A 115,343-nucleotide genomic window follows, 5' to 3' on the forward strand; every position below is an offset into this window, starting at 1 on the left:
AATATCAATAATGGATTTATATGGAGTTTAATATGAGAAAGAGCGTAATTGGTTTATTTATTCTCTCAAGTTTCTTACCCCTAAAAGCATATGGATATCCTAAAGTTAAAAAAGATAATGTGCAGTATAATTCGGAGGGTTCCTATGAAAGAGGCCGAGGAATACCGCAAGATTATGAGAAAGTATTTGAACGGTACCAAAAAGCAGCGGAGCAAGGAGATGCTAAGGCTCAGTATAATTTGGGAGTTTCTTACGAAAACGGTGAAGGGGTTCCGCAGGATTATAAAAAAGCTGTTGAGTGGTATCAGAAAGCAGCAGAGCAAGGGTATGCTCCAGCTCAGTATAATTTAGGATTTTCCTATTATCATGGCCAAGGAGTTCCGCAGGATTATAAAAAAGCTGTTGAGTGGTATCAGAAAGCAGCAGAGCAAGGGTATGCTCCAGCTCAGTATAATTTAGGATTTTCCTATTATCATGGCCAAGGAGTTCCGCAGAATCATGAGAAAGCGGATGAATGGTTGCAAAAGGCAGCAGAGCGAGGAGATGCTAAGGCTCAGTTTAGTTTGGGGATTCTTTATTATAACGGCGAAGGAGTTCCGCAGAATTATAAGAAAGCTGTTGAGTGGTACCAGAAAGCAGCGGAGCAAGGGTTTGCTCTTGCTCAGTTTAATCTAGGAGTTGCCTACGATATTGGTCAAGGGGTTCCGCAGGATTATAAGAAAGCATTTGAATGGTTGCAAAAAGCAGCGGAGCAAGGAGATGTTAAGGCTCAGTTTAAGTTAGGGGTCCTTTATCATGATGGCCAAGGAGTTCCGCAGAATTATAAGAAAGCTGTTGAGTGGCTCCAAAAGGCAGCTGACCAAGGGTATACTGACGCTCAGTATAATTTAGGGATCCTTTATTCTGATGGCCGAGGAGTTCCGCAGGATTATAAGAAAGCTGTTGAGTGGCTCCAAAAGGCAGCTGACCAAGGGTTTGCTCTTGCTCAATCTAATTTAGGATTTTCCTATGCTATCGGCCAAGGCGTGCCACGGAATTACGAGAAAGCTGCTGAGTGTTTCCAAAAGGCAGCGGAACAAGGGTTGGCTGACGGTCAGTATAATTTAGGATTTTCTTACGAAAACGGCGAAGGAGTTCCGCAGGATTATAAGAAAGCCATTGAATGGTACCAGAAAGCAGCAGAGCAAGGGGTGGCTGACGCTCAGTATAAGTTAGGATTTTTTTATGATAACGGCGAAGGAGTTCCGCAGGATTATAAGAAAGCAGCGGAGTGGTATCAAAAAGCTGCTGACCAAGGGTCTGCCTCAGCTCAGTATAGGTTAGGACTTTTCTATGCTATTGGCCGAGGAGTTCCAAGGGATTATACGAAAGCTATTGAATGGTTCCAAAAAGCAGCGGAGCAAGGGTTTGCTCAAGCAAAATCTATACTAAAAGAATTCTCAAAAAGTCAGCCTTAAATACATTATATATGTGCTGCCCCGTAAGGTGTGGAATTAGCGCATCGGTCATGTCGAGTGTGGGTCCGTTTCTTCATGCCTTTTTGATGTTGTAGCATAATTTCGTTGTAGGGGGGTGAAGACATGTTACGGTTGGGGGTTGTGATGCGGGGATTTGTTGCGGGGATTTTGAGTTTTGCGGCGTTTGTTTTTGTGCCGGCTTTGGGTGTTTGTGCTGATGGGATACCGCCTATAGAGGAGGGGTTGAAGATGGTTGCGGCGCAGCAGCAATATGCGTTGCAGCGGATGGGTTTGAGTGCGGCGTTAGCGCGGCAGGCTTTGTGGGGGGCGAAGTATAAGCCTGAGTCTATGTGTGCGCAGCATGTGAGTTTGCTGTTGAGCGGGTATGATGCGTTGCATCCTGAGTTCCCTGATGATGGGCCGCCGGATAAGGATAGGCAGGAGCGTATTCGCTTAGCGAATTCTGGGTCATGGCGGTTTGTTTACGATATTGAGCAAGTGCATATTTGTAGCAAGGCCTTTTTGGATAAAACGCCTGCGAAGCCTGCTTATAACCCGGAGGATGATCCCGCGCAGATATTATTAAAGTGGTTTAAGCAGGACCGTCAAGGCGTGATTGATGAAATGTTACGCATGGGGGTTGAACGAGAGGTTGCGGAGGGTGCGGCTATAGTCGTGACCTCTCAGAAAGGGGGATATAAGAGATGTGTTGATAATATTTATAGCTTATGGGCGCATCGTACACCGGGTATAGATGTGGATTCTCAGTTGGTGCGGGAGGTCAATGCGCGTAATCCGGGAACAGCGGAGAATGATTGTGATGTTGGGGTAATGTATCAAGACCCGAATGCGGAAGACCCTTATGCGCCATCGATTGAGCGGTTATTGAAGGCTTTTCGGGAGGACCGGAAGGGAACGATTAAGAGGTTGAAGAAAGCGGGCGTTCCGATGGGATGAGCGCGCGATGCGGCAGATTTAGTTCTTTCCCAGAAGGGGCGTTATTGGCGTTGCGCGGTTATTGTAGGGGGGTTGTTGGATAATATGGGGTATGAGTGGGGAGATATTACCCATCATGTAGATGCGATAAATAAGGGGTTTTATTACGTAGGTAGTGGCATGGGGGATGGGGTTTGCGATGTGGATAATATGAATCATGACCCACGGGAGGGATGGTAGAGCAAGGGGTTAGGTTGCTCCGTTATGAGATGGTTTTTGGCCGAGATTGGTGCGGATGCAATCGATGGTTGTGTGCCATTTGCCTTCCGCTATTTCTGTTGAGACTTCATGTTGGATGGCGATGGGTAGGGGCTTTGCTGATAAGCTGGTGACTTTGGTTGGTGAGGCTGTTCGGTTGGTTGGGGGAAGGAAGCCAATTTTGAGGGGCGTATTTGCTCTCTAATATAAGAGGTTGCCAGAAGGCGATGTCTGGGCGAAGGAGTGGTTCTTTATGATACGGCCATGGTAAACTCAGCCCTAGCTTTATCTCGCAGGCGTCTGGCCTCTGCTAGCGTTATCTTTGGATATTATTGTTCGAACTTTATTGGCTGTAACTTAGGCCCGTTGGGCCAAACCAGTTTCTGTTACCTATCCCGCCTCAACGCTATGCCTGTCAGCATACCTTCTCAAAATCATGGGATACACCGGGGCGCATCGGAACTAATCGGGACAGCCGATACCCTAGGAAGGGCCGTTTCTCAAGGGGATTGGGGCGCATCGGGAGGGAGCGGCATAACACTGTGGAGGTCTGGGCGGGAATCGAACCCACATACGCGGATTTGCAGTCCGATGCATAGCCATTCTGCCACCAGACCTCAGCTGCGCTCTCTCTATTAAAGATTATGTCGCTCCGGTCAATAGGGAAAAAACATTCAAGATTTTTTTTACTTATTTTTCACCCTGTTCTGCCTTATACTCACGCCAATGGTTTTTTGTAACTGCAGGCCCTGACAGATTATCGCTATGACATTCCCTCTCTTGGCATTTTTGAAAAATAGACGGTCTATTCAGCTTGGACTAGGGCTTATTACAAGCTTAGGGCTGGGGGCTGGTTATGCGTCCGCGCAGACGATTGAGGGGGCAGGTCGCTCCGAGTTTATCCCTCATACATTAAAAGAAGCCCTCTCTATGGCGTATCTAACCAATCCTCAGCTGCGTGAAGCAAGGGCGCAGTTGCGTGCTGTGGATGAGCAAATGTCCGCCGCTATGGCCGGTTGGCGTCCGACCATTACTGGCAGTGCGGGTTTAACCTATTATAAAGGGAGTAGCCGTTATAGTCAGTTAACTGAGTTGATGGGGCGCAACGTAAAAATCCCGAACGAGCAGCGTTATAGCAATGGCGGTTATAATGCTAGTGTCTCTGTTACGCAGCCAATTTATCAAGGTGGTAAGACGGTTGCGGGCATTCATATGGCTAAGAACCAGATTTTTGCTCAACGTGCCCGCCTCATCGCGACTGAGCAGCAAGTTTTATATAATGCGATGGAAGCTTTTGTGAAGGTTGTTGGTAATAAGCAACTCCTTCAGGTGAGTATTAATAACGAGCGGTCCTTACAGCAACAACTTGACGCTACGAATCGCCGTTTTCGTCTTGGGGAGCTAAGCCGTACTGATGTTGCGCAGGCGCAAGGGGCTTTGGCTACCGCTACGGCGGAACGTCAGCAGGCTGAGGGAACATTCCAAGCGGCACAAGCAAGTTATTTACAGACCATTGGTGTTCCGGCTCCGCCGGATCTCGTGCCACCTCAGCCTTTGGCCCTACCTGTACGGACAGAAAAGGAAGCTGTGGATGAAGCCGTGCGGAACAATCCGAATGTGATTGCCGCACTTTTTAACGAGGCGCAGCAGAAGGATAATATCTCCGTCCAAATGGCTGCTATTTTGCCGAAGATTACAGCAGGCTTAGGGTATCAACGCTCTAGGGACCAAGCATCAGATGATTCTTTGCAAGATAACAAGTTTGCGTCTCTGACGTTGCAAGTGCCTATTTATCAGGGGGGCAGTGAATATTCGGCGGTACGTCAGGCACGGCAAACAGCTATTGCAGCACGACATGAGGTAGATGTACAGCGGCGTTTGGCTCTGCAACAAACATCATCTAGCTGGCAATATTATATAGCAACGCAAGAAACGCTAAAAAGCAATAAAGTTGCTGTCTCCTCTAATTTGGCTGCCCTTGCTGGGGTGGAGCGGCAAGCTCTGATGGGGACAGCGACAACCTTATCTGTTCTTCAGCAGCAGCAATCTTTATTGCAAGCTCAGCGTCTTTTAATTCAAAATGCAGCAGCTTTGGTGACATCATCTTACGATATTGCGCGCGCTATGGGTCGCCTCACGGCGATTGATCTGAAATTGGACGTCCCACTTTATGATGAAAAAGCCTATTATAACGCTGTGAAGACCCGCCTATGGGGCGTTGGCGATTATAAAACGAATATTCCGGGACGATAAAGGGGGTTTTTCTAAGGGCGGCCTATCGGCAAGCCTCACGGTCGATGATATGAAGGTCTTATCAATGAAGACCATGTATTAAGATGTGAGCGCATGCCTAAACAGACCTCCCACACACCCTTAGCCGCCTCTGAGTTAGAGAAGGCCTTCACCCCGGCTGATTATGAAAATACGCTTTATAAGCAATGGGAAGAGTCTGGTATTTTTGAGGCTCACCCTGAGGATAAGGGCACAGCCTATTCCATCATGTTCCCGCCGCCGAATGTGACGGGGACACTCCATCTCGGCCATGCTCTGACCTTTACCTTGCAGGATATTCTTATTCGCTGGCAGCGGGGGAAAGGGGCGAATGTTTTATGGCAACCCGGCACAGACCATGCCGGTATCGCTACCCAAATGGTGGTTGAGCGTGCATTGGACAAAGAGGGCATAAACCGTAAAGAGCTGGGCCGCCCGCGCTTCATTGAGCGCGTCTGGGAGTGGAAGAATGAATATGGCGGCACGATTATCAAGCAATTACGCAGGTTAGGGGCCTCTGCTGATTGGACGCGTGAACGCTTTACGATGGATGCAGGCCTCTCACGCGCGGTGCGTAAGGTCTTTGTTCAGCTCCATAAAGAGGGGCTTATTTATCGGGACCGCCGTTTGGTGAATTGGGACCCGGTATTTCGTTCTGCGATTTCTGATTTAGAGGTGGATAATAAAGAAACTAAAGGCTCTATGTGGTATATCCGCTACCCGTTAGAGAGCGGAGCGCATATCACCATCGCCACGACCCGGCCAGAAACTATGCTGGGTGATGTTGCCGTAGCGGTGAATCCAGAAGATGAGCGTTACCAAGCCTTCATCGGGCAGAAGGTTATATTGCCTCTAACGGGGCGTTCTATCCCCATTGTAGCGGATGAACATTCCGATCCAGAAAAGGGAACAGGGGCTGTTAAGATTACTCCTGCTCATGATTTTAATGATTTTGAGGTCGGTAAGCGGCATAATCTCCCTGCCCCAACTATCCTTGATGAAGGGGCCTGCATTTGGCTGGATGAGGTGCGTGGAGAGTTCACCCAGCATGATGGCATTAGCGATTTAGAGTTTGTCCATTCCCTAGAAGGGCTACATCGCGATGAAGCGCGTAAAAAGATTATCGCGCGGCTTGAGGCGATGGAATGGCTGGAGAAAATCGAGCCGCATACTCTACAGGTCCCGACTGCGGAGCGTGGGGGGGCTGTTGTAGAGCCACGTCTGACACTGCAATGGTATTGCGATGCACCCAAACTCGCTCAACCTGCTGTTGATGCGGTTAAAAACGGGGCTATGAGCTTTGAGCCACGCCAGTGGGAGAACACTTTCTTCGCGTGGATGCGAGAGCTTCAACCATGGTGTATTAGCCGTCAATTATGGTGGGGGCACCAAATCCCCGCATGGTATGGCTCCGATGGCAAAACTTATGTGGCAGAGAGCGCGGAAGAAGCCCAACAACAAGCGGGCCCTTCTGTATCCTTAACGCAGGATGAGGATGTACTTGATACATGGTTCAGCTCAGCCTTATGGCCGTTTACGACCTTGGGATGGCCGGATAAGACAGAGGCATTAGAGTTCTATTACCCAACCAGCACATTGGTCACAGGGTTTGATATTATCTTCTTCTGGGTATCGCGGATGATGATGATGGGCCTTCACTTTATGGGGAAGGTGCCCTTCCAGAAGATTCTTATTCATGGGCTGGTGCGGGATGAAAAAGGGCAAAAAATGTCCAAGTCCCGCGGCAATGGGATTGATCCGCTGGATTTGATTGCCGAATATGGGGCTGATGCGACACGTCTGGCTATTGCGGCCGGGGCCGGGTTAGGGCGTGATATTAAGCTTGGGCGCGGTAAGGTGGAGGAGCATCGTGCTTTCATCACCAAGTTGTGGAATGCCTCACGCTTTTTGCAGATGAATGGTGTGAAGCCCCACGCAGAGTTTAACCCAGCTAAGGTGCAATCAACATTAGCGCGTTGGATTGTGGAGGAAGCGCGCAAGGCTGTTGTGCAAGCTGATGCCGCGCTGGAAGCATCACGCTTTGATGATTATACGCGCTGCTGTTATCAGTTCGTCTGGAACATCTTTTGTGATTGGTTTGTCGAGTTCTCCAAACCTGTATTCCGTAGCGGTGGGGCCGAGGCGGAGGAGTTAAAAGCGGCTGCTGCCTATGTTCTGGGTGTCATCTTACAGATGATGCACCCCGTTATTCCTTTTGTCACAGCAACCTTATGGCAGAAATTGGGGTATCATGGGGCCTCCATTGTGGGGCACTGGCCGACTATTCCAGAGAGGAAAGAGGCTCACGCTGCCGCGGATGAAGTGAATTGGGTGGTTCGTCTCATTAGTGAGGTGCGAACCGTGCGGGCAGAGATGAACGTGCCGCCTTCACAAAAGGCACCACTTCTCTTGCGTGATGCTTCGGCTCAGACAATCGAGCGTGCCCAGAGCTGGAAAGCGGCGATTGATCAAATGGCGCGTGCGTCTGAAGTGACAGTTCTTACCAATGAGCCGCCGAAAATGGCCGCGCAAATCATCTTAGATGAGGCAACCATTTTCATGCCGCTTGAAGGTGTGATCGACCTCGAAGCTGAAAAGACGCGCTTGAATAAGGAAATTGCCCGTCTTGAAAGCGAGATTGGGAAGGTTGAAAAGAAGCTCTCTAACGAGAACTTTGTCGCGCGTGCTAAAGTGGAAGTTGTGCAAGAGAACCGGGAGCGGTTGGAAACCTTCCTGCATGAGTTGAAGAAACAAAAAACCGCTTTAAGCCGGATTAGCTAGGTGTTGCATCATGCTGAATTAAAAAGCCTGCCCTTTTGGAGGCAGGCTTTTTTATGGGGAATCTTAACGCTTAGACGGAGCGTTTTTTGATAATAATCTGAGATAGGTCACGCACAGCCCCATGTGCTGCGCTGGTCGTCATGGCGGCATAAGCTTTTAGAGCAGTGGACACAACACGCTCACGCTGTGGTTGCCAGCCTGCGGCCCCTTTGGCGTCCATAGCTGCACGCCGCGCTTCAATCTCCGTTGCGGCAACGTCCAAATGTAAGACGCGTTTGGGAATATCAATGATGATGGCATCGCCTTCCTCAACAAGGCCGATTAAGCCACCCTCTGCGGCTTCTGGTGACATATGCCCAACAGAGAGGCCAGAACTCCCCCCAGAGAAGCGGCCATCAGTAATGAGGGCACAGGCTTCTCCCAACCCCATAGATTTCAAATAGCTGGTTGGATAAAGCATTTCCTGCATGCCCGGTCCACCTTTGGGGCCTTCATAACGGATGACAACAACATCGCCGGGGATAATCTGCTTACCCAAAATGGCTGTGACGGCGGCATCTTGGCTATCAAACACTCGAGCGCGCCCTTTGAATGTCAGGATATTCTCAGCAACGCCCGCTGTTTTTACGATGGCTCCATCCGTTGCTAAATTACCATAAAGGACAGCTAACCCACCATCTTGGGAGAAAGCATGATCCTTATCCCGCAATACACCAGCCTGACGGTCTGTATCCAATGTTTTATATTGGCTTTTTTGGGAAAAGGCCTCAACAGTTCTCACACCACCCGGTGCGGCTTTAAAGAAGGCTGTTGCTTTCTCCTTACCATGGGCAATATCCCATTCTGCAAGGGCTTCTTTTAAGCTGGGCGTATGAACAGTAGCTGCACTCGTATCAATCAAACCAGCACGGTCTAACTCCCCAAGAATGGCTGGAATCCCCCCAGCGCGGTGGACATCTTCCATATGAACATTCGGTACAGAAGGCGAAACTTTGCAGAGATGCGGCACTTTGCGGGAAAGAGCATCAATATCGCTCATCTTAAAATCAACGCCTGCCTCGTGTGCGGCGGCGAGGAGATGCAGCACGGTGTTGGTGGAGCCTCCCATGGCGATATCTAACGTCATAGCATTGGTAAAGGCTGCTTTTGTCGCAATCCCACGGGGGAGCGCGCGCTCATCTTCTTGCTCATACCAACGGCGGGCAAGCTCAACGCTCAAACGGCCAGCCTCAAGAAAGAGGTTTTTCCGCTCACTATGCGTTGCCAGAAGGGACCCATTGCCCGGCAGAGACAGCCCTAAAGCCTCTGTCAAGCAGTTCATAGAATTAGCGGTGAACATCCCAGAGCAAGACCCACATGTTGGGCAGGCTGACCGCTCTACTTGGGCGGAAACATCATCACTCACGCGCTCATCTGCTGCGGCTACCATGGAGGTTACAAGGTCCACTGCGCGCTCAATGCCGTTCATATCCGCTTTGCCAGCCTCCATAGGGCCACCAGAGACAAAAACGGTCGGGATATTCAGCCGAAGCGAGGCCATTAACATGCCCGGCGTAATCTTATCACAATTACTGATGCAGACTAATGCATCGGCACAATGGGCATTGACCATATATTCCACAGAATCAGCAATCAATTCCCGCGAGGGGAGGGAATAGAGCATCCCGCCATGACCCATCGCGATGCCATCATCCACGGCGATTGTATTAAACTCTTTAGCAACACCGCCGGCTTCTTCCACCGCGGATGCGACTAATGCCCCCATATTTTTGAGGTGAACATGACCGGGAACAAATTGGGTAAAGGAATTAGCGATGGCGATAATGGGTTTATTAAAATCATCATCCTTCATGCCGGTTGCACGCCATAGAGCGCGAGCCCCCGCCATATTGCGGCCGTGAGTACTAGTATGAGAACGATAGGCGGGCATGAAGAACCTCGTTTAAAAAGAAACGCTCAAAGGCATGTTGTGGTAAGAATAGGTAACATAAAATAAGAAAAATGAAAGATGTGAAAAGCATCTCTCTCATTTCCCTTTGCTCCCCTAGCTAAATGCATTTAGCTCCCCATATGATAGGGGACTGATTTATGAGACAAAGAGGCGTTATGGCAGAGGCATCATCAATTATCCTCGGAGGCGGTTGCTTCTGGTGTGTTGAGGCGATTTTTAAGGGATTGCGTGGTGTTATAACCGCTAAACCCGGTTATGCAGGCGGGCATACGGAGCATCCACAGTACAAAGAGGTATGCACAGGCCATACAGGCCATACGGAAGTTGTAGAGCTTCGTTTTGATCCGCGCGAGATTAGCCTTGAAGATATTCTACGTGTTTTCTTCACCACGCATGACCCAACACAGCTTAATCGACAAGGCGATGATGTGGGGACGCAATATCGGTCCGTTATTTTTGGAGATGAGGCCCAGCAAGCCATAGCGCGGACAATTCGTGATGAAATTGCTGCGCAAGGGATTTGGAGTGACCCCATCGTAACAGCGATTGAAGGTCCGGCTCATTTTTGGGAGGCCGAAGCAGACCACCATGATTACTTTGCGCGCAACCCCGAAACCGCTTATTGCGCCGCCGTAGTGGCCCCTAAGGTTGCTAAGGCACGCAAGCTTTATCGCGATCGTCTAAAGCCAGCAGACTAGGATAGTCTTTCCCCAACCCCTAAAAAGGTGGCGGGCTGTTATTCTTCACTTTCTAGTAAGATGCGGTCCGTCTCCTCATCATAATCGAACAGATTGGCATAACGTGCCCATGAGATGGCCGTGTTCAATGTCTGCCGAGCAAAGCTTATCGACATAGACTCTTCCAATCGCCGCCGAAAGACGTCTGCATCAATAGCGTGGCTGTTGCGTTCATCCAATGTGCCGCGAATCAATTTTAACAGTGGAACAGCATGGAGCAGAGCGGCACGCATAATATCGCGCCGTGCATCAGCATCGGCCTCCACAAAGGTACGTCCGGTTTGGGTTAAGATAATATCGCCATCCTCAAGGTCAGCGAAGTCCAATAATTGCAATGTTTCTCCTAATGGGAAAAGGTCATCCAAGGTCATTTGGAGATGTTGGGCTAATTCTGGGAGGTCAGCACGGCCAGAATGAGGCGCATGTTCCAACGCTTCCATAAGTCCGACCAACATCTCGATAGATAAATCAGGCAAGACAAGGAACAGCTCGCTTTCATCCTGTATCTCTGCCGATGGCATGGCTTCCGCCTCCGAGACACTAGGGGCGCGCAAGGTCATCAATGTATAAATCTGGTCCACAAAATGACGGAACTGCTCATCATGCCGGTTACGTGGGTGCGGGAAGGGGACACGGATTTCATGCGTGATGCGCCCCGGCCCCGATGAAAAGAGCAATATCCGGTCACACATTAAAACGGCTTCTTCAATCGCATGGGTTGCGAGAACCATAGCTTTAAGCGGGCCTAGGCGATGTTCCTGCCATAATTCAATCAAATCGGTTCGTAGATTTTCGGCACTCAGATGGTCAATATTTAAAAAAGGCTCATCTAGTAACAAAATCTCAGGTTGGCGAGCTAGGGCACGTGTCAGAGAGGTACGCTCTGCTAACGCATCGGATAATTCTCTCGGATAAGCCCCCTCATAGCCATCCATATCCAACACCTCGATAATCGCACTGGCTATTTTTTCCCGCTCTGCCTTGGGTTGGCGTTTAGCTTCTAGGGCAAGGAGAATATTCTCCCGTACGGTCAACCACGGGAAAAGAACATCATCTTGCAAAATGATGGATACCCCCTCCAAAGCTAGGGGAGTGGCTTTATCATCCTTCCAAAAAACAGTGCCCGTTTTAGGCTGCTCAAGCCCGGCCATGATTTTTAATAAGCTTGATTTACCAGAGCCAGAACGCCCCACAAGGCCTAGAATCTCACCCTCTTGCACCTCCATATTAATCTGCTCAACAATAGGAAGGTCTTGGTTACGGGCCTTTTGAGCAACTTGTGTGCAATCAACCAGGCGTAGAAGTGTATTCATGAGTTAAATCCCATAACGGCGCGTTACGCGCTCTTGTAATGGCATACACACTCCCCAGCGTACAGATAGGGCAAGTGCGGTCATTAAGGCGAGGAAGAGCATCTCTTGACCATAAGATTGACCATGCACCATCGCATAAAGTGTAGATGTTGGAGACGATAGTGCTCCATCATGGCCCAGAAAGCTCACTAGATACACATTATCCCAAAAAAAAGGGAGGGCGAGTGCAATGGACTCAAAAAGGATGGGATATAGTAAGGGCAATCTAACCTTCTGCCATAGAGGAAAACTGGGTAAATGTAATTGCTCGCCCATAAGGAATAGTCGTTTTATATCCTCCCTCTTCGATTTATAGGCGATATTCCATCCTACAATACCTAATGATGCTAGTGCTGGTAAAGATATAGCAGGAATGATGTTCTCTAAATAAGGGAACATCACATATATAGGAAAGAGGCTCACAACAAAGCCAACATAACTTATTAGCTTTTGGAAGGGTTTAGGTAAGCCTAAAATTAGGCCTCCTATATAGCCCCAGAAAAGCCCAATAATGCAGACAGCCGCTAAAACGTAACTCAGAGGCCCTAAAAAACGGAGACTATCAACCGGCCATGGCCACATCAGATAGGTTAAAAAACCAGCGGATAGAATGAGGATAACCATTTGTGAGACAACGCTATAATCACGCCATTTCATCATCAAGCGTGATTCAGGGGGTACTTTTTTGAAGTTGTCTAGGCTGCACACAGCATAGCGTTTACCATGCCCGAGCAAGGGGGCTATTAAGCCATGCTGAACAAGGGCCATCAAACCAAGGCTCATAATAATTACAAGCCATATTGCCGCTATATGATGTTGCACTAAAGCCGTATAGGCATAACCTCCTAAACCCGGATGCCATTCTGGATGGCAGAAGGCGAGCAGATATTCCCCCCCAAAGAGGCAAAGCCAGAAATCTGGGAGATTTAACAAGACAGACTGCACAAGCTCCGGGAAGGCAAAAGGTACATGTAATCGCCAGAACATCTGCCCATAACCCAGCCGTAATGCGCGTGCTGTCTTTAAAAACTCTGTTGGGATGTCGTGCCCTGTCTTTAAAGTTGCATATAAGCTGCGTGCAATGAGGCTAAAAGCCGCCATACATGCGATGCTCCAAAAGGAGGGAAGCACGGCAGAGAATAAGCCAAGCAAACAAAGGGAGGGAATCCCTGCCAAAATTACTGTTACTGCAGAGAGGCCCCGCCTGATAAAAGCTGAATAAGCTGCAAGGGATAATAGGGCGAACTGGCCGATAGCTGCGCCTAACAAAGCAGCGGCGACTTCGCCTAGCGTCCAAAAGGCAGCGTTCCATAATGGGGGAAGAAAGGCAAATGCCTTCAGGCCAAAGCCGAGGGAAAGCCCATATAAGGCCCCAAGCATTAACGCACAACAGGATAAGCCACTGCCGCCATGTGCGACCAACCAACGCAGACAGCTGCCCTCAATGCGCGAGATAAGAGCAAAGGAGAGGAGATGCTTCCTCATGGGCAGAAAAACTCCCGTTAATGGCCCGTACTGCCAAAGCCGTTATGGCCACGCTCTGTTGTATCAAGGCTTTCACATTCCTGCCACGCTATTTTAACAACAGGCGCAAGGACAGCCTGCGCAATCCTCATCCCACGATGTATCACAAAATCCTCAGCCCCAGCATTAATGAGAATAATGCGTATCTCCCCGCGATAATCTTCATCAATCGTGCCGGGACTATTGGGAACCATAATCCCGTATTTTAGCGCAAGGCCAGAGCGTGGGCGGATTTGTAATTCGTACCCTGCTGGTAAGGCGATAGACAAGCCGGTGGGAATTAAAGCACGTTCCCCAGCTTTGATGGTGAGGGGGGCCTCCACAGCGGCTTGCATATCCACCCCCGCTGCCCCGGCTGTCCCATAAGCGGGGAGGTCTAAATCGTGGCCATGAGGCAGCCGTACAATACGAACCGTTACAGACGCTGACATAATTTAAGGAGCCTCTTGATGAAAAAATGAAGCAATTTTATCCGCTAGGTGCTGGGCAAGGTCCTGCTTGGACATTTCAGGCCATGGTTCCACCCCAGAGCCTGTCAGGAATAGAACCTGATTCTCTGCCCCGCCAAATTGATGCTTGCTGACATCATTCGCTAACAGCCAATCACATCCCTTCTTTTGCCGCTTTTGCTGCGCATAGTCTTGTAGGTGAGTCGTCTCAGCAGCGAACCCCACGACCAAAGCAGGCCGTTGCTCTGCATGTGAGAGGGTAGCGAGAATATCGGGGTTTTCCACTAAGGAGAGGGTAGGGGCGGCTTCATCCCCCTTTTTCTTGATTTTATGGGCTTGTATCGTATCAGCGCGCCAATCACTTACAGCGGCTACGCAAATGGCAGCATCAACGGGTAAGTGAGCCAAACAAGCTTCATACATCTCTTGTGCTGTTTGGACATTAATCCGCGTAACATGAGGGGGTGTTGGTAAGGATACAGGACCACTTATAAGATGCACTTCCGCCCCACGGGCAGCGAGGGCCTCTGCAATGGCATAGCCCTGCAAACCTGATGAGCGGTTTGATATAAACCGCACCGGGTCAATCGGTTCAACTGTAGGGCCGGCTGTGACCAAAATACGCCGCCCTTTTAAATCAGCCTGCTTATGAGAGATAATGTCTCGGATGGCAGTAAGAATGACCTTAGGCTCGGCTAGACGACCACGTCCCGTTTCCCCACAGGCAACATCACCATGCGCAGGGCCGATTATCTTTACGCCTCGTTGTTGCAATAGAGCTACATTGGCTTGTGTGGCAGGATTCTCCCACATATGCGGATTCATCGCAGGGGCGAGTAAGATGGGGGCATCCGTGGCGAGTAAAAGAGTTGTTGCGAGGTCATCAGCCATACCATGCGCCATGCGTGCCATGAGATTTGCTGTTGCAGGGCATACTACAATAGCATCAGCCGAGCGCGCTAAAGAAATATGCCCGATATCACTCTCACCTCCCGGTTGAAAAAGCTCTGTATGAACAGCCTGACTGCACAGCACTTCTACCGATAAAGGGGTAATGAAATGATGAGCGGCATGCGTCATGACGGGGACAACCTCCACCCCATCACGCTTGAGCTGCCGTGCAACATCCAACGCTCTATAAGCGGCAATACCACCGCTTATGATGAGTAGAATACGGGCCATCTCTCAAAGCCGCCAACCAGAATGAATAGCGACAATCCCACCTGAGAGATTTTGGTAAGAGACACGCTCCATCCCCGCTTGGCGCATCATTCCCGCTAATGTCTCTTGGTCTGGGAACATACGAATACTCTCGGCGAGATACTGGTAGCTTTCCGCATCCCCAGCAATCATCTGGCCCATGCGTGGGAGCACCTGGAAGGACCAGAGGTCATAAAGCGCGGAGAGGGCTGCAATATCTACTTTAGAGAACTCAAGGCATAAAAAACGACCACCGGGCTTTAGGACGCGGCGTACTTCGCGCAATACAGCCTCTTTATCCGTACAATTCCGCAATCCAAATGCCATGGAGACCCTATCCATTGAGGCATCAGGGAAGGGGAGTGATTCGGCATCAATGACGCACACATCCATCTTCCCGATCAAACCGGCATTGATAGCGCGTTGCCGTCCTACCTCTAACATGGCCTCGTTAATATCTGAGAGGACAGCGCGCCCTCCACCACGGCGTAGCCAACCAAAGGTAATGTCCCCCGTCCCACCGGCTAAATCCAACAGGTGATGGTTGGGTTGAGGCGAGAGCATAGTGACGAAAATGCGCTTCCAAACGCGATGAATCCCTAGGGACATCGCATCATTCATCACGTCATATTTTCCTGCAACACTTTCAAAAACCTGCCTGACAAGGGGTTTCTTCTCGTGGCGAGGAACATCACGATAGCCGAAATCAGCGCGCTCATTATCAAAATCGGCTGACGGCGAGGAGGGAATATGGGAAGAATGGGTCTCAGTCATAAAACCATCGTTATCTCATTATGAGGATTTATGCCAGAACTCCCAGAAGTAGAAACTATCCTTCAAAATATGAAGCCTTGCCTTATGGGGCGGAGTTTTGGGAAGATTGACGTAAATCGCCCTAATTTACGCACCCCTTTTCCCGCTGGGCTGGCAACGATTCCACTTCATTACCCCATTATAGCGTTGCGGCGGCGGGCTAAATACATCTTGATCGATTTTCAACATGGGTGGAGCCTACTGATTCATCTCGGTATGTCTGGCCGTCTTTTTATCGACCCGACTATCTTCGCGCCCGCTTCGCGCAAACATGAGCATCTCGTATTTTGGACGAATGATGACCAGCGTATTGCTTTTGTTGATGCGCGCCGTTTCGGTATGGTGGCTCTATTCCGCACAGATGAGGAGAGTCAGCAGCCTCAGCTTGCTCATCTTGGGATAGAACCCCTATCGCCACATTTTACAGCAGATTACCTTTACGGGCTGTGCCGTACAATACGGATGCCGTTAAAGACGGCCTTGCTAGACCAAAGGAAAATCGTAGGGCTTGGCAATATCTATGTCTGTGAGGCCCTGTTCCGTGCGGGGTTGCATCCCCAAAGGGAGGCAAAAAGCTTAACCCAGCAAGATGCTGTTAGGCTGCATCACGCTATTATTGAGATTTTAGATGCTGCTATCAAAGCGGGAGGGTCAACCTTACGGGATTATGTGCATACAGACGGTACACCGGGGGCATTTCAAAATCTTCACCTTGTTTATGGGAGGGAAGGAGAGCCTTGCCCATCCTGCACGCAGGCTGCTCGGCAGAGGCTTATTGAACGTATAACCCAAAATGGGCGTTCAACCTTCTTTTGCCCTCATTGTCAGAAAAATAAAGAGAATGCTTGACGAGACTTAAACAGAAGGGTAGATGGCAAGCATCATTTTTAGCGAACTATCCGCAGGAAACTTGAAGCTCATGGCAAATAACGCATCCGCCCGTAAACGCATCCGTCAGAATGAACGCCGTCGTCTGCGCAATGCGTCTCGCCTGTCTCGTATGCGGACTTTCATTAAGTCTGTCGAAAAAGCGATTCTTTCTGGCGACAAGGCAGCAGCGGCCGAGGCTCTCCGTGCTGCTCAGCCTGAGATGCAACGCGCTGCTGGTAAGGGTGTGATTGCACGCAATACGGTTAGCCGTAAGCTTTCCCGCCTTTCTGCTCGCATTAAGGCTCTGTCTGCGGCCTGAGGTTAGGTTTGTAACCTACTGCTCCGCTAATATTATGGCGGAGCATTTTGGGGCGCGCCTATGGGCGCGTTCTTTTTTCCTGTCAACAGTGATATGCTGTCCGTTCCTCTTTATGGGAAAATGGCCTATATCCTGTTTGCATAGGCAAAAAAGCTTGATTGCGCCTTCCAGCGGGCATTACTCTGGCTGGTGACTTATAAATTATAATGGAGAATAGAAGTGGAAAAAGCTCAGGATGCTGCTATGGCCTCTGCTGATGCCGCTTCTCTCCACGCCGCATGGCTCCGCATTTGTGACCGTTTAAAAGCCGAGGTTGGAGACGTAGAGTACCAATCATGGATTCAGCGCATCACGCTTGGGCCGTTGGATGATGATGAGATTACGCTCTATCTCCCAGAACGTTTTTTGAGGGATTGGGTCCGTACGCAATATGGCCAGCGACTGCAAACTTTGTGGCGGGAGGAAACGCCGCATGTGCAGCATGTTGAGTTAAAGATTGATAAAAAAGCACAGCGCGCCCCTATGTCGAATGGGAGCCATGCGCCGTCTTCTAAGTCCTCCCATGACATAGCGGCTTTTGCTCGCGAAGATGCTGCGGCTTTGGATGCCGAAAAAGAGACCTCCCCGACTGCGGCTAGTCCCTCCGTGGACGTGCGTAATGACCTCGCTGTGCCGTTGGATCGCCGTTTTACCTTTGATAATTTTGTTGTCGGTAAGCCGAATGAATTCGCTTATGCGTGTGCAGGGCGGGTAGCAGACCAGCCAGCAAGCCCCGGCTTTAACCCTCTTTTCCTTTATGGTGGCGTTGGGCTTGGCAAAACCCATCTCATGCATGCTATCGGCCTAAAGCTTATGAGCCGGGGTAATATTTCGGTCGCTTATATGTCGGCCGAAAAGTTCATGTATCGTTTTATTGCGTCCATGCAGTCTAAATCTCAAATGGAGTTTAAGGAACAATTAAGGTCTGTTGATGTTTTGATGATTGATGACCTCCAGTTCCTCATCGGTAAGAATAGTACACAAGAAGAGTTCTTCCATACATTTAATGCGCTTGTTGATGCAGGGCGACAAATTATTGTCAGTGCAGATAAAAGCCCCTCAGACTTATCAGGGTTGGAAGACCGACTACGAACTCGCCTAGGTTGCGGGATGGTCGCGGATATTCATGCGACAACCTTTGAGTTGCGTATTTCCATCCTTGAGGCAAAAGCGAAGGCATCGGGCACTCCTGTTCCACCAAAGGTTTTGGAATATTTAGCGCATAAAATCACCACTAATGTGCGTGAGCTGGAAGGCGCGTTAAATCGCCTCATCGCTCATGCAGATTTGGTTGGCCGTCCTGTTACGCTGGAATCAACGCAGGATGTTCTCAAAGATATGCTCAAGGCGCATGAACGGCGCGTTACGATTGATGAGATTCAGCGGAAAGTTGTGGAGCACTTTAATATCCGCCTAACGGATATGTCCTCCGCGCGTAGGGCACGTGCTGTTGCACGGCCACGACAGATTGCTATGTATCTTGCCAAGCAACTCACAAGCCGGAGCCTGCCAGAAATTGGCCGTAAATTTGGTAATCGGGACCACACGACCGTTATGCACGCCGTCAACCGTGTAGCAGAGCTTATGGAGCAAGACCCCGGTTTGGCAGAAAGTGTGGAGCTGTTAAAGCACATGCTAGAAAGCTAAAATCGCTTTCAAAATATTCTTTTCCTTGCTAGAAGGCCATACTACACGCATTCGGTAAGATTTGGGGTTATCATGAAGTTTAAGGTTGATCGCGCGCCGCTTCTGCGTGCTTTGTCCCATGTTAATGGTGTTGCCGAAAAGCGAAATACCATCCCCATTCTTGCCAATGTTTTGCTAGAACATGATGGCGAGACTCTCCGCTTAACCGCTACGGATATGGAAATTGCTGTTGTGGAGGAGATTCCTTCCACAGCGACACGCGCAGGTGCGGTAACCATTCCCGCTGCTGTTCTTTTCGAGATTGTCCGTAAATTGCCCGATGGTGCAGAGATTGAGTTCAATCAGGAGAGCGCAGAAGAGCCACTTCACCTGCGGGCTGGGCGGTATGCTACGAGCTTGAATGTCCTGCCGGTGGATGATTTCCCTGCTATGGTTGCAGGGGACCTTCCTCATCATTTCACCATCCAAGCAGGGGAGTTGCGTACTCTCATTGACCGTACGCGCTTTGCTATGTCCAATGAGGAAACACGCTATTACCTCAATGGGATTTACCTCCATGTCGTGCTGGAGGGTAAGAAGAACTATCTTCGTGCCGTTGCGACAGATGGGCATCGTCTGGCCAAAGTGGATACAGAGGCCCCACTCGGTGTTAAGTCCATGCCCGGCATTATTGTTCCGCGCAAAACGGTTACAGAAGTGCGAAAGCTACTGGATAATGATGGCGCAGATGTTGAGGTGGCCCTTTCTGAAACGCGCATCCAGTTCCGTATTGGCTCCATCTTGCTGACCTCTAAACTTGTGGATGGGACTTTTCCTGAATATTCACGCGTTATCCCGCAGGATAACAGCCGTATCTTGCGCGTTAGCAAGCAGGATCTTGCCGCGGCCGTTGGGCGTGTGGCAGCGATTAGCCAAGAGCGTTCTCGCCCTATCAAGCTGACGGTAACAAAGAATCATCTTACGCTTTCAGCGATCAGCCCTGACCAAGGGATTGCCCAAGAAGAGTTGGATGAAAATAGCGTTAGTTACGATAGTGATGACGTGGAGATTGGCTTCCAAGCGCGCTATTTGACGGATATTACCGACCAAATTGATGCGGAGGCGGAGTTCGCTTTAGCGGATAGCTCCTCACCGACATTGATTCGCGATACGGAGCAGCCTGCTGTTCTTTACGTTCTTATGCCTATCCGGGTTTAAGTGCCGCCTTGCGGTTACACCGTCTTACCTTAACGGATTTCCGTAATTATCGCCGTCGTGTTTGGGAGCCCGCTGCCAGTATCTCTGTCCTCACCGGAGAAAATGGCAGCGGGAAGACTAATCTTTTAGAGGCCCTGTCTCTCCTTGCCCCGGGGCAGGGCTTGTTAAGCTCCCCAGCGTCTCTTTTGCCACGACATGGGACAACAGATTGGGGTGTCGCTGCACATTTGGAGAGGGGGGGGCATGATTTTCAGCTCGCTACCGGGGTTGCAGCGGGGAAGGGTCGCCGTGTTTTTCTACTAGATGGGGAAAAACCACGCACCCACGCAGAGATTGCTCAGCTTTATTCTTGTGTGTGGCTTACCCCGCAAATGGATCGTTTGTTTTTAGACGGAGCCTCTGGGCGCAGGCGTTTCTTAGACCGCCTTACTGTAGCTCTTATCCCAGACCATACCCAGCAGCTTATCGCACATGAACGCTCCGTGACGAGCCGTAACCGTGTCTTACAAGAACATCCTCAAGAAACCGCTTGGCTTGATTCGCTCGAAACATCCATAAGTCGTCATGCTGTAGCGGCAACTGTCGCCCGGATGAATCTGATAGACACTCTTGGGGCAACTCCCTTTGGGAATAAGGCCTTTCCTCATACGATGATAGAGCTGCATTGCCCCATTGCAGAGGCTCTTAGAACAAAACCAGCTATAGAGGTTGAGGACTGGTTGCGTCAGGCTCTCCAGCAAGCACGCCAGCAAGACCAAGTCCGCAAAAGCACCTCCCTCGGTGCACATCGGGCCGATATGAGTTTAAAAGACCAAGCAACAGGGCGGGACGCTATACAATCTAGCAGTGGGCAGAAAAAAATCATGCTACTAAGCATTATTCTGTCCCATGCAGAAGCTATAACGCATCTTTTAGGATATGCTCCGCTCATTTTGCTTGATGAACCACTAGTTCATCTTGATGAAAAGCGGCGTATTAATTTGATGGAAAGTTTGCGTGCTTTAAAAACAACCATACTCTTAACCGGTACAGAAGCCGCATTATTTTCCCCCCTGCGAGGTCATGCAGATTTTATAACCATTCGTAACGGAACACTCCTGCCAGAAAGGGGGAGGGAATAGCTCTGGTCATAAGCGGGTTCTCGCAGTATATTCATGGAAAATCCGTCTCTTTCAAACCGGAGTAATGCGTAGGCATGTCAGAATCCCAAAACCAACCGGAGACTCCCTCTTCCAACCATGAGGAATATGACGCATCGTCTATCTCCGTCTTGCGTGGGTTGGATGCTGTCCGCAAACGTCCCGGCATGTATATCGGTGATACGGATGATGGCTCTGGCCTGCATCATATGGTGTTTGAAATTATTGATAATGCCGTGGATGAGGTGCAAGCAGGCTTTGCGTCCTACTGCATATTAACCCTAAATGGGGATGGCTCTGTCACGGTGCGTGATAATGGCCGTGGCATCCCAACAGATATGCATGAGGAAGAAGGAATCAGTGCAGCCGAGGTTGTGTTGACTAAGCTGCATGCAGGAGGGAAGTTTAACCAAAACTCCTATAAAGTCTCTGGCGGGTTGCACGGGGTGGGGGCTGCTGTTGTTAATGCTCTCTCAGAGACGATGGATGTACGCATTTGGCGACAAGGGAAAGAGCATCTTATCCGCTTCCGCCACGGGGAGCCTGTAGCACCGCTCGAAGTTGTCGGGGAGTCCTCTGAGGAAAGTGGCACAGAGGTCACGTTCAAACCAAGTGCTGAGACATTCTCCAAAACGGAGTTCGATTTTAGTATCTTAGAGCGGCGTGTGCGTGAGCTAGCGTTCCTTAATTCCGGTATGCGGATTATTTTGCGGGATGAACGCCATAGCGAACCACGCGAAGTTATCTTCCATTATGAGGGCGGGCTGACAGCCTTTGTTCAATGGCTCAATAGCTCCAAGACAGCCTTAATTGATCCTCCCATCACAGGAGAGTTGCAAGATGAGGCCTCCGGTATTCGTGTAGAGTTTGCGTTATGCTGGAATGATAGCTTCCACGAGACGATGTTGTGCTTTACCAACAACATTCCTCAACGTGATGGGGGCACGCATCTTGCGGGGTTCCGTCAAGCTTTGACGCGCGCCGTTGGAAAATATGCGACTCAATTAAGTAGTCGAAAAGAGACAAATAACCTCACAGGTGAGGATATGCGGGAGGGTCTCTCTGCTGTTCTCTCCGTTAAGGTGCCGGACCCAAAGTTCTCCTCCCAAACTAAAGATAAGTTAGTTTCCTCCGAGGTTCAGCCCGTTGTCCATACCATTGCTGCTGATATGATTAGCCATTGGTTTGAGACCCACCCGAAGGAAGGCCGCACCGTTATTGCGAAAATTGCCGATGCTGCTAATGCCCGTGAGGCCGCTCGCCGTGCTCGTGAGTTGACACGCCGTAAGGGTATTTTGGATGTGTCCTCCCTACCGGGGAAGCTGGCCGATTGTCAGGAGCGTAACCCAGAGGGCGCAGAATTATTTATCGTTGAGGGGGATTCCGCTGGGGGAACGGCCAAGCAAGGGCGGGATAGACGTTTCCAAGCGATTTTGCCGTTACGTGGTAAAATCCTCAATATCGAGCGCGCCCGCTTTGACCGCATGTTAAGCTCTGCGGAGATTGGTACACTTATTACAGCCCTTGGAACAGGGATTGGCCATGGCCCTGTAGAGCAGGGAGGCTTTAATATTGAGAAGCTTCGCTACCATAAGATAGTCATTATGACTGATGCGGATGTGGATGGCTCCCATATTCGGACTTTGTTATTGACCTTCTTTTTCCGTCAAATGCCGCAACTTATTGAGAATGGGCATCTTTATATCGCGCAACCACCGCTTTTCCGCGCTAAACGCGGGCAAGAGGAGCGGTATCTTAAAGATGAGCCGGCTCTTGATGCTTATCTGCTCGATAAAGCCCTCCATAACGCTGCTCTTACGCAGCATGATGGTCAATCCTTAACAGGAGAGGCGTTGCGTGTCGTTATTGACCGGTTGAGTAATATTGCTCAAGATTTGCGCGCGCTTTCTGCTCGGATTCCGCTGTGGATTATGGACCAAGCTGCTGTGAGTGGCATTATTGATGCTGAGGCTTCAGCGCGTGAACAAGCCCTTGATCGCTTTCGTACACGGCTTGAAGAAGTCTCGCCTGAGAATGAACGAGGCTGGCAGGTTCAATGTGAGGGCGATGCCATCATATGTCGCCGCTTCTTGCGTGGTGTGGGGGAGCGTTATGTGTTCGAGCCTACGCTTCTGCGTTCTAGTGAGGCACGGCGTCTCCGTATGCAGCAAGAATGGTTAGCGCAGATTTTTGCCCAGCCCGTCACATTGCAATTAGACCAGAAAGAACATCATTTCTCTGGTCCGGGGCTGTTGATGGAGCAAGTCCTCACACAAGGGCGGCGCGGGTTGGCTATCAACCGCTTTAAAGGCCTTGGTGAGATGAATGATGAGCAGCTTTGGCACACAACGCTCGACCCGGCTACTCGTACCCTTCTGCAAGTACAGGTTGGTGATAGTGAGGATGCTGACCAAGTATTTTCTACATTAATGGGGGATGTTGTGGAGCCTCGGCGTGAGTTTATCGTCGATAATGCTCTAAAGGTCGCTAATCTTGATGTATAATCGCCTTATAAAACGTCTTTATCGCATCGCATGGCTCTCCGCTCTTTTAATAGGGGGGAGCTGCTTTTGGGGAGCGGGGGTTGGGATGGCTCAGTCATCTCCTTTACCTCCTGCAATGGTGGCTAAAGAAAAACCTATAGGGCAGAATATTCATCTCCATTATAATATATATGTACGTGGCTATCATTTTGTAAATGTTGATGCTGATTATGTGCTTCACCCTTGGGGTTATGGCATACAGACGCATCTTTATAGCGTTGGCTTAGCGAGTTGGTTTTTTACAGTTAATTTACTCAGCACCGCGCAAGGTCATTTTAATGAAGCGGGCACACGGCCCTTGTCTTATGATAATCGCGGCTTCTCTCGCGGAGAAGAGCTGCATACACACATTGAGTTCGACCATACAGGCCCTCATGTCACGGTGCTTCAACCGCCGGAAACAGGGCGAGAGGCTATGCCAGAAGTAGAGTTCCGGCAGTCTGTGGATATGCTCAGCTATCTCATCGGGTTAGTCCATCACATGGATGTCCATCAGAGCTGTACTACGGGGCAATCCGTTTTTGATGGGATTCGTCTTTCTTACATGGATATGCACGGCCCCTTTAAAACAACACTCCCTAAAGACCATCACCCTTTCTATACCGGGGATGCGATGCGATGCGACTTTACGGGAAAGCAGATTGGCGGTTTTTCCATTGGGTCTCCCTTTAAGGATGCAAAAGCAACACCTCATCCCGGGTCTGTATGGTTTGTTCGGGACCCAAAAGCGGGGCTAATCCCAGTACGATTGCAATTCTCGCACCCTAAGATAGGGATGCTCTTGGTCGTCTTACAAACGCCCCCTTATTTATCGGCTGTTCCTGCTCAAGCAGCTCCAAAATAATGTTACGAGGTCATTTATGAGTTCCATCACCACTGCCATTATTTTGGCCGCCGGGATGGGGACGCGTATGAAGTCCCGCTACCCTAAAGCAATGCAACGCTTGGGAAACCGCCCTATGATTGGCCATTTACTAGAGACGGCCCAACATAGTGTTGACCAAATTATCGTTGTGGTCGGCCCGGGGATGGAGGAACTTACCCATTATGTTCAGCCGCATCAAACTGTTATTCAAGCCGAGCGGTTAGGGACGGGACATGCAGCGAAAATAGGCGTCTCTTCGCTGACAGAGGGGAAAGCTGTTATCCTCTATGCAGATAATCCCCTTCTCACAGAAGATACAATGCAACGTCTGTTAGAGGCTCATACGCACGATAACAAATTATCCCTTTTAGGTATGCGTCCGCACAATCCGGGGCATTATGGACGTATTATTGTGGACCAAAAGGGCATGGTCGAACGTATTGTTGAGTATAAAGATGCCACCGAGACAGAAAAACAGACGACCCTTTGTAATGCTGGGATGATGTGTGCCGATGTAAGTGACCTCAAGCGGTGGTTGGCGGAAATTACCCCTAATAATGCGCAAAATGAATATTATCTAACAGATATTGTCGCCCTTGCTGCGCGTGAAGGCCATGTGACATGCGTTGAAGGTGGGGAGGAGGAGCTTGCGGGTATTAATTCCCGCGCGGAATTAGCGCAAGCTGAAGCACGGCTCCAAGATAGATTGCGTTTTCGCGCTATGGAGCAGGGGGTTACGCTGATTGACCCTGCTAGTACTTTCCTCAGTATAGATACAAAGCTCGCCCCTGATGTCATCATTGAGCCACATGTTTTCATCGGCCCCGGCGTTACGCTGGAGGAAGGCTGTCTTATTCGTGCTTTTTCACATCTGGAGGGCTGTCACGTTAAAGCAAATGCAGTGATAGGGCCTTATGCCCGCCTACGACCGGGGACGCTTTGCCATGAAGAAACGCATGTTGGTAATTTTGTAGAGCTTAAAAATACGACTCTTGGAGCAGGCAGTAAGGTTAACCATCTCAGCTATTTGGGGGATAGTGAGGTCGGCACGCACAGCAATATCGGGGCCGGAAGCATTAGCTGTAATTATGATGGCGTCTTTAAACATAAAACGATGATTGGTGATGATTGTTTTATAGGCTCCAACAGCGTTATGGTGGCTCCTGTAAAGATAGAAGATGAGGCCATGACAGCTGCAGGCAGTATCATCACTCATGATGTCCCAGCGGGGGCTCTTGCCTTTGGGCGCGCACGTCAGGCAAATAAGCTGGAGCAAGGACGTGCCCTTCAGGCAGCGTTGAGGAAAAAGAAGGAGCGGGGCTGATGTGTGGTATCTGTGGTGTTGTTGGGCATCGTCCCGCTACCCCTATTGTTTTTGAAGGGCTACGCCGGCTGGAATATCGTGGTTATGATTCGGCTGGTATCGCAACGGTGGAACATGGGAAGCTCTCGCGGTGTCGTGCAGCAGGGAAGCTAGATAATTTAAAGCATGCGTTGGAGAAAACACCGCTCTCTGGCACAACAGGGATTGGCCATACCCGTTGGGCAACGCATGGTGCCCCTACAACACAGAATGCTCACCCTCATCATGCTGGACAAGTCACTATTGTCCATAATGGCATCATTGAGAACTTTGCAGCCCTTAAACAACGCTTAGAAACTAAGGGACGGAGCTTTGAGACAGAGACGGACTCAGAGGCTGTAGCGCATCTCTTAGATGATTATATTCAACAAGGATTATCCCCTAAAGATGCCGCCTTTGCGACCATCAAGCAGTTGCAGGGGGCTTACGCTATTGCCATGATTTTTGAGGGGCATGATAATTTGCTCATCGGTGCGCGGCATGGTGCTCCTTTAGCCGTTGGGTATGGGGAAGGAGAGATGTTCCTCGGCTCAGATAGTCTGGCCTTAGCTCCTTTATCCAATCAAATCAGCTATCTTGAAGATGGTGATTGGTGCGTCCTAACGCGTGATCATGTTGAAATCTTTGATGCACATGGCGATGTAGCTCATCGCCCTATCCAAACCACCTCCCTTACAACAGGGCAGATTGGCAAAGACGGTTATCGTCATTTTATGGAGAAGGAGCTGCATGAGCATCCAGTAGCGATTGGCCAGACCCTTCAGAGAATTACGGATTCTGTAACGCGGCGCATTGCTCTGCCGCCTATGCCTTTTGATGTTGCCACTTTGCCACGAGTAACTATTACTGCGTGTGGGTCTGCTTTTTACGCCGGTATGGTAGGGCGTTATTGGCTAGAGGAATTGGCACGCCTTCCCATTGATATTGATGTCGCCTCAGAGCTTCGCTACCGCAATCCGCCACAACCTAATCATGGTCTTGCATTGCTTATCTCGCAATCTGGCGAAACGGCCGATACGCTTGGGGTCTTGCGGGAGTTAAAAGCAGCGGGGCAGCATGTTGTCTCGGTTTTAAATGTAGAACATTCTACAATGGGACGCGAGAGCGATTTGGTTCTTGGCATGGTCGCTGGGCCGGAGATTTCTGTGGCCTCTACAAAGGCCTTCACAGCACAACTTTCCGTTCTTGCTGCTTTAACCATCGATTTTGCTCGTCAACGAGGCCTTATTGATGAGGCAAAAGAGCGTGAACTCACCGATAGTCTTTTAGACCTTCCTTCCCATGCGATGGAGGTTTTGGGGCTTTTTGACCAAATCCGTAGTATGGCGCGTGTTATTGCACAAGCGCGCGATATTTTATATTTGGGGCGCGGTATTTGTATGCCTATCGCGCAAGAAGGGGCGTTAAAGCTTAAAGAAATCAGCTATATCCATGCGGAAGCCTATGCGGCAGGGGAGTTAAAGCATGGGCCTATCAGCTTGATAGACCCTAGCGTCCCTGTGGTTGCGATTGCCCCCTCAACAATATTGTTTGAGAAGACACTCTCCAACCTGCAAGAAGCCCGTGCCCGTGGGGGGCGCATCCTTGTCTTTACGGATGCCAAAGGAGCGGAGCAATTAAAGGATATTGCAGAGCATATTATTATCTTACCGGATGTTAATGCCTTTGTAGCTCCCATCCTTTATACAATCCCCGTGCAGATTTTGGCATATGAGGTTGCTTTGTTGAAAGGGACGGATGTGGACCAACCGCGCAATCTAGCCAAATCTGTGACGGTGGAATAAAAGACACTCCCTTCTACCTTCTTTCATTAGAGAAGTGGGTAAGGGGAGGCGGGTTGCTTAATGATGATTTTCTGCGTAACCTTGCCGGGGTATTACGCTAGAGGAAGTAAGAGGGGATAAGTTATGGAAGTGGGGCTTGCTGAGGTTCTGCTGACGCTTGCCTTCCTGTTGGGTCTAATTAGCTTCATCCCCCCTCTTGCTAAGAAGATCAACTTACCGGAAACCGTTATTATCGCCTTATTGGGGATTGTCCTTGGCGGTGTTTCATCCCTTATCAATAGCTCAATGGGGTTGGACCTTTTAGAAGGCCCTGCAAGTGCTCTCTTATCTTTTCCTATAGATAGTGAAGGTTTTCTCCTCATATTTCTTCCCTTATTGGTCTTTAAGGGAGCAATGGGGATTAATGTCCGTAGCTTAACACATGAGATCGCGACAGTGTTGCTGCTCGCGATTGTCGCTGTGATTGTGTCTACAGCAACAATCGGTTTTGCACTTTATCCTTTTGCACAACAAACATTAGTAGCCTGCCTATTATTAGGTGCCATTGTCGCCACGACCGACCCTTCTGCCGTGGCAAGTATTTTCCGCGAGATTGGGGCCGCTGCACGGTTAAGCCGTTTGGTGGAGGGAGAAGCCCTTTTAAATGATGCCGCAGCTATTGCCATCTTTACCATTCTTGCAGGGGCCATCACGGCGCATCATGAAATAAGCTTTCGTGAAGCCGTTACTGATTTTTTAACCAATTTTGCTGGGGCTGTAATTATTGGCGTGGCCGTTGCCCGCTTAGCTTTGCTTATCATCACCGCGATTAGTGGTTTCCCAGCAGCAGAAATTACCCTTTCGGTCGTACTGCCTTACGGTGTTTATATTCTATGCGATAATATTTTGGGATTTTCGGGCGTGGTGGCCACCGCATCTGCTGGGCTAACCGTATCTGCGCTAGGGCCGTCCACATTCCGCCCTTTGACATGGAACTTTCTTAAAGAATTATGGGAACAGCTAGAGTTTTGGGCAAGTACGCTTGTCTTTATGCTAGCGGCGTTGCTCGTTCCCCGTATGATGATTGGTATCACACGCTGGGACCTTGTCCTCATCCTTATTGCAAGTCTAGCAGGGCTGTTAGCACGATCGGTTGTGATTTTCGGGATGCTTCCGATTTTGACAGTCACGCGTTTATCTCCGCCTGTTCCTACGCGCTTTAAGGTGACAATGGCATGGGGGGGACTACGCGGGGCCATTACGCTTGCCCTCGCGCTCGCTGTGAATGAAAACCCACATATCAATGATTCCATCACCCATTTTGTAGGGATTGTCGCTACGGGTTTCGTGCTTGTCACGCTGCTTGTAAATGGCACCACCCTGCGCTCTTTGGTGTTATTTCTCAAACTAGATCGTCTCTCACCGATTGATGAAGCTCTTAGAAATCAAATCATCGGGATTGGTCTTAGTCATGTTGCCCAACGGGTCTCTCATGTTTCTGATGAGCTAAGCTTTAGCTTCCGTACCCGCAGCGGGGTGATTAGCCGTCTGGAGCAACGTGCTGAAAAAGAAAAAGCCAGCAATAATTTTGAGACTGCTTTAAGTGATAGAGAGCGTGTGAATCTCGCCCTTTTGACTATTGCCAACCAAGAACGGTCCTTATTGTTGGATCTTTTTTGTGTCCAAGGCATGTCGAGCCGCCGTGTCATTGAGACGCTTTTGCGCGGGATAGAAGCCATTATCGATGCTACTCAATTAGAGGGACGATATGGGTATGTTAAAAGTCGGCGCAAAAGTCTCCAGCCTTCTTTACGCCTGCGCTTAGCACAGATGTTGCATAGGCGGTTTCATATTGACCGCCCTTTAACACTTTGCATGATGGAGCGTTTTGAGACGCTCATCATCTCGCATCTGGTTTCTACCTCTTTAATCCGCTTTGTGCGTGAGAGGATGGAGCCAACTTTGGGACGCCGTATTACGGAAATCGTCTCCGAAGTACTAGGCCGTCAACGTAAATTGCTGGAGGATGCGCTCGCAACCTTACGCCTGCATTATTCGGGTTATTCCGAAGCGTTGGAAAGCCGTCTATTACGGCAAATCGCCCTCCGTTTGGAGGATGAAGAATATGCAACACTTGCGAAAGATAATCTCATCTCAGAGGAGCTTCATCGTGAACTTCGCCGCTCGATTGAACGGCAAAGAACGCGCCTAGATACACCGTTGCGCTTTAACCTTCGCAGTGGGATTGAGCAGCGGTTAAGGATGTTCCAAGCTTTTAATGGCGTGCCAGATGGGGCTTTGCATGAGCTAGCTGCACGCGTCTTTATTTGCTTTCTATCCCCCGGTGAGGTGTTGATTCATAAAGGTGAGCGTATTCATACCATTTACGCACAAGTAGCAGGGCTTGTAGAATCAGCAACAAGTGTAGGAGATGCCCAAGAGGTCATGCTTGGGGCAGGAGACCTCATTGGGGCTAATAGCCATATCCAAGGGCTGCGGGCGCAAAATACTGTACGCTCCTTGCAATTCTCGCATTTACTGGCCATTCCTCAGGCTGATTTTGATAAGCTTTTACGCGCTTTCCCCATCGTGAAGCGGCAAATCATTAGGCGTCATGGGATGCGCCTAGACGGTACATTAGAGGCCAATGTCGTTATCACAAAAGAGGGGGAGACAATCTCCCCAGCGCATGAGGCGGGTTTCATCATTTCCCCTTCTGTAGAGAAGTCATAATCTCTGCGCTTTGGGGGAATCAGTAGGGAAGAGCCTTTGTGAAAGACGATTGGATGCTAATAGACCGAGTGTCGATAATAAGGCGGCACCGGAATGTAGCAGCCAGAAAAGGCTGTCAGGGATTTGATGCAACATAGCCGCCAACTTACCGACAAGCAGATTGCCTATGAAGATATGTAACGTAAAGCAGGAAATAAGCGTTGTATTATGTTGTGGGGGCGCGTACCGCGAGAAAAGGGCCATACCAATAGGAAAGGTCATCCCACAACCGATGTCATTAATGGTATGAAATGCCACACCCCACCAGAGGCTCACCTGATGCGCTCCCGGGTGGAGCCACTCTCCACAAATTAAAAAGAGAGGGCCTAATGTCGCGATAGCACTCCCGATGATAATCTTCATCATGTCGCGCACAATGCCATAGCGGTGGTCGTACCACTGCCAAAACCACAGAACAATAAACCCTGTTATCATGCTAATAACGCTATCTAAAGACACTAATGAGCTAACAGGGCATGTAACGCCCAATACTGTGAGTTGATAATGTTCTCCTCCCCATAGTAGATAGCCGTCCATGATCTCTTGGTTAGGAAGCACACCAAGAGCAAAAACCACTACAAGCCACATAAGGAAAAAGATGCGTTGTTTTTCTATTTTAGAGCAACGTGATTTTATAGGTATATGAGGAAAAGATACATTTTTTTGCTCATCTAAAGGCAGATAATGATGCCCCATAATATAGCATAGCAAGCCAATTATCATCGCACATGCTGTTGAAAGAAACGCCCAGTACCATGCAATCGTACCCAAAAAAGCACAGAGGAGGGGGGAGATTATCGCCATGATTTGGATACTTTGGCTATAGATTTGGTAAGCATCCGACCGGCGGCGGTCATCTAACTTATAGAGCGCGCCGACTTGGGCTTTCAAACTTCCTGAAAACCCAACCCCAATTAAAAACAGCCATAACGCGATGACAAAGAACGATTCTACTGCCATGAGGCAAAAGCTGAGGGTTAGTATAGTAATACCAATCACCCCGGAGCGTGTACGGCCTAAGCCGCGATCGGCAATAAAACTTCCTAAAAAGGGAGCAGCAAAAATAACGGCCATGATAAGCCCGGAGAGGCTTCCTGCCGTAGCGTCTACACCGTTTGGGTTATAAAAAGCTTGGTTAATGACTAAAAGAGAGCGCAGCCCAACAACATACTGCGTGCGCTCTGGATGTTGGAGCAGGTCTTTAAGATATAAGACCAATATAGAGAGCATGCCATATTGGGCAAAGGATAACCAACCTTCTGTCCCAAATAAAACCCATAACCCTTTAGGATGCCCCCATATTTCTGTCGAGGCAGGAGTGTGAGCATGAGAAGGAGGCGTAGATGTAGGGTTAGTCGTCATCCAACGCTTATAACAAGACTTTACCCAAAACGCACCTGGAGGCATGATCGAGCGGATGGAGAAAAATCACATAATATATATTATGCCAACTTATCTATGTTTCAATCTCTTTCCCATAGTCATGCAGGCCTTCATAAAGCTGAAACTTTTCACGGCTCAAATATCATCATCGTCATCATGATAAAAACGAGCGAAACGATGCCCCAAAGATGTTAATATCTCATACCCAATTGTCCCAGACTGCGCGGCAACTGTGGCTATATCCTGTTCTGGGCCAATTACGCTCAGCCAGCTGCCTTCTGCCAACTGCTCCTCTGGCACGGCTGTAACATCCACAGTTAGGCTATCCATAGAGACCCGGCCAATAATTGGTAATCGTATCCCTTTATACCATAAATGGCCTCCTCCCTCCGAGAAAGCACGGAACACACCATCAGCATAACCAATCCCTACAGTAGCAAGACGCATAGAATGAGTGGCGTGATAACTTAGCCCGTAGCCAACACCGGCTCCTTTTGATATTTTTCTTAATTGTAAGATTTGTGCTTCTAACTCTAAAACAGGATGAAGTGATGTATCCATTTCATTCGGTGGTAAACCATACAAAGCAACACCCGGGCGAACCAAATCAAAATGATAATCTGTTCCTAAGAAAATCCCTGATGAAGCCGCTAGAGAGCGTGGCACATGCGGGAAAGCAGCACTCATTTTTATAAAACGCTTACGTTGCTCCTCATTTGCTGGATGATCAAGATGATCGGCACAGGCCAGGTGGCTCATCACCAATATGGGCTTAAAGCCTTTTAAGGCCTCATTCTGTATATCCTCTTCTGCGAGGCCAAAACGAGACATTCCGGTATCGAACTGTAAAGCGGCTGGGTAATCCCTTTCTTTTCGTGAGCAGAAAGCACGCCACCCCCTCACCTGCTCCAGACTATTGAGAACCGGAATGAGGTTATAATCCGCCATAAGACCCGGACCATCAGGCAGGAAGCCATGTAACACAAAGATGCGCTTATTCGGTAGAATCTTCCTAAGAAGGCACCCTTCCTCTGGCTGGGCTACAAAAAAGCTTTTCACCTGCCCTGCTAAGGCCGTTGCAATTTTGTCCATACCCAGCCCATAGGCATCCGCCTTCACAACAGCTGCACAATCTGCCCCCACTGCGTAGCGTGAGAGCCTTGCATAATTCTTCCTAATGGCAGAAAGATCCACCTTTAGCCGTGCGCTTTTATGTTCGCAGAGCCCCCTCACACGCGGCCTCCTCATTTCCCATAGTGATGCTGAGATGATGCACAATCTTACAGAAAATGAAGCTGTTAGATATTATTTTCTCAAAAAACTGCTTATTTTATGTGGATTAGAAGGATATTTTCACGCTCCCATCGCCTCCATCATCACCTAAAATGTGTCCTCTTTGCAATTTTGTCGCTGAAAATTGTGACAGAAGCTTGAGGAGAAGCCCCTTTTTGTATTAGAGAGCAGGGCACAGATGCTGTTTGGCTATTTCGCTAAACGGCTTTGCCCTGTTTTATGGGTAAGATTTTTTGATTTCGCAGGGGCCTAAGATAGTTCAATCTGAAGGTCCAAACGGAGCTAGTCTAGGTTTGACCGAGGCCAACCAAAACACCAATCCCGCGCTCTCCATCACGCCGAGCCGTTCAGGAATCGAACGCCGCTATGGAGACTTCCCCAGCTTCCCTGCTGCTCTGGACTATGCAGCCCAGGGTAAGAGTGGCTTTAACATTTATTCTGGTCGCGGCACCCTGCTGGAGGTTTTGCCTTACAGTAAGCTACGCCAGCAAGCCCATGCTACAGCACGACGCTTGCTTGGTGCAGGACTGAAAGCGGGTGATAGAGTCGCTATTGTGGCTGAGAGCGATGGGGATTTTGCCCGTATCTTCTTCGGTTGCCAATATGCGGGCCTTGTTCCAGCACCGTTGCCTTTACCGGTCGCCTTCGGCGGAAAGGAAGGCTATATTGAGACCCTGCGCGGGATGATTACTAGCGCAGATGCGCGCGCTGTTATTGTTCCTGATGTGATTGGAGGCTGGACAGCTGATATTATTGAGGGCTTCCCTCTTGTTTTTGGTGGTTCCCCTGCTGAATTAATGACCCTTGAGGAAAGAGACATCCCTCTGCCGGAAATATCAGGTGATGGGTTGTCTTATCTTCAATTCTCCTCAGGAAGTACGCGCTTCCCTATGGGGATAAGTGTGACCCAAAAAGCTGGTATGGCTAATGCTCATGCTATCGCAAAATATGGGTTACAAGTTTACCCAAGTGATGATGTGCGTGATGACCGTTGCGTCTCGTGGTTGCCTCTCTATCATGATATGGGGCTTGTTGGCTTCTTTCTCACCCCGATGACATGCCAACTTTCGGTCGATTTACTGCCTACTCGTGAGTTTGCACGCCGCCCGAATGTTTGGTTGGAGTTGATTGCCCGTAACAAGGGTACGATGTCCTATAGCCCGTCTTTCGGTTATGAATTATGCGCACGCCGTGGCGCACGTGAGGATATAGACCTCTCCTCATGGCGTGTTGCGGGGATTGGCGGCGATATGATTCGCCCGCACATCATCCATAGCTTTGCAGAGACGTTTGAGAAAAGTGGCTTCGATAAGCGTGCTTTTGTTGCGAGCTACGGTATGGCTGAGACAACTCTCGCCATTAGCTTTGCTCCGCTCAATACGGGTCTTCGTGTTGATACGATTGACCTTGCCGCTATGGAGCGTGAGGATTTTGCTCGCCCCGCTCATGAAAGAACAGACACGGCGCGGGATTTCGTCTTATGTGGCGTTTGCTTGCCTGAGCATCAAATTGAGGTGCGTGACCCTGCCGGTAAGTCGCTCAAAGAACGTGAGGTTGGGACTGTCTTCGTCCGTGGGCCAAGTCTAATGTCCGGTTATTTCAACCGTCCTAAAGAGACAGAGGCCGTGCTTTCTCCAGATGGTTGGCTCAATACCGGTGATATTGGCTACATGCTGGATAGGCAGATTGTTATTACCGGCCGGGCGAAAGACCTCATCATCATCAATGCACGCAATATCTGGCCCCAAGATTTGGAATGGGCGGCTGAGCATGAGGTGAACTCCCTCCGCTCGCGTGATGTCGCAGTTTTCTCCGTTGATTCTGGTGAAGGCGAACAAGTTGTTGCATTGGTGCAATGTCGTTTCACGGATGAGGAGCCACGCACAACGCTGCGCAATGAGCTGGTCGGCCTTTTCCGCCGTATGCATGGCATTGATGTTAATGTTGTTCTCGTACCGCCGCGGTCTCTCCCACAGACCTCCTCTGGGAAGTTGACACGGGCACGGGCGCGGGCAATGTACCTCAACAAAGAATTTGAATAACCCTGCAAGGGCTATCTCCTCGCGAAGGAAGCTTCTATAATCGTCTTATCCTTCGCAGGCTATAAAGGGACAAAACATGACCGACAATGTTGCTGATATTTCTCAGATGATTCTCCAAAAATTGCTGGAGAACCCTAAAGTCCCGCGCGATATCACCGGGGATAGTCGCATCGTGGAGGATTTAGCCTTTGATAGCCTTGCTGTAATGAACTTCGTGATGGAAATTGAAGACACGCTTGATGTTTCCGTCCCGCTTGATAAATTGGCCGATATCCGCACGATTAACGATCTTGCTGGCTGCTTGCAGGCCATTAAGGCAGAACAAGCATGAGTGCAGGGTTATTTGATAAATACGCGACCTTACGGGGGAATTATGAATCCCTTATGGCCGCTAGCCCACGCAACCCTTTTGGGGTTGTTATTGAGCGTCCCCTCTCAGCAACAGTTGGCATTATAGAGGGGCGTGAAACCCTTTTATTTGGCACAAATAACTATCTTGGTCTCAGCCAGTCTAACGCAGCACGGGATGCGGCTATCCATGCCGCTCAGACAATGGGGGTCGGAACGACTGGTTCCCGTATTGCCAATGGGACTTTCGGCCTGCATCAAAAGCTAGAGCATGCTCTTGCCAAAGTCTTCCAGAGAAAACATGCTATGATTTTCTCGACAGGCTATCAGGCAAATTTGGGCACGATTTCGGCTCTTGTAAATAAAGATGATACGCTTTTCCTAGATGCAGATAGCCATGCCTCCATTTATGATGGGGCGCGTCTCTCTGGGGCGCAAATTATCCGTTTCCGCCATAATGACCCTGCTGACCTTGAGAAGCGCATCGCTCGGACAAGCAATAGCACAGGGGCTCGCCTCATCATTGCTGAGGGCATTTACTCCATGACGGGGAATATCGCCCCTTTAAAGGAGTTTGTTGAGGTCAAAAAACGCCACAACGTCCCCCTCCTCGTAGATGAGGCTCACTCCTTTGGTGTGCTTGGTGCGCATGGCCGTGGTGTTGCAGAGATGCAAAATTGCGAAGCGGACATAGACTTCATCGTGGGGACCTTCTCCAAATCTTTAGGAACGGTAGGCGGTTATTGCGTTACAAATCATGATGAGATTGACCTCATCCGGCTTTGCTCGCGGCCTTATATGTTTACAGCCTCCCTCCCCCCGGAGATTATTGCTGCCACCCTCGCCGCTTTAGAGGAAATCGAAACAAAACCTGAGTTGCGTGAGAAGCTGCAAAAGAACGCTGCACGGTTGCATGAGGGCTTTAAGTCTGTTGGGTTGAATACCAGCAACTTCATCTCTCCTGTCATCGCTGTGACGTTGGAGGATATACCGCAAGCTCTCGCCTTCTGGAATGCGCTGCTGGCTGCGGGTGTTTATGTAAACCTCTCACTTCCCCCAGCAACGCCTGATAATCGTCCATTGTTGCGTTGCTCTGTCATGGCAGCACATTCTTTTGATGAAATTGACCGCGCTGTAGAGACATTTGGTACAATCGCTAAAGAACTACAGGTCGCTTAAAATATTCCCCCCTCTTTAATTAAGAGGGGGGATTTTTATACTTACTTTGTCGTTTTCAGAAAATGTCTAGCACGCCATAAGAAGAAAGGCAGAGTTAAGATAGGGTGCTTGCGCTCAAAAGTGGAAACATGCACCTGCTTACCGGTATGACGTTGTATCTTCCATAGTAGATAAGAAACGCCGTCCTTAAAGGTAAAAGCCGCTTTAATAAGGCGACTGAGATTAAGAGGGCGACCATAAGCAGCAATTTTTTGCCAGTTTTTGGCAGCTTTCTTCCGAGATGACGCTGTCAGATAAGGGCGCAGCGTTTCATTATTCGTTTGATAACTCAAACCTGCCTGTTGCCACGACGCTTTTAAAAGAGCTTCATATCGCTCCTCGCGCCCTTTAAGCAACTTATGGCCACGCCCTTTTTTCTCTACTCGCAGCTCTGCGGCATAAGTATGAGCAAAGAGAGTACGCCAATAATCTATTGCTTCCCCTTCTTTTGGCCCAAGGAGAGCCGCCCAGCATGATGCGGTTATCAAGCATTGCCGCAATGCGTGCAAAATGCGATCAGCCGCACGGCCATTGCGTACCCAAACTAAACGCACAGGCTGACAAAAGCGCGCCCAAATGGTCGTATCAAGGCTAAAAAGCGTCCCTCTCCTTAAAAATTGCTCTTGAGAGAGAACAGCAACCTTAGCACGTAAGGTTGCGGCTTCAGTTTGATGCTCCATATAATAAACATTAGGCGGTAGAACTCGATTAGCGAACCGAGCGAAAGGATTGCCGCTTAAACTTGCTGGTTTCTCCGTAATAACATAAAAATCTAAAATCCCTGTCGGGTCCACTTCCCGCAGGAGAGAGCCGTAAAATAATATCCCTAAAGGAGGCTCCCCCATTTTATATGCGATGGCCTCAGCAAATTGTGCAATCTCGTGCGGGACAGGCGTTGTTAACTCTTGGATGAGGGTTTTATCAATAAAATCAGACATGTAAAAACCGGAAACTCGGCCCCTCTTCTAACATGATTTGCTTATTGGAGGACGCAGGAAATACCTCTCCATCTAAGACAAAATCACTATCTGTCTCCAAGATCATCTTCTGAGCAATCATGCTACTATAATCTTCATGCGACCATAACCAGTTAGGAACATGCCCTCTCAAAAGGTGAAAAAACGCCGCAGGAAGACGCTTGGGAAAGGCATGAACATCTAGAAAATGAAAGCCTTTCCGATTGGAACCAGTATTCCAAAACGGCCAAATACCATAGGATAACTTTTCTAAGGCGGTTGCCATATAAAGAAAACTATAACCTTCTCTTTGCTCCTTTAAATCATCCCCCTCGGCATGCCATGACAAAACATTCCCACTCAGCCATGACTGACGGCTACTCCGCCATAAAAGGCTCGCCACACTGCTAAATAATGTGAAAAATACGGCTAAATCATGAGGAGCAAATCTCAATACCGTTGGAGAATGGGCAATACGCACAGCGCGTGCATAACCAGTACAGCCACCAAACATCCCCAATACGGAGGGCATATCCTGCCCCGGCCAAGATAATTTTATGGGAGCGCGCACGCTACTTTTTAAGCTTTCAGGCTGTAAAATACGATCAACGGCCGCCTCACCACGCAGCCCAAAACCAACATCACCAGCAATGAGGTTCGTATTACCAGAGGGCAGCACTGCGACAGCCGGCAAAGGTGAGCCGCGATATGTGTTAGCGATGGCCGTAAGGGAGGCACTCACAGTGCCATCCCCACCATCAATAGCAATAAAATTAACGCCTTTCTTCTTCAACACTGCCAAATGGGCAGGGAGATGACTATCATTAAGTGTGGCAATGCAAAACTCTCCCATCTTCTGGCGCGCCATGCGCATAAAGCGACCGTTATCTTGTATATTTCTACGGCTATTGGGATTGTGAATGAGGGCAGCTTGTACGTTTTTCATGAATCTCTACATTTTATCCATCACATACCCGCCCAGAAACAAGAAGCCATGTTGTTTCCCAAGCTGGTCGAAATCCTTTAACATGGCTATGCTATAGGAACCAGAAGGGAGTTCCCCTGTAAAGACTGTTCTCTATCGCAATCTATGGTGCTGCCATGTTTTTCGACTCCTTAGCCTCTTTCCCCAACCGGCACGCTCCCGCTATTCATCTGGCACATATGTCAGACCCGCATCTTCCACCTCCGCACATTCCTTGGACTTCTTTTTTTAATAAGCGATTGCTGAGCCGTGCGTTATGGCGCAGCAAAAGACGCCATATTTTGCGCCCTGATATTACGCATCAATTGGTTGAAGATATTGCCTCTCATAAAGAAATACGCGCTGTTCTTATCAGCGGAGACATTACCAATTTTGGCACGAAGGAGGAGTATAAACAGGCCGCAACATGGCTGAAAGGGCTGCCTGTTTCCCCCGTTATTGTGCCTGGTAATCATGATTTTATGGCACCGATTGCCCATAAGCACAGCCTCGCGCAATGGGAAGAATGGTCCGATAAAACATTTCCCTTTGTGCGTTTTTTCGGCAAGGTGGCTGTTATCGGTTTAAACTCCGCGCTCCCGACCTTACCTTTTACGGCCTATGGCCTCATTAACAAAAAACAACGTAATAATCTGGCCAGATTGCTTGCGGAATTAGGCAAAGAGGGATACTGCCGGGTTGTTATGCTTCATCACCCCCCGCGGAAGGGGCTTCTACCCTACAGGAAGTCCCTCATCAATACATCACGCTTGAGTAAGATATTACGTACTTACGGGGCGGAGCTTGTGCTGCATGGTCATTCCCACGATGCCACGCTAACTACAGTGGAAGGCACGGATATTCCCCTCCTTGGGGTGAGTGCCGCGGCAATGGATAGCCACATTATAAGCCGTAAAGCGAGCTGGAATCATCTCAGCTTCACACCCCATACAAAAGGATGGCACATCGCTGTGCAACGCATAGATGCCACAGGGCATGTTTTCGCACAGATGGAATGGGACAGCAGTTCTTCTTTAAGGCCGGTAAATGTTCATTCGTAAGTCTTCTCTACCGACACTAGATCGTTATTTATTACGCCAATTAGTCCCACCTTTTACGATTGCTCTTGGGACAATGCTGGTCGCCTTGTTGCTTGATAGGTTATTGGCCCTTTTTAATCGGCTCGCCAGTAGTGGTAGCTCTATTGCCACCTTATTAACATTGCTAAGCGACCTGCTGCCTCATTATATGGGCTTAGCCCTACCAGCGGCTTTATGCATTGCTGTCTTTATGACCATTAACCGCATGAGCGAGCATAATGAGATTGACGTGCTCTATGCGGGCCATATCTCACTCCTCCGCATTAGCCAGCCTTATATTAAAGTGGGTGCGGTTCTCGCTGTTTTAAGCGTCCTTCTCTATGGTTATTTGCAGCCAATCGCGCGCTATGATTACCGTGAGGGCTTTTATTTTGCACGCCATACAGGCTGGGCCCCTCACCTACAATCCGATATGTTCGCAACTACCTCCACCACAACGCTTCTAACAGCAGATTACGTGGACCATGGAGGCTCTCGTTTACGCCGTATTTTCATCCGCGATGTGAAAGATGATGGGACAACGGAGCTTATTACAGCCCCTAAAGGTCTACTCACCCTCTCTGAACGTGATAAATCTACACAGCTTGATCTTTGGAATGGTCAGATCATACGCGCTAAATCGCCTAACCTTCCTGATAGCCATGTTTCAGTTACCCATTTTGAACATATTGCCCGCTTAATTGAACGCTCTGGCAACCAAGAAGCTTTTCGCTCCCGTGGGAATGATGAGAGAGAGATGACAACATTGGAGATTCTTTCTGCGATTCGGCATAATTCATCGCATATTTCTCCTAAAACGCTGCGAGCGGAAATAGATTTTCGCTTAGCCCGCGCGATTAGTATTATGTTTATACCGTTTCTCTCCATCGCCTTTGCCGTCCGAAAAAAGCGTAAACGCTCTGCCCTAGGGCAAATTATGCTAGCCATTATCCTTGTAGGGTTTGATGAAGTTTTGCTCTTTGGTGATAGCCTCGCCGCTAATGGGACAGCACCTGTGTGGCTAAGCCTTTGGGTGCCAGAAGCTATTTTCTGCCTCGGATGTACATTTGCGCTACTTGCACGCTCCAAAGTAAGTTGGCGGCATAGAGAGCAAAAAAGCTCAAGGACTGCGTGATATTATGAGATTTCCCCTACTCCACGCTACGTTGTTAAAAGTCTTTTTGCGCCCTCTTATCACTAAAATCCTCATTTGCTGCTGTGTGTTGACGGCACTCTTAGAGATATTGGCCCTTCTTGATGATGCTTCCACGATTTTGGACCGTCATCTTGGGTTCCACGGTATCCTAAAATATGTCGGGCTGCATTTGCCTACCCTGCTTGTCGAGATTATGCCTCTTTCGGTCATGATTGGGGGGTTGTTCACATTGCTGCAAATGGCACTCTCTAGTGAGATTGCTGTGCTGCGTGCAGCGGGCCTTTCTACCCTAAATATGTTCCGTTATCTTTTGCCCGGCCCGTTAATCTTGAGCGTCATCTGCATCGCGCTAAAGTTATGGGTCGTCCCTCCTTTTGAGCAAGAACTTAACCGTTGGTGGAATGAAGGGGCGACACAGGCTAACGCTACAAATGACCTCCACAGCCTTTGGTTTCGTGATGGGTCAGATATTGTACGGGTGGAAATGATTAGCCATGGCGGTAATACGCTTTCACAGGTTACGCTCTATCATCGCAACCCCAGTAACGGTGCCCTAACCTCCACTCAACATTATGAGCAGCTAAATTACGAACATAATCAATGGGTGGCGCATGGCACTTTCGATCGTACCGACCTCTACCAAGATAGTACAAAAGCTAGAATTACCTCGGAGTTTATTGTCCCTCTCCTATCTGCCACCCCGATGGATATCATCAATATGACTTTGCCGGGTGTCTATTATACGCCACACCAATTTCGGCAAATTTTTTCCAAAAAAGCACCCTCAAATTTACCTAGATCAAATTATTTGATGACCTTATATGCTATCTTATTCCTACCGTTGCAGATGGCCGTGATGCTTCTCGTTACGCTGCCTATTACATATATCCCGCCGCGGGCAGGGTTACGAACCCCCTTGCCTGTATATGTTATGGCAGCTGGGTTAGGGATTGTTATCCTCCAAGGTATGATTTCGGCCTTGGGGAATGCGGGTTCCTTGCCTATATTACTCGCTACATGTTCTGGTCAGGTTGTGGCGGCCCTGTTCAGCTTGGCTTGGATATTGCGAATGGAGGAAAAATGAGTACATTTAAAAACTTTTTTCAGGGCACGACTCTTATGCATAAGGGCCGAAGCTATGATCTAGGGAAGATGAACCTGTCTCAATTATGGGCAGCCTATCTCACCTACCCCACGATTCTACTTTATTTCGCCCTTATTATAGGGACAGCTGTACTCAGCGTGTATCTACGCCATAGCTGGTGGGGGGTATTGATCCCCGTTCCTGTTATCATCGCTGTTTATCCTACGGCATGGTATATTATTCATCGTTATATCCTTCATGGGCGTTGGTTTTATCGCAATCCAATCACCGCCGCGATGTGGAAGCGTATTCATTTTGACCATCACCAAGACCCGCATCTTTTGGAGGTGTTGTTCGGCTCCCCTCTAAATACTGTGCCAACCATGATGGCAATTACCATGCCTATTGGTGCACTTATTGGCGGATGGGGTGGTGCTTTTTCTGCTCTTGCCACCGCACTGGTGATGACCTGCATTTATGAGTTCTTTCACTGCATTCAGCATTTGGCCTATAAGCCTCGCTGGCAGTGGGTGGTGTATATTAAGCAGCTTCATGTTCTACACCATTTCCATGATGAAGACGGCAATTACGGCATTACAAACTATCTGCCAGACCGGATTATGGGGACATTCTACCGCGCAGCGAAGGATCGCCCTCGTAGCCCTTATGTCTTTAACTTGGGATATACGGTGGAAGAAGCTGAGCGTTATCCTTGGGTGATGCGCCGTACGGGGGCTCCGCCGCGTGACCGGCCCGACCCAGCACGCGCTCCTAAAAAAGAAGAACTCGCCAAAAGCGCATGACAGTTCCTGTTTTAATTCTGGCGGGTTCACGCGATGGAGAGCGTGACCCGCTAGCGCAGATGGGCAAGGTTACGCATAAGGCCCTCCTCCCTATTGGAGAAACCCCGATGATTGACCGTGTTGTCCACTCTTTAGAGCAAACATCGGGCATCGGGCGTATTTGGGTAAGTATAGAGCACCCCGAATATTTAGCGCATTTGGGGGATCGCGTTGCTCTTATAAAGGCGTCCCCTTCACCTAGCGAGAGCGTTCTCAATGCTGTGCGCATGATAGGGACGCCTTGCCTCGTTACCACGGCTGATCACGCCCTTTTACAACCTCAATGGGTCGAGGAGTTCCTAGAAAAAAGTTGTGCAGCGCAAGTGGACCTTACAGCCGGGATTGCTCTTAGGGAGACCATCCAACGGGATGTCCCGCAAACAGAAAGAACGTATATTCATCTCTCTGATATAAGCTTTTCAGGTTGTAATTTATTTTGGCTAGGTAATGAGACCTCACTTGAGGTTATCGCCCTCTGGCGTCAACTTCAGCGTTATCGTAAGCGGCCATGGCGTATGGCTCTTACCCTTGGACTCTCCACTATTCTGCGCGTCTTAACTAAGACACTCACCTCTCGGCGGTTGGAGGAGCGAATCCATACTCTCACCGGGGCGTCTGTCCGTCTTATCCCCCTCTCTGATGGTCGCGCTGCTGTGGATGTAGATAAGCCATCTGATGCCCATCTTGTTGCACAACTTTTAGAGACGTGGTGAGGGGAATACATCCCCTCACGAGCTTCCTCTCATCTTTTCAACAGTTCTTTTTTGAGTTTGAAAAAGGCCGGGCGCAGACCGTGTCGAATCTTCTTAAAATCAACCAAAGTGACTTTGCCCGCAGCAGAGAGCGTGTGCATACCATCAGGATAATCCTTCAAGATAGGCGTATGTAACGGAACAGCCTCTCCCCCGCACAGCACGGGACGTCCTTTTTCAAAGCCTGATAAATGGAGAAAACGTAAGCCACCTCCATAAGTTACGCTACAATCTTGCACAGGGAGAAACACGTCGCCCCCCTCCACAAATGGGGTCCCTCCCGGGCGCGCACCACTTTTATCAATAAGGAACCGGCCTAAATCACACCAAGGCCCGGTTAATTCTTCAGCTAACGCAATATGTAACGTACTCTGTCGGCATGTCTTTGGCTCTGGCGGCGTCCAGAATAACCACCACCGCCCAGCATGATAAAGTGGCGTTGCATCAATCGCCCCAATAGGAAATACAAAACTTGAAACTTTCTCCCATTCATAAGGGAAAGAACGTGCTTTATATAAAGTCAAACGGTCAGATTTATAACCCTCTGGCAGCATATAAGTAACCCCTTCATGCTGGAATACATAAGGGTAAGAGAGGTGCCAATCTTCTTTTAAAACGGTGCGATGTTCTAATAAAGTAAAGGTCTCATCATAAATAAGGACATCTATGACACCTTTACTTTGGTGATAGTCATAATATTCCGCGAAGACATATAGCTTACCATCCCGCCAAAGCCCGAAAGGATCCGCCAAAAAACCATTATTCCCACAAGATGGCAGAAAGGTCATCTCAATATCATCGAGACCATTTTGCCGGATAATCTGCTCAAAAGGGGCGTGCAAGATTGCTGACCGCCAGTAATCCATTTTAAACAGTTTCATAACCTTGCATCCTACGGATTTATTTATGCGATGCTGTATCATACATCGCCCTTTCCTCAGACGAAAGGGCAGCATGCATAACAGACCTAAAATTGTACCATATCCTTTGTAAGCTTATTGTGATTATTATACCTCATTCTGCTTATTCATAACGAGACTCTATCATGCCAAATACCTCCGCTATTAATGAACGCTTTCATGCGGCACAAAAAATCATCAAAGATGCTGCACAGCTTGCCAAAAATATGCAACCTGCGCCGGGAAAACCTACAGCCGAGCTAAAAGGCCATCAAGATTATGTCACTGAGGCTGATAGAGCTGTTGAGACTTTCCTTGTAAAGGAATTATCTGCCCTCTTTCCTGATGATGCTTTTTTAGGAGAGGAATATGGAGCCACGCAGTCGGGGGCGTTTCGTTGGGTTATTGACCCTATTGATGGCACCTCCAATTATGCACGAGGGCGTAATCGTTGGTGTATTTCTATAGGTCTTATGCACCATGACACACCCGTTGCAGGGATTATTGAAGCCCCAACTTTACGGGAAAGCTTTACCGCTCGCATAGGCCAAGGTGCCTTTCTTAACGGGACCCCTATCCAAGCCTCCAAAACAGATAAATTAAGGGAGGCTATGGTGGAAATCGGCTGGTCCCCTTATGTCCCAGAGGGATGGTATCCCCAAAAAATGGGCGCACTCCTCACCGAAGGAAGCATGCCACGCTCTCTTGGCTCTGGCGCATTAGCCCTTGCGGATGTCGCTTGCGGTCGCTCGGATGGTTATCATGAATATGTCATATTCTTATGGGACGTTGCCGCCGCACTTGTCTTGCTACAAGAGGCGGGAGCTTGTGTATCTCCCTTCCTAAAGAATGGGGGCCTAACACAACGTACGCCTATCCTCGCTTGCGCCCCGCTCATAGCACCCTCGCTTTCCAAAACTCTAGGCGTCTCACTAGATTAAGTTTATATTACTGAAGTTCGCCTTTATTTCCCTTGTTAGGAGAGATTCGTGTTTAAGCCTTTTGCGTTTGTCTCACGTTCCGTTGCCATTGCGGCAAGCTTACTTGCTGTCAATGCGTGTGCCGCTAATATTTCCACACCGCGGAAGCAGCAAGCTCTTGTTGATAAAGCCGCTTTTGCTGTGCATTCCGCCTTTATCAATTCAAAAACTAACCCTCATACTGCACAGATTCTGCGTGAAGCGAAAGCTATGGTCATTTGCCCAGATGTGACCAAGATGTCTCTCGTTTTCGGTGGTACAGGCGGGGCATGTGTTCTTGTTGGACGTGGTGCTAATAACTCTTGGTCTGACCCGGCTTTCTATACCCTTAGTGCAGGCTCCTTTGGGTTGCAGGCCGGTTATCAGCATAGCCAGCTCTTCCTCATCATCACATCCAAGAATGCTGTTCTCTCCATGATGGACCGTGAATACACTTTTGATGCAAGTGCTGATGCTGCCTTTGGGTCTCATGGAACCAGCGCAAGCAATGACCATCGTGAAGTTTATGCTCTGCAAAAGACTAACGGCGTCTTCGCTGGGGTTTCTTTAGGGAGCAGCAAGCTCAAAGCTAACAATGCTGCAAACCGTGATTATTACGGCCAAGTTGTTGGGGCTGAGGATATTGTTATCAATATGCGTGTTAATAACAAAGCCGCCGACCCACTACGCCGTAGCGTTATGAAGGCTGTGTCTCGCTAAGAGCTTATACTTTTATAGCAAGGAGGCCATTCCTTATTAGGAATGGCCTTTTTTATAATTACTGAACGTCTGCTTTAGTTCGGCGATATGTCCGAACATGCTCTATGTGCTCAGCTAATGTATGTGAAAAATGATGCCCACCATGACCCGTAGCCACAAAATAAAGCGCATCTCCTTCAGCTGGATGGGCTACGGCCTCTAAAGCACTTTTCCCCGGTGAACATATAGGCCCCGGTGGTAGGCCCTCATGTTGGTAACTATTATAAGGGCTATCAAATTGCAGGTCGTCTTTTGTCAAAGGGCGTGTTAGCAGCCCTTCCCCATTGCTAACAGCATAAATGACGGTTGGGTCTGTCTGTAACTTCATCCCCTGTTTTAAACGATTTAGAAAGACACGCGCTATTTGTGGTCGTTCCTCTGGTAGGGAGGTCTCACGTTCAACTATAGAGGCAAGGATCAATAATTGCTCTGGTGTGGTGATGATACCTACTAACGCCTCTTGGTCTCGCCCCGCCCAAACCTCTTTGAGGAGAGTATTCATTAAGGTTTCCATATGGGTTAGTAGGGTTTGACGCTCCATCCCCCATACATAAAAGAAAGTTTGCGGTGCAACGCGGCCTTCTTGAATCTCCCCTATTGTGCCCTGTAAGGCGGGAGCCTGCATCAGTAGAGCCTGAATACGCCGTGCTGTTAGCCCTTCAGCGATTGTAAGGCTATGAGAAACAGGCTGCCCATGCCGCAAAATAGCTAAACTATGAGCGATGGAGACGCGATCGGGAAACTTGAGCTCTGCTGCATGGAGCGGCCCTTGCGATTTTGTAAGGAACAAGGCCAGTTTAAAGAAAAGAGAAGATACACTCCCACGCGCTAGCACACCGTTCTCTTGCAACACATGCACAACGCGATCCGTTCCCCCATGAGGAATGATAACCACGCGCTCTGCTTGTAACGGGCCGGGGTCTGTGTAATGGCCGTATCCTGCAAAGACAGTTCCACCCGCTCCGGCAAGTAAAAGGGCCAACACACGCCCTTTTGTAATGAGGCGAAAGTATTTTGACGTTTTTATTTGTTTATCTTGCGCCTCGGGGACGGGGGATTCTGGCATGTTATACTCTCCTTACCATGTAACGAGTATTACCAAGCCATCCCTCCCCCGGCAAATCAAGCTTTAAAGCGTTTCAATACAAGACTTGCATTCGTTCCGCCAAAGCCAAAGCTGTTGGAGAGAGCGATATCGACATGCTTCTCCTTAGCTGTATGAGGAATACGATCCATCACACTCTCGCGCGATGGCTTATCAAGATTAAGCGTTGGCGGCAGAACACCATCACGCATAGCTTGCAAACAGAAAATAGCTTCTACAGCCCCAGCCGCACCGAGCAAATGCCCGATAGCAGACTTGGTGGAGGACATACTCGCCCCAGCCGCAGCATCGCCAAAGAGACGCTCTACAGCACCAAGCTCTAAATCGTCAGCCATGGTGGATGTACCATGAGCATTAACATAGCCAATCTCGGAAGGCGTTACGCGCGCATCTTTTAAGGCTGCTTGCATAGCCCGGAAGGCACCTTCATGATTCTCGGCGGGAGCAGTGATGTGATAAGCATCGCCAGAGAGGCCATATCCTGCAATCTCACCGTAAATCTTGGCACCGCGGCGTTTGGCATGTTCGTATTCTTCCAATACGACAACACCGGCCCCCTCACCCATAATGAAGCCATCACGCGCTTCATCCCACGGGCGAGACGCTGTCGTTGGGCTATCATTAAAGTTGGTAGAAAGCGCACGCGCAGAGCAGAAACCGGCAATCCCCAACTCGCAGATAGCAGCCTCAGCACCACCAGCAATCATCACATCAGCATCGCCATGCTGAATCAACCGTGAGGCATCGCCAATCGCATGGGTCCCAGAGGCACAAGCCGTTACAACGGCATGATTCGGACCTTTAAAGCCATAACGGATGGACAGGTGTCCCGCCGTCAAATTGATTAAGGAAGATGGGATGAAGAAAGGCGACAGGCGGCGTGCCTTCCCAGAGGAGACCAGAACAGAATTGTCATAGATCGTCTTCAATCCGCCAATGCCGGAGCCAATCATGACACCTGTTGCGCAACGGTCTTCCTCAGACTCTGGCTTCCATCCAGAATCCTCTACGGCTTGAATTCCCGCTGCCAAACCAAGATGGATAAAACGATCCATCTTCTTTTGCTCTTTAACAGGAACCCAATCAGAGAGGGTCAAACCACCCTCTGCCGTTGGTCCTTCTGGCACTTCCCCGGCAATTTGTGCCGGCAAACCGGAAGCATCAAACTGCGTGATGCGCCCAATACCAGATTGTGACTCGATAAGGCGTTTCCACGTCAGTTCTGCACCAACAGCCAACGGGCTTACTACGCCTATTCCCGTAACGACCACACGTTTTCTGCTCGTTCCAGAACCGCTCATCGCCGCCTTACCTCATAATTCCTAATATGCATAAAGCGAAACGGAACTATTCCGCTTCGCTCTTATGATGGCGGGGCGCGCTTTTGCACGCCCGTCCATCATTTTCCGTCACCTAGCTAGATCAGGCAGCTTTCTGCTTGCTGATATACTCAATCGCATCATTCACTGTTGCGATCTTCTCGGCGGCATCCTCAGGAATCTCAACGGAAAATGCTTCCTCAAAAGCCATCACAAGCTCAACTGTATCCAAGCTGTCAGCACCGAGATCATCGATGAAGGAAGCATCTGGCTTTACCTTATCTTCCTCAACACCCAAATGCTCGACAACAATCTTCTTCACCTTGTCAGCGATTTCGTTGCTCATCTGTCTTAAATCCTTACTACCCTAGTGGGTTTGTTTAAGCAAAAACCTGCCCGATTAGAAGCCATACTCTGAACCTTGTCAGGCAAAGCAGGGCGCGCTTAGCACGTTTTTTAGCAAACGCCAAACTTTTCAAACCATGGCCATCCCACCATTAACATGAAGTGTCGTACCCGTCACCCATCCAGCCTCATCAGAAGCGAGATAAACAACAGCGGCAGCTACATCTTCTGGCTTGCCCATACGCCCAAGTGGAATATTACCCAAGAGCTTCTCACGCATGGAGTCTGGCAAAGCATCTGTCATAGCGGTCTCGACAAAGCCCGGGGCTACAACATTAATCGTTACCCCACGACGCCCAGCCTCTTGGGCAAGAGATTTGCTCATCCCGACAAGGCCAGCCTTAGCCGCTGCGTAATTGGCCTGACCGGGATTGCCGGTTGTCCCTACGATGGAGGAAATAGAAATAATCCGCCCGCTCCGCCGCCGTTGCATGCCCTTTAAGGCTGCACGGGCGAGGCGAAATGGACTCTCCAAATCCACCTTGAGCACCTGCGCCCAATCTTCATCTTTCATCCGTACTGCCAAAGTATCCCGCGTCAGACCGGCATTATTGACGAGAATATCCAAGGGCTGCCCCGCTGCCTCCTCTGCACGGCTGACAAGCTCATCTGCGGCTGTGGCATCAGAGAGGTTGGCTGTCACGATATGAACACGCCCTTGCCCTAGAGTCGCAGCGACCTCCTGCAAGGCCCCCTCACGCGTGCCACTAAGGACTACAATAGCACCGCGCTCATGTAGCTGGCGTGCAATGGCGGCACCAATCCCGCCAGATGCCCCCGTAATCAATGCCATTTTACCTGATAAAGAAAACATCACTTATTCCTCTTAAAACGTCTTCAACATCGCTTCAATTTCTGCCGGGGTCCCGGCATGGTCGGCTGATAAATCCGGTACGATGCGGCGTGCAAGCCCTGTCAGCACCTTACCAGCCCCTAGCTCATGCTGGTTTGTAATAGCTTTATCAGCCATAGCGAGAACCGTCTCCCGCCACCGTACACGTCCAGTTACTTGTTGCACTAATAAAGACCGAATCTCATCCGGTTGGGAGACGATCGCAGCAGTCACATTAGCGATGACCGGAATCTCTGCTGGATGAAGTTCTGCCTCTGCCAACGCTTCCTTCATCTCCTGCGCGGCTGGAGCCATCAGGGAAGAATGGAAGGGAGCGGATACCGGCAATTTGACAACGCGGCGGATACCCTGCGCTTTTGCTGCCTCCATAGCGCGCTCTATTGCCGCTATATGGCCAGAAAGAACAATCTGACCACCGCCATTGTCATTAGCAATTTCTAACACGTCCCCTTTGGCACATTCGGCACAAATATTTTGTGCTACATCTGGCTCTACACCTAGGAGAGCAGCCATACCGCCTTGCCCAACAGGGACTGCGCGTTGCATAGCTTCCCCACGCAACCGTAAAAGACGTGCGCCCTCGCTAATCCCCATAACACCAGCGGCGGTTAAAGCAGCATATTCCCCTAAAGAATGGCCTGCTAGCACTGCAGCTTTCTCTTTAAGGACAAACCCACCCTCATGTTCCAAAACACGCACAACGGCCATAGAGACGGCAAATAACGCGGGTTGGGTATTTTCTGTTGCTGTAAGCTCTGCAGCATCCCCCTCGAACATCAACCGAGACAGATTGAAGCTAAGAGCCTCGTCCACTTCCTCAAAAACAGCGCGGGCAACGGGAAAGGCCTTATGAAGCTCCGCCCCCATCCCGACAGATTGACTCCCCTGACCGGGGAAAACAAATGCCTGACCTGTCATATTCACTCTCTCCAAACTACTAGATTATTACCGAGGAATCAGCCGGCCACGCTGCCATGATTCAGCGGCCTCCTCCGGCCCCATACCATCAACGCTCACTGCATAATCCAAAGCACTCATTACCTTATTACTGAGCATCATGATGGATAATTCATCCAACATATCCTCATCCACCTCATCGCGCAGTCCTTTACGCAAAACCAGCCGTGCAGTTTGCTCCTGCCCCGCTAAGAGGTCTCCCCCCGGTAGCTCGACCAACATATCGGTATGGAAGATAGCGTGAGGCTGCCATAGAGCAATCAATGGGCATTCCCCCGCTTCTTCTGCCTGCTTTACACGCTCTAAAACAGCCTCCGGGGCTAGAACCTCTAGGCGCAATTCTTTAAGCTCCGGCCGGGTTTCCATAACTTTTTCAAGATAAGGCTGCGCTGCTGCGGTGGTCAGCAAGGAGGTAAACTCCCCTACTGTCCAATTCGCCCCTTTCCCTGCTTTTTTAAGAGCAGAAAGCTTGAGTTCTGGATGATATAAACTGCCGAGAATCTCATGACCATGAGCTAACAAAGCCTCATCCTGCGGGAACCATGCTGAGACAAGAATATCAACACGCCCCTCATCCAACGCAGCTAAGCGTTCATCTGCGCTTAAATCCGCATAGGCGACATCCTCACCATTCGCCTCGATAACACGGGCCACGCCACTAGCACAGGCAGCATGTAACGCCGTATAGAGATGACCAATAGTGAGATATGACATAGAAAACTGCCTTACGTTTATAAAAGATGCCTTGGGATAGCTATAGCCTACCCCTTTGTGAAGCCCTTAGCTCTGTTTTCCCACCCGCTAAAGGCCTCTATAAAAGATTTGCTCCTAGGAGCTACCAGATTTTAACGCGCTCTTGCGGTGGTAGGTAAAGCGCATCTCCCGCATGAACTGCAAAAGCTTTATACCAGAGGTCGATATTATGAGCGGGCATATTCACCCGGCTACGCGCTGGTGCATGCTCGTTCGATAAGACCTGACGCCGCAGCGCATCGGGGCGGTCCTTCTCGCGCCATACCTGCGCCCAGCCTAGGAACACACGCTGGTCCCCTGTCCAGCCATGCAATGGTTGGTCATCCTTACCGTGAAGGCTATTATGATAGGCTTGGAGGGCAAGATTCAGCCCGCCAAGGTCTGCAATATTCTCCCCCATGGTCATCGTGCCATTTACATGCAGCCCCGGTAGAACCTCTTGGGCGTCATATTGCGCCCCGAGCCGTTTTGCTCGTGCCTCAAAAGCCCGTGAAGATGCTTGGCTCCACCAATCATGCAAACGGCCATGCTCATCATAATGGCGGCCTTGGTCATCAAAACCATGGCTCATCTCATGGCCAATAACGCCGCCAATCCCACCATAATTCACCGCCATATCGCCTTTAGGGTCAAAAAAGGGCGGTTGAAGAATGGCTGCGGGGAAGACAATTTCGTTCTTTACCGGGTCATTATAGGCATTGACGGTTTGTGGCGTCATATCCCATTCGTCCCGGTCCACGGGGCGGTCAAGCTGATGAAGGCGATGCTGCCAATTAAACGCCGTTGCGCGTGAAGCATTGCCATACACATCCCCCGCTCGGACCTCCAAAGCGGAATAATCCCACCATTTCCGCGGGTAGCCAACCTGCATAGCGAAATGATCCAACTTCACCAACGCAGCTTTACGCGTGGGGCTGTCCATCCAGTCATTATGCTCTAGCCGCCAGCGGAAGGCGGTTTTTAGCTCATTAACAAGGTTGGTGATGCGCTCTTTGGCTTCTGGAGGGAAATAATGCTGCACATAAAGCCGTCCTAAAGCCCAACCCATTGCCGTGTTTGTGACACGCACAGCCCGCTTCCAACGGACTGGCTGTTGCGTAATACCGCTTAGCGTACGACCATTAAAAGCAAAGGACGCATCGGAGATATCATGGGACAGATAGGGGGCAGCATTATCGGCGAGATGAAATGCCAGCCATGCCCGCAATGTTGTGCTCTCTGTCCCTGCAATAATCTGCGCCATCGCCGCAATTGAGTGAGGCTCCCGCACATCAATCACACGCTCTGCTAAACCACGCTCCGGCAACCCCATAGAGCGTAAGTAGGTCATCCAATCTATAGAGGGTGCGAGAGTGATGAGATCTTTCACCTTCATCGGGTTGAACATTTTTAACGGGTCACGCGTTTGATCCCGTGGTGTCTCAACCTTCGCGAGGGCTGTCTCTAACTCTATAATAGCAGCGGCGTTATGCTCTGGCTCCGGCCATTGAATAAGCTTGAGCATTTGCAAGATATAAGCCTGATATGCTTGCTTTTGCGGGGCTAATTTAGGATTTGTATAATAGCTAATGTCAGGCAAGCCCAAGCCACCGCTAATGCCAATACTCATCCCTTGGTCCAGCATTAACATATACCGGGTTGGGTCTGCTTGGTCTTGCTCAATATCCAATGCAAAAGGACTAAACGATAAGGAGCCTGCCGCTGCTCCAAAGAGATGAGCAAAGGAAGGCGCATCTTTTGCAGCTTGGATTTGTGCTAACTCATCATGCAAAGGGGTTATCCCTTGTGCATCCACAGCGGCTTGGTCCAAATAGCTATGGTAAAAGATAGCAAGCTTATTTTGCTCATCATTCTTCCCTGAAGGCGATAAAGACTCCAATAAGCTCCGCTGCCGCGCTTGGGATAACTCAAATAGAATATGAAACGGCCCATAGCTACTCATATCATCGGGGATATGCAGCTGCGTGATGTAACGCCCATTAGCGTAGGTGAAGAAATCTCGCCCCGGTGGGGTGGTTGGGTCCATGCCCTCTTGGTCAAACCCCCAGCTATTTTGGTAAGGCTGAATAGACGATGCAGGCTCTTGAGCAAGGCTAGGCGTTACAACCCCACCCATAAATCCAGCTCCCATCATCATGAGGATGCTGCCCTGCTTTAATAATTTACGCAATGATAGAGCGTTAACTTTCATCATACCCTCAAGCCTGTTGTGCTAAATAGCGCGCGTAGGATTTCTGCTTCCATGCAATAATTTTATGGAACAGCTTTGCTAACCATGCCTGCATCTTGGAATGTGGTGTCAGACCAGAGGTTTTGAGAATCATCGCTGTTACACGGTCCAGATGCTTCTGCTGATAAAAAGACAAAGCACGCGCCATATAAGCCGCGATGAAGTCTTTATGATTATAATGTGCTTCACCGTGTGTATTCGTAATGTAATAAGCAGTGGCTAATTCATCATCTTCACTTTCCATCACGCGGCTAAGGGCAATCCGCAACCGGAACCAACGGCCTAATTTTTCACGGTCTAAATAACGGTGCATATTGTCATAAAAGAGCTTGAAATGCCGGTATTCGTCGGCAGCTATTTGTTTGCAGACGGCCTTTAAAACGGGTTCATCTGTCGCATCGGCTAACGCGGTGTAAAAGGAGGATGTCCCCGTCTCCACCATACAACGCGCAATCAACTCGCCCGTGCGTGAGCCACGGATGGAGGATGAAACGTCCGTATCGATTTTATAAGCTTCACGGTAGTGGTTAAAAGCCTCAACATAATCCCAACTAGGATCTGCCAGCATGGCCCATTTACCTAATGCATCGCCATGTTGGACTTCTTCTTCAGCCCAATTCTCTGCAGCATCACGAAAACCTGAATCATCATGAAAGACATTGCGGAGGTAAATTGTGTAATCCCGTGCGTTACGCTCCACAACGGAGGCAGCCTTTACCAAGGCCAGAACGTCTGGGTTCACTTTTGTGGCATCAAAAGCATCCCAATCCATTTGGTCGATCTGCCAATGTTTCATACAACCACACTCCTTATAGCCGTGATGATGCCGTAACCTTCATACATTTAGCACACTTTTCAGATGGCATAGCGCGCTCGTTTTGGATAGGTGTAGACAGCTAACTAGGAGAGAAAAGCTTAATGACTGAACAACCCTGCCCTGTGCCGCACGCCCCTCGCCTTCGGCATGATTGGACACGAGAGGAGGCAGAAGCCCTATTAGCCCTGCCCTTCCCCGAGTTAATCTTCCAAGCGCAACAGGCACATCGTCAGTTTTTTGACCCTACCAAAGTGCAGATATCGACTCTACTCTCCATCAAGAGTGGGGGCTGCCCAGAGGATTGCGCCTACTGCCCACAAAGTGCCCATCACGAGAAGCGCATGGAGGCAGAAAAACTCATGCCGTTAGAGCGCGTTATCGCTGATGCCAAACGCTCTAAAGAGGCTGGGGCAGGCCGGTTTTGTATGGGAGCCGCCTGGCGCGCACCTAAAGACCGCGACCTTGATGCCGTTTGCCGCATGGTAGAGGAGGTAAAAGCTTTGGGCCTTGAGACATGCCTAACCATTGGGATGCTCACCCCTAGCCAGTCTGCACGGTTAAAGGATGCCGGGTTGGATTATTACAACCATAACCTTGATACGTCCGAGGATTTTTACGGTAAGATTATCACCACACGCACCTACCAAGAGCGTTTGGATACGCTGGCGAATGTGCGTGATGCGGGGATTAAAATCTGTTGTGGCGGGATTATCGGCATGGGCGAAGATAGCCAAGACCGTGCCGGTTTGCTCACCACCTTAGCGAATCTTCCCACTCACCCTGAAAGTGTGCCGATTAATCTCCTAGTCCGTGTGGAAGGCACCCCTTTAGCGGATGAGACCACAGTGGACCCGATTACTTTTGCTCGCGTCATTGCAACAGCACGCATTATGATGCCTGCAAGCCATGTTCGCCTTGCCGCAGGGCGTGAGTCCATGTCCGAATCCACACATGCACTCTGTTTCCTCGCGGGGGCCAACTCTATCTTCTGGGGTGAGAAACTGCTCACGACACCCAACCCCGCCCAAAACCGTGATACCGAACTCTTGGCCATGCTAGGCATGACGCCTATGGTTCATGCCTAATAGTTTCAAACAGGCTCCCATTCTTACGCGGGAGCCTGTTTTCTAACGCATTTACGGGGTGGAGTGTGTTTTCTGACTATCCACTGCTTGCTGAAGGAGGTCACGCGCGGCGTCATCCTGCCCCATCGCGCGCAAAGCTTGGGCCTGCATCCTAAGAGCGCGCCGCATCGACTCGTAATGCAATGCCTCCTCCCGGATTTGGGCAAGATTATGGGCATCATCCGCAGCGCGCTGCCATTGTTGGTCCATCAATTCACGATGAATGAGCAGCTCTTTCATGTTGGCTTGGTCACGCCCATCATGGCTTTTAGAAAGGAAGGCGATAGCGTCATCCATATGTGAGGGATCACGTAATTCAGCCGCATCTAATCCTGCAAGAGCATAGGCTTCCGCTTGGGTAGCACCCTCTAGGCTTTGTTTAGCGCGTTCCGCCTCTGCGAAAGAGGCCTGCCATTGTTTTTGCTCATAAAACACACTGGCACGAATGAGATGTAAATCTGCTTGCTGCGCGTCTGTCCATCCTCGCACAGTAAGAGCTTGCGTGATATGTTGCAGCGTTGCAAGGCAATCTTGAAACAACTTCAAACGCAGTTCGCTCAACGCAAGGTTAAAGCCTGCATCATGAATAGCCTGTGCATTATTAGCCATAAAAGCACGGTCCAGCGCGGCCCTATATTGCTGTCGTGCAGGCTTTAGATGCTCTAGGTCGAATACACTATTACCGACATCCATCAAACTTTCATAACGCGGGTCATGCCAGCCCTTTGGGTTTCCTCCACCAAAGCAGCCTGAGAGCATCCCCGCTATGCATATAAGGGAACATGCAAGAACCCCCACCTTCATGGCTTCACCTCCCGCGCGGGAAGCCGGCGTGTATGATGTTTTTTACTGCTCCCGTGCCCCCCAAGGAACCACAAGCCACGCAGCTGCTCACTCAACTGTCGCAAACTCTCTGCGGTAGCTTCTGCCTCAGCCAAAACGGCGGGGAGTTGCTCTGTAGCCTCTGCCACATTACGCACTGTCCGATTAACATCGGGAACGGAGGTTTTTAAGCCGTTTGTCATATTGTTCACATTCTTCATCGTCCCATTAGCTTCATCTAATGTGATCTGAAGTTTACGCTCTAACGGCTGCACATTCTCGATTGCTTGGTTTAGGCTAATAAGAATGGCATTAATATGATTCGCTGTTTCCTCCCTTGTAAGGAGAGCACCGGCTGTACCCTTCCCTGCATGTAGGTCTGTCATAATATCGCGCGCTTGCTTCGTAATATCCTGAACATTGCTCATCGCAGGGAGAAGACTTGCCCGTAAATCCGTTAAGGTTTGGATGATCATATCCGCTGGGTTAGGATCAATATTGGTGTTAAGGACCGCGTACCCCCAATTTAACGGCTGGCCCTGCCCGCGTGTAATCTCAATATATCCAGCACCGGTTACAACAAGGCGTCTCTTAATAGTGGCAATGCTATCACTACGAATATAACGCTCAAAATGCGGCTCAATCGTCCCTTCAGCATACATCCGGCCAGACTCATTGAGGTCTAGCTTGCGTATTTCCCCAACACGAACCCCCATGACTTCAATATCATTATTAACGGCCAGACCTGCAACGCCACCTTCAGGCAAGACAAAATGAATCCGCCCAGCAGGGGTTAGCCATTGTTTAAGCAAACCAGCCTCTACCAAGGTTGCTGTTAAAATAACAATCGCAATTAAAACCAGCAGCCCTACCCACTCATCCACAAAAGTGCTTCGGAATAACGGAGCTGATAAACCTGTCTGGCGGCGCAAACGCAGGGAACGCATCATTTATCTCTCACTTTAAGAGTCCATTATCACCAAGACGAAAGCGTTGCATACCCTGCTGAAGATAGCCAGACCATGCAGAACGCTCCGCCCCCACCCATATGACGGCACAGCCTCGCTCTCTTGCAGCTGTCAACTCGGTAAAAAACGCATTATAAAGCTCAACCGGTGCGGTAAGACTGACGGGATTTTCCAATAAAAGCAAGGAGGGGTTATTCATAAAAGCCCGCACATATTCTGCCCTTTTTCTATCAAGAGCAGAAAGCTTCTCGGGGAGCTGTGTTGGCAAACCCGGCAAACCAAATGATTGACATAATTTAACAGCCTCCCCCACTAATCTATCATAAGGGGCACGGCTATGATGCAAGCTCGGCCATAAGATATTGAGGTGCATTTCATAAAGGTCAATCCAGCCACTCTCAACTGTGATGCGCCCTATACGACCGCGCAAGGCATTGGCTCGCCGCTCATCCAGCTCCGCCCAATCTAACCCCATACAGCTGACAGCACCGCGCCTTTTCCCCGTTGCAGGGTCCTCTTTAACAGGCAAAATGCCAGCACAGAAATCTGCAAATTGGGCTGAACGGAACTCATCACGACACTCTACAAAGACACATTCGCCCGGCTCGACAAAGAGATTATATTTTACCGGTGGAAGGCCTGTTGAATCTGATGAAGGGACAGCTTCATCTAATTTTAAGATGAAGTCATAATCTCGCCCCATTCCGGTAAGGGTATTATCCATCAAAGACTCCCCAAAATAACGTCAATGAGGACATTAATCACCAAAATGGACATAATCCCCCGTGAGAAGCCGCGTGGCATTAATGTCGCCAAATTATCCTCTGCAGTCACATCAATACCTGACAGGCAACAACATAGCCCAACAGTGGAACCACTAAGTAAAAACTTTAAAGGGATACCAATATAATCCACCAACTGCATGCTATTTACGACTTCAAAAAGGAAAGACCAAATAGATACGGTGACAATTCCCTTCGCCCAGCATGCCACATAGCCAGTGGCCAGGGCCATTGCTCCAAACAAAGTCCCTAATGTCACCCCCCCAACAGTCATGGCGATTGTGCGCGGTACAACAAAGATAAGGAACGGGTCCATCCCCATACCGCTGAGGGTATTAAGCCGCCCTCCTTTTGTTAAATTACCCATTTCCGTCAGCATCAACATGCCAGAGCGACCTAGCAGAATGACCCCCACTAAAATGGGAGCTATTTCCCGCAGCAAGATACTGGACAAAAGGCCGCCTGTCATCTGAGACATACCGGCAAAACCTAGCCAATAAACAGCTTGGGAAACCAAGCCAAACCCGGTCAAACACGCCACAACAACAACGCTAAAAAATCCACCGCCTATTAACTGGCGCAAGCTTCGGCGGAACTCAATCATTACAGTTCGCCGCCACGCGCTAGGGCGGAGAACCGTATAAAGCACCCCCCATCCTCCCCCAATTACAATGAGGAAAAAGCGTGGGAGGGAACGAGAAAAACGCCCTAAAAAAGCAAGGCCAATATGTAAGATGGAAAAGCGTTCAGAAAAGTTCATGTTTTATCTGTCGCTCCTATATCCCCCTTACCGGCGAGGATATAGCTATTGGCAATGCCACTCCCCGGTAAGAAGAACTCCCCTCTCAAGCGGAATAGGAAGACCCCTTGCAGCACTTGATAGGCACGGTCCGACACTTGAATCTGCCCGCCATCTGGCACGTTATGGGCCAAAGCCCCGGCCATGGTTAGCCCTTCCCCCCAGAGGTTGAAGACGTCACGTTTCTGCCCTAACCGCGCTACAAGGACTGCGCCAACATCAATCCCGATACGGAACATAAGCCGCGTATTAGTTTGTGAAATCGTCATCAAGCATGCTTCGCGAATACCAATCGCTGCATCAGCTATATTAGCTGCCCCCTCGGAATCCGTAGTTTGAGAACAACTCCCTAGAAAAATAAATCGATTCCCCGCCACTTGTACTGAGAACAACTTATGTTCACGCGCAATAGCTTGGATCTTATCGGTCAACTCACTGACCAAATCCAACATCACACGCGCCGCATCATGATTGGCGGAATACGCCTCGGAGAACTCCAAGACCATAATAGGTACACTTGGATATAACCCTGATTCTGGGAGATCATTTGGATGATGTTCCTCCTCCCCAGAACGCAGGAGGAAGCCTTCGATAATCCGCATTGGCGGCCTAGATTGCGGTGCTGATGCTTGCTGTGCCACAGAAGGCGGCAGGGGAGACGCTTCTTGCGTGTGTTTATCTTCCTCTTGAGCCTGACCAAAACGCACCGCCAAAATAGAGGCTACTAACGTCATCACTCGCTCGGATTCCGTAATCTGGTTTGGGTCCTCCACCATAATAGCCCCAACGAGGTGATGTTCCTCTAAGATAGGAAGCAAAACAAGATGGTGCGTATCAATCATACGCATCACAACACGTTGCACACTCTGAAGACGAGGATCATCTTCTGCATTTGGCACATCGATGAGATGTCCGTCCTCTAAGCACTCAAACAAGCCGGGATGACCCGTCTTTGTTAGCTCCATACCGAGACGATGGGCGTTGCGTTCCCGGTCGAACATATCTTCACAAAGAAGGCGATTACCATCAGATAAAAGCCGCCAAATACTAACACGCCGCGCCACAGACCTGTCGGCTAAAGCCTCACATAAATAAGGCTGCTCTTTACTGGGGTCTAACAAGCCCGTGGTGTTAATAATTTTGAGGAGGATGATATTATCTTCTTTTCTCTCCGTTGCAAAAGACCCTAACTTCTTCTGTAAGTTTTCAACACGACGCCCTTGATAAATAAGCCCCGCGGCCAAAACTAAAGCCAAACCAACGATGATAATGGAGAAGTAAAGTGTTTGATGCTTCACAACTTGTGTAAAATTAGCAAAATCATTCTCAGGAGCATTAAGTAAAAGCACCCAAGAGCGTTTTGCTAAAGGCATAGCTGCGGCAATTGTTACATAATTTAACCCACGCGTATGAACCAGACCAGAACCATCCCCCATAACGCGGAAGACATCTAACGCACGTACAAAAACAGGTTGTGTTTTAGGGTCTAGCCTCACATTAGCAGCATCAAAGCCGGGCTTGCCAATGTCAGCCATATTATGGCCCGCGATGACATGACCATCTAAATCGACAATAACGGCCTGCCCACTTTTACCGACTTTAAGGCTGTTTACAAACTTAGTAAGCTGATTAAGGGAAATATTAATTGCAAAAACAATCTTATGTCCATCCAATGCTTGGAAAGCCAAAGACGCTGTTACAATAAATTGACGTGTTGAAAGATGCAAATATGGTGCCGTCCAGAATAAACGGCGATCAGGCGTTCTACTTTCACGCTCTACAGCCTTTTTATACCAAAGCCGTAAGCGAGGGTCGTATCCTTCAGCCGAAAAACGATCTGTCGAGATAAAGCGACCATCTTTATCCGTGACTTTATGACGATAATAGGGAGCACCGTCCTCCATTTGCATGGTTGTTTCTTCATAATCATCATCACGCCGGCTCGTCATCCAAAAATGACCTTGGTCATCCGCGAGATAAAAGCTATCGACATGCGGCATATCACGCAGGACGGAACGACCAAGGGTCATGAAGGTTGCGACATTTTGTTTCTGGTCGTCACCTGTCAGCATATTGCTAGCCATAAAGGAGATCCCCGTAGCGGGGGAGAGATAATGGCTGACCTCCTCGGTAATGTAGCGTTGTTGGCTACGCAGCAAGTTGCGCGATAGGGTAATCGCCCCTTCCCGCATGGTGCGATATGTGTAGAGCGTCACCATCGCGATGGTCACAATGACCAAAATAACGCCCAAAATCGGCCCAATAAATTGGAAGAGCTGCCACCGCCGCCCTGTGGTATCAATAGCGGGGTCAACGATTTCATCTGTCAGCAAAGCTTAAAAATCCCCTCTAATCGTCCAGAACGCGAAGATGATCTCTTGTATCTCACCCCTAAATGGGGCGAAACTCCCCACACCTAAGATTTCACTATCATGCGGACACTGATGAAGCGCAACCATCTTTCTCACCGTTCTGTCATTTCATTAACAGGAAATGAACGCGCAAGCTTTCTCCAAAGGCTTATCACTAATGATGTCCTCACTCTGTCACCACAACAAAGTTGCTGGGCGGCCCTCCTTAATGCACAAGGCCGTATAGAATCGCTCTTCTTTCTCTGGAAGACAGAAGACGCTCTCTATCTCGACATTACTGCCGCGCAGGCTGAAAGCATCATTAAAACACTCAAGCGGTTTCGCCTCCGGGCTGATGTGCAGATAGACCTAACAGAGTATGGCATCCTAACAGGTACGCCAGAAGATGCCCCCCCAGAACACACCCTCATCACCGTGACAGACCCGCGGCACCCTAGCCTTGGATGGCGGGCCATATGTCCCCCCTCTATCATCACGACACCTCATCACGACACGACATTAGCCTCTTTGGAACATCGCCTGACAATTGGTGTCCCTGATGATGCGGACATCATACCCGGCCAAACGCTCGTATTAGAAGCGAATATGGATTATTTGCATGGTGTCTCGTGGGAGAAAGGCTGTTACCTCGGCCAAGAAGTCACCGCTCGTACCCATTATCGTGGGCTTATCAAAAAGCGGATTTTGCCGATTTCATCACGAGATGGAACACCCTTCCCTGCTGATGCAGCTATCACGCTTGATGGGCAAGAGGTAGGCGAACTCCGCTCCTATAACGGATCTCACGGTCTTGCTCTGCTCCATCGCCGTGCTTGGGAGGCGACTAACCTTATGCTCGGACCATGCCCCATCACACTTAATTGGCCAGATTGGCTACCTCGTGAGGAGATGAAACATGACACAGCTGGACAATAAAGTGGAATGGGCCCCTATAGCCACGCCTATTTTGACAGAGCTTTTGGGAAAAGTCCGCTTTAATGAGCAAGGGCTTATCAGTGCCATTGCTCAAGATGAGAGCAGAAACGTCCTTATGCTCGCCTGGATGAATCGAGAGGCTTTAGCAGAAACGCTCACAACGGGCCGGGTATGTTATTATTCACGCAGCCGCAAAACACTCTGGCGTAAAGGGGAAAGCTCTGGCCAAGTGCAGCATCTTCTTGCCGCTGCGCTAGATTGTGATTTGGATTGTCTCTTGCTGACCATAAAGCAAAAAGGTGTGGCCTGCCATACAGGGCGGCGTAGCTGTTTTTATAACGCCCTTACCCCTACCGGCCTCATAGAACTTACCGAGCCAGACATCACACCAGATGCCCTGTATGGGGCAAAAACATCATCATAAAAGGAAAATCCCCTTCCTCTTATACAACAGGAAGGGGATTTTTTATAATAAGGACCTTACAGCAAGCCTTTAGCGTGATGAGCGAGGTGATCTTTCACAAAGCTTTGCACAAACCAATAGGAATGGTCATAGCCTTTATGGCGGCGTAGCATGAGAGCTTGGCCTGCCTTCGCGGCCGCTTCCTCCAACAAATCAGGGCGTAAGCGGTCGAGGAACTCATCATCTGTACCCTGATCAACCAGCAAAGGCCCGGGATGAGTCTTCCCTGCGGCTAAAAGTAAACAAGGGTCATATTGCCCCCATTCAGCCTCATAGCCCCCAAAATAAGCCTTTGTGACTTTCTGGCCCCATTCGACACGCGCAGGGGCAGAAATAGGCGCAAAAGCGGAGACCGTTTGCCAAGCAGAGGCATCCCCCAACGCAATGGCTAACGCTCCCATCCCGCCCATAGAATGGCCCATAATGCCACGGCATCCCGCTTTAAGGGGGAAATGGGCTTCCATCAAAGCAGGAAGCTCTTTGCGGATATAGGAGCCCATACGATAATGAGCTGCCCAAGGGTCCGCAGTGGCGTCCAGATAATAACCAGCCGCTGTCCCTAGGTCGTAAGCCTCATCTTCCCCCGCGACATCTGCGCCACGTGGAGAAGTATCAGGCGCAATAAGGGCCAAGCCATGCGCTGCCGCATAGCGGATGGCATTGCTTTTAATCAAAAACGTATCTTGGTCGCATGTCAGCCCAGCCAGACAATACACAGCCGGGACAGCCGCACCCGCCACGGCACTTTCTGGGAGGAAAAGATTAACCCGCGCTGGCAAGCCTAGCTCACGGGATTGATGGGAGAGGAAGCGTACTTCCCCCCCACAACATGCATGGCTCTCAAGAAGTGTGAAAGGATTTGCCGTCATAATCTGTAATTCACGACATTACGAATCCCTTCGCCGCGCCCCATCATGTCAAAACCTTTATTGATGTCCTCTAGCTTCATCTCATGGGTGATGAGGTCATCAATATTGATGCGTCCTTCCATGTACCAATCAACAATTTTGGGCACATCCGTCCGGCCACGCGCCCCCCCAAAGGCGGAACCAATCCAACGCCGACCTGTCACAAGCTGGAAGGGACGCGTGCTAATTTCTTCCCCCGCACCGGCAACACCAATCACGCAGGAAACACCCCAACCGCGATGGGCACTCTCTAGGGCCTGACGCATGAGGCTAACATTACCCACACATTCGAACGTATAATCCGCCCCACCATTGGTCAGCTCAATTAAGTGCGCAACAAGGTCACCCTTCTCACCAAGCTCTTTAGGATTCACAAAATCTGTCATCCCAAACTTACGGGCAATGGCCTCACGCTCTGGGTTCACATCAATACCGATGATGCGGTTTGCCCCGACCATTTTAGCCCCTTGGATGACATTCAGCCCAATACCGCCAAGGCCAAACACAGCCACGGTGGAGCCTGCTTCAACCTTCGCCGTAAATAATACCGCGCCGATACCCGTGGTCACACCGCAGCCAATATAGCAAACTTTATCAAACGGTGCGTCAGAACGAATCTTTGCCAAAGCAATCTCCGGCATGACCGTGAAATTAGCAAAGGTAGAGCAGCCCATATAATGATGAACAGGCTTCCCTTTATAGGAAAAACGTGTCGTCCCATCAGGCATAAGGCCCTTGCCCTGTGTGCTGCGGATAGACGTGCACAGATTCGTCTTACGAGAGAGGCAAGACGGACATTCCCGACATTCCGGCGTGTAAAGAGGAATGACGTGATCGCCGGGTCTCAGATGCTTCACACCTGCGCCTACCTCACGCACAATCCCTGCACCCTCATGCCCCAAGATAGAGGGGAACAGCCCCTCCGGGTCTTTACCGGAGAGTGTATATTTATCCGTATGGCATAGCCCGGTAGCCATCAGCTCTACCAAAACTTCCCCTTCGCGAGGGCCTTCAAGCTGAATAGTATCGACAACCAGCGGTTGTCCTGCCTCTAAAGCGATTGCAGCGCGAACATCCATTGCGTAATTACCTTGTTTCCACAGTTTCTGTTATCTGGATTGTGCCACAGAATGAGCGGGCTTCAAGCCCTGATGTCATCACTGCTAATTTATGTGAGGATTCTGCCCCCGTGATCATCAAACGCCGGTACGGCTTCTCCATATTATTTAAGGAAATTATCCCCCCTCTCGTTATCCTGACAGGATGGGATTGCGTGGTTGTGATTCTCTTCCAAATCTTCCATCAGGAATGGATGGAGCAACCTGCCTTACCCTTCTCCCTGATGGGGTCGGCTTTAGCTATCTTCCTCGGTATCCGCAATAATGCTGCTTATGCGCGCTGGTGGGAGGGACGTACCTTATGGGGCTCTGTCACCAATAATTGCCGCTCTTTTGGCCGTGAGGTCGACTCCCTTCTCGGCGGAGCACCGGATCTTGCACGGGCTATGGCAGCCTATCCTTATATCCTCAAATCTTCCCTCAGTAATAATGAACCTGATGCTGTCATTTGCACGTTGCTAGATGAAGATACCTATAACTTTGTATTTTCATGCGGCAATCCAGCTAATGCATTGCTTTATAAGCTGGGTCAGTCTGTCCGCCATCTTGTTATAGAACGTAATGTTGATGGTGCTGTTCATGGAACAGTGGATCGCATCCTCTCCGACCTTGCCAATGCACAAGGGGGGTTAGAGCGTATTCGTAATACACCATTACCGATTCAATATTCGATGCTACCGAATATCGTTACGCATTTATTTTGTATCTTACTTCCGCTTTCGGCTGTACAAACCTTAGGGTGGATTACTCCCTTAGGCTCCAGCATTATCGGGGTGCTCTTCCAAATGCTTGATAGAAGCGGGCGCAACCTGCAAGAACCCTTCCGCGATAGCCCTCATGCTCTACCTATGCTGACTATTAGCCGCACGATTGAGCGTGATTTGCTCCAACCCTTGGGGCAAAAGCCCCACCCCATGCCCACCCCACAATTTGGGCGTGTGCCGTAATAACGGTATAAAAAGATTAATCAATGCGTAAAAACAAGACAACTTCCTCTTTTTCTGGTAGGGTCGCTACATGAACAACAGCTTCAGAATGCCCCATAAGGGTGGTGTCACTGACGAGATGGCCCGCGCCGCCGCCGAGCACACTGCCCGTCAGAAAGACCCTGAGCAGGAAAAGAATCCTTTCCGCGAGGGAGACGCTATCGTTTACGCAGCCCATGGTGTTGGCCGGGTTGACCGCATCGGCGAAGAAGAAATCGCTGATACGAAGATCGAAATGATTCAGATTTCCTTCCCCGGCAATCAAATGACTTTGCGCATCCCACTGGCTAAGGCGCGCAAATCCGGCTTGCGTAAAATTGCAACGCGCGAGATTGTCGATAAAGCCATGGCTGTGGTCAAAGGTAAGCCCCATGTTAGCCGTGGTATGTGGGCGCGTCGTGCTGTAGCGTATCAAGAGAAGATTAACTCTGGCGATCTCGTCCAAATCGCCGAAGTACTGCGCGACCTCCGCCGCAATGTCGATAGTTTGGATGGTAGCTTCTCTGAGCGGAAACTTTTTGAAGCCGCACAGGAACGCTTTGTTGCAGAGCTTGCCGTGTTGGAAAATAAAGACCCCAGCAAAGTTTTGGATGACCTTACCCAAACGATGAAAAACGCTTGATTTTCCTCTCCCTCTCCCACAGGATTCCTGCTGGGAGGGGTTTTCCTTCCCACAACCCTAACGGGAAAGGTTTGAGGTTTATATGTCCACAAATCCATCAAAACGTTTTAAAGGGCAAAAGGTCCTCATCACTGGGGCATCTCAGGGAATTGGTGAGGCTGCTGCACAATATTTTGCCAAAGAAGGGGCCCGCGTTGCTATTAATGGCCGTAAAGAAGATAAGTTACGGGCCGTTTTAGAGACATTGCCTAAAGTCGAGGCAGGTGAACACGTCATCGCTACAGGTGATATTTCACATGAGGAGACAGTCCAAAAGCTCTTTAAAGAGAGTATTGAGACCATGGGCGGCTTGGATGTACTCATTTGCAATGCCGGGTATCAAATCCCTTCCCCTTCTGAAGATGTCAAATTGGCGGATTTTGAAGGTGTATTATCCGTTAATGTCACAGGGGTGATGCTCTGCTGCCGCGAAGCCCTGCGCTATTGGCTAAAACACGGGATTAAAGGGAGGGTTGTTGTCAACTCCTCCGTGCATCAATTAATCCCTAAGCCCCATTATCTAGGTTATTCTGCCTCTAAAGGGGCAGTCGATAATATGGTGCGTACATTAGCGTTGGAATATGCCTCCCGCGGCATCCGCGTTAACGCTGTCGCCCCCGGTGCTATTGTGACACCAATCAACGATTCATGGGTAAAAGACCCTGAGCAATATAAAGCCGTTGCCAGCCATATCCCTATGAAACGACCGGGTGAAAGCCAAGAAATTGCCGATGCTATGGGCTTCCTCGCTTCTGAGGAAAGCAGCTACATTACAGGGCAGACGCTCTATGTCGATGGGGGGTTAACCCTCTTTGGGGATTTTGAGAAGAACTGGTCTTCCTAATCCCTTACCCTAGGGTCTATGGAGGATGGTTTTCGTCAAGCGGCCATCCTCCGCAGCATCTAACTATAACTATTAATCGTCTTGATCTTTGGAGGCTGGCTGTACAGCCTGCCGCTCAAACGCACCAGCAATCCGCAATTCTACTTCATCGCTGATATATGGGACGAACATTTTAATCCCAAACTCACTCCGTTTGATGGTCCCTGTTGCGTCAAAGCCCACTGTGTATTGTTTATCCAGCATATTAACACCCGCCCCAATAAAATGAACATGCAAGGTCTCTGGGCGTGTTATCCCATGCAGGGTCAAGTTACCCGTTACAAGAGCATCATTAGGCCCTGTTTGCTTCACACTTACGGAGACAAACTCCGCCTTAGGGAATTGCGCGGCCCCTAGCCATGCGTCACTTTTCAATTCTTCTGTCAGTTTGCTGCTGGTTGTTTGGACAGAGGCAATGGGGAGAGACACTGTTAGACTAGAGGATTCAGGCTGCCGAGGGTCCAAAATAAGGGTGCCAGACGCCCCAGAAAACAACCCCTCATAAACAGTAAAGCCCAGATGCAAAACTGAGAAACTAACCTGTGTATGGAGAGGCTCGACCCTATAATACCCCCCTTGGATTGCCGCTGACTCACCGCTTACTTGGGCGAAAGCCGCTACCGGTGCGGCGCATGTTAATGCCATTGCGGCAAGAAGACTACGAGAGGTCAACAACATACCAAGGTCACCCTTTTTAGGACTGTAGAAACATAAATGTATAATTCTCTATCATCTTTACAGAGATGTCCCTTAATAATCTATCCCATAAGAAAGCCCAATGCTGGAGCCGGGGTCATTTTCTGGCGTGGTAAAGCCCGTCACTTGCCCGCCTGTACCAATAGTCGTGTTAAGTTGAAGCCTTTTTGTAAGGTCTACTTTTACCTGTGCTTGCGTCCCTTTACTGGAAAGCCCTTCCCTTGCGCCAACATAAACACGTTTTGTAATATATTTGCCAGCTTCCAAACTCGTACCGCCATTACCAACGCTACTCCCCCCACCTATAGCAAGATGATCTAACCCTAGGCCATTCCTCACCTTACTCATGGGGTCAAAAGCCGAGCCACCCCCAATCTGCACAACCGCCACCCCCAAAGATGCTAATTGAGCAGGCGATAAGGAGCTACGCTTTGTCCCAAAAAGCAAAATCGATAATACCTCATCGCGCGGTAATTGAGGGTTAGAAACAAACTCAAACTTTGGCTCACTCGCATAACCACGAACGAGCAAACTCGCTAATGTGCCATCCGCATTACGATCAGCGCGAAAATCTATTGTCGGATCTAATTTATGCACTGCACTAGCCCCAGAAAAACCAATTTCCCCCCGCGTAAAATTAAGATTAATCCCCGCTAAGTTAAAATTACCCTGCTTGAGGGAAATCCCCCCCGTCACAACGGGGGCCGTACTCAACCCTCCAATATGTAATTTCCCCTGCATTTCAGCAAAAAGCCCATGCCCACGCACAAATAATGCCCCCGGGGACATGACATTAACATTCAAGCCAATAATCATCTTAGGCGGTGGCTTAACTGGCGTCTTGGTTTGTTCTGGTGTAATAATCTCTAGTTGCGGCACAGAGGCCGGCATGGAATCCGGTATCGTGATGGCTGCCTCTGGGATAGTAACATCCCCCTCTACATCCAACCGTGTTGCCGCTTGGCCATAAATATGAAGCCGACTATCTATCAGCTCGGTCAATAAATCACTTTGAACTGGCTGCGCCTTATCCATGGTAAAATGAACATCCACCGGCAGACCGGGTTGTAACGCGCCAATCTGCCCCGTTACCCCTAAAGAGCCTTGCCCTGCGCGCGCGGTAAAATGCTCGATTGTGAGGCGATCGCCCTGCGCTTTGATGAGGCCATCTCCTGCCTCAACATGCACACCATCGGCATATTCCTCGAACGAGCCATTATGTAATTGAATTGACCCTGTAAGCTGCGGCTGTTTGAGAAGGCCATTTACGCCAAGGTCTAAGTCCAACTGTCCCCCGGCCCCCATACCATCAGCCCCTAAAAACGCATTGGCAATGGAAAGGTCCGCTCGTCCTTTTGCGGCTACAGCAAATTGTCCCGTAGGAGATAATGGCACCTTCCCTGAAAGTATGAAGACCAACGGCTCCCCCGCACGGAATGTCGTATGAAGGAGTGCCTGCGTCCCGGCTAAATCGGCCTCTATATGCAGTTGCCCCGCCGGTAAGGAAGCTGTCGCAGCACTGATGAAACGAAGACCGCGCCCCTCCACCGTAAACCGCCCGGTAGGAGAGGCTAATGTGCCGCGTAGTTTTGCCGCCGCAGAGACATCCCCCTCCGCCTGTAAAGCCGGTAGAAACGGTGCGGCTAGCGCGGGGGTGATATGTTCCAATCGCGCTTCAAGAACCAGATTTGGCTTTATCGTCCCGTTGAGGAAAACACGCCCAGCCACGCCATGAGGCGGGCTAAGCTCTACCGCCATATGCTCCACGGCGAGGTCCGCCCCATAACGCACAATGGCAGGGGCTGTTAATTTGAATCTATCGCCCTTTATAGACGCTAACGCCCTATCCACTCTAACGCTGTGCTCTGGTAGATGGAGCTGTGCGGCGGCATCAAACCGCGCAGGCGCGTGCATAACATTTTCAAACGCTCCACGGGCTTGCACATCCAACGCTGTTTGCGGCCCTTTGAGAGAAAGCTGTGCCGCCCCCGTTATTTCTTTAAACCGCACCCCTGTAAGATGCAGATTCATCACCACATTAGGATTTTGCGTTATATTATGTAAATCAGCCTGCAAATGCGCTGCCTTAACGGCATAATCTTTCATGAAGGCCTGACCATCAAGCGCAATCTGCATATGGTCATGCGCCGTATTTTCCATATCCACATGGAGATGCCCCGTAAGGGATTGGCCAATTAAGCGGCTAAATATATCCAATCGCGGCACATTAAGCATGACCTCCCCTTGCGGAACCATCGTCCCCGCTGGGAGCAACAAAGAGGCACGCCCCTGCGCGTCTTTCCACGCTAATTTATGGAGATCTGCTTTTATCGTCCCATCGCTCGCACGCTCAAATTGTGTATCTACAATAAGAGGTGCGCGATCCAACATGCCCTCTATATGTAACATCCCTTGAGGATGAGAAGGCAGATGCGCCACATCCGCCGTCATCTCCAACGGGGCTACAGGGAGGGAGGCTGAAGGATGAACAACGCCCAACGCCCCCGCAAGACGGGTATGGACTGCCATATCATCCAAAGGCCCTTGCAGCTCTGCCTGCAAGGCTGCATGGCCCCGCAAGACTTTGTGCAAAGCTTCTAAATCCGGCAATGATAGCTTTACAGAAGAAGATAAATGCCTCTTTGCATCAAGCTGCCCCGCCCCCTCTAGCTGAAAGCCACGCCCTGTTAGAGCTGCCTGCTTTACGAGGAAGGCACCATCATTTTGCTGTGCAAGATGGAACGTAAGGGTGCCTTTCGGCCCGATGAGAGCCATAAGAGGCGGAGGGCCTTTGTCTATACCAAATTGCCCCCCTAACGCCGCGGATAATGCTCCGCTTTGCCGTAAGGGTACGGTAAAATCCCCCAATAAATGCGCTGTCCCCTCGACCTTCTGCCCCATAAGGGCTGTGAGGTCTGGTAGTTTGTCTATAGCAAGCTGCACATGGCCAGAAAGCTGGTTCTCTACCTTCCCCGTAACATCTAACGCCATAGCCTCATGCTTGATATGAATCTGATACGGCTTTCCCTCTTGCTGGGGTGCAAGCATGGCCTCTATCGTCAGAGGTGCTGAAGCCAAAAGGGACGAAGCCTTACCCGGCAAGCTAATCCCATCAAAACGAGCGGATAAAGCGAGGTGATCCGCCCCTCCGCCCACTGTCTTTTGACGGGAGGTTGTATCATCTAAAGCAGAGGCTAGGCTGTTTCCTTGCCCTTCAAATTGTACGGACATATGCCCAATACCCGCACCTGCGGCGAGCAAACCCGCCCCTTCTAACTTAACCGTGCCATAAGGTGCGCGGAGCGGGCCGTGAAGCTCCGCCTCCATCATCAAGCTCTCCCACCCCAAACCGGGGCGTAAGGTCATAGCCGGAGCATTGAGGGAAAAATGCAGGTCATGTGTATATTGGATGAGGTTTAGCTCGCCCCTCAATATAACTAACAGCGGTGTGGCCTGATGGATCATCGCCGCTTGTATGGCCAAATTGGTCTTTAAGGCCTCATAAGGACCCTCCGCCGTAACATCAATCGACAACGGGTCTAGCACACCAACCGTTCCCGGCATGGCGGCAAAACCATTTACGGATTCATCATAATGCACATTGCTCATCATCTGATGACGGTCCATCCGAAAGTGCAAGCGCAAATACGCTGGGTTATCTAACCGCTTCATGAACAGATGGAGCTGCATAGGCGGCGCATCTGCAAAAGAGATGGGCTTAGAGAATGCACTCACATCCTTTATCTGCATATCACCAGACAGCTGCATAGACACTGCTTGCCCCATCACAGATGGGCCGAGTGTCAAACGCGGTATAGCTAGCTTATCAAGCCGCACACCCCATGCTGGCAGGCCTGTCGAAGGATGAGATGATGGAGGTGATGGTGGGAAAACGGGATTACGCTTATAATCAAGCGTCTCAGCAGCGATCGTGCGTACACGGATGGTTTTTCCCAGCAGATCGAATAAACTTAGACGCAGCTCTAGCCCACGCCCTTCCAACCAAATGCCTTGCTGGTCTTTCAAAACAATATGCGCCAAAGAGAGATGCCACGGCAAAACGCTTTGCATCCCCTCTATCGCCACCATCCCACCCGTCCAATTTGGGACTTTATGCTCAATAAAACGCTTCGTTGGGGGCAAATTGATGCCTATGAGAGCAACAATCACCACACAATCCAGCACAATACCTACATAGGCACTATAACGGAGAAACCTACGCCAAAAGAGCATCAAAATGTCTCCCCCAACCCTAAATAAAGTTCCCACCGGTCTCCCCGTTCAGCCCGATGAAGCGGGAAGGCGACATCCACACGCACAGGGCCTATGGGCGTAAAATACCGCACACCACCACCATACCCAACCCGTAGCTTACCATGCGCAGGGATAGAGCCTGAACTTACCTGACCTGCATCAACAAACCCTACTACCCCCAGATTCTTAGGCAGTCTTTGACGAAACTCCACAGTCCCTGCATCCATAGCTGTGCCACCAATCGCATATTTTGTATGTTGATATTGCGGCCCAACCCCTTGATACCGATAACCACGAACAGAGCCCGGTCCTCCGGCATAGAGCCTTTGGTCTGGTGGTAAATGCCATGTCGTTGCCCCTTGTACGGACCCAACCATTGCACGCAGGGCAATAACACTATTCCCCGGTTTGGTTAGCCCTAGATGGGTAAGGTCAAAATATGTGGAGGCCTGTGCATTCATAGGGATAAAAAAGGAGGTTTGATGCTCTAGCGATAAAGAAGGCGTCACCCCAATAGAGGCTTTCACACCATGAGTTGCTGGTTCAATCGGATTGGAGCGATGGGTGCCGTCATAATCCAACTGAAGGGGAAGAGACGCGATGAAATATTCCGCCTTATGGCCAAATTGCCGAATATGCTCTTGTTCTACCGTAGCCCCTATACTGCCTGAAAGGTCCTTCCCTAACGGACGAGACACCCCACCATGAAGCAAGAAGGCCGTTTGTCCATAGGAATAAAGGAGCTGTCGAATCCCCTCCAACCGCACATTAAGCGTCTGGCTACGTTTGAGAAAATCAGGCTTTGTAAAATCGACATAAGCGTCATAGCCCACACCTTGTTGTGCCGTACCGCCCAGCCCGGTTGCCAAAGCCGCAACACGCAACTGCTCCCCATTCCCCAAGAAGTTGCGATGCAGCCACGAAACACCTGCTCGCCCGCCAAGGTCAGTCGAGTACCCAACATCGCCAGTGATACGATGGCGTTTGCCTTCATCAAAATCAAAGCTGAGAGGCAATGCCCCCTCTGCCCCAGCGGGTAAGGGAGGAGCTTTCCCTTTTTTATCAACCTTCCCTTTTGCTGAAGCCCCTTGAGGGGGCAAAGGCAGGACATAATCCGCATTACGTTGTTGGATGGAGGAAAATAGACCTGTACTCCCTAAATCCAATCGTGCTTGCTCAATAGCAGAGGGTTGATAAAGCTGCCCCTCTTTTAACGCTAAACGCCGCCTTACATATCGCTCCTTAACGCGCTTTAGCCCCTCCAACGCGATAGGGCCGACAATCAATTTGGGCCCGCGTTTCATCTTGATATAAACATCAATCTGATGATTCGGCCGCAACATCGCTTGGGGGGGCTGTACGTCTGCAAGGCCATACCCTTCCTCTTGCAAAAAATGAGAAAGCCGCCCTTGCGCTGCTAAAATATCCCCTGCAATGGCCGGTTGCCCTTCTTGCACTCCCATACTCTTACGCTCTGCTTCAGAGAGGCTAGGCTCTTTATCCTTCGCAAGCCCCTCCGCAGGCGTGGCCGCTAAGGGAGTAATAACAATCTGTCCTATCGTAAATTGTATGCCCGGTTCTGCTTGGATGCGCACCTGAACCTTATCGTCTGCTCCAGCCTCATTAAGGAAAGAAGCGAGGTCAGGAGCGGTCCCCTCAAGAGTTTTGCCATGGAGGGACACGCGCACCACAACACGCCCTGCATAATATCCACGCGACTGCAACGCCCCTTGCAAACGCGCATAATCCCCCCTTATGCGCCCTGCTAACGCATAAGGCCCCACATGCCGCGTTTTTTGCAAACTCACAAGCTGAGAGGCCGCTGCCATATTATCGCTAATGGTTGTATCATCTGTTTGAGCAATATCGACCTCATAAGCGACGCCCTTTTTGGGAAGGGCCTGCACCTTAGGGAGGCTGTCATTTTGTTCTGCGGCAAAAAGATGCGTTGGTACGATGAGAGAGACTATACACAGCACTCTCCTAACACCGCACAGTTTTTTATTGATGCCCTCAGTCAAACGCTGCACACCACCATAGACGAGACTGCCCTCCCTTTATCGCACCCACTGGCCAATGCAAAAGTGTCTATTCTGTCATTTATCGTTAAGATAGCTGTTAAGAGAGTATAAACACTATCCCCTATGTCGGATAATGATTGTCTCTCTCCCCTAAAACGCTTATTTAATGCATTATGTCTTTTGCTGAGCTTCCTTCCCCCAAACGCCGCAACAAAAATCGTCCGGTTTTTGATCCTGACCTCCTTTTTGCGGAAGATGAACGTGCCGCTGCACATGATACAATCTGCGACCGGCTGCGTATTCGCTTGCGTGCTTTAGCCCTTTTATTCTGGGCAGCATGTGGGTGTGTTGGCCAAGGGACATGCCTCCTCTTACCGGGGAAGATGTTCCGCCGTTTTCCGCTCTTTTTCTGGACAGTAGCCTGCCGAATCCTCAATATAAAAGTACGGACTATCGGCAAGATGGAAGGCTCACTAACGCTGCGCCCTGATGGGCGGCGTGTTATTTATGTCGCTAATCATAGCTCATGGTTGGATGTCCTCGTACTGGGCAAGGTGCTGCCTGCCTTCTTCATTGCTAAGCAAGAAGTCCGCCATTGGCCATTGATTGGTTATTTAACCTATCTGGGTCGGACAATTTTCATTAATCGCAACCGGCAAGAAGCTGGACAGGATGTGCAGGAGGTTATTAACCAACTCCGCAAAGGGTATAATATCGCCTTCTTCCCGGAGGGGACGACCTCAAAAGGGACACGGCTTTTACCTTTTATGTCCTCCCTTTTTGCCATTGCTAGGCCTGTACGCCGGCGTGATGACCCAACAGAAGATGACCATCCAACCTGCCTTATCCAGCCCGTAACTGTTACTTATGACCGCTTAGAAGGGCTACCTGTCGGGCGGCATAGGCGGTCCTTCGTCTTCTCATGGTTTGGTGATATGGATTTCGGCCCCCATCTTGTGGGCTTAACACGGTGGCGTTCTATGCGCGCGACAGTCCTCTTCCATCCTCCTCTAAAGCCGGAGGATTTCCCCTCCCGTAAGGCACTCTCTAACGCAGCTCGCGCGGCTATCGAACAAGGGAGTGAGGACCTCCGGCAAAATCGCCTCCCAGAGGACCACCTCCTCCCCACAACCGACCATACTGACCATTAACGGATAATCACACCTCTCTACTTATGCCAGAACAGCTCACCCCCTCCCCCGCTCGCGGTCTGCACATCATCACATGGGGCTGTCAGATGAATGTTTATGACAGTGCGCGTATGGCAGATGTGTTGCGCCCGCTCGGTTATAGTCCGGTCGATAGTCCCGACCATGCCGATATGATTATCCTCAATACCTGCCATATTCGTGAAAGAGCGGCAGAAAAGGTGTTTTCCGAGCTAGGGCGTCTGCGGCAAATCCGAGAGGCGCGCAAATTAGAGGGCAAGCAAACCCTCATTGCCGTTGCGGGCTGTGTTGCCCAAGCGGAGGGAAAAGAGCTTCTTGCCCGCGCTCCTTATGTGGACCTCGTCCTCGGCCCACAAACCTACCATCGCTTACCGGAAATGGTCGCCCGCATTGCGCGTGCTGGCGGCAGTGTGATTGATACGGACTTCCCCGTTGAATCGAAGTTCGACCTTCTGCCGGAGGATGCCGCCCCACAGAATGAGGGCAACCTCACCGCCTTTCTGACCATTCAGGAAGGATGCGATAAGTTTTGTTCCTTCTGCGTAGTCCCTTACACACGCGGGGCAGAAACAAGCCGCCCCGTAGCCTCCATCCTTGCTGAGGCGGAGCGACTTGTCGCCAGTGGGGTGAAAGAAATCACCCTGTTAGGACAAAATGTAAACGCCTTCCATGGGGAATGGCAGGACGGTATCGCCAGCCTGCCAGAGCTTGCCTCATTGCTCCATGAGCGGATTCCCGCGCTCAAACGTCTGCGCTATGTTACGTCTCATCCGCGCGATATGGAGCAAGCCCTGATTAATGCTCATCGCGATAACCCCATCTTTATGCCTTATTTGCATCTCCCTGTGCAGAGTGGCTCCGACAAAGTGCTTAAAGCCATGAATCGTGGCCATACAGCGGATGAATATCGCGACATCATCCGTAAATTAAGGGCAGCTCGGCCTGACATTGCACTAACATCGGACTTTATTGTCGGCCATCCGGGGGAAACGGATGAGGATTTTGAAGCAACAATGCAACTGGTCCGTGATGTGCGCTTTGCCAGTGCCTATAGCTTTAAATACTCCCAACGCCCTGGCACACCCGCTGCGGGGCAGCCCTTCCAAGTGGCAGAAGATGTAAAAGAAAAACGCCTAGCAGCCTTGCAAGCCCTCCTTAGAGAGCAGCAAGATGCCTTCAATGCGTCTCTGATTGGCACAGTTCAGGATATTCTTGTGACGGGAATCGGTCGTAAACCGGGGCAGCTAAATGGACGCTCGCCTTACCTTCAGCCTGTGCATTTTGAGGGCGACCCTGCCCTTATTGGGCAGATTGTGAAGGTACATATTACAACCCCCTTCACCAATTCCCTCGGCGGTCATCTCTCTAAACAAGAAGGCACAACCATTTGAGCAGCTCTGCTGAAGGATATCGCACGACAACCTTGCGATTTGAGGATAACCAAAGGCTACAAAACGTCCTTGGGGACCATGACCGCCATCTCATTCGCCTAGAGCAAGGGACAGGAACACGGCTTGTGTGCCGTGGCAATCGTGTTGCCATCTCTGGCGAGAATGACGCTGTAGAGCGGGCACAAGCCGTGTTACACGCACTCTATAAGCAAGCGGGGAACGGCATGACGGTCGATAGTGAACAGGTTGATGGCGTGATTCGCCTCACCGCACTCCCTTCTCATCGCCGGGCAGTGCAAAATCCTGCCCCCCATACCCAAGATGACGCCTTACCGCCAGGGGTTCTACCGCAAATACAAACCAAACGGGGGGTTATTTCGCCACGCTCTCCGGGTCAGATGCACTATATGCAGGCTCTTGCTCGCAAAGAGCTCGTCTTTGGCCTTGGCCCAGCAGGAACGGGGAAAACGTATCTCGCTGTAGCGCAAGCGGTGGCTCTCTTCCAAGCAGGGCAGGTGGACCGGATTATCCTCTCCCGCCCTGCGGTGGAAGCAGGCGAGCGGCTCGGCTTCCTCCCCGGTGATATGCGAGAAAAAATCGACCCATATCTCCGCCCACTTTATGACGCCTTGCATGACATGATGCCCGGAGATCAAGTCAGTCGCCGCATGGCTAGTGGCGAGATTGAAGTCGCCCCCCTCGCCTTCATGCGGGGGCGGACGTTAGCTCATGCCTATGTCATTCTTGATGAAGCCCAAAATACCACCTCAGCTCAGATGAAGATGTTCCTCACCCGTATGGGGCCGGGGACCCGTATGGCAATTACGGGAGATATGAGCCAAATTGACCTCCCCCGTGGGGTCACCTCTGGCCTGCGTGATGCTGTTACAACTCTTGAAGGGGTAAAAGGTATTTCGATTTGCCCCCTCACCGCGGCGGATGTGGTCCGTCATCCTCTTGTCGCACGCATTGTAGACGCTTACGATCGCCACGCAGATGAGACCTCTTACCCCTACCGGACGCATCATGAAACGCCCTATCGCCCCACGCGCTGAGATTATCGTTTCCGACCCTCGTTGGCGTGCTAGCGTGGGAAATATTGAGCAGCTCGTCCAACGCACATGCCAGATGGTTCAGCGTTATGGGATGATATTCGCACCAGATGCACCGGGGCCTTCATTTGTCTTTTCGGATAATCGGCATATTCAACGGTTGAATGCGCAATTCCGCGGTAAGAACAAACCAACTAATGTTCTTACATTCGAGCCACCGTCTCCCCTTATGGGAGGGGATATTATTCTTGCTTATCAAACCATGCAGCGCGAGGCTGAACAGGGGCGTAAGAGCCTGCGGGAACATACAACGCATCTTCTTGTTCACGGGTTGCTTCATCTTGCTGGTTATGACCATCATCACCCCGGTGAAGCCCGCAAAATGGAAGGGTTAGAGACCTTCATCCTCCGCCGGATGGGCCTCCCAGACCCATGGAAGCCACGCCTACAAGGCCATATGTCAGCCCCTGCTCCTCTCATTTTGTCGCGTTAAGGAAGACCGCTCTTACAATGAAACTTTTCAATCGCAAGGCCCGTACCAAGACTATTAGGCAGCAAATTGCTGACCTTGTCCGGGAAGCTGCCAGCCTTGGAAAGAATAGCCACGAAACACCAGAGCTCGACCGGCAAGAGCGCGCGCTCATCATGAATGTGCTGCGCCTACGCACTAGCACCGCTGATGATGTTATGATCCCCAGAGCGGACATCATCGCCATGTCCGATGACCTCTCATTTGATGAAGCCTTAGCCCTCATGCGGGAGGAAAATCATTCCCGTATGCCTGTCTATCATGGCGAGTTAGACGATATTATCGGGATGATTCATGTTAAAGACCTCGTAGCCCATATCGGAACGGACGAACCTTTCCGCCTACGCGCGCTTTTGCGCCAACCTCTTTTGGTAGCTCCTAGTATTCCCGTTTTGGACCTCCAGCTCCAAATGCGCCAACGCCGGACACATATGGCCCTCGTCATTGATGAATATGGCAGTATTGATGGCCTCGTCACGATTGAAGACCTTATCGAAACCATTGTGGGCGATATTTCTGATGAGCATGATGAGCCTGTCACAACCCCATGGTTCAACCGCCCTGATGGTACCATAGACCTTGATGCCCGCCTCACCGTCCAAGAGCTTGAAGAGCGTCTTGGTCCTATCCTCACGCGTGAAGAACGTGAAGCCGAAATTGAAACGGTAGGCGGTTTAGTCTTTCACCTTGCCGAGCATGTTCCCGCGCGTGATGAAGTCCTCGCTCATCCTAGCGGGTTGGAGTTTCGTGTTATTGATTCTGATGCGCGGCATATCCTTACATTACGGATGCGCGTTCCCCCGCATCTTAGACGCCAGCCCCCTACGGCTGAGGGTCAAGCAGCAAACACACCTTCTCCCTCTTGACGGCAGGGCTATCTTGCCGTTCATGTTCGCCTAGCGTGGTCTCCTAGACCTCTGCCCCACCTATTGCCATCGCAAAGGAGCTACCATGTCCACCCAGCCTTCTCTCTCCCGCCGTAACCTCCTTATAGGGGGGGCTACCCTGCTCGCTGCTCCCTTCATCACGATGGGCCGTGCCCACGCACAAGCTGCACAAGACCCACGCATGGGTCCGCGCATTATTGGTAATCCACAAGCGCCTATCCTTGTGCAAGAATGGTTCTCCCTCACTTGCACTCATTGCGCTCATTTCGCGACAGAATTATTCCCCAAAATTAAAGAGCAATTCATCGATACAGGGAAGATTCGTTTTCAATTCCACGATTTCCCACTAGACCAAGTCGCCCTCATCGCCGCTATGGTTGCACGCTCCCTGCCAGAGGAGCGTTATGTACCCTTCATTGAATCTCTGTTCTCCCGGCAAATGCAATGGGCCTTCTCCGGCAATGACCCGGTCGCTCACCTCAAGCAAGAAGCCGCTTTAGCGGGCATCGCTCCGGCTGAGTTTGATAAAATCAGCAAGGATATGAGCTTTGGTCAGGCTCTTTATCAGCAGACACAAAAAGAGGGCCAAGAGTACGACATTAAAGGGACACCTTATTTCCGCTTCAATAATACCCCTTATGCGCAAGACCCCGAAACGGTGGAAAAATTTGCGGAGCTTGTCAGTAAGGCCTAAAAGGCTCTCACTCACCTCATCCCAGCGTTTATAGGGTGCAATGACACAACATAAGGCGATCACAACCCGCCTCGATATTGTTGGCTTCAAAAGCTTTGCTGATGAGGTCCATCTGGATATCCTCCCCGGCCTAACGGGGATTGTCGGCCCTAATGGCTGCGGCAAATCTAATATTGTCGAAGCCTTACGCTGGACCATGGGGGAAAGCTCCGCCCGTGCCTTACGCGGCGGGGATAGTGATGACCTCATTTTTGCGGGTACAGGCAGTCGCCCTGCGCGTAACCTAGCCCGTGTCACGCTTCATCTTGCCGAGGCTACGGGCCTTGCTCCCGCCCCCTTCCACCAAGCAGGAGAGTTAGAAGTCTCCCGCCAAGCAGAGCGTGGGACGGGTAGCACCTACCGTATTAATAATCGGGTCATGCGCGCGCGGGATGTGCAAACCATCTTTGCCGACCTCTCCTCTGGGGCGCGTAGCTCCTCTATCATCAGCCAAAATCGTGTTAGCCAGCTTATTGCCGCTAAGCCGGAGGAAAGACGCCTCTTATTGGAAGAAGCTGCGGGCATTAGTGGCCTCTATGTACGCCGCCGTGATGCGGAACTTAAACTCCGCCAAGCAGAAGCAAACCTAGAGCGCGCTGAAGAACACCGCCAAAACCTTGAGCAACAACTCACCACATTAGCTCGCCAGTCAGAAAAAGCACAAACTTACCGCGCTGTTTCAGAGGAAATCCGCCAGCATGAGCGTTCTCTCCTCATCCTCCAACATGCCCGTGCGGAACAGCTTGTCCAAACCCGCCGCACCGCTTTGGACAAAGCGCAAGAGACACTCACTAAGAATGACGCAGCCCTAAAAGAAGCCCAAGAGCAGCTTGCTCAAAAAACACACTCGCTCCAGCAAAAAGAGGATGAACACGCAGCCTTGCGCCCTCGTTTGGAGCAGCATCGCATCCATATTGAGGTCGCCCAGGCCTCTCTCCAGCATCAACGGCAGGCCTCTGAGGACCACGCACGCCAAAAAGCCCAACTTGATGAAGACATAGCCCGCCTTAAAGAGGACCTGCACCGCCTTGACGGCCAGCAAAAAGACGCCCAACAGACATTAGAGGACCTCACCGCTCAGCAACATACGCTCAACGCGCAACACCCAACTATAACAGAGCAAATTGCCGCTCTACGCACCCAAGAGACCGAGCAACATACCCAACTTGAGAGCGCATCATCCCAGTATCATGCCGGGTTGCTCCAGCAAGAACGGTTACAAAGCCGCCAACAAGCTCTCGCTCGGCAAATCTCAGATGATTGCAACACATTAGACCATCTCAAAGCTGAACTGAAACGCCTTGAAGATGACTGCGCGCAACACACCCCTACGGACGATGCTGCCCAACATGTAGCGGATGCTATAACCGAGGCAAAGCAGCAAGACAAACAAGCCCATGAAGCGGCAGAACATTTCCAAGAGCAACGCCTCATCACAGAGCGTGCCCAACGAGATGTACAGGAAATGCGCGCGCATCTACAGCAGCTTCAGCAGCGGGAGGAGGAGCTTACACAACGCTTCACCAAACAGAAGGCGCGCCTTACAGCAGAGCAAGCACAAGCCAAACACACCCAAGCCGCCTTGCTGGATGACCACGCCAAAGCAGCCCTTCATCAAACCCAACAAACCGCTCAACAAGCCGCCCATAAAGCGACGGAGGTGGAGCAGGCCCTCACACAACGCCGCCAAGAGGCTGAAAAATGCTGGTTAGACGAGCAAGCCGAAACAGAAAAACAACAACAACGCCGCACCTCTTTGCAGCACAATATCACCCGCCTCGCCGAACAACTAAAGGCACAAGCGGCACGCTCTGCTACATTACAAGCCGCTCTTGAGGATGTTCATGCCAAAGCCATCCCTCATCATGCGCTTGAGGAAGCGCAAAAAAACCTCGCATCATTAGAGGCTCAAAACACAAGCCAACATAACGCGATTGAAGAAACGGAAGCCCAGCTTGCTACACAACAGCACGCTACGCAGAAAGCACAAACGCTCCTCCGTGACATAGATACGGCTTTACTCCGCCATAAAGGCGAATATGAAGGGCTACAGCAAAGCCTTGCAAGCAGCTTAAAAACCATTCCTCACCCTGTGATGGAGCAACTCCACATCCCAGAGGAGCTTATCAATGCTTTGGCCAGTGCCCTAACTGACGGTTTAGAGGCCTCTTTGCCACAAGCTGATGCCCCTCTGGCAGATACCCCACGGCAATGGTGTTTATTACCCGATGATGGGGCTACCCTGCGGCCTGCTCCTGCCATCGCCGCCCTCCCTTGTTTGGCTGCTCTTATTAACGCCCCGGCCCCTCTTAGTCGGGCTCTCCATGCTATCTTTTTGCTTGATACGCCAGAAGATGGCCCAGATTTGCAAACCCAGCTACAACCGGGGCAATCGCTTGTTACAAAAGATGGGGCGTTATGGCGATGGGATGGTTTTATCCGCCAGCCGAACAGCCCTACTGCTGAAATGATTCGCCTTCAGCATGTTCAAAAACTAAAGAAAACAGCCCATCTTATTGAAAAACTGACACAAGATTATAATGCCCAAAAACAGATAACCACACAAAGCGCACATCAATGCGCGGTGCTGGAACATACGCTAAAGGACTTACGCGACAACTATACCACAATGCGTGAGGATTATGCTCAACAACGTCACGCGCTGGAGGGGCTAAAACAACGCCATGCGTTGCATCAAGACCAACTTGCCCTCATCAACCATGAGGTCCAAACCCATGAGGCGCACATTGCACAGATAAAGGCCGAACATCATGCTGCACAGGAGGCTTTAACCACCCTCCCACCCCCCAAAGCTGAACCCTCAGAAGCCGCTCTGACGCTTAAAACGCTACAAGCTGAAGAACAAGCCGCCCGCGAGGCGTTAGAACAGGCCCGCGCCCGCGCACAAGAGGCAACCACACACCAACAGCAAGCTCTCTTTCAGGATGACGCACGTCTTACACGCTTAAAGGAAATAGAGCAAAATATCGCCCAGCTTACGCAAGAGCTGGAGGACATCACAGCCCAAAAACACGCCTTAGAAGCAGAACGCGCCAAGAGCGACCTCCCCGCACGCCAAGCTTGTTACGAAGACGCTCATTCCGCCCTTCAACAGGCGCAAAGCACCGCAGAGGCAGCGGCTAAGCATGCTGCAGAAGCACGCCAAAACGCCACGCAGCTAGAGCAGGCTTTGCAGGAAAAGAAACGCTTGCTCACAGGATTGCAAGCGCGCCGCGATGGGTTGGTCCAGCATATTCAATCAAGTGAGGCTACACTCACGACACGTCAGCAGGAAGAACGAACTTGCCAAGCAGAGCAAGCCGCCCTACCGGACCTCTCTGCCTTAAAAGAAACGGTGGATCGCCTCACTGAGCACCTCAACCATACACAAGAGGCCCTTAGACGCGCACATGGCAAACGCCACGCCCTTACCCAGCAACTTTCCCTTCTCAAAGAACGTGAGGAGCATCTAAACCACACCTATCAGCAAGCGAAAGACCGACAAAATCAGCTTAATATGCAGCTTCAAGGCCTCACAGAGCGTCAGGCTGCCTTACAAAAAACAGCCTCCGCGCAAAAAGATGACGATAGCCTCGCGCGCCATGAGCAACAGCTTCAACGCGATAGTGAAGCCCTTAAACAGCTAGAAGAGCAAGAGCAAACACTCCTAGCCACTCTGGCTCAAGCACGACAGCATCTCCAAGAACAGCAAACCCTGTTGGAGCATCATCAAGACGGGGCACATCGCTATCGTGAAGACACAATCCGCCTTAATGAGCGGCTCGCCCAAGCTCAAGAGGCCCTAGCCCTCCTCCAACATGAGACCCCTTTGCCTGACGATGCCGAAGCCCCAGAGACACTCTCGGCAGACACAGAGCAAGCTTTACGACAAACCCTCAAACGCGCGAACAAGAGACGTGATGAGCTAGGAGCTGTTAATCTCTGCGCTGAGGAGGAGTTCCGCACCGCCCAAGAGGAAGCAGAACGAATCACTAAAGAGCATCAAGACCTCTCCACGGCCATTGCCCGGCTGCGCGGTGGGGTTGGGGCTATTAATCGTGAAGGCCGGCAACGTCTTATGGCCGTCTTTACCGATATTAACACCCATTTCCAAACGCTTTTCACCCGGATGTTTAATGGGGGGCAAGCACATTTGCAGATGGTCGGCAGTGATGATCCGCTCGAAGCTGGATTGGAGATTTTTGCCCAACCACCGGGTAAGAAGCTCTCTACCCTCTCGCTCCTTTCGGGTGGGGAGCAAGCCCTTACGGCCTTATCGCTCATTTTTGCCGCCTTCCATTGCACCCCAGCCCCCATCTGCGTGCTTGATGAAGTCGATGCCCCTTTAGATGATGCTAATGTGGAACGTTTCTGCACCTTATTACGCGATATGACAGAACAAACCAAAACGCGCTTTTTAGTCATTACCCATCATCAACTCACAATGGCCCATATGGACCGGCTCTACGGCATTACGATGCAAGAGCGCGGAGTGAGTCGTCTCCTCTCTGTCAATCTTGATGAAAGTATCCGCATGGTAAATGGTTGACCTTCGGCCATTATCATCAGAGAATTGCCTCCCCTTTTAGAGAACCGGAGGCTGAGTTACCAAAACCGTGAACGAGCGACCTATTTTTTCAGAACCACGGCTTGCCGAATCGGTTTTATCCCGTATTCGCAAGTATGGGCTGCGCGTTGTCGGAGACGTCCACGGTGACCTCAATGCCTTTCGTCACGCTATCGCAACAAAACGTTTTATCATTCAACTTGGCGACCTCGTGGATCACGGGCCTGATAGTGCCGGCGTGTTAGAGACAATGCTGGACCTACAAGAAACCGAACGCGGCATGTTTGTTCTTGGGAATCATGACCGTAAATTAGGCCGCGCTTTAGAGGGAAGACGTTTAAGACGTGACCTCCCGCTAGAGACCACATTACAGCAAATCCAAGCCTCCCTCATGGAAGACCTCGCCCAACGGACCTATCATGCCGTTGCTACAGCCCCAGCATGGCAACGCCTTGGCAATTTACTGTTTGTTCATGGGGGATTTCATACAGCTATGCTCTCCGGCCCCCCGCCTGAAACAGGCCTTGCTGATATGTCCGCCCCGCTATCACGCGCACTCTTTGGGGAGACTACAAGCCGCCTCCAACCTGATGGCTACCCAGAACGCCGATTAAGTTGGATAAACCGCATCCCAGAAGGCATTACAGTTTATGTAGGCCATGATAGACGCTCCCTTGATGGCCGCCCCCTTTACAAAACAGGTCGTTTGGGGGGTAAGGCTATCTTTATGGACCTTGGTGCCGGTAAAGGCGGGCATCTCGCATGGATTGATCTCAATGACTTCTGACGCCACACAGCAGCTTTCTATCCTTCGTCAACGCATTGATAATATTGATGCCGCTTTGATTTATATGCTGGCCGAGCGTTTCCGTTGTACTAATGAGGTTGGGCATTTAAAGGCTGCTACGCATCTCCCCGCCTGTGACCCTGCACGAGAGGCAGAACAACTCCAGCGTTTAAAAAAACTTGCTGAAGATGCCGGGTTAGATATGGCCTTCACAAAAGCTTTTTTCACATTCCTTGTGGGGGAAGTGGTCGCAAAACATAAAATCATTGCACGTCAAAATCAGGCTAAATAAGCACGGACGGCCTCCAGCCTGCTATTCTAATATAGATAAAACCTTTCAATGATATAGGTTTTATTTTATATATTTACTTTCCAAGTTGTTAATTTTTGACTCATATCAAGTCATGGTTCCTACCAACTGGAGGCAACAACGTGCCATCACTTTCATCTCGTAAAACCTCATTAGGATTCGCTGATTGGGTTATTTTTGCCCTCGCAGCTATCATTCTGTTTTTTGGCCTTTATTTCATCATAGGTGGTGTTTGGCTCGCTTGGTTAGGTGGATCATGGTATTATATCCTATGCGGCATCGTCCTTTTCCTCTCGGGCTTTTATCTGTTCCGCCGTAAGCCCCTTGGGGCATGGCTCTATCTTCTCGCTTGGGCAGCAACAATCCCATGGACAATTTATGAGGTTGGGTTTGATTGGTGGGGATGGCTGCCACGCCTTTTTGGTCCTACTTTATTGGCTATTCCTGTCGTGGTTTCCCTGCTTTTCCTCGTCCGTAAGCAAAGGGAATACCCTCATGCGTAAACATACTTATGCACTCACCGCACTGCTTACTGGGACAATCCTAGGGGCTTCCTTTTTTGTCTCACCCTCTCTGGCGCAGATTCCGCCGTCAGTTGAGACACCCGGCCCCGGCAATGCTGATGATTCCTCAGCCGATCCATCTCCCAGCATTTACCACGACCCCTCCCCTAACACCCCTCAAGCACCGGGTGTGAATGCGGCGAATCTGCCCGATATTGATGAGCTTCCCATCGACCAGCTTCCACAAGCTGTCCCGCAGGAAAGTGCCAACCCTAAGCCAGAGGACTGGCCCGCTTATGGCCGAGATGATTCAGCGAGCCGTTATTCACCGCTCACCCAAATCACACCTGCAAATGTTGGCCAGTTAAAGCGGGCCTTCGTCTATCATACTGGCAGCCTTCCGCCAAAAGATAAGGCAAATAAATGGGCTGCAGAGACAACCCCCATTAAGGTTGGGGATTCCCTCTATCTCTGCTCCGCTACAAACGACATGATGCGCGTTGATGCCGCAACAGGGCAGGAGAAATGGCATTTCCACTCTCATGAGAGTTATGATGCCATCCCCTACACGGCTGCTTGTAAGGCTGTAACCTATTACACCTCCTCCACCAGTGCGGAAGGCCAGCCCTGCCACAATCGCATCATTGAAGCCACATTGGATAACCGTCTCATCGCTGTTGACGCTGAAAATGGCAAATTATGCGAGAATTTCGCCCATGGGGGGCAGGTCAATCTCATGCAGGGGATGGGATGGTCTGTCCCCGGTTTTGTCGCCATGACAAGCCCGCCGCCCATTATTAATGGCGTTATTGTCGTCAATCATGAGGTGTTAGATGGCCAACGCCGCTGGGCTCCCTCTGGCGTTATTCGTGGGTATGATGCTGAGAGCGGTAAGTTCCTCTGGGCGTGGGATGTCAATAATCCCGATAATCACCATCAGCCTGATAAAGACCATTTCTATAGCCGAGGCACCCCCAATTCTTGGGCCGCAATGACAGGTGATAACGCCCTAGGCCTTGTCTATGTCCCTACGGGTAACTCCGCTGCGGATTATTATAGTGCAATGCGCAGCGAGGCAGAAAATAAAGTCTCCTCCGCTGTTGTCGCTCTGGATGTCCGCACAGGTGAGCCGCGCTGGGTCTTCCAAACAGTTCATAAAGATGTGTGGGATTACGATATTGGCTCTCAGCCCACATTATTCGACTACCATGCTGATGATGGCACCATCATCCCTGCCCTCATCATGCCAACCAAACGGGGGCAGACCTTCATCCTAGACCGCCGCACGGGCAAACCTTTGCCAGACTTCCCCGTGGTGGAAAAACCAGCCCCAAGCCCCGGCTTTGTAAAGGATGACCCGCGCTCCCCTACACAACCTTGGTCCATTGGGGTACCGCGTCTTGGTATCCCCAAAATGACAGAGGAAGGAACATGGGGCATTTCCCCGCTGGACCAGCTAGCGTGCCGTATCAAGTTCCGTCAGGCGCATTATGTGGGTGAGTTTACACCGCCTACCATTAAGCAACCATGGTTGGAATATCCCGGTTATAACGGGGGAAGCGATTGGGGAAGTGTCGCCTATAACCCTCAAACAGGCATCTTACTGGCGAATTGGAATAATTTGCCTATGTATGACCAGCTCGTCAGCCGTAAAGTGGCCGATAAGATGGGGCTTATCCCTATCGACTCTCCGCAATATAACCCGTCTGGCGGTGGTGCAGAAGGTAATGGTGCCCAGGCCCAAACACCTTATGGGATTGTCGTGACACCTTATTGGAATAGCTTTACAAAGATTATGTGCAATGCCCCGCCTTATGGCATGGTCACTGCGATTGACCTCAAAGCCCATAAGGTTCTTTGGCAAAAACCATTCGGGACAGCACGCGCTAATGGGCCGTGGGGCCTATCAACTGGTCTGCCTCTCACCGTTGGTACGCCTAATAATGGTGGCCCTGTGATAACCGCTGGTGGTGTTGCCTTTATCGGTGCCTCTACCGATAATCTGCTCCATGCCATTGATGTGAAAACCGGCAAAACACTTTGGACGGATGTTCTCCCCGGCGGCGGGCAAGCGAACGCTATGACCTATGCTGTGAATGGCCGCCAATATGTAGCTATCATGGCTGGGGGGCATCACTTTATGCGTAGCCCCGTCTCTGACGCGCTGGTTGTGTACGCGCTGCCAGAAGAAGAGAAATAAAATACGCCCAAATAAAAAGCGGATCTCCGAGAGGAGTTCCGCTTTTTTAAATGCACATCTTGTTAACTTAGTCTGGATGGGTGGGCGGGCAGTTACAACCACGCGTTGGAGCTTGTGACCGCCGAACAATATGATGATCAATCCATTCCGACACTAAAAGCCGTGCCTCAGGCAATGAGGATTCGGGATGATGAATCCTATAAAGAGTTGTACAGGCGGCAAAAATCTTCATCTCATTCTGCCCCATAGCATGTAACTCTTGATACGCTGTAATTACGGCGCGTTCGCATTTGCGGCCAATGCGACGAGTGTTAACTTTCATATCCTAAAACCCCTACGATACCCTGTTTCTCCTGAAGGATACCCGCAAAAATAAAGACGTACCCTCTTTATCGCTCTGACACATAACAGAGTAAAGCGTCACCAATAACAGAAATAGGAAAAAAGACATCTTTCCCCTACCCCTATCCCCTTCTAACGGGTAGATGTCTCCAAAGGAACCATTTTTCGAGATTATGGAGAGAATAATGTCCTCAACTGGCACTGCCCCCACTCTGGGGCCTCGTCTCACGCAATGGGACCGCGATGCCGCCCTCACAACAGCGCGCATCCTGCTGGAGATTAAGGCCATTAACTTCCGCCCTAGTGAGCCTTATACCCTCACCTCTGGGTGGAAATCTCCTGTTTATATCGACTGCCGCAAGATTATCTTCTTCCCCCGCGCCCGCACAAAATTGATGGAACTGGCCGTGGAGAAGATTGGCCGTCATATCGGTTATGAGAGCATTGATGCCGTTGTGGGGGGAGAGACAGCCGGGATTCCTTTCTCCGCATGGATTGCCGACCGTTTAATGACACCTATGGCCTATGTTCGCAAAAAACCCAAAGGCTTTGGCCGTAATGCCCAAATTGAGGGCGATGTGCCAGAGGGTATGCGCACTTTGTTGGTCGAAGACCTCACAACCGATGGGGCCTCCAAGATTCGCTTCGCTAACGCACTGCGTAAAGCTGGGGCGATTGTGGACCATACCTTTGTGGTCTTTTTTTACGGCGTCTTCCCTGGTGCGCAAAAAACCTTACAGGATATGGGCATTAGCCTCCATGCGCTTTGCACGTGGTGGGACGTACTAGAAGCCTGTGCAGATGGACAATATTTCTCCACCGAGGATAGCGCAGAAGTCCGCCGCTTTTTGGAAGACCCTTGCGGTTGGTCCAAAGCACATGGCGGTGTTAGCAGCGCAGAAGAAGCCCTCGCTTTTAAACAAGGCTAAGACCTACGCCTTATAGGGATTCACTGATGCCGAATACATCACCCCCTCGTATTCTTGTCTTTGATTCCGGTATTGGGGGGCTTGGGGTGGTGCAGGCTCTGCGGAGCCTCGCCCCCTCCCTCACGCTAGATTATCTCGCTGATACAGCACTCTTTCCCTATGGGGAGCAAGATGATGACTTCTTACGAGAGCGCATTACCCAGCTTATCCGCCATGCCTGCGCTTTATTACAACCCACTCTGGTCATAATCGCCTGTAATACCGCAAGTACCTTAGCCCTCACCCCTCTGCGAGAGACACTCACCTTACCTATTGTTGGCTGCGTGCCACCTATCCGCTGGGCTGGGCGTGTGTCTAAAACGCGCACCATCGGCCTACTCGCCACCAGCGCAACAGCCCGCCGGCCCTATCTTGCGCAATTACATCACAATTATGCAGCAGATTGTAAGCTTATCATCCACGGCTCTCGCCATCTCGCCACTATGGCAGAACGTGCCTTCCGCGGTGAGATTCTGGAGCCTGAATCCGTACAGCATGAATTAGCGGCTCTCTTTGAACAATCAGACGGCAGCAACATTGATGCTATTGGCCTTGGCTGTACCCATTACACTTTTTTGATGCCATATTTCCAGCGTCTTGGTCCCCCCGGTATGATGTGGTTGGACCCCGCCCCCGCTGTCGCCCAACAAGCCCTACGGCGGTTAAGTGATGTTACTGAAGGCCCTTTAACAGCCGTACCCTCTACCCCACCAGATCGCTTCTTCCTTACCGCTCCACCACCTCACGGGGCAGACCTTGCGCAGCATATTGCCTGGTTAGGCTTTACAAATGGATGGCAGCTTCTCCCCTAACGGGCCCGCTCTACGGTATAAAGAACCGTCTCCCTCAATAAAGCTTTAAGGGGAGTTTCGGGGAAGTCCACCAAAGCCTCTACCGCTTGCTGAGCATAGATGCGTGCGCGCTCAATCGTAGCACTGATAGCCTTTGTCCGCGCGATGACCTCCAAAGCATGAGGCAAGTCGGCCTCTGTTTGCTCTGTATCCTCAATCACACGCTTCCAAAACTGCTTTTCATCTTCCGTCCCACGCTCATACGCTACAAGAACAGGCAGAGTAATTTTCCCCTCGCGGAAGTCATCCCCCACTGTTTTGCCCAATATTTGTTGGTCTGCCGCATAATCCAACGCGTCATCCACAAGCTGGAAGGCCATGCCCAGATTCGTACCGTACTGCTCCAAAGCCAGCTCAGCCTTACGGTCTTTCTGCGCCACAACAGCTCCAACACGGCAAGCTGCGGCAAAAAGAGCAGCGGTTTTGCCGTGAATCACCTCTAAATAACGCTCAATGGAGGTCGAAAGATCATTCTGCGTGGACATTTGCAGCACTTCACCCTCCGCAATCGTTGCCGAGGCTGCAGAAAGGATAGCCATAACCTCCAATGAGCCATCGGCCGTCATAAGCTGGAAGGAACGCGCAAATAGGAAGTCCCCCACCAGCACAGAGGCCTTATTCCCAAATAAGGCATTGGCTGAGGCCATACCCCGCCGCAAGGTGCTTTCATCCACCACATCATCATGCAAGAGGGTCGCTGTATGGATAAACTCCACACAAGCTGCCAAACCTATATGACGGGTTTCATCCGCCCTCTCACCATAGCCACATAGCCGAGCAGAAGCCAAAGTAAGCAACGGGCGTAACCGTTTCCCCCCCGCTGCGACCAAATGCGCGCCAAGCTGCGGAATTAACGGTACAGAGCTTTGCATCCTATCAATGATGGCCTGATTACAGGCAACCATATCATCAGCAAGGTAAGCAGAAAGGGCTCTTAGGGCATCCTCCCCTTTGACCTCTTTCTTCATAGCCTCACCGCTAGATGTAGCCAGAGACCCCGATGAGGAAGATACCAAAACGCAAAACTCCAGTTCTATCCGCTTGAGCTACACATAACCCTGCAAAGCGAACAAGGTTAGAGGGTTATTGCTCCGCTATTACGGCATCACCATAACGCGCAGAGCATGCCCCCTTACCCCGATTAACATGTGCACATCATATGAGCGGCTACGGAGATATGGTCAAGATACGTTTTGCCCATAAGACACTCATATCATACAGCTTCTAGGGTTTAATCAAATACACCACTCTCAAAGGCGTCTTCCCATGTGCCCTGAGTAGAGGCGCGTGAATATTCTGTAGCGCGATTCTCAAAAAAGTTCGTATGCTCCACCGCATTGAGCATATCATCAACCCAAGGGAGCGGATTCTCCTCAATGCCATAAATAGGGTCCAACCCAAGCTGGGTTAGCCTACGGTCGGCAATAAAGCGGATATAACGCTCCACTTCCTGAGCTGAGAGGCCTTCTACAGGTCCCATCTCAAAAGCAAGCTCAATAAACGCATCTTCATGCGAAACCGTTTGGCGACAAATCTCCACCAACTCGGCACGGAAATCCTCTGTCCAAATCTCCGGATTTTCCCGCACAAATGTACGGAACAGGCGAATCATAGACAGGCAATGCAGTGTTTCATCTCGCACAGACCATGAAACAATCTGCCCCATCCCCTTCAATTTATTAAAGCGCGGGAAGTTCAGCAAAATGGCAAAGGATGCAAAAAGCTGCAATCCTTCCATAAAGGCCCCAAAAGCAGCCATTGTTTTGGCGATCTCGCGCTTACTATTAATATTGAAGGATTGCATGTAATCATACTTATCCTTCATCTCTTTATATTTCAGAAAAGCGGAATATTCCGTCTCTGGCATCCCGATTGTATCTAACAAATGGGAATAAGCAGCAATGTGAATCGTCTCAATATTCGAAAAACATGAGAGCATCATCAGCACTTCGGTCGGTTTAAAGACCTGGCTGTAATACTTCATGTAAGCAGAGTTCACCTCTACATCCGCTTGCGTAAAGAAGCGAAAAATCTGCGTCACAAGGTTCTGCTCTGCTTCGGAGAGTTTGCGGTGCCAGTCTTTTACATCCTCAGCGAGGGGCACTTCCTCTGGCAACCAATGCAAACGCTGTTGTGTCAACCAAGCATCATAAGCCCACGGATAACGGAAGGGCTTATAAACCGGATTCTCCACAAGCAAATTTGCCTGCGCGGCAGACTCTGGGGCTTCTGGTAACGGAGTTGCTTCTGTCATATCTGAGACCTTCTATCCTAACGCGCTGCTGCTCTTATTGGCAGGAGAGACATTCCTCATAGCTCCCCGCCCCACTCTCTGCATGGCGCGGTGTGGCTTGAGGGAGGTGATCATCATCACCCTCCATGATATCGCGTTTCACCGCCATATTGGAAACAGTATCAGCCCGTTGGATGGATAAAGAGCGGCAGTAATAAAGAGATTTTACACCTTTTTTCCACGCTTCGTAATGAATACGCACAAGGTCGCGCTTATGCACATCTGCCGGCAAGAAAAGATTAACCGATTGCGACTGACAGATGAACGGCGCACGATCAGCCGCATGCTCAATCACCCAACGCTGGTCAATCTCAAAGGCTGTCTTAAAGACATCTTTTTCATCCTGAGAGAGGAAGCCCAAATGTTGGACAGAGCCCTTACTCAACGTGATGGAAGACCAGACCTCATCCGTATCCTGCCCATATTTCTGCAACAGCGTAGCGAGATGGCGATTCCGTACCGTAAAGGAGCCGGAGAGCGTTTTTTGCAAAAAGACATTCGCACTAATTGGGTCAATCCCGGGGCTGGCATTCCCCGCAATGATGGAGATAGATGCTGTCGGTGCAACAGCCATCTTATGAGAGAACCGTTCTTGAATCCCATAATCTGCCGCATCGGGGCATGGGCCACGCGTTTTTGCAAGAGCGCGTGATGCTGCGGCTGTTTGCTCGGCAATGTGCTGGAAGAACTTCTTATTCCACACCTTGGCCATCACGCTGCCAAAAGGAATCATCTTCGACTGCAAGAAGGAATGAAAGCCCATAACCCCCAAGCCGACCGAACGCTCCCGCATGGCGGCATAACGTGCATGCTCCATATCGTTAGGGGCATTATCGATAAAATCCTGAAGGACATTATCTAAAAAGAGCATCACATCTTCAATAAAGCGCGGCTCATCTTTCCACTCATCCCAATATTCGAGATTTAAAGAGGAGAGGCAGCACACCGCTGTGCGTGTCTTGCCGTGATGGTCTATCCCTGTTGGCAGGGTAATCTCCGCACAAAGGTTAGAGGTTTTAACCTCCAACCCCGCAAGACGATGATGCTCTGGCCGTGCGCGATTCACCGTGTCGGAAAAGACGATATAAGGCTCGCCCTGCTCCATCCGCGCCGTAAGCAGACGAATCCATAACGCACGCGCCGAGACCTTCCGAATCACACTATGATCCTTCGGGGAGATCAGAGCCCATTCCTCATCACCCGCAACAGCGCGCATGAAGTCATCTGTAAGCAAAACACCATGATGGAGATTTAGAGCCTTACGATTCGGGTCCCCCCCCGTGGGGCGACGCATCTCGATAAACTCCTCAATCTCAGGGTGCCAAACCGGCAGATAAACAGCGGCGGACCCACGGCGTAAACTCCCCTGACTAATGGCGAGTGTTAAACTATCCATCACCCGGATGAAGGGGATCACCCCAGAGGTCTTCCCATTACGGCCGATATTCTCCCCAATGGAGCGCAAATTACCCCAATAAGAGCCAATCCCGCCGCCCTTTGCCGCAAGCCAGACATTCTCATTCCAGAGCCCGACAATCCCTTCTAGGCTATCTTCAGACTCATTAAGGAAGCAAGAAATTGGCAACCCACGATTCGTCCCCCCATTGGAGAGAATAGGCGTTGCGGGCATAAACCAATGGCGCGACATATAATCATAAATACGCTGCGCGTGCCCCTCATCCGCCCCATAACGCGAGGCAACACGGGCAAATAACCCTTGGTACGTCTCACCTTCTAACAGATAGCGGTCATCTAAAGTGGCACGGCCAAACGCCGTCAGCCGTTCATCCCGTTCTGGATTTATATAAACAGGATGACGCCCCGGTAATTGCACTCTCTCTGCAAAAAGTTCAGGCTCTGTCGCCTTACCCGATGGCCGCGCGGCTGTCTGCACGTCAGGCGTTGTCATGAATCGAGCCCCTTATCCTGAGTTCTTTTATAGTCCGTTGAGTACCCTCATCTCCCATGTATAAGGGGCACATTTCAAGGCTTGTTTTTTGCAGATAATTGTGATTATGCCGATATATAGCTATTAAAGAATGGTTTAGAACACTATATATTGTTTTTATAACTTATAACCCGACTTTAAGAGTCGCCTCTTAAAGCCATCCGCACTGCGCGTGATTCCGCAAAAGCTGGTCAGCGAGAATACACGCCACCATCGCCTCCGCCACTGGTACAGCTCGAATCCCAATACAAGGGTCATGCCGTCCCTTCGTCATCACATCCACAGCCTCGCCAGCACGATTAATGCTTGGGACAGGGATGAGGATGGAGCTGGTCGGTTTAATGGCCATGCGCGCAACAATAGGTTGTCCTGTTGAGATTCCTCCCAGAATCCCACCTGCATGATTGCTCAAAAACACGGGCTCTAAAGGCGATTCCGAAGGCCGGATAGGGTCAGCATTCTCATGCCCATGTAGAGCCGCAACAGCCATGCCGTCACCAATCTCGACCGCTTTAATGCCGTTAATCCCCATCAAGCCGCCCGCAAGTTCAGCATCTAACTTGCCATAAACGGGTGCCCCCAAACCGGCGGGCACCCCTTCTGCCACAACTTCAAGAGTCGCCCCGATGGATGAACCGGCCTTTCTCACAGCCTCTAGCTGCTCGCTCCATTGCGGAACAATCGCCGCATCGGGGGAGAAGAAGGGATTGCGTTCCACCTCATCCCATGCCCAGCGCGCATAATCCACCTTTTGATGGCCAATCGCCGTTAATGCCCCACGGATGACGAGCTGCGGCCCCACAAGCTCCCGCAAGATCACGCGCGCCACAGCCCCTGCCGCCACCCGCATAGCCGTCTCGCGCGCGGAGGACCGCCCGCCACCACGGTAATCGCGTATGCCGTATTTAAGGTCATACGCGATATCTGCATGGCCGGGACGATATTGCTGGGCAATTTCCCCATAATCCTTAGAGCGTTGATCCGTATTCTCAATCATCAAAGAGATGGGCGTTCCCGTCGTCTGCCCTTCAAACACACCGGAGAGGATGCGCACTTGGTCAGCCTCGCGCCGTTGTGTCGTATAGCGCGACTGGCCGGGCCGCCTTTTATCCAACCAAGGCTGGATGTCCTCCTCCGACAGCTTCAGACGCGGGGGACAGCCATCAATCACACAGCCAATCGCTGGCCCGTGGCTTTCCCCCCATGTTGTTACACGCAACAAACGCCCAAAGCTGTTCTCTGACATAGCTATTAATCCTCTGAGGATAGGGTCATATCTGGGGCTTCTGGGTTCTTCATGCCGATAATGTTATAGCCGCAATCCACATGGTGAATCTCGCCAGTTACACCAGCGGAAAGGTCGGAGAGAAAATACAACCCAGAGCCACCAACATCCTTCAGCGATACATTCCGCTCCAGCGGGGCATTAATCTGATTCCAACGCAGAATATAGCGGAAATCCCCAATCCCATTAGCCGCTAATGTCATGATTGGACCGGCGGAAATCCCATTCACCCGGATATTATCGCGCCCTAAATCCACCGCCATATACCGCACAGAGGCCTCCAAAGCGGCTTTGGCAACACCCATCACGTTATAATGCGGCATTACACGCTCTGCACCGAGATAAGTCAGCGTCAATAAAGAGCCACCCTCATTCATCATCGCTGCGGCACGCCGCGCTACAGCGGTAAAGGAGAAGCATGAAATATCCAATGCTTTAAGAAAAGCCTCACGTGGCGTATCAACATAACGCCCGCGTAGATATTGCTTATCAGCCCAGCCAATCGCATGGACGACAAAGTCAATCTTGCCCCACTTCTTCTCAATCTCATCAAAGGTGGCATTAATAGCGGCATCATCACCCACATCACAGGGTAACACCATCTCCGAGCCCACACTCTCCGCTAGGGGGCGTACCCGTTTCCCCAACGCTTCGCCTTGGTAGGTAAAGGCAATCTCCGCCCCTTGGTCCGCACAAGATTTTGCAATGGCCCATGCGATGGAGTTCTTATTCGCTACACCCATCACGACACCACGCTTGCCTGCCATGAGTGTCCCCTTGGCTGTTGCCTCTAGCGTATGAGATTCTTTCTCCGACATGGTCCCCCCTTGAGAATGGTCCAGCATATGTAATAAATTGGGCCATCTCGTTGCACAAGGATGGCCGCACGGCAAGAGGACACTGCCTTCACGACATTGTTTTCCGCCTCATCCGGTGTTGTTCTACGGCAGATGATGCGAAAATGCACCACCGGGAAAAGATAGCCCCCTATGCGCTTTGCCCCTCTCCTGTGCCTTTGGTCTCTCATTGGTTATATGGCCATGCCATGGCTATGCCGCCATACCCGTACCCGTTTACGCATTGGCAAAGAAGATGGCTCCCGCCTACAAGAGCGTTTTGGCCAGCCCACCCAGCCACGCCCGCCTCTTAACGCGCCCCTTTTATGGCTCCATGCCGCAAGTGTAGGGGAAAGCCGCGCGGCTCTTCCTGTGATTGATGCGCTCTTAAAGCTCCAGCCCACTCTTACCATCTTGGTAACAACAGCAACCCTTACGGGCGGGCAAGTCATTACAGCTCATGCTCCCCCTTATAAAGGCCGCTTGCTGCATCAATTTATCCCCTACGATGCCCCTCATTTGCTCAGTCGCTTCCTCACCCATTGGCGACCTGATGGGCTAGTCTTGATAGAGAGTGAATTATGGCCGGGTTTGCTATGCCTCTGCCGAAGACAACATATCCCTGTTATGCTACTCAACGGGCGGCTCTCGGCGCGTTCTGCCCGCCGCTGGCGGTTGGCAGCCCCTCTTTTGCGTTACTTATTACGCCCTTGCCGCTGGATTATGCCACGCAGCCATGCTGATGAACGTGCCTTCGCACAGCTCGGCATAACCTCTTTGCTGCCACCAGCAGACCTAAAGGAAGATGCTCCCCCCCTCTCTTTTGATTCCACAGAAGCCGCACATATACGCCAACAGCTTGGGGATCGCCCTCTCTTTGTTGCGGCCTCTACCCACCAAGGCGAGGAAGACCTCATCGTTGCCGCTGTGCAAGAAGCCCGTCAACAACGACCTAACCTCCTTACCGTTATCATTCCCCGCCACCCAGAGCGTGGAGCAGCTTTAGCGACCCACTTTAAGGCCCCACGCCGCTCCCAAAACACCATACCACACCATAATGAGAGCCTCTGGATTATCGATACATTAGGTGAGGTCGGTTTATTCCTCCACTTAGCTGAGCGTGTTTTTATTGGTCATTCTCTCTGCCCACCCGGCGGAGGACATAACCCCTTGGAATCTCTGCGTTTTCATCGTCCTACAGCCTGTGGACCCTATATGCAAAACTGGCAGGATATTTGTGCCACATATGCCACATTCCTCCATCGCTTAGAGGGGCAAGAAGCCTTAACCCAATGGCTTATAAAGCCCGTCATCCCAGCTCCCCCGCCTTTAAAACGCACTCATATTAGCCATGATATTTCATGCCTTATTCTTACCACAATCCTTAGCCATAAGGAAAAGTGATGAAACTGACTGCTCCTTCTTTCTGGCAAGGCGATAAGCCAAGTAGCCTCTCTAACCTTCTGCTCCCCGCCAGCAAAGTGACGGAAGCTCTCAGCCACCATCGCCAAAAAAAACCGTCTCTTAAAGTATCTGTGCCCGTCTTATGTTGTGGCAATATCAGCGTGGGCGGGACGGGTAAAACGCCACTTGCGCTTCATATCCTCCAAAAGCTGATCCAACGTGGGCATAATCCTCATGTCATTACGCGCGGCTATGGGGGCCGCTCCAAAAAGACGGGGCACATACATCCCCAACATGATAAGGCGATAGAAGTCGGGGATGAGGCTATGCTACTCGCTCAGCTAGCCCCAACATGGCGTGGGCCCGACCGTTACGCCAATGCCCAACAGGCTATTAAAGCCGGGGCTGATTGCCTTATTATGGATGATGGTCTGCAAGACCCCACCCTCCATAAAGATTTAGCCATCCTCACCATTGACGGCCCTGCGGGCTTTGGTAATCAACGCCTTCTTCCTGCTGGCCCCTTGCGGGAAACATTGGCCGAGGCCTTACCGCGTTTAGATGCAGCCGTCCTTTTTGGAGAGGATACCCACAACATAGCCGAGCAATTACCTAAATCCTTACCTTTATTAAAAGGCCAGCTCACACCCTCTCCTGCCATTCACCAGCTCAAAGGGCGTAACATTATTGCCTTTGCAGGCATTGGCAGGCCGGAGAAGTTCTTCACAATGCTCCGTGAGGCTAATCTAACCATTTTAAGAACGCTCTCTTTCCCCAACCATCATATTTACTCCGAACGTGACCTTCAGCATCTTGCTCAGCTTACCCACACACCTAATACGGTCTTAGTCACGACTGAAAAAGATAATGTGAAACTGCCGTCTCTCTTTCAGCAATGCATTACCACCATTAAAATTGAACCCACATGGCATAATCCCGCCCTGCAAGAGGAGCTTCTGGACCGCTTCATGTCGTGCTAAACCCCTAAAACATGAAGACTCATTTAGAAGCGTGGGGTTTAAACGGGCTGTTATGGTGCTTTAGCAAACTTCCCCCCGCTTTTGCCTCGACCCTTGGGGGGATGATAGCGCGTTCTTTGGGTCGCTTTCTGCCCTCCTCCCATAATGCGATGGTCAATCTCCAACGCGCCTTCCCCTCCGTGAGCAAGGAAGAACGACAGGCCATCATCTATAATTGTTGGGAGAATCTAGGCCGTACTTTCGCAGAATTCCCCCATCTTGCACGCTTGCCCGCTCACCCTGATAACGGGCCGGGATGGCATGTCCTAAACGACTATATTTTACACCATGCCCGTGCGCAGCAACGGCCTATTATTTTCTTCTCCGGCCATTTAGGGAATTGGGAACTCATGCCCCTTATTGTGGCGCGTTATGGCCTTACTTTCTCCCCTTTTTACCGGGCACCGAACAACCCATTGGTTGATCGTCTCCTCTGCCAATTACGCCGCAATATTGTTAATCAACCCGTGCCATTCTTTCCTAAAGGCAAGCAAGGGGCGTTAGAAGCCATACGTCACCTCGCTAAGGGTGGGCATCTTGGTGTATTAGGCGACCAGAAAATGAATGACGGGATAGAGGTCTCCTTCTTCGGCCACCCCACCATGACAGCCCCCGCCACAGCTGCCTTGGCCCTACGCTTTAATGCCTTAATCGTCACCGGCCGGGTTTGGCGAGATGGGCCTGCACGCCTTACCTTAGAGGTCTGCTCCTGTCTAGACCCACACATGATGGTTCCCCCTTCCTCATCCCGCCAAGAGAAAATCCATCATCTAACACAGCATCTTAATGACCAACTGGAATCATGGATTACAGAACGGCCGAGTGATTGGCTCTGGCTACATCGCCGCTGGGAAAAAAAGTATTATCGATAACAATATGGTAACTTCCCTCTAGTCATGCGCTCAAAACATGGTAGGATTGCAAAATAGGAACCAACTCATAAGGATTGCGTGTTTCCATTCATTTTTTGCATAACACGCACAGCTTTAAGAGGATGTTCATAGAGGAATGTGGCAGCACAATTGCCCGTTCTTATAAAAGGAGATGCTGACATGGCTCAAAAAGCGTTTCGTGTGGCAGATCGTGCCGCTACTGCCTCCTCCGCCCAACAGGGCTCTGCCATTATCATCCCTTTTCGTCAGAAGATTCTCCCACGCCATCATCACTATCTCGCCCAATGGCTAACCGCGAGCGAACCGATGGGGATTCTTGATGCCTCGATTGAGACTATGGTTGAGGAGCCTTCCCCTCTCATTGTGATTTGGGTACGGGAAAATGCAGACCCTGCTTATCTCATCCGCTTAGAGGGGCCGCAATGGGTGTTGATGGATTGCCTAAGAGAGCATGAGCTTGGCCGTTATACAGATTTGAGCGCGGCACTCCATACAATTCGTCCCGTTCTCCCTCTCTCACCCGAGCATACAGCATCTTGTTAAGAAAAAGCCCGCCTAAACATACAGACGGGCTTTTTTCTATCTATGAGGCACGCCCTTTAGAAATCCGCTGGAAGGGGTGTCTCTTTTGGCTCCTCAGCTTTTTTAGCAGCGGGTATTGCTGCTGGTGTCGCCGTTGTCAAAGCTGAAGGGGCTGTTAGGTCACGCGAAGCAGGGATAATTATTTGGCTCCCCCCACCGGGGACGATTTGATACACCCCCAAGGCCCGCAACATGCGCCCATCAGCCCGTAAATGGAACAAACCATCAATCCCAATATAGCCCTTTGGCTGTGTTAAAGACTCGGTCGTTAAACGATTTTGACGAATCAACGCACCAGCTAACGCAGCGGCATCATAAGCATAATCGGACACGGGCGATGGTGGGCGGTGATAGCTGTTTTGATAGGTCTGCACATAGCCACTACGAAGCTGCTCATCAAACGCAACATACCAGGCTCCGTGGAGGTCCCCCAATTTGCCATCAAAGGCGCGCCATAACATCGGCCCTAAAATACGAATTTGCGGTGTTAAAAGCTGATTCGCCTTTAGGGCCTCAATGACATGAGCAAGGTCTAAGCCTGTATCACCCAGCAATAACGCATCAAACGGCACAGAGGGCACTGATGAGGCCGAAGCGGTAGATGCTGTAGAGGCAGTTGGAGAGGATGAAGACGTGGGAGCCGCTGGCGCATCATTCTCCGCTAACGGGTCCTCTGCTGAGGGACCTGCCTCTTTAGGCTCTGGCGCGGCTGGTGTTGAGGTGGGCGTTGACGTGGGGGTTGATGGAGACGCTGCGGCGGCTACCCCATGGCTTAATTGCGCCATTTTCTGCGTAATATCGTTGATATCACTGCTATGATAAATGATTTTAGGCACGTCCAACCCTGCCTCTTGGCAGGTTAATGTTAGCCCTTCCCCTAAAGCATGGCCAAAAGCTGTATCAGGTAAGAACGCGGCAAGATGCTTCCGCCCATCTGTCCGCGCAGCATCCACAAGCCGCCGCACTTGTTGCTCCGGTGTTAAGCCCATCACCCACACACCTGGCCGCGCTTGTGTAACATCACTTGTAAAGGCCAGCTCCGGCACATGAGCCGATTGCAACACGGAAGCTACCGCTTGTGTATCAGCCGCTGTTAAAGGGCCAAGGACAATCTTATCACCACTCTCCAACGCCATTTGGGCTGCATGAGCAGGGCCTTCCGCCTCGGCACTATCAAACACATCAAGGGCGGGGGATTGGCCATCTGGCAAAGCAAGGCGCGCGGCCTCTTGCATACGTTGACCAATAGCTGCATGAGGGCCCGTCAGCGGGACGACCAAACCTACACGAGCCGGTTTTTCCACAACAGGGGCAGGATGTGCAAAGAGGTCTGCCCCTTTATCGACTTCCTCCCGACCGCCACACGCTGTGAGCAAAAGAAAAACGCCCGCCGTGACTATCGTACGGCCATGTTTCCTCTTGCCGCGCCCCTGCCCATCGCGGCTATAAGGGATAGAGCAGCTCTTTAAGGATGGCGATGTCTGACAAACCATATACTTCCCCCGTTAACGGATCGTTCCCCTCTTCTACCGGGCAGCTCATACTTGTGGCAACGCCTATTGGGAACCTTACCGATATTAGCCAACGCGCGCTTGAGGCTCTCAAGACAGCAAACGCCATCTTATGCGAAGATACACGCGTTACCACAAAATTATTACGCCATTATGGCATCAATAATCAGCTTATTCCCCTCCATGACCATAATGAGCAAGAGCGCATCCCCACTGTGATTGAACAATTACAGCAAGGCCAATGCCTCGCACTCGTCTCCGATGCGGGAACACCGATTGTCTCTGACCCCGGCTATCGGCTTGTGCGCGCTGCTCAAGAGGCCGAGATTGCCGTCACCTCTTTACCGGGGGCAAATGCGGCCATCACCGCTTTAACCCTCTCAGGCTTGCCACCACACCCTTTTATGTTCCTTGGTTTTCCACCACGCGGGGAAGCAAGACGACAACATTTTGCCGCCCTCCGCGCTATGGAACAAGCAGGCTTAACCGCAACATTATTATGGTATGAATCCCCCCATCGCCTGCTTGATACATTGCACACACAACAACAAGTCTTTGGTGCAGACCGAGCCGCAGCCATAGGACGGGAATTAACCAAACATTTTGAAGAAATGCGCCGCGGCACCATTGCCGAACTCATTGCCCATTTTGAGGCAAACCCACCGCGTGGTGAGATTACCCTCCTCCTCGGCCCCCCAGAAGCCGCAGAAACAGGCGCGTTAGAGCTAGACCATGCGCTAGAGGACGCCCTGAAAACACATTCCGTTAAAGATGCTGCAAGCCTCGTAGCGGGGATTGTCACCCTTCCAAAACGCACTGTTTATCAACGCGCTTTGGAATTAGCCAAACGGAAGAAAAGCTCTTAATCATCTTCCTTCGGCAAGGTGAATTGCCGCGCCGCAATCGGTACCCCTGTACGGATATTCGTAAAATGCACAACCGTTTTATGGCTTTGTGCGTCTAACACTGTCCATCCCTTCAAAGTGAGGGGCTGAGCAGCGAAATAGAGCGTCATCTCCCCCTCACTTGGGTTTTCCGTCCTCGTGACACGCAAGCGAATCTCATTGCCGCGTTGCTCATAATCCAGAATCGTTACATCACCTGAGAAGCGTGGGTCAGGCCGTAACAGCAACCCCAACGGGGTATGCTCCAAGGGGATGGTCGTAACCTGCCCTATGCTGCGGTCCTGAAACACCACTTTCCCCTCATTAGCTACTAGTAAGAGCGGGCTTGGTGGATCGTATGAAAAACGCATCTGCCCCGGCCGCTCTAACAAGACCGTGCCCGTGACTGTGCCATTCTGCTCACTGAGTTGCTCAAAACGTGCTTGAAAGGTTTTTGTCGCTTTTAAGCTCGATTCAATCTTATGCACCCAACCTTGCTGCGCCGGGGTAAGGGATGCCGCAGCATATGCCTCCTTCCCTAGAGCCATGACCCCACTGCCTAAGCTAATAGCCATCGCGCAAGCGGTTATGATATGTTTCATCTTCATCTGACCACTCCGCCTTACTTATAAAGAGATATCCGCAGCTTGGAAAATGGGCCGCACATCCTCACGCCATGCCCCATAATATTGCTCTAACCAGCGTTCGGCTTGTGTTTTAGCCCCATCAGCAATCTCATAAAGCGGTGCGAGGTAATATTCCTCCCCATAATTACGCGCTTTTAGGCCACGTTCCGAAAGCTCCAAAACCCGCTTAGCAAGAGGGCGCAACCCACCGAGGAATGGCGCATCCATAGCTTTCTCGACAACCAATTCCGCAAGGGATTGATATTGTAGCCAAGGCTGCTCCTTCACCAGCTGTTCCACCTCAGCCAGCACATCAGGGTCATAGAACAGCCCGACCCAGAAGGCCGATTGTGCAATCATCATAGACGGATTGCCCGCATCAGCCCCGCGCATCTCTAAAAACTGCTTCAACCGCACATCAGGGAATAATGTTGTGAGATGGTCCTCAAAATCCCCAAGGGTGGGACGTAGGCCCATTAAAGGCTCTTGTTGCTCCCCAGCCAACCATTTACGGAAGGAACAGCCTGCAACATCAAGGTTATGCCCATCCCGATTGACAAAATACATCGGGACATCCAACGCCCAATCCACATAACGCTCAAACCCAAAGCCTTCCTCAAAGAAAGGCGTGGGCTGGCCACTCCGCTGGTTATCCGTATCTAACCAGATATAAGCCCTATTAGAGAGACGGCCAGTTGGCTTACCCTCTGCGAATGGAGAATTGGCCATCAGCGCGGTAATAAGCGGCTGTAAGGCAAGGGAGACGCGCATTTTGCGCGCCATATCGGCCTCACTGGAGAAATCAAGATTCACCTGCACAGTGCAGGTACGCGTCATCATATCCAGCCCACGCCGCCCAACTTTCGGCATATAACGGCGCATAATCGCATAGCGGCTTTTGGGCATCCACGGCATGGCATCACGCGGCCAAAGCGGCTGGAATCCCAAAGGGGCAAAGCCCAAACCCAACTCCCGCGCAGGCCCACTAATCTGCTGGAAATGAGCAATCATCTCCTGCTCTGTCTCTTGCAGCGTCCGCACGGGTGCGCCAGAGAGCTCAAATTGCCCCGCAGGCTCTAGGGAGATGGAACGTCCCTTATGCGCCCCAGCACCTTTTAGGCCAATAATATGCCCATTATCGCGGATAGCCTGCCAGTCTGGCCCTTCCAAAGCGGTTAAAAGGGCTTCAATCCCTTCTGGTTCGTAAGCTGGTGGGGCAAAAGGCTTTAAATCCCCCCGCGCACGCTCTGGCAGGCGGAAGCCGAACTTCTCATGCTCTGTCCCAATCCGCCACGCCTCTTGCGGCTTACAGCCCTTAGCGAGAACATCAATAAGCTGCGCTTTATTTTCAATTGGAGCTGTATTGCTCTCACCTGGATTGGACATACACAAAACCTTACCGGCTATAATTCATCTTAATACGCTATAGGACCGCCAGAATTGTCCGTAAGCCAGAGACTGCATATTAGGGGTCATCATGACGCTCATTCAAGAGACCAGCACAGAATCCCCTTTATCGTACCGCCATAATCTGCGCTAGAGCAGCACAAGCAGCCGTATCAGCCCGCAAAATACGCGGCCCTAAAGAAAAAGACTGCACAGCCTCATGCCGCGTTAGACGGTGGATTTCATCCTCCGCAAAACCTCCCTCCGGCCCAATGAGCAGCGCATCACATGAAGACGGTGCCCCACCTTGGCCAACACGCTCCAACGCAACAGTTAAGGTACGCCGGTTAGGCCAACGGGCCAGCACAGCGGCCAATGGCTCTAACGGCATAATCTCTGGGACATCCAACCGCTCGCATTGCTCTGCGGCTTCCTGCGCGATAACGGCTAGACGCTCCAAATTAAGGCGATGCGTATTCGTCCTAGCTGTCACAACAGGGCGAAAGCGCGTTACCCCAAGCTCCGTCCCCATGCGAATAACTAACTCCGTCGCATCGCGCTTTAATGGGGCAAAAAGCAGCTCTATCCCCTTTGTCTCCTCCTGCGGGCGCAGGCAAGAGCGCAACCGTGCAGAGCCACGCTGCTTTTGTAAGCTCTCAATCTCGGCATGCCATTCGCCATCGCGCCCATTAAACAGCACAACAGCGTCCCCCACCTGCAAACGCATGACCTTACCTAGATAATGCGCCTGCCCTGCAGAAAGCTCAATAATCGCGCCCTCATCCCAAGGGAAAGCGGATTCGACAATAAAAAGGCGTGGTTCTGTACGGCTCATAATCTCTAAGGGCATAACGCGTTCCCTCACAGCTTGCCAGAGATGATGATAAAATATTGACCTCCCCCTCATTCTCGCTAAGCACTAACTTTATGATTCAAAAACATCCTCATACTGATATTTGCCATAATGGCCTCATCGGGCGGCTTGGTGAGCCGTGGCGGTCCTACGCGCTTCTTGCCCGTTTAGACCGGCCCGTTGGCACATGGCTCCTCTTTCTCCCCGGCGTGTTTGGCATTTTCCTTGCGGCTCAAGGCCCCAGCTTGCAAAAACGGCTCCTCTATGTCGGGCTATTTGCCATTGGCTCACTGCTAATGCGCTCTGCAGGATGTGTAATTAACGATATATGGGACCGCAAAATTGACGCCCAAGTCTCTCGCACGGCAGGCCGTCCCCTCGCCAGTGGGGCTCTCAGCCTAAGACAAGGAATCGGGCTGCTCGTCCTTCTTCTGTTAGGCGGGCTGGCTGTCCTCCTCGCTTTACCACCCTTCTGCTGGGCCTTAGCTCCTGTCGCGATGCTCTTTGTGACATTCTACCCCACCGCAAAACGCCTCACATGGTGGCCACAACTTGTGATGGGCTTCACCTTCGGCTTTGGGGCCCCTATGGGCTACGCTGCCAGCCAAGAGAATATCGATCTACCGGGGATACTCCTCTATAGTGGGGTTATCCTCTGGCAACTCGGTTTTGATACGATTTACGGCTTCCAAGATATGGAAGATGATGCACGCATTGGCGTGAAATCGACCTCACGTTTAATGCTTAGCCATGCCCGCTTATTTGTTGGGCTTTGCTATGGGCTGACGATGGCCTTCTTTGCCGGGGCGGCTTACACAGCACACCTGGCACCGGCCTTTTGGCTGCCTTTCCTCCTCGCTGGCCTGATGATGGCCTATCAGGTGAAACGCCTCACCCCCCATGATGCGCCACTCTGCCTCTGTTTCTTCAAGCAGAATGTCCTAATAGGCCTCATACTGGCATGCGCCTTTGTCCTAGGACGCTTGGGAGTTAACGGGGGGCCACTCGGCTTTTAAATAAAATCCGCCCCGCACTCAGCATAGCCCCAAAAAAGGCCACAAACGCCGCCGCTCCTAAGCAAATGAAGGCAGGGTGAGAAAATAAGGTAAACAACCCTGCCACCAGCAAAGCCCCCGTTGTTTGGCCAGAGAGACGCGCTACCGACAACATCCCGCTTGCTCCCCCTTCGCGCCCCGGCGGGGCTGTAACCATAATCGCGCGATTATTAGGCGGTTGGAAAAAACCAAACCCCATACCCGCTAATAAAGTCCGCCATGCAACGGCACTATTGCTCGCATCCAATGGCAAAGTACAGAGTAAAATAAAGCCAATACAGGTTATCAACAGCCCAATGGAGGACAATAACGATGCAGGGAAACGATCAGCAATTTTCCCCACCGTGAAGGACATAACCGCAACCCCTACGGCCCAAGGGGCAATCAACAACCCAACTGTTGCTGGGTTTTTATGAAAAGCAACAGCCAAGGTGAAAGGCATCGCCACAATATACAGGTTGGACGCCACAAAACCACAAAAGCTTACCAAACATGCGACAAGAAACGGCACACGTTTGAGCAAATCCAGAGGGACAATTGGCTCAGGCCGTTTTTTCTGCCAGCGTAAGAGCAACCACCAGCTCACCAAACTCCAACCTGTCAGACCCGCTCCCCAGCCTATATCACCGTGCATGAAGCCATCTAGCCCCACACCTAAAAGTGTGAAGGACACGACTGTAAGGATAGAGCCGGGAATGTCAGTTTTCACATCGCTACGCGGTGTTTTAGGTAAAGCACGGCTCGCTAGTAAAATAGCCGCGCCGCCCAAGGGTAGGTTAATCCAAAATATCCACGGCCATGAGGCAATAGAGAGGATAAACGAACCAATAGTCGGCCCTAATGCCACCCCTAACCCAATGAATAACCCATTGAGTGCAATCCCTTTACCAATCAATTTATGAGGGTAAATAAAACGTACGAGCGCAATATTCACACTCATAATGCAGGAGCTACCAATCCCTTGTAACGCGCGGGCTAAAGTAAGCTCTAACATATTTTGGGATACAGCACAGGCTACCGAGGCGATGAGGAATAAAACAATCCCTAACTGGCTCATCCGCCCAAAGCCAACCCGCGCCCCAAGAGCAGCTAACGGCAAAAGACACGCCAAATTCGCAAGCTGATAAGCATTGATCACCCAAATCGCCTGCGATGGAGACGAATGCATATCCATAGCGATGGTCGGCAATGCCACATTCGCAACGGAATAATCCAAAATTGATAGCATCAAGGCTAAAATGACCGATGACATCGCCTTGACACGCTGCATCCCATATAGGCCAGCATGTCTCTCCGGGTCGTATTCGCCCTCTAAGCTGGGGTCAGCTATCTTACTGCTCATGCTCTCTCTGCTCTCCTAAATGGCGCAGGGAGACCCCTGCAAAAAGATTAGCCTCTATTTGCTCCAAAGACGTACCCTTTGTCTCTGGCACAAAACCTAATGTGATGAGAAGGAATATACCATTAAACACCGCAAAAAGGACAAACGCCCCTGATGCCCCCATCACCAGCATCATAAGGGGGAATATGCTGGAAATCACCCAATTTGCCACCCAATTTGTCACCGTGGAGCAACCAATACCAAAATCCCGCCCGCGTGTAGGTTGCACCTCAGAGCATAAAGCCCAGACCAACGGCCCTTCCCCAATAGCAAACCCCGCCACAAAAAGAAGGATAAACCCACAAAGCAAAAAGGAGGCCGTTACACTCTCCCCACCATAGGCCAGAACAGTACTAACCCCTACCAAAGCTCCCCCAACAATCGCGCAGCTTGCTAGCAAAAGAGGACGCCGGCCCCAACGGTCTGCAAACATAATCGCCACACCGGTAAAGACCATATTCGTCAAGCCAACGAGTGTAGTCGCCCAAACAGAGGCATTCACGCCAAAATGAGCAGCCTCAAACACGCGCGGCGCATAATATAAAAGCGCGTTAATCCCGCTAAGTTGCTGCATAATTTGCAGCACAATCCCCAAAAATACGGACCGTCTGAAATGACGATTACTACGGAATAACCCAAAGCCAGCATCACTACTTTTAGAGAGGCGGCTATGAATATCGGCAAGCTCTGCCTCGGCTACTTCTTCATCAGAGCGAAGAACACGCAGGACCGTACGGGCACGCTCTGTATCGCCCCGCATCATCAACCAACGCGGGCTTTGGGGAAGTACCAACACCACAATAAGGAACAATATAGCTGGTAGAGCCATGATGCCTAACATCCACCGCCAATGCCCCCCTGAGGACAAAAAGCTATCGGAAATAAAGGCAAGGAAAATCCCCAATGAAACCATGAGTTGATAGAAAGAAATCATCGCCCCACGAGCGGATTCTACCGTGATTTCGGAAATATAAAGCGGGGCGGCAAAGGCGGCTACACCAACAGCAAGCCCTAATAAAACGCGCCCGACAATCATCACCCCCACATCAGGAGCAAAAGCGCAAAAAAGCGTCCCTATTAGGAAGAAAATACCCGCCCCTAGCATGGCCCCTGTTCGGCCAAAGGAGACGGAAATGCGCCCAGCAAACATAGCTCCAAAGGCTGCACCTGCCATCATGGAGGAGACAATCCACCCTTGCAAAACAGGCCCCGCATGGAAATCCACCGCCATAAAAGGCAACGCACCAGCAACAACACCCGTATCCAACCCGAACATCAGCCCAGATAAAGCGGCAAGAATCCCCAATATTGTGGCACGTCCTGTAGCTTTTTGGCCCGCTGGAGGAGCAGATCCACCCTCCTGCGGAGCTACCGGTGTTACGCCTACCATGATGTCTCCCTAGCCACACTCTACGATACCTCTCCGGTACGAAGCATCGGGGACTACGAACTTATTGGCCCAATCTGCAATCTTTTTAATGCTCGTTTTGCTTCACAAAAGGGTTACGGCTACCCCGCAGGAGCAATCTTATCGGCGTACCGGGAAGATGGAATGTCTCCCGCAACCCATTGATAAGATAACGCTTATAGCTATCGGGCAGTTGTTCCGCCCGCGTCCCAAAGAGCACAAAAGTGGGAGGGCGGCTCTTTGCCTGCGTCATGTAACGCAATTTTAAACGCCGACCATCCACAAGGGGAGGCTGGTGTTTTTCCACCGCTTCTTCAAACCAACGGTTTAAATCGCTTGTCCCCACGCGAGCATTCCATACCTCGCCTGCACGGCGCACAGCGGGCAAAAGGCGATTTAGCCCTTCACCTGTTAGAGCGGAGAACGTGACCACTTCAATCCCCCGCATTTGCGCGAGTGATATTTCAATCCGTCCCGCAATGGCCTTACGTGTTGCTTGACGCTCCTTTACCGCATCCCATTTATTAAGGGCCAGCACACATGCCCGCCCTTCTCGCTCGATCAACCGTGCGATTTGCAAATCTTGCTCATCCACACCGCGCTCGGCATCCAACACAAGGATAACGACTTCCGCCATCTTCATTGCCTCAATAGAGGCAGAGACAGAGACGCGTTCTAACCCTTCCTGTACACGCGCACGTTTACGCATGCCCGCTGTATCGACAATCTCAATCGGCCCAATGTCATCCTCTAGCCCAACGCTAACAGCATCGCGTGTTAAGCCAGCCTCCGGGCCGGTAATCATGCGCTCCTCACCGAGCAAACTATTCAAAAGGGTGGATTTCCCCGCATTAGGACGGCCAATAATAGCGATGCGAAGCGGCTTTTCCCCATCATGCTCCGCAAGTGTATCTTCATCAGGGAGAAGGCTTGCAATCTCTCCCATAAGGTCCGCCAGACCTTCCCCATGCTCAGCAGAGACCGCAAGAGGCGTCCCTAAACCTAGGGAATAAGCCTCCATCGCAGCCTCGGCCCCTGCACGGCCCTCCGCCTTATTCGCCACAAGGAGAACGGGGCGGTTCTGCCGCCGCAGCCAATTCGCAAAATGCTCATCTGCTGGGGTGATACCAGCCCGTACATCAACACAGAAAACCACCAAATCCGCTTGCGCAATACCCTGCTCTGATGAGGCGCGCATACGGCCAAAGAGAGTCTCTGGAGCGGCTTCTTCCAACCCGGCTGTATCAACAAGGCGCACACGCCGCCCGCGCAACATCGCTACGCCGTCTTTACGATCACGCGTTACGCCGGGCACGTCCGACACAATGGCCTGACGCCGCCCAACAAGCCGGTTGAAAATGGTGGATTTCCCAACATTTGGCCGTCCTGCGATAACGACAACCGGCAGTCGGCCTGATTCAAATTGCTCAACCATAGGCGCGTAAGACACCATCATCGCTTAGGACAAGCAGCTGCCCATCACACACAATCGGCTGAACTTGGCAGGATGATGGCGTGTCAATCTTCCCGATATCGCTCCCTGTTTGGGCATCAAGAATCACCATGCCGCCGCGCTTCATACTGGAGAGGCAAACAAGCTTATTATTCAATAAGATTGGGCCTGTCCATTGAATGCCCTTTTTCTCGTGTTTTGGGTCTTCAAAGCGGGTTAGCTGCTTCACCCAACGCACTTGCCCACTCACCCGGTCGAGGCAAGCAAGCTGCTGATCTAGCGAAATAACATAGAGCCAATCACCACAAATGCAGAGCGGGGACTGACCGCTCACCTCACGCTCCCACAAACGGCGGCCGGAGCGCATATCAATCGCTACCAGCACGCGCGAGAGAGAAATTGCATAGGCTGTACCATCCACCACGACAGGGCCACCGCGCACACAAGCGAAGTCCAGCATCGCACCGAGCCCGTTGCCTCCGCCAAGGCTATCGCTCCATACAATCTCACCAGAGGCTGCACGAAGGGCCACGAGGTCGCCACTACCAAAACCGACAACCACAATGCCATTCACCACAGCCGGAGCCCCTGCCCCAAACAAGCTCGTACTCACATTGGTGGCTTGATAGGTCCAACGCTGTTTACCCGTGCTGGCCTCCAGCGCAAATAACCGGGCATCAATAGTGGTAAAGAACATCAAACCATCAACGATGGTTGGGGCAGAGCGGCCCGGCGTACCAATATCAACAGCCCATTTCTGCTTCCCTGTTGCGGCATCTAAAGCAAGAGCTTGGGCAATGCCATCCACAACATAAAGCGTATCGTCAACCAGCGCGATGCCGCCACCAATATTAGTCGAGCGTGTTTTACGCGCGGGCTGGCAATGCCATAGCAGCTTACGATCCGGCCAGCTCCAAGCGCGAATAGCCCCTTGAGCATCCACCGTAAAGAGCCGCCCGCCCCCTATAACGGGAGAGGATTGCAAAGCCCCACGGCGATTAGGCATGAAGAATATATTGGACAGCCAACCAACTTCCTTCACAGCGGCACCGATAGATTGGCTCCATAGCTGACGCGTGCCATTCCATGCCGCATTTACAGCCTCATGAGAGGGTAGACGACCTTCTTGCGTCCATTGATGAATAGGCTGCACCGCAGGTAAATGAATAGCCGTTTTATCATGCGGATCTACCGTCAAACCCGCCCCGGTGGAGAGGACATCAATACGTCGGCCGGGGAGAACCGTCTTTTTAGGATCATCTGCAAAAATGCCGCAACCTGCAAGCCCGGCCATCGCCGCAACAGAGCAAGCCCCTTTTAGAACAGACCGCCGAGATGTCTTTACAGGCTGGCCACGCAAGGGTGAAGAAAAACGATGGCTCATCCAGCCTCTCCTAATGTTTGTAATAACATCCCAGCCCGTTGACGCAGGCCCTCTGTACTATCGGGGGAGGATTGCACTTGCTGTAAAAGGCGACGTGCCTCCTCATGGTCTGTCTTTGTGCTACCCGGTGCAAGGTCAAGCACCGCTAGGCCTTCCTTCGCAAGGGGGACCCAGCTCCCGCCCTCTTGTACTAAAGCTTGATACCCCGCCCGGAGCTCATCACGCGGGGCCGTATCCATCCGCGCATTCAACCCTCGATACTGCGCCATAGAGCGAAGAGACGTATCTGCTTTTTTATCCTCTGCAACAGCGGACCATAACTTCAAAGCGGAGGCTGTGTCATGCTCTTGCAGTTTAAGTTCCGCCAAATACATAGCAGCGTAGCTCCGCACACCCTCTGGCGCGCTTTGGGCAAGATCTTGTAAAATGCCCTCAGCTTTTTGATGCGCCGCCCCCTCTGTCACAGGCTTGCCCGACAACGCCCCAAGCAGTGACATGGCCTCAAAATAACGATTAGACGCTTGCGCTTGAGCAGTATGGAGCTGATGCTGCTTCCATCCCCAAACACCACCGCCAATGCCTGCCACAATAAGCACGCACAACACCACCACACCCACGCGCAAGCCCACGCTACGCATTTTTGCAAGGCGTTGTTCTTCCTCTAATTCTTGAAATAAATCGTCTGCCACGCCGTATCCTTAGCTGGACTGCACACACTCATTCCGTACTCTATAGCATGGCGGCTCTGCTACCAACATACTATCACGATAAAAAAACATCGCCTTCTTAACTCGTTATGGCTGAAAGCGGATAGGCTGGCCTACATTATGCGTGATAATCGCATCATCCTCCATCACCACATGACCGCGCACAATCGTCCCAACGGGCCAGCCTGTCACGCTTTTACCGTCATAAGGCGTCCACCCGGCGGGGGAGGCTATCCAGTCATTACTAATGGTGCGTTGCTTCTTCATATCCACAAGGGTGATGTCGGCATCAAACCCCACGGCGAGCCGCCCCTTATTGGGCAAGCCATAAACCCGTGCAGGGCCAGCAGCCATCACATCAACAAGGCGTGTCAGGCTCAACCGCCCCGCATTTACATGGTCCAACATCAAAGGAACAATCGTCTGCACACCCGTTAGGCCGGAGGGGCACTCCAACCAAGGGAGCTCTTTCGCATCCCTAGGGTGCGGGGCATGGTCAGAGGAAACAACATCCACCCGGCCATCACGCAAGGCGGCCCATCCAGCCTCAAAATGGCGGCGTTCATTCCTCAACGGAGGATTCATCACCGCCTTACCTCCAAGATGCTCATAGCATCCCGGCCCTTCATTGGTTAGGTGATTAACCAGAACCTCCACGGTAGCGTAACGCCGGTTCTCAGCCAGAAGGGTAAACTCCTCCTCTGTCGAGACATGAAGAATATGGATAGGCCGCCCCGTCTTATGCGATAATGCCAAGATACGCCTCGTCCCACGGATGGCACATTCAGCATCTCGCCATTCTGCATGGAGATGGTAAGGCTGCCCCGGCTCAAACAGCTTCCGCCGTTCCCGCAGGCGATATTCATCCTCTGAATGGAATGAGACACGGCGATGACCCGAGCGTAGAACAGCCTCTATCCCCTCATCATCCTCAATCATCAAATCACCAGTAGAGGAACCAGCAAACACCTTCACTCCACATACGCCCTCCTCTTGCTCAAACTCAGCAAGTAAAGGGGTATTCTCCCGCGTAGCCCCAATATACATTGCGACATCTATATGGGCTGTGTCGATAATATGCTGACGCTTCCAATCCAGCATCTTTTTATCGGTCACAGTGGGGTTTGTGTTGGGCATATCAAAGACGGAGGTGATCCCCCCTAAGGCAGCAGCGCGTGTGCCTGTCTCCAGCGTCTCTGCCTCAGGCTTGCCGGGGTCACGCAAATGAACGTGAGAATCAATCAGACCGGGAAGAACATAAAGCCCTGTTGCATCGATCACCTGTGCAGCTTCATCCTGCGAGGAAACACTCAGTGAGGCAATCTTCTGATCACGGACCCCAATATCCGCTTGGGCCTCCCCCCACGGGAAAATGCACCGCCCGTTCCGAATGATGAGGTCAAATCGCATGATATCTCCTTAGAGGCTTGGCCATCGCTCTATCTAAATAACGGTATAATCCTACTGTGCTCTGGCCCGTTCATAAAGAGCCAAGGCGGCATGCTGCACATTTTCCACCTTTAAGGCGGCCATATCACCCTCTCCCTCCGGGCCGGGGGCCAAAAGAACCTCCGCCCATCGGCCTGATGGTGCATATTGGGACGCATAACTTGGCCCAAACAACCCTAATGTTGGCACATTTAAAGCCGCAGCAAGATGCATCAACCCCGAATCACCCCCCACAAAGAGAGAGCAACGCGCAATAAGAGCCGCTACTTGAGCAAGGCTATACTGCCCGCCCCCAATATCCAACACATTAGGCAATAAGGCCCGTACTGGGGCGGCAAGGCGTGCTTCTCGCTCCCCCGGCCCATAAACCAGAAGAGGGCGAAACCCCCTTGCCTGCATCTGCCGCGCGAATGTCGCAAAGGATTCAGCGGGCCAGATTTTATGCTCTGTCCCCGCCGTAATGGCTAAAGCGAGCCATACACCCTCATCAGGCAAAAGCGTAGCAG

At 50.8% G+C, this 115,343-nt stretch carries 96 protein-coding genes and 1 tRNA gene (1 of these 97 only partly in view); 50 read left to right on the forward strand and 47 right to left on the reverse strand.

What is annotated here, in order from left to right; translation table 11 throughout:
- The first annotated feature begins 20 nt into the window (after positions 1-20).
- Entirely contained in the window at positions 21-1,457 is a 1,437-nt protein-coding gene (locus tag GM556_RS03805) for an SEL1-like repeat protein (protein WP_155579320.1), read from the forward strand.
- A gap of 144 nt (positions 1,458-1,601) precedes the next feature.
- Positions 1,602-2,414, forward strand: a complete 813-nt coding sequence (locus tag GM556_RS03810) for a hypothetical protein (protein WP_155579321.1) — start codon at positions 1,602-1,604, stop codon at positions 2,412-2,414.
- 780 nt (positions 2,415-3,194) lie between these two features.
- Here the strand turns inward: GM556_RS03810 and GM556_RS03815 are convergent.
- A tRNA-Cys gene (locus GM556_RS03815) sits at positions 3,195-3,268 on the reverse strand.
- Positions 3,269-3,416: 148 nt separating this feature from the next.
- Between GM556_RS03815 and GM556_RS03820 the strand changes: the two genes are divergently transcribed.
- Both GM556_RS03820 and GM556_RS03825 read left to right on the forward strand, forming a co-directional pair.
- Positions 3,417-4,904, forward strand: coding sequence for a TolC family outer membrane protein (locus GM556_RS03820; protein ID WP_155579322.1), 1,488 nt, complete (start codon positions 3,417-3,419; stop codon positions 4,902-4,904).
- Between the two features lie 93 nt (positions 4,905-4,997).
- Positions 4,998-7,703, forward strand: a complete 2,706-nt coding sequence (locus GM556_RS03825; RefSeq protein WP_155579323.1) for a valine--tRNA ligase — start codon at positions 4,998-5,000, stop codon at positions 7,701-7,703.
- A gap of 70 nt (positions 7,704-7,773) precedes the next feature.
- Here GM556_RS03825 and ilvD read toward each other — a convergent pair whose 3' ends face one another.
- On the reverse strand, positions 7,774-9,633 hold the full coding sequence (ilvD, locus tag GM556_RS03830; protein ID WP_155579324.1) for a dihydroxy-acid dehydratase: 1,860 nt from the start codon (positions 9,631-9,633) through the stop codon (positions 7,774-7,776).
- Positions 9,634-9,809: 176 nt separating this feature from the next.
- Between ilvD and msrA the strand changes: the two genes are divergently transcribed.
- On the forward strand, positions 9,810-10,352 hold the full coding sequence (gene msrA, locus GM556_RS03835; RefSeq protein WP_155579325.1) for a peptide-methionine (S)-S-oxide reductase MsrA: 543 nt from the start codon (positions 9,810-9,812) through the stop codon (positions 10,350-10,352).
- A gap of 38 nt (positions 10,353-10,390) precedes the next feature.
- Here the strand turns inward: msrA and GM556_RS03840 are convergent, their stop codons facing one another.
- The 5 genes from GM556_RS03840 to GM556_RS03860 are packed head-to-tail and all read right to left on the reverse strand — an operon-like array spanning position 10,391 to position 15,690.
- Positions 10,391-11,704, reverse strand: coding sequence for an AAA-associated domain-containing protein (locus GM556_RS03840; RefSeq protein WP_099027329.1), 1,314 nt, complete (start codon positions 11,702-11,704; stop codon positions 10,391-10,393).
- A 3-nt stretch (positions 11,705-11,707) separates the two neighbouring features.
- Positions 11,708-13,228: an ABC transporter permease subunit gene (locus tag GM556_RS03845; RefSeq protein WP_155579326.1), complete on the reverse strand. Its 1,521-nt coding sequence runs from the start codon at positions 13,226-13,228 to the stop codon at positions 11,708-11,710.
- 17 nt (positions 13,229-13,245) lie between these two features.
- Complete coding sequence (gene dut / locus GM556_RS03850; protein WP_155579327.1) at positions 13,246-13,698, reverse strand: dUTP diphosphatase; 453 nt, start codon at positions 13,696-13,698, stop codon at positions 13,246-13,248.
- A 3-nt stretch (positions 13,699-13,701) separates the two neighbouring features.
- Positions 13,702-14,898, reverse strand: coding sequence for a bifunctional phosphopantothenoylcysteine decarboxylase/phosphopantothenate--cysteine ligase CoaBC (gene coaBC, locus GM556_RS03855; protein ID WP_155579328.1), 1,197 nt, complete (start codon positions 14,896-14,898; stop codon positions 13,702-13,704).
- A gap of 3 nt (positions 14,899-14,901) precedes the next feature.
- Positions 14,902-15,690, reverse strand: coding sequence for a class I SAM-dependent methyltransferase (locus GM556_RS03860; RefSeq protein ID WP_099027325.1), 789 nt, complete (start codon positions 15,688-15,690; stop codon positions 14,902-14,904).
- Between the two features lie 30 nt (positions 15,691-15,720).
- On the opposite strand from GM556_RS03860, the gene mutM reads away from it, so the two are divergent.
- The 10 genes from mutM to GM556_RS03910 all read left to right on the forward strand — a co-directional run bounded on the left by mutM (position 15,721) and on the right by GM556_RS03910 (position 30,207).
- On the forward strand, positions 15,721-16,578 hold the full coding sequence (gene mutM, locus GM556_RS03865; protein WP_155579329.1) for a bifunctional DNA-formamidopyrimidine glycosylase/DNA-(apurinic or apyrimidinic site) lyase: 858 nt from the start codon (positions 15,721-15,723) through the stop codon (positions 16,576-16,578).
- Positions 16,579-16,648: 70 nt separating this feature from the next.
- Positions 16,649-16,918, forward strand: coding sequence for a 30S ribosomal protein S20 (gene rpsT / locus GM556_RS03870; RefSeq protein ID WP_155573191.1), 270 nt, complete (start codon positions 16,649-16,651; stop codon positions 16,916-16,918).
- 243 nt (positions 16,919-17,161) lie between these two features.
- Entirely contained in the window at positions 17,162-18,604 is a 1,443-nt protein-coding gene (gene dnaA / locus GM556_RS03875) for a chromosomal replication initiator protein DnaA (RefSeq protein WP_155579462.1), read from the forward strand.
- Between the two features lie 72 nt (positions 18,605-18,676).
- Positions 18,677-19,801 (forward strand): DNA polymerase III subunit beta, encoded by a 1,125-nt coding sequence (gene dnaN, locus GM556_RS03880; RefSeq protein ID WP_155579330.1) that lies wholly within the window; start codon positions 18,677-18,679, stop codon positions 19,799-19,801.
- Positions 19,802-19,809: 8 nt separating this feature from the next.
- Entirely contained in the window at positions 19,810-20,922 is a 1,113-nt protein-coding gene (gene recF, locus GM556_RS03885; RefSeq protein WP_155579331.1) for a DNA replication/repair protein RecF, read from the forward strand.
- 74 nt (positions 20,923-20,996) lie between these two features.
- Entirely contained in the window at positions 20,997-23,444 is a 2,448-nt protein-coding gene (gene gyrB, locus GM556_RS03890) for a DNA topoisomerase (ATP-hydrolyzing) subunit B (protein WP_155579332.1), read from the forward strand.
- Between the two features lie 85 nt (positions 23,445-23,529).
- Positions 23,530-24,327, forward strand: a complete 798-nt coding sequence (locus GM556_RS03895; protein WP_196424768.1) for a DUF3108 domain-containing protein — start codon at positions 23,530-23,532, stop codon at positions 24,325-24,327.
- Positions 24,328-24,343: 16 nt separating this feature from the next.
- The gene (gene glmU, locus GM556_RS03900) at positions 24,344-25,672 is read left to right on the forward strand and encodes a bifunctional UDP-N-acetylglucosamine diphosphorylase/glucosamine-1-phosphate N-acetyltransferase GlmU (protein WP_155579334.1); all 1,329 of its coding nucleotides are present in this window, start codon (positions 24,344-24,346) and stop codon (positions 25,670-25,672) included.
- The gene (glmS, locus tag GM556_RS03905; protein WP_155579335.1) at positions 25,672-27,495 is read left to right on the forward strand and encodes a glutamine--fructose-6-phosphate transaminase (isomerizing); all 1,824 of its coding nucleotides are present in this window, start codon (positions 25,672-25,674) and stop codon (positions 27,493-27,495) included. Before glmU ends, glmS begins: the two co-directional genes overlap by 1 nt.
- Positions 27,496-27,618: 123 nt before the next feature.
- Positions 27,619-30,207: a cation:proton antiporter gene (locus GM556_RS03910; protein WP_155573198.1), complete on the forward strand. Its 2,589-nt coding sequence runs from the start codon at positions 27,619-27,621 to the stop codon at positions 30,205-30,207.
- Here the strand turns inward: GM556_RS03910 and GM556_RS03915 are convergent.
- Positions 30,202-31,608, reverse strand: a complete 1,407-nt coding sequence (locus GM556_RS03915) for a peptide MFS transporter (RefSeq protein ID WP_196424769.1) — start codon at positions 31,606-31,608, stop codon at positions 30,202-30,204. The two genes, GM556_RS03910 and GM556_RS03915, sit on opposite strands and share 6 nt — an antisense overlap.
- 156 nt (positions 31,609-31,764) lie before the next feature.
- Positions 31,765-32,862: an alanine racemase gene (gene alr / locus GM556_RS03920; RefSeq protein WP_370513581.1), complete on the reverse strand. Its 1,098-nt coding sequence runs from the start codon at positions 32,860-32,862 to the stop codon at positions 31,765-31,767.
- Positions 32,863-33,215: 353 nt separating this feature from the next.
- On the opposite strand from alr, the gene GM556_RS03925 reads away from it, so the two are divergent.
- The 3 genes from GM556_RS03925 (at position 33,216) to spt (ending at position 36,491) form a co-directional block, all read left to right on the forward strand.
- The gene (locus tag GM556_RS03925; protein ID WP_155579338.1) at positions 33,216-34,964 is read left to right on the forward strand and encodes a fatty acyl-AMP ligase; all 1,749 of its coding nucleotides are present in this window, start codon (positions 33,216-33,218) and stop codon (positions 34,962-34,964) included.
- Between the two features lie 76 nt (positions 34,965-35,040).
- Entirely contained in the window at positions 35,041-35,295 is a 255-nt protein-coding gene (locus GM556_RS03930; protein ID WP_155573202.1) for an acyl carrier protein, read from the forward strand.
- Positions 35,292-36,491 carry a serine palmitoyltransferase gene (gene spt, locus GM556_RS03935; RefSeq protein ID WP_155573203.1) on the forward strand — a complete coding sequence of 400 codons (1,200 nt, stop codon included), beginning with the start codon at positions 35,292-35,294 and terminating at the stop codon, positions 36,489-36,491. Before GM556_RS03930 ends, spt begins: the two co-directional genes overlap by 4 nt.
- A 41-nt stretch (positions 36,492-36,532) precedes the next feature.
- On the opposite strand, the gene GM556_RS03940 is transcribed toward spt, so the two are convergent.
- Complete coding sequence (locus tag GM556_RS03940) at positions 36,533-37,468, reverse strand: hypothetical protein (RefSeq protein ID WP_155579339.1); 936 nt, start codon at positions 37,466-37,468, stop codon at positions 36,533-36,535.
- Positions 37,461-38,432 (reverse strand): diacylglycerol kinase family protein, encoded by a 972-nt coding sequence (locus GM556_RS03945; protein ID WP_155573205.1) that lies wholly within the window; start codon positions 38,430-38,432, stop codon positions 37,461-37,463. The genes GM556_RS03940 and GM556_RS03945 overlap by 8 nt, the downstream gene beginning before the upstream one ends.
- Positions 38,433-38,587: 155 nt before the next feature.
- On the opposite strand from GM556_RS03945, the gene GM556_RS03950 reads away from it, so the two are divergent.
- The 5 genes from GM556_RS03950 to GM556_RS03970 are packed head-to-tail and all read left to right on the forward strand — an operon-like array spanning position 38,588 to position 43,324.
- Positions 38,588-39,511: a metallophosphoesterase gene (locus GM556_RS03950; RefSeq protein ID WP_155579340.1), complete on the forward strand. Its 924-nt coding sequence runs from the start codon at positions 38,588-38,590 to the stop codon at positions 39,509-39,511.
- A complete protein-coding gene (locus tag GM556_RS03955) occupies positions 39,498-40,664 on the forward strand; it encodes an LptF/LptG family permease (RefSeq protein WP_155573207.1) in 1,167 nt (388 codons plus the stop codon). Before GM556_RS03950 ends, GM556_RS03955 begins: the two co-directional genes overlap by 14 nt.
- Positions 40,665-40,668: 4 nt before the next feature.
- Positions 40,669-41,769 (forward strand): LptF/LptG family permease, encoded by a 1,101-nt coding sequence (locus GM556_RS03960; RefSeq protein ID WP_155573208.1) that lies wholly within the window; start codon positions 40,669-40,671, stop codon positions 41,767-41,769.
- The gene (locus GM556_RS03965) at positions 41,766-42,572 is read left to right on the forward strand and encodes a sterol desaturase family protein (protein ID WP_155573209.1); all 807 of its coding nucleotides are present in this window, start codon (positions 41,766-41,768) and stop codon (positions 42,570-42,572) included. The genes GM556_RS03960 and GM556_RS03965 overlap by 4 nt, the downstream gene beginning before the upstream one ends.
- Positions 42,569-43,324 (forward strand): nucleotidyltransferase family protein, encoded by a 756-nt coding sequence (locus tag GM556_RS03970; protein WP_155579341.1) that lies wholly within the window; start codon positions 42,569-42,571, stop codon positions 43,322-43,324. Before GM556_RS03965 ends, GM556_RS03970 begins: the two co-directional genes overlap by 4 nt.
- A 29-nt stretch (positions 43,325-43,353) precedes the next feature.
- On the opposite strand, the gene GM556_RS03975 is transcribed toward GM556_RS03970, so the two are convergent.
- Entirely contained in the window at positions 43,354-44,244 is an 891-nt protein-coding gene (locus GM556_RS03975) for a hypothetical protein (protein WP_155579342.1), read from the reverse strand.
- Positions 44,245-44,408: 164 nt separating this feature from the next.
- On the opposite strand from GM556_RS03975, the gene GM556_RS03980 reads away from it, so the two are divergent.
- Entirely contained in the window at positions 44,409-45,203 is a 795-nt protein-coding gene (locus GM556_RS03980; RefSeq protein WP_155579343.1) for an inositol monophosphatase family protein, read from the forward strand.
- A 48-nt stretch (positions 45,204-45,251) separates the two neighbouring features.
- Entirely contained in the window at positions 45,252-45,941 is a 690-nt protein-coding gene (locus tag GM556_RS03985) for a lipid-binding SYLF domain-containing protein (protein WP_266137405.1), read from the forward strand.
- A gap of 58 nt (positions 45,942-45,999) precedes the next feature.
- Here the strand turns inward: GM556_RS03985 and mltG are convergent, their stop codons facing one another.
- From mltG to GM556_RS04025, 8 genes are all read right to left on the reverse strand, one after another.
- Positions 46,000-47,046, reverse strand: a complete 1,047-nt coding sequence (gene mltG / locus GM556_RS03990; RefSeq protein WP_155579344.1) for an endolytic transglycosylase MltG — start codon at positions 47,044-47,046, stop codon at positions 46,000-46,002.
- A gap of 56 nt (positions 47,047-47,102) precedes the next feature.
- Positions 47,103-48,386: a beta-ketoacyl-ACP synthase II gene (fabF, locus tag GM556_RS03995; RefSeq protein ID WP_155579345.1), complete on the reverse strand. Its 1,284-nt coding sequence runs from the start codon at positions 48,384-48,386 to the stop codon at positions 47,103-47,105.
- 121 nt (positions 48,387-48,507) lie between these two features.
- Positions 48,508-48,750, reverse strand: a complete 243-nt coding sequence (locus GM556_RS04000) for an acyl carrier protein (RefSeq protein WP_099027300.1) — start codon at positions 48,748-48,750, stop codon at positions 48,508-48,510.
- 129 nt (positions 48,751-48,879) lie between these two features.
- Complete coding sequence (gene fabG / locus GM556_RS04005; protein ID WP_155579346.1) at positions 48,880-49,623, reverse strand: 3-oxoacyl-[acyl-carrier-protein] reductase; 744 nt, start codon at positions 49,621-49,623, stop codon at positions 48,880-48,882.
- A gap of 12 nt (positions 49,624-49,635) precedes the next feature.
- On the reverse strand, positions 49,636-50,580 hold the full coding sequence (gene fabD, locus GM556_RS04010; RefSeq protein WP_155579347.1) for an ACP S-malonyltransferase: 945 nt from the start codon (positions 50,578-50,580) through the stop codon (positions 49,636-49,638).
- 27 nt (positions 50,581-50,607) lie between these two features.
- Positions 50,608-51,333 carry a glycine betaine ABC transporter substrate-binding protein gene (locus GM556_RS04015; protein ID WP_155579348.1) on the reverse strand — a complete coding sequence of 242 codons (726 nt, stop codon included), beginning with the start codon at positions 51,331-51,333 and terminating at the stop codon, positions 50,608-50,610.
- A 121-nt stretch (positions 51,334-51,454) separates the two neighbouring features.
- Positions 51,455-53,566, reverse strand: coding sequence for a M13 family metallopeptidase (locus GM556_RS04020; RefSeq protein ID WP_370513582.1), 2,112 nt, complete (start codon positions 53,564-53,566; stop codon positions 51,455-51,457).
- Between the two features lie 4 nt (positions 53,567-53,570).
- Positions 53,571-54,398, reverse strand: coding sequence for an acyl-ACP desaturase (locus GM556_RS04025; protein ID WP_155579349.1), 828 nt, complete (start codon positions 54,396-54,398; stop codon positions 53,571-53,573).
- A gap of 122 nt (positions 54,399-54,520) precedes the next feature.
- On the opposite strand from GM556_RS04025, the gene bioB reads away from it, so the two are divergent.
- Positions 54,521-55,504, forward strand: coding sequence for a biotin synthase BioB (bioB, locus tag GM556_RS04030; RefSeq protein WP_155573219.1), 984 nt, complete (start codon positions 54,521-54,523; stop codon positions 55,502-55,504).
- A 51-nt stretch (positions 55,505-55,555) separates the two neighbouring features.
- Here bioB and GM556_RS04035 read toward each other — a convergent pair whose 3' ends face one another.
- The 5 genes from GM556_RS04035 to GM556_RS04055 are packed head-to-tail and all read right to left on the reverse strand — an operon-like array spanning position 55,556 to position 61,247.
- Complete coding sequence (locus GM556_RS04035) at positions 55,556-56,347, reverse strand: hypothetical protein (RefSeq protein ID WP_155579350.1); 792 nt, start codon at positions 56,345-56,347, stop codon at positions 55,556-55,558.
- Positions 56,344-57,315 carry an MlaD family protein gene (locus GM556_RS04040; protein WP_230873279.1) on the reverse strand — a complete coding sequence of 324 codons (972 nt, stop codon included), beginning with the start codon at positions 57,313-57,315 and terminating at the stop codon, positions 56,344-56,346. Before GM556_RS04040 ends, GM556_RS04035 begins: the two co-directional genes overlap by 4 nt.
- A 7-nt stretch (positions 57,316-57,322) precedes the next feature.
- On the reverse strand, positions 57,323-58,057 hold the full coding sequence (locus GM556_RS04045; protein WP_230873280.1) for an ABC transporter ATP-binding protein: 735 nt from the start codon (positions 58,055-58,057) through the stop codon (positions 57,323-57,325).
- Positions 58,057-58,875 carry an ABC transporter permease gene (locus GM556_RS04050; RefSeq protein WP_155573221.1) on the reverse strand — a complete coding sequence of 273 codons (819 nt, stop codon included), beginning with the start codon at positions 58,873-58,875 and terminating at the stop codon, positions 58,057-58,059. The genes GM556_RS04045 and GM556_RS04050 overlap by 1 nt, the downstream gene beginning before the upstream one ends.
- Positions 58,872-61,247, reverse strand: coding sequence for an adenylate/guanylate cyclase domain-containing protein (locus GM556_RS04055; RefSeq protein WP_155579351.1), 2,376 nt, complete (start codon positions 61,245-61,247; stop codon positions 58,872-58,874). Before GM556_RS04055 ends, GM556_RS04050 begins: the two co-directional genes overlap by 4 nt.
- Before the next feature lie 99 nt (positions 61,248-61,346).
- On the opposite strand from GM556_RS04055, the gene GM556_RS04060 reads away from it, so the two are divergent.
- Together GM556_RS04060 and hisI are read left to right on the forward strand one after the other, a co-directional pair.
- Entirely contained in the window at positions 61,347-62,201 is an 855-nt protein-coding gene (locus GM556_RS04060) for a folate-binding protein YgfZ (RefSeq protein WP_155579352.1), read from the forward strand.
- Positions 62,182-62,625, forward strand: coding sequence for a phosphoribosyl-AMP cyclohydrolase (gene hisI / locus GM556_RS04065; protein ID WP_155579353.1), 444 nt, complete (start codon positions 62,182-62,184; stop codon positions 62,623-62,625). The genes GM556_RS04060 and hisI overlap by 20 nt, the downstream gene beginning before the upstream one ends.
- A 56-nt stretch (positions 62,626-62,681) precedes the next feature.
- Here the strand turns inward: hisI and fghA are convergent, their stop codons facing one another.
- Together fghA and GM556_RS04075 are read right to left on the reverse strand one after the other, a co-directional pair.
- Entirely contained in the window at positions 62,682-63,533 is an 852-nt protein-coding gene (gene fghA, locus GM556_RS04070; RefSeq protein ID WP_155579354.1) for an S-formylglutathione hydrolase, read from the reverse strand.
- On the reverse strand, positions 63,530-64,651 hold the full coding sequence (locus GM556_RS04075) for an S-(hydroxymethyl)glutathione dehydrogenase/class III alcohol dehydrogenase (RefSeq protein WP_155579355.1): 1,122 nt from the start codon (positions 64,649-64,651) through the stop codon (positions 63,530-63,532). Before GM556_RS04075 ends, fghA begins: the two co-directional genes overlap by 4 nt.
- A gap of 110 nt (positions 64,652-64,761) precedes the next feature.
- Here GM556_RS04075 and GM556_RS04080 point away from each other — a divergent pair, with 110 nt between their 5' ends.
- From GM556_RS04080 to GM556_RS04090, 3 genes are all read left to right on the forward strand, one after another.
- Complete coding sequence (locus tag GM556_RS04080) at positions 64,762-65,637, forward strand: bestrophin family protein (protein ID WP_370513592.1); 876 nt, start codon at positions 64,762-64,764, stop codon at positions 65,635-65,637.
- Between the two features lie 70 nt (positions 65,638-65,707).
- Positions 65,708-66,298, forward strand: a complete 591-nt coding sequence (locus tag GM556_RS04085; RefSeq protein ID WP_155579356.1) for a CarD family transcriptional regulator — start codon at positions 65,708-65,710, stop codon at positions 66,296-66,298.
- Between the two features lie 82 nt (positions 66,299-66,380).
- Positions 66,381-67,181 carry a glucose 1-dehydrogenase gene (locus GM556_RS04090; RefSeq protein WP_155573227.1) on the forward strand — a complete coding sequence of 267 codons (801 nt, stop codon included), beginning with the start codon at positions 66,381-66,383 and terminating at the stop codon, positions 67,179-67,181.
- Positions 67,182-67,253: 72 nt separating this feature from the next.
- Here the strand turns inward: GM556_RS04090 and GM556_RS04095 are convergent, their stop codons facing one another.
- From GM556_RS04095 to GM556_RS04105, 3 genes are all read right to left on the reverse strand, one after another.
- The gene (locus GM556_RS04095) at positions 67,254-67,898 is read right to left on the reverse strand and encodes a YceI family protein (RefSeq protein ID WP_155573228.1); all 645 of its coding nucleotides are present in this window, start codon (positions 67,896-67,898) and stop codon (positions 67,254-67,256) included.
- A gap of 72 nt (positions 67,899-67,970) precedes the next feature.
- Entirely contained in the window at positions 67,971-72,149 is a 4,179-nt protein-coding gene (locus GM556_RS04100; RefSeq protein WP_155579357.1) for a translocation/assembly module TamB domain-containing protein, read from the reverse strand.
- A complete protein-coding gene (locus GM556_RS04105; protein WP_370513583.1) occupies positions 72,149-74,200 on the reverse strand; it encodes an autotransporter assembly complex family protein in 2,052 nt (683 codons plus the stop codon). The genes GM556_RS04100 and GM556_RS04105 overlap by 1 nt, the downstream gene beginning before the upstream one ends.
- Positions 74,201-74,364: 164 nt before the next feature.
- Here GM556_RS04105 and GM556_RS04110 point away from each other — a divergent pair, with 164 nt between their 5' ends.
- The 11 genes from GM556_RS04110 (at position 74,365) to GM556_RS04160 (ending at position 88,319) form a co-directional block, all read left to right on the forward strand.
- Positions 74,365-75,342 carry a 1-acyl-sn-glycerol-3-phosphate acyltransferase gene (locus tag GM556_RS04110; RefSeq protein WP_155579358.1) on the forward strand — a complete coding sequence of 326 codons (978 nt, stop codon included), beginning with the start codon at positions 74,365-74,367 and terminating at the stop codon, positions 75,340-75,342.
- Positions 75,343-75,365: 23 nt separating this feature from the next.
- The gene (gene miaB / locus GM556_RS04115; RefSeq protein WP_099027280.1) at positions 75,366-76,751 is read left to right on the forward strand and encodes a tRNA (N6-isopentenyl adenosine(37)-C2)-methylthiotransferase MiaB; all 1,386 of its coding nucleotides are present in this window, start codon (positions 75,366-75,368) and stop codon (positions 76,749-76,751) included.
- Entirely contained in the window at positions 76,748-77,806 is a 1,059-nt protein-coding gene (locus GM556_RS04120) for a PhoH family protein (protein WP_155579359.1), read from the forward strand. The genes miaB and GM556_RS04120 overlap by 4 nt, the downstream gene beginning before the upstream one ends.
- Positions 77,778-78,296, forward strand: a complete 519-nt coding sequence (gene ybeY, locus GM556_RS04125; protein ID WP_155573232.1) for an rRNA maturation RNase YbeY — start codon at positions 77,778-77,780, stop codon at positions 78,294-78,296. Before GM556_RS04120 ends, ybeY begins: the two co-directional genes overlap by 29 nt.
- A gap of 17 nt (positions 78,297-78,313) precedes the next feature.
- Positions 78,314-79,198, forward strand: a complete 885-nt coding sequence (locus tag GM556_RS04130) for a hemolysin family protein (RefSeq protein ID WP_230873282.1) — start codon at positions 78,314-78,316, stop codon at positions 79,196-79,198.
- 85 nt (positions 79,199-79,283) lie between these two features.
- Positions 79,284-79,913, forward strand: coding sequence for a thioredoxin domain-containing protein (locus GM556_RS04135; RefSeq protein ID WP_155573234.1), 630 nt, complete (start codon positions 79,284-79,286; stop codon positions 79,911-79,913).
- Between the two features lie 40 nt (positions 79,914-79,953).
- Positions 79,954-84,501, forward strand: a complete 4,548-nt coding sequence (locus GM556_RS04140) for a chromosome segregation protein SMC (RefSeq protein WP_155579361.1) — start codon at positions 79,954-79,956, stop codon at positions 84,499-84,501.
- An 82-nt stretch (positions 84,502-84,583) separates the two neighbouring features.
- Positions 84,584-85,306 (forward strand): metallophosphoesterase, encoded by a 723-nt coding sequence (locus GM556_RS04145; protein WP_266137495.1) that lies wholly within the window; start codon positions 84,584-84,586, stop codon positions 85,304-85,306.
- A complete protein-coding gene (locus GM556_RS04150) occupies positions 85,296-85,598 on the forward strand; it encodes a chorismate mutase (RefSeq protein ID WP_155579362.1) in 303 nt (100 codons plus the stop codon). The genes GM556_RS04145 and GM556_RS04150 overlap by 11 nt, the downstream gene beginning before the upstream one ends.
- A 140-nt stretch (positions 85,599-85,738) precedes the next feature.
- Entirely contained in the window at positions 85,739-86,119 is a 381-nt protein-coding gene (locus tag GM556_RS04155) for a glycerol dehydrogenase (RefSeq protein ID WP_266137419.1), read from the forward strand.
- Positions 86,112-88,319, forward strand: a complete 2,208-nt coding sequence (locus GM556_RS04160) for a pyrroloquinoline quinone-dependent dehydrogenase (RefSeq protein WP_155579363.1) — start codon at positions 86,112-86,114, stop codon at positions 88,317-88,319. Before GM556_RS04155 ends, GM556_RS04160 begins: the two co-directional genes overlap by 8 nt.
- Positions 88,320-88,386: 67 nt before the next feature.
- Here GM556_RS04160 and GM556_RS04165 read toward each other — a convergent pair whose 3' ends face one another.
- Entirely contained in the window at positions 88,387-88,641 is a 255-nt protein-coding gene (locus tag GM556_RS04165) for a hypothetical protein (protein ID WP_155573238.1), read from the reverse strand.
- Between the two features lie 193 nt (positions 88,642-88,834).
- On the opposite strand from GM556_RS04165, the gene GM556_RS04170 reads away from it, so the two are divergent.
- Together GM556_RS04170 and GM556_RS04175 are read left to right on the forward strand one after the other, a co-directional pair.
- Positions 88,835-89,590 carry an orotate phosphoribosyltransferase gene (locus GM556_RS04170; RefSeq protein ID WP_099027253.1) on the forward strand — a complete coding sequence of 252 codons (756 nt, stop codon included), beginning with the start codon at positions 88,835-88,837 and terminating at the stop codon, positions 89,588-89,590.
- A 26-nt stretch (positions 89,591-89,616) separates the two neighbouring features.
- Entirely contained in the window at positions 89,617-90,441 is an 825-nt protein-coding gene (locus GM556_RS04175; protein WP_155579364.1) for a glutamate racemase, read from the forward strand.
- Here GM556_RS04175 and GM556_RS04180 read toward each other — a convergent pair.
- From GM556_RS04180 to fabI, 5 genes are all read right to left on the reverse strand, one after another.
- Positions 90,438-91,448 (reverse strand): polyprenyl synthetase family protein, encoded by a 1,011-nt coding sequence (locus GM556_RS04180; protein ID WP_155579468.1) that lies wholly within the window; start codon positions 91,446-91,448, stop codon positions 90,438-90,440. The genes GM556_RS04175 and GM556_RS04180 overlap by 4 nt on opposite strands.
- A gap of 263 nt (positions 91,449-91,711) precedes the next feature.
- Entirely contained in the window at positions 91,712-92,734 is a 1,023-nt protein-coding gene (locus tag GM556_RS04185) for a ribonucleotide-diphosphate reductase subunit beta (RefSeq protein WP_099027077.1), read from the reverse strand.
- 34 nt (positions 92,735-92,768) lie between these two features.
- Complete coding sequence (locus tag GM556_RS04190) at positions 92,769-94,682, reverse strand: ribonucleoside-diphosphate reductase subunit alpha (protein ID WP_155579365.1); 1,914 nt, start codon at positions 94,680-94,682, stop codon at positions 92,769-92,771.
- 190 nt (positions 94,683-94,872) lie between these two features.
- Positions 94,873-95,967: a chorismate synthase gene (gene aroC, locus GM556_RS04195; RefSeq protein WP_155573242.1), complete on the reverse strand. Its 1,095-nt coding sequence runs from the start codon at positions 95,965-95,967 to the stop codon at positions 94,873-94,875.
- Between the two features lie 5 nt (positions 95,968-95,972).
- Positions 95,973-96,824 (reverse strand): enoyl-ACP reductase FabI, encoded by an 852-nt coding sequence (gene fabI, locus GM556_RS04200; RefSeq protein ID WP_155573243.1) that lies wholly within the window; start codon positions 96,822-96,824, stop codon positions 95,973-95,975.
- A gap of 171 nt (positions 96,825-96,995) precedes the next feature.
- Here fabI and GM556_RS04205 point away from each other — a divergent pair, with 171 nt between their 5' ends.
- The 4 genes from GM556_RS04205 to GM556_RS04220 all read left to right on the forward strand — a co-directional run bounded on the left by GM556_RS04205 (position 96,996) and on the right by GM556_RS04220 (position 100,701).
- Entirely contained in the window at positions 96,996-98,246 is a 1,251-nt protein-coding gene (locus tag GM556_RS04205) for a 3-deoxy-D-manno-octulosonic acid transferase (protein WP_155573244.1), read from the forward strand.
- A complete protein-coding gene (lpxK, locus tag GM556_RS04210; protein WP_155573245.1) occupies positions 98,246-99,226 on the forward strand; it encodes a tetraacyldisaccharide 4'-kinase in 981 nt (326 codons plus the stop codon). Before GM556_RS04205 ends, lpxK begins: the two co-directional genes overlap by 1 nt.
- 11 nt (positions 99,227-99,237) lie before the next feature.
- Positions 99,238-100,137 carry a lysophospholipid acyltransferase family protein gene (locus tag GM556_RS04215; RefSeq protein WP_155573246.1) on the forward strand — a complete coding sequence of 300 codons (900 nt, stop codon included), beginning with the start codon at positions 99,238-99,240 and terminating at the stop codon, positions 100,135-100,137.
- A 180-nt stretch (positions 100,138-100,317) separates the two neighbouring features.
- Positions 100,318-100,701, forward strand: a complete 384-nt coding sequence (locus tag GM556_RS04220; RefSeq protein ID WP_155573247.1) for a hypothetical protein — start codon at positions 100,318-100,320, stop codon at positions 100,699-100,701.
- Between the two features lie 56 nt (positions 100,702-100,757).
- Here GM556_RS04220 and GM556_RS04225 read toward each other — a convergent pair whose 3' ends face one another.
- Positions 100,758-102,233 carry a penicillin-binding protein activator gene (locus GM556_RS04225; protein WP_155579366.1) on the reverse strand — a complete coding sequence of 492 codons (1,476 nt, stop codon included), beginning with the start codon at positions 102,231-102,233 and terminating at the stop codon, positions 100,758-100,760.
- On the opposite strand from GM556_RS04225, the gene rsmI reads away from it, so the two are divergent.
- Positions 102,218-103,117 (forward strand): 16S rRNA (cytidine(1402)-2'-O)-methyltransferase, encoded by a 900-nt coding sequence (gene rsmI, locus GM556_RS04230; protein ID WP_370513584.1) that lies wholly within the window; start codon positions 102,218-102,220, stop codon positions 103,115-103,117. The two genes, GM556_RS04225 and rsmI, sit on opposite strands and share 16 nt — an antisense overlap.
- Here the strand turns inward: rsmI and GM556_RS04235 are convergent.
- The 3 genes from GM556_RS04235 to GM556_RS04245 all read right to left on the reverse strand — a co-directional run bounded on the left by GM556_RS04235 (position 103,114) and on the right by GM556_RS04245 (position 105,997).
- Entirely contained in the window at positions 103,114-103,743 is a 630-nt protein-coding gene (locus tag GM556_RS04235) for an outer membrane lipoprotein carrier protein LolA (protein ID WP_155579367.1), read from the reverse strand. The genes rsmI and GM556_RS04235 overlap by 4 nt on opposite strands.
- Positions 103,744-103,761: 18 nt before the next feature.
- Positions 103,762-105,147, reverse strand: a complete 1,386-nt coding sequence (locus GM556_RS04240; protein WP_155579368.1) for a glutamate--cysteine ligase — start codon at positions 105,145-105,147, stop codon at positions 103,762-103,764.
- Between the two features lie 127 nt (positions 105,148-105,274).
- Positions 105,275-105,997: a 16S rRNA (uracil(1498)-N(3))-methyltransferase gene (locus GM556_RS04245; protein ID WP_099027088.1), complete on the reverse strand. Its 723-nt coding sequence runs from the start codon at positions 105,995-105,997 to the stop codon at positions 105,275-105,277.
- Positions 105,998-106,074: 77 nt separating this feature from the next.
- Between GM556_RS04245 and ubiA the strand changes: the two genes are divergently transcribed.
- Positions 106,075-107,016, forward strand: coding sequence for a 4-hydroxybenzoate octaprenyltransferase (gene ubiA, locus GM556_RS04250; protein WP_155579369.1), 942 nt, complete (start codon positions 106,075-106,077; stop codon positions 107,014-107,016).
- Here the strand turns inward: ubiA and GM556_RS04255 are convergent.
- The 7 genes from GM556_RS04255 to GM556_RS04285 all read right to left on the reverse strand — a co-directional run.
- The gene (locus tag GM556_RS04255; protein ID WP_155579370.1) at positions 106,991-108,397 is read right to left on the reverse strand and encodes an MFS transporter; all 1,407 of its coding nucleotides are present in this window, start codon (positions 108,395-108,397) and stop codon (positions 106,991-106,993) included. The genes ubiA and GM556_RS04255 overlap by 26 nt on opposite strands.
- The gene (locus GM556_RS04260; protein WP_155579371.1) at positions 108,387-109,826 is read right to left on the reverse strand and encodes a sugar porter family MFS transporter; all 1,440 of its coding nucleotides are present in this window, start codon (positions 109,824-109,826) and stop codon (positions 108,387-108,389) included. Before GM556_RS04260 ends, GM556_RS04255 begins: the two co-directional genes overlap by 11 nt.
- 85 nt (positions 109,827-109,911) lie before the next feature.
- Positions 109,912-111,279, reverse strand: a complete 1,368-nt coding sequence (gene der, locus GM556_RS04265) for a ribosome biogenesis GTPase Der (protein ID WP_155579372.1) — start codon at positions 111,277-111,279, stop codon at positions 109,912-109,914.
- Positions 111,272-112,681: a PQQ-binding-like beta-propeller repeat protein gene (locus tag GM556_RS04270; protein WP_155579373.1), complete on the reverse strand. Its 1,410-nt coding sequence runs from the start codon at positions 112,679-112,681 to the stop codon at positions 111,272-111,274. Before GM556_RS04270 ends, der begins: the two co-directional genes overlap by 8 nt.
- Entirely contained in the window at positions 112,678-113,370 is a 693-nt protein-coding gene (locus GM556_RS04275) for a tetratricopeptide repeat protein (RefSeq protein WP_155573255.1), read from the reverse strand. Before GM556_RS04275 ends, GM556_RS04270 begins: the two co-directional genes overlap by 4 nt.
- 105 nt (positions 113,371-113,475) lie before the next feature.
- Positions 113,476-114,798, reverse strand: a complete 1,323-nt coding sequence (locus GM556_RS04280) for a dihydroorotase (RefSeq protein ID WP_155579374.1) — start codon at positions 114,796-114,798, stop codon at positions 113,476-113,478.
- Between the two features lie 51 nt (positions 114,799-114,849).
- Positions 114,850-115,343, reverse strand: the 3' portion of a protein-coding gene (locus tag GM556_RS04285) for a glycosyltransferase family 9 protein (protein WP_370513585.1). The gene runs 415 nt beyond the window's last position; 494 of the gene's 909 nt are visible here — the last part of the coding sequence; its start codon lies beyond the right edge, outside the window — the gene reads right to left on this strand; it ends in the stop codon at positions 114,850-114,852.

The sequence above is a fragment of the Bombella sp. ESL0378 genome (assembly GCF_009725845.1).
In the GTDB taxonomy this organism is placed as follows: Bacteria; Pseudomonadota; Alphaproteobacteria; order Acetobacterales; family Acetobacteraceae; genus Bombella; species Bombella pollinis.

Bases quoted from the DNA above. Each gene is read 5' to 3' on its own strand.
- hisI (WP_155579353.1), top strand. From the start codon at position 62,182: ATGACACAGCTGGACAATAAAGTGGAATGGGCCCCTATAGCCACGCCT.
- GM556_RS03970 (WP_155579341.1), top strand. From the start codon at position 42,569: ATGACAGTTCCTGTTTTAATTCTGGCGGGTTCACGCGATGGAGAGCGT.
- GM556_RS04085 (WP_155579356.1), top strand. From the start codon at position 65,708: ATGAACAACAGCTTCAGAATGCCCCATAAGGGTGGTGTCACTGACGAG.
- GM556_RS04235 (WP_155579367.1), bottom strand. From the start codon at position 103,743: ATGAAGATGAAACATATCATAACCGCTTGCGCGATGGCTATTAGCTTA.
- GM556_RS03940 (WP_155579339.1), bottom strand. From the start codon at position 37,468: ATGTCTGATTTTATTGATAAAACCCTCATCCAAGAGTTAACAACGCCT.
- GM556_RS03895 (WP_196424768.1), top strand. From the start codon at position 23,530: ATGGCTCAGTCATCTCCTTTACCTCCTGCAATGGTGGCTAAAGAAAAA.
- dut (WP_155579327.1), bottom strand. From the start codon at position 13,698: ATGTCAGCGTCTGTAACGGTTCGTATTGTACGGCTGCCTCATGGCCAC.
- fabG (WP_155579346.1), bottom strand. From the start codon at position 49,623: ATGTTTTCTTTATCAGGTAAAATGGCATTGATTACGGGGGCATCTGGC.
- GM556_RS04240 (WP_155579368.1), bottom strand. From the start codon at position 105,147: ATGTCCAATCCAGGTGAGAGCAATACAGCTCCAATTGAAAATAAAGCG.
- GM556_RS03950 (WP_155579340.1), top strand. From the start codon at position 38,588: ATGTTTTTCGACTCCTTAGCCTCTTTCCCCAACCGGCACGCTCCCGCT.
- GM556_RS04220 (WP_155573247.1), top strand. From the start codon at position 100,318: ATGGCTCAAAAAGCGTTTCGTGTGGCAGATCGTGCCGCTACTGCCTCC.
- dnaN (WP_155579330.1), top strand. From the start codon at position 18,677: ATGAAGTTTAAGGTTGATCGCGCGCCGCTTCTGCGTGCTTTGTCCCAT.
- GM556_RS04160 (WP_155579363.1), top strand. From the start codon at position 86,112: ATGCGTAAACATACTTATGCACTCACCGCACTGCTTACTGGGACAATC.
- GM556_RS04185 (WP_099027077.1), bottom strand. From the start codon at position 92,734: ATGACAGAAGCAACTCCGTTACCAGAAGCCCCAGAGTCTGCCGCGCAG.
- msrA (WP_155579325.1), top strand. From the start codon at position 9,810: ATGGCAGAGGCATCATCAATTATCCTCGGAGGCGGTTGCTTCTGGTGT.
- GM556_RS03910 (WP_155573198.1), top strand. From the start codon at position 27,619: ATGGAAGTGGGGCTTGCTGAGGTTCTGCTGACGCTTGCCTTCCTGTTG.
- GM556_RS04270 (WP_155579373.1), bottom strand. From the start codon at position 112,681: ATGAGCCATCGTTTTTCTTCACCCTTGCGTGGCCAGCCTGTAAAGACA.
- miaB (WP_099027280.1), top strand. From the start codon at position 75,366: ATGCCAGAACAGCTCACCCCCTCCCCCGCTCGCGGTCTGCACATCATC.
- GM556_RS04040 (WP_230873279.1), bottom strand. From the start codon at position 57,315: ATGATGCGTTCCCTGCGTTTGCGCCGCCAGACAGGTTTATCAGCTCCG.
- glmU (WP_155579334.1), top strand. From the start codon at position 24,344: ATGAGTTCCATCACCACTGCCATTATTTTGGCCGCCGGGATGGGGACG.
- GM556_RS03955 (WP_155573207.1), top strand. From the start codon at position 39,498: ATGTTCATTCGTAAGTCTTCTCTACCGACACTAGATCGTTATTTATTA.
- GM556_RS04225 (WP_155579366.1), bottom strand. From the start codon at position 102,233: ATGGTTTGTCAGACATCGCCATCCTTAAAGAGCTGCTCTATCCCTTAT.
- GM556_RS04180 (WP_155579468.1), bottom strand. From the start codon at position 91,448: ATGAAGAAAGAGGTCAAAGGGGAGGATGCCCTAAGAGCCCTTTCTGCT.
- GM556_RS04025 (WP_155579349.1), bottom strand. From the start codon at position 54,398: ATGAAACATTGGCAGATCGACCAAATGGATTGGGATGCTTTTGATGCC.
- GM556_RS03840 (WP_099027329.1), bottom strand. From the start codon at position 11,704: ATGAATACACTTCTACGCCTGGTTGATTGCACACAAGTTGCTCAAAAG.
- GM556_RS04100 (WP_155579357.1), bottom strand. From the start codon at position 72,149: ATGCTCTTTTGGCGTAGGTTTCTCCGTTATAGTGCCTATGTAGGTATT.
- lpxK (WP_155573245.1), top strand. From the start codon at position 98,246: ATGAAACTGACTGCTCCTTCTTTCTGGCAAGGCGATAAGCCAAGTAGC.
- fabI (WP_155573243.1), bottom strand. From the start codon at position 96,824: ATGTCGGAGAAAGAATCTCATACGCTAGAGGCAACAGCCAAGGGGACA.
- GM556_RS04175 (WP_155579364.1), top strand. From the start codon at position 89,617: ATGCCGAATACATCACCCCCTCGTATTCTTGTCTTTGATTCCGGTATT.
- GM556_RS04190 (WP_155579365.1), bottom strand. From the start codon at position 94,682: ATGACAACGCCTGACGTGCAGACAGCCGCGCGGCCATCGGGTAAGGCG.
- GM556_RS04060 (WP_155579352.1), top strand. From the start codon at position 61,347: ATGCGGACACTGATGAAGCGCAACCATCTTTCTCACCGTTCTGTCATT.
- der (WP_155579372.1), bottom strand. From the start codon at position 111,279: ATGGTTGAGCAATTTGAATCAGGCCGACTGCCGGTTGTCGTTATCGCA.
- GM556_RS03820 (WP_155579322.1), top strand. From the start codon at position 3,417: ATGACATTCCCTCTCTTGGCATTTTTGAAAAATAGACGGTCTATTCAG.
- GM556_RS04205 (WP_155573244.1), top strand. From the start codon at position 96,996: ATGCGCTTTGCCCCTCTCCTGTGCCTTTGGTCTCTCATTGGTTATATG.
- GM556_RS03965 (WP_155573209.1), top strand. From the start codon at position 41,766: ATGAGTACATTTAAAAACTTTTTTCAGGGCACGACTCTTATGCATAAG.
- GM556_RS04110 (WP_155579358.1), top strand. From the start codon at position 74,365: ATGTCTTTTGCTGAGCTTCCTTCCCCCAAACGCCGCAACAAAAATCGT.
- fabD (WP_155579347.1), bottom strand. From the start codon at position 50,580: ATGACAGGTCAGGCATTTGTTTTCCCCGGTCAGGGGAGTCAATCTGTC.
- GM556_RS04000 (WP_099027300.1), bottom strand. From the start codon at position 48,750: ATGAGCAACGAAATCGCTGACAAGGTGAAGAAGATTGTTGTCGAGCAT.
- glmS (WP_155579335.1), top strand. From the start codon at position 25,672: ATGTGTGGTATCTGTGGTGTTGTTGGGCATCGTCCCGCTACCCCTATT.
- mutM (WP_155579329.1), top strand. From the start codon at position 15,721: ATGCCAGAACTCCCAGAAGTAGAAACTATCCTTCAAAATATGAAGCCT.
- mltG (WP_155579344.1), bottom strand. From the start codon at position 47,046: ATGCCAGAATCCCCCGTCCCCGAGGCGCAAGATAAACAAATAAAAACG.
- spt (WP_155573203.1), top strand. From the start codon at position 35,292: ATGAGTGCAGGGTTATTTGATAAATACGCGACCTTACGGGGGAATTAT.
- GM556_RS04095 (WP_155573228.1), bottom strand. From the start codon at position 67,898: ATGTTGTTGACCTCTCGTAGTCTTCTTGCCGCAATGGCATTAACATGC.
- GM556_RS04045 (WP_230873280.1), bottom strand. From the start codon at position 58,057: ATGGATAATACCCTTACCGGAATGGGGCGAGATTATGACTTCATCTTA.
- GM556_RS03805 (WP_155579320.1), top strand. From the start codon at position 21: ATGGAGTTTAATATGAGAAAGAGCGTAATTGGTTTATTTATTCTCTCA.
- coaBC (WP_155579328.1), bottom strand. From the start codon at position 14,898: ATGGCCCGTATTCTACTCATCATAAGCGGTGGTATTGCCGCTTATAGA.
- GM556_RS04280 (WP_155579374.1), bottom strand. From the start codon at position 114,798: ATGCGATTTGACCTCATCATTCGGAACGGGCGGTGCATTTTCCCGTGG.
- ybeY (WP_155573232.1), top strand. From the start codon at position 77,778: ATGAAACGCCCTATCGCCCCACGCGCTGAGATTATCGTTTCCGACCCT.
- GM556_RS04165 (WP_155573238.1), bottom strand. From the start codon at position 88,641: ATGAAAGTTAACACTCGTCGCATTGGCCGCAAATGCGAACGCGCCGTA.
- GM556_RS04015 (WP_155579348.1), bottom strand. From the start codon at position 51,333: ATGTCATATCTCACTATTGGTCATCTCTATACGGCGTTACATGCTGCC.
- ubiA (WP_155579369.1), top strand. From the start codon at position 106,075: ATGATTCAAAAACATCCTCATACTGATATTTGCCATAATGGCCTCATC.
- rpsT (WP_155573191.1), top strand. From the start codon at position 16,649: ATGGCAAATAACGCATCCGCCCGTAAACGCATCCGTCAGAATGAACGC.
- GM556_RS03825 (WP_155579323.1), top strand. From the start codon at position 4,998: ATGCCTAAACAGACCTCCCACACACCCTTAGCCGCCTCTGAGTTAGAG.
- GM556_RS04090 (WP_155573227.1), top strand. From the start codon at position 66,381: ATGTCCACAAATCCATCAAAACGTTTTAAAGGGCAAAAGGTCCTCATC.
- GM556_RS03945 (WP_155573205.1), bottom strand. From the start codon at position 38,432: ATGAAAAACGTACAAGCTGCCCTCATTCACAATCCCAATAGCCGTAGA.
- rsmI (WP_370513584.1), top strand. From the start codon at position 102,218: ATGTCTGACAAACCATATACTTCCCCCGTTAACGGATCGTTCCCCTCT.
- aroC (WP_155573242.1), bottom strand. From the start codon at position 95,967: ATGTCAGAGAACAGCTTTGGGCGTTTGTTGCGTGTAACAACATGGGGG.
- GM556_RS04020 (WP_370513582.1), bottom strand. From the start codon at position 53,566: ATGATGAAAGTTAACGCTCTATCATTGCGTAAATTATTAAAGCAGGGC.
- fabF (WP_155579345.1), bottom strand. From the start codon at position 48,386: ATGAGCGGTTCTGGAACGAGCAGAAAACGTGTGGTCGTTACGGGAATA.
- dnaA (WP_155579462.1), top strand. From the start codon at position 17,162: ATGGCCTCTGCTGATGCCGCTTCTCTCCACGCCGCATGGCTCCGCATT.
- GM556_RS04140 (WP_155579361.1), top strand. From the start codon at position 79,954: ATGACACAACATAAGGCGATCACAACCCGCCTCGATATTGTTGGCTTC.
- GM556_RS03860 (WP_099027325.1), bottom strand. From the start codon at position 15,690: ATGACTGAGACCCATTCTTCCCATATTCCCTCCTCGCCGTCAGCCGAT.
- GM556_RS04255 (WP_155579370.1), bottom strand. From the start codon at position 108,397: ATGAGCAGTAAGATAGCTGACCCCAGCTTAGAGGGCGAATACGACCCG.
- GM556_RS04135 (WP_155573234.1), top strand. From the start codon at position 79,284: ATGTCCACCCAGCCTTCTCTCTCCCGCCGTAACCTCCTTATAGGGGGG.
- GM556_RS03810 (WP_155579321.1), top strand. From the start codon at position 1,602: ATGCGGGGATTTGTTGCGGGGATTTTGAGTTTTGCGGCGTTTGTTTTT.
- fghA (WP_155579354.1), bottom strand. From the start codon at position 63,533: ATGACGGCAAATCCTTTCACACTTCTTGAGAGCCATGCATGTTGTGGG.
- GM556_RS04050 (WP_155573221.1), bottom strand. From the start codon at position 58,875: ATGAACTTTTCTGAACGCTTTTCCATCTTACATATTGGCCTTGCTTTT.
- GM556_RS03960 (WP_155573208.1), top strand. From the start codon at position 40,669: ATGAGATTTCCCCTACTCCACGCTACGTTGTTAAAAGTCTTTTTGCGC.
- bioB (WP_155573219.1), top strand. From the start codon at position 54,521: ATGACTGAACAACCCTGCCCTGTGCCGCACGCCCCTCGCCTTCGGCAT.
- GM556_RS03980 (WP_155579343.1), top strand. From the start codon at position 44,409: ATGCCAAATACCTCCGCTATTAATGAACGCTTTCATGCGGCACAAAAA.
- GM556_RS03930 (WP_155573202.1), top strand. From the start codon at position 35,041: ATGACCGACAATGTTGCTGATATTTCTCAGATGATTCTCCAAAAATTG.
- GM556_RS04075 (WP_155579355.1), bottom strand. From the start codon at position 64,651: ATGGATGTTCGCGCTGCAATCGCTTTAGAGGCAGGACAACCGCTGGTT.
- GM556_RS04035 (WP_155579350.1), bottom strand. From the start codon at position 56,347: ATGAAGGTGGGGGTTCTTGCATGTTCCCTTATATGCATAGCGGGGATG.
- GM556_RS04170 (WP_099027253.1), top strand. From the start codon at position 88,835: ATGGAGAGAATAATGTCCTCAACTGGCACTGCCCCCACTCTGGGGCCT.
- GM556_RS04260 (WP_155579371.1), bottom strand. From the start codon at position 109,826: ATGGTAGGCGTAACACCGGTAGCTCCGCAGGAGGGTGGATCTGCTCCT.
- GM556_RS04130 (WP_230873282.1), top strand. From the start codon at position 78,314: ATGAAACTTTTCAATCGCAAGGCCCGTACCAAGACTATTAGGCAGCAA.
- GM556_RS04150 (WP_155579362.1), top strand. From the start codon at position 85,296: ATGACTTCTGACGCCACACAGCAGCTTTCTATCCTTCGTCAACGCATT.
- GM556_RS04245 (WP_099027088.1), bottom strand. From the start codon at position 105,997: ATGCCCTTAGAGATTATGAGCCGTACAGAACCACGCCTTTTTATTGTC.
- ilvD (WP_155579324.1), bottom strand. From the start codon at position 9,633: ATGCCCGCCTATCGTTCTCATACTAGTACTCACGGCCGCAATATGGCG.
- GM556_RS04215 (WP_155573246.1), top strand. From the start codon at position 99,238: ATGAAGACTCATTTAGAAGCGTGGGGTTTAAACGGGCTGTTATGGTGC.
- GM556_RS03975 (WP_155579342.1), bottom strand. From the start codon at position 44,244: ATGAAACTGTTTAAAATGGATTACTGGCGGTCAGCAATCTTGCACGCC.
- GM556_RS03845 (WP_155579326.1), bottom strand. From the start codon at position 13,228: ATGAGGAAGCATCTCCTCTCCTTTGCTCTTATCTCGCGCATTGAGGGC.
- gyrB (WP_155579332.1), top strand. From the start codon at position 20,997: ATGTCAGAATCCCAAAACCAACCGGAGACTCCCTCTTCCAACCATGAG.
- GM556_RS03915 (WP_196424769.1), bottom strand. From the start codon at position 31,608: ATGACGACTAACCCTACATCTACGCCTCCTTCTCATGCTCACACTCCT.